At 44.3% G+C, this 115,343-nt stretch carries 106 protein-coding genes (1 of these 106 cut by a window edge); 70 read left to right on the forward strand and 36 right to left on the reverse strand.

Annotated elements, in window-relative coordinates; translation table 11 throughout:
* The 4 genes from C1S73_RS21520 to C1S73_RS21540 all read right to left on the reverse strand — a co-directional run.
* Window positions 1-35, reverse strand: the 5' end (the start) of a protein-coding gene (locus C1S73_RS21520) for a methyl-accepting chemotaxis protein (RefSeq protein ID WP_038865284.1). It extends 1,837 nt beyond the left edge of the window; only the first 35 of its 1,872 coding nucleotides appear in the window; its start codon is at window positions 33-35; the stop codon falls past the left edge of the window.
* 454 nt (window positions 36-489) lie between these two features.
* Window positions 490-1,854, reverse strand: coding sequence for a YjiH family protein (locus C1S73_RS21525; protein WP_038865286.1), 1,365 nt, complete (start codon window positions 1,852-1,854; stop codon window positions 490-492).
* Between the two features lie 471 nt (window positions 1,855-2,325).
* Complete coding sequence (locus C1S73_RS21535) at window positions 2,326-2,997, reverse strand: YoaK family protein (protein WP_038865287.1); 672 nt, start codon at window positions 2,995-2,997, stop codon at window positions 2,326-2,328.
* A 164-nt stretch (window positions 2,998-3,161) separates the two neighbouring features.
* The gene (locus C1S73_RS21540) at window positions 3,162-3,563 is read right to left on the reverse strand and encodes a GFA family protein (RefSeq protein ID WP_038865288.1); all 402 of its coding nucleotides are present in this window, start codon (window positions 3,561-3,563) and stop codon (window positions 3,162-3,164) included.
* A 149-nt stretch (window positions 3,564-3,712) separates the two neighbouring features.
* Between C1S73_RS21540 and C1S73_RS21545 the strand changes: the two genes are divergently transcribed.
* Window positions 3,713-4,342: a hypothetical protein gene (locus tag C1S73_RS21545; protein WP_038865289.1), complete on the forward strand. Its 630-nt coding sequence runs from the start codon at window positions 3,713-3,715 to the stop codon at window positions 4,340-4,342.
* A 123-nt stretch (window positions 4,343-4,465) separates the two neighbouring features.
* Window positions 4,466-5,752 (forward strand): peptidoglycan DD-endopeptidase ShyA, encoded by a 1,287-nt coding sequence (shyA, locus tag C1S73_RS21550; protein ID WP_038865290.1) that lies wholly within the window; start codon window positions 4,466-4,468, stop codon window positions 5,750-5,752.
* A 35-nt stretch (window positions 5,753-5,787) separates the two neighbouring features.
* Here the strand turns inward: shyA and C1S73_RS21555 are convergent, their stop codons facing one another.
* The 3 genes from C1S73_RS21555 to C1S73_RS21565 all read right to left on the reverse strand — a co-directional run bounded on the left by C1S73_RS21555 (window position 5,788) and on the right by C1S73_RS21565 (window position 9,614).
* The gene (locus C1S73_RS21555) at window positions 5,788-7,608 is read right to left on the reverse strand and encodes a putative bifunctional diguanylate cyclase/phosphodiesterase (RefSeq protein WP_038865292.1); all 1,821 of its coding nucleotides are present in this window, start codon (window positions 7,606-7,608) and stop codon (window positions 5,788-5,790) included.
* Between the two features lie 383 nt (window positions 7,609-7,991).
* Window positions 7,992-8,777 carry an ABC transporter ATP-binding protein gene (locus C1S73_RS21560; RefSeq protein ID WP_038865294.1) on the reverse strand — a complete coding sequence of 262 codons (786 nt, stop codon included), beginning with the start codon at window positions 8,775-8,777 and terminating at the stop codon, window positions 7,992-7,994.
* A 78-nt stretch (window positions 8,778-8,855) separates the two neighbouring features.
* Window positions 8,856-9,614 carry a siderophore ferric iron reductase gene (locus C1S73_RS21565; protein ID WP_038865369.1) on the reverse strand — a complete coding sequence of 253 codons (759 nt, stop codon included), beginning with the start codon at window positions 9,612-9,614 and terminating at the stop codon, window positions 8,856-8,858.
* Between the two features lie 219 nt (window positions 9,615-9,833).
* Here C1S73_RS21565 and C1S73_RS21570 point away from each other — a divergent pair, with 219 nt between their 5' ends.
* The 4 genes from C1S73_RS21570 to fhuB all read left to right on the forward strand — a co-directional run bounded on the left by C1S73_RS21570 (window position 9,834) and on the right by fhuB (window position 16,111).
* A complete protein-coding gene (locus C1S73_RS21570; protein WP_038865296.1) occupies window positions 9,834-10,742 on the forward strand; it encodes an AraC family transcriptional regulator in 909 nt (302 codons plus the stop codon).
* Between the two features lie 206 nt (window positions 10,743-10,948).
* The gene (locus C1S73_RS21575) at window positions 10,949-13,072 is read left to right on the forward strand and encodes a TonB-dependent siderophore receptor (protein ID WP_038865297.1); all 2,124 of its coding nucleotides are present in this window, start codon (window positions 10,949-10,951) and stop codon (window positions 13,070-13,072) included.
* 91 nt (window positions 13,073-13,163) lie between these two features.
* Window positions 13,164-14,117: an iron-siderophore ABC transporter substrate-binding protein gene (locus tag C1S73_RS21580; RefSeq protein ID WP_038865299.1), complete on the forward strand. Its 954-nt coding sequence runs from the start codon at window positions 13,164-13,166 to the stop codon at window positions 14,115-14,117.
* Window positions 14,117-16,111, forward strand: a complete 1,995-nt coding sequence (gene fhuB, locus C1S73_RS21585) for a Fe(3+)-hydroxamate ABC transporter permease FhuB (protein ID WP_038865301.1) — start codon at window positions 14,117-14,119, stop codon at window positions 16,109-16,111. The genes C1S73_RS21580 and fhuB overlap by 1 nt, the downstream gene beginning before the upstream one ends.
* A gap of 158 nt (window positions 16,112-16,269) precedes the next feature.
* On the opposite strand, the gene C1S73_RS21590 is transcribed toward fhuB, so the two are convergent.
* Window positions 16,270-17,157 carry a LysR family transcriptional regulator gene (locus C1S73_RS21590; protein ID WP_038865303.1) on the reverse strand — a complete coding sequence of 296 codons (888 nt, stop codon included), beginning with the start codon at window positions 17,155-17,157 and terminating at the stop codon, window positions 16,270-16,272.
* A gap of 111 nt (window positions 17,158-17,268) precedes the next feature.
* Between C1S73_RS21590 and C1S73_RS21595 the strand changes: the two genes are divergently transcribed.
* The 3 genes from C1S73_RS21595 to C1S73_RS28235 all read left to right on the forward strand — a co-directional run bounded on the left by C1S73_RS21595 (window position 17,269) and on the right by C1S73_RS28235 (window position 19,192).
* Window positions 17,269-18,462, forward strand: coding sequence for a multidrug effflux MFS transporter (locus C1S73_RS21595; RefSeq protein WP_038865305.1), 1,194 nt, complete (start codon window positions 17,269-17,271; stop codon window positions 18,460-18,462).
* Between the two features lie 113 nt (window positions 18,463-18,575).
* Window positions 18,576-18,923 carry a hypothetical protein gene (locus tag C1S73_RS21600; RefSeq protein ID WP_038865307.1) on the forward strand — a complete coding sequence of 116 codons (348 nt, stop codon included), beginning with the start codon at window positions 18,576-18,578 and terminating at the stop codon, window positions 18,921-18,923.
* 134 nt (window positions 18,924-19,057) lie between these two features.
* Window positions 19,058-19,192, forward strand: a complete 135-nt coding sequence (locus C1S73_RS28235; RefSeq protein ID WP_095760458.1) for a hypothetical protein — start codon at window positions 19,058-19,060, stop codon at window positions 19,190-19,192.
* 71 nt (window positions 19,193-19,263) lie between these two features.
* On the opposite strand, the gene C1S73_RS21610 is transcribed toward C1S73_RS28235, so the two are convergent.
* The 3 genes from C1S73_RS21610 to C1S73_RS21620 form a co-directional block, all read right to left on the reverse strand.
* Entirely contained in the window at window positions 19,264-19,878 is a 615-nt protein-coding gene (locus C1S73_RS21610; RefSeq protein WP_038865309.1) for a glutaredoxin family protein, read from the reverse strand.
* Between the two features lie 62 nt (window positions 19,879-19,940).
* Window positions 19,941-20,780, reverse strand: a complete 840-nt coding sequence (locus C1S73_RS21615; RefSeq protein ID WP_042600010.1) for a DMT family transporter — start codon at window positions 20,778-20,780, stop codon at window positions 19,941-19,943.
* Window positions 20,781-21,178: 398 nt separating this feature from the next.
* Window positions 21,179-22,147: a porin gene (locus C1S73_RS21620; protein WP_038865313.1), complete on the reverse strand. Its 969-nt coding sequence runs from the start codon at window positions 22,145-22,147 to the stop codon at window positions 21,179-21,181.
* Window positions 22,148-22,714: 567 nt separating this feature from the next.
* On the opposite strand from C1S73_RS21620, the gene C1S73_RS21625 reads away from it, so the two are divergent.
* Both C1S73_RS21625 and C1S73_RS21630 read left to right on the forward strand, forming a co-directional pair.
* On the forward strand, window positions 22,715-23,740 hold the full coding sequence (locus C1S73_RS21625) for a porin (protein WP_038865316.1): 1,026 nt from the start codon (window positions 22,715-22,717) through the stop codon (window positions 23,738-23,740).
* Between the two features lie 205 nt (window positions 23,741-23,945).
* Window positions 23,946-24,560, forward strand: a complete 615-nt coding sequence (locus tag C1S73_RS21630; protein ID WP_038865319.1) for a fumarylacetoacetate hydrolase family protein — start codon at window positions 23,946-23,948, stop codon at window positions 24,558-24,560.
* 8 nt (window positions 24,561-24,568) lie between these two features.
* On the opposite strand, the gene C1S73_RS21635 is transcribed toward C1S73_RS21630, so the two are convergent.
* The 3 genes from C1S73_RS21635 to C1S73_RS21645 all read right to left on the reverse strand — a co-directional run bounded on the left by C1S73_RS21635 (window position 24,569) and on the right by C1S73_RS21645 (window position 26,519).
* The gene (locus C1S73_RS21635) at window positions 24,569-24,880 is read right to left on the reverse strand and encodes an AzlD domain-containing protein (protein WP_038865321.1); all 312 of its coding nucleotides are present in this window, start codon (window positions 24,878-24,880) and stop codon (window positions 24,569-24,571) included.
* Window positions 24,877-25,620, reverse strand: a complete 744-nt coding sequence (locus C1S73_RS21640) for an AzlC family ABC transporter permease (protein ID WP_038865323.1) — start codon at window positions 25,618-25,620, stop codon at window positions 24,877-24,879. The genes C1S73_RS21635 and C1S73_RS21640 overlap by 4 nt, the downstream gene beginning before the upstream one ends.
* 71 nt (window positions 25,621-25,691) lie before the next feature.
* Window positions 25,692-26,519 (reverse strand): AraC family transcriptional regulator, encoded by an 828-nt coding sequence (locus tag C1S73_RS21645; protein ID WP_009706163.1) that lies wholly within the window; start codon window positions 26,517-26,519, stop codon window positions 25,692-25,694.
* 252 nt (window positions 26,520-26,771) lie between these two features.
* On the opposite strand from C1S73_RS21645, the gene C1S73_RS21650 reads away from it, so the two are divergent.
* Both C1S73_RS21650 and C1S73_RS21655 read left to right on the forward strand, forming a co-directional pair.
* Window positions 26,772-27,404 (forward strand): LysE family translocator, encoded by a 633-nt coding sequence (locus C1S73_RS21650; protein WP_038865324.1) that lies wholly within the window; start codon window positions 26,772-26,774, stop codon window positions 27,402-27,404.
* Window positions 27,405-27,485: 81 nt separating this feature from the next.
* A complete protein-coding gene (locus C1S73_RS21655) occupies window positions 27,486-27,905 on the forward strand; it encodes a GNAT family N-acetyltransferase (protein ID WP_038865326.1) in 420 nt (139 codons plus the stop codon).
* A 125-nt stretch (window positions 27,906-28,030) separates the two neighbouring features.
* On the opposite strand, the gene C1S73_RS21660 is transcribed toward C1S73_RS21655, so the two are convergent.
* Window positions 28,031-29,725: a phospho-sugar mutase gene (locus C1S73_RS21660; protein ID WP_038865328.1), complete on the reverse strand. Its 1,695-nt coding sequence runs from the start codon at window positions 29,723-29,725 to the stop codon at window positions 28,031-28,033.
* A 329-nt stretch (window positions 29,726-30,054) separates the two neighbouring features.
* On the opposite strand from C1S73_RS21660, the gene coxB reads away from it, so the two are divergent.
* From coxB to C1S73_RS21680, 4 genes are read left to right on the forward strand one after another with little or no spacing between them, the layout of a single operon-like run.
* Complete coding sequence (gene coxB / locus C1S73_RS21665; RefSeq protein WP_081634739.1) at window positions 30,055-31,218, forward strand: cytochrome c oxidase subunit II; 1,164 nt, start codon at window positions 30,055-30,057, stop codon at window positions 31,216-31,218.
* Window positions 31,215-32,855 (forward strand): cytochrome c oxidase subunit I, encoded by a 1,641-nt coding sequence (ctaD, locus tag C1S73_RS21670; RefSeq protein WP_038865330.1) that lies wholly within the window; start codon window positions 31,215-31,217, stop codon window positions 32,853-32,855. Before coxB ends, ctaD begins: the two co-directional genes overlap by 4 nt.
* Window positions 32,856-32,876: 21 nt before the next feature.
* The gene (locus C1S73_RS21675) at window positions 32,877-33,482 is read left to right on the forward strand and encodes a cytochrome c oxidase assembly protein (RefSeq protein ID WP_038865331.1); all 606 of its coding nucleotides are present in this window, start codon (window positions 32,877-32,879) and stop codon (window positions 33,480-33,482) included.
* Between the two features lie 11 nt (window positions 33,483-33,493).
* The gene (locus tag C1S73_RS21680) at window positions 33,494-34,378 is read left to right on the forward strand and encodes a cytochrome c oxidase subunit 3 (protein ID WP_038865333.1); all 885 of its coding nucleotides are present in this window, start codon (window positions 33,494-33,496) and stop codon (window positions 34,376-34,378) included.
* Between the two features lie 2 nt (window positions 34,379-34,380).
* On the opposite strand, the gene C1S73_RS21685 is transcribed toward C1S73_RS21680, so the two are convergent.
* Window positions 34,381-34,617: a DUF2909 family protein gene (locus tag C1S73_RS21685; protein ID WP_005425979.1), complete on the reverse strand. Its 237-nt coding sequence runs from the start codon at window positions 34,615-34,617 to the stop codon at window positions 34,381-34,383.
* Here C1S73_RS21685 and C1S73_RS21690 point away from each other — a divergent pair.
* Genes C1S73_RS21690 through cyoE form a run of 4 tightly spaced genes read left to right on the forward strand, consistent with a single transcriptional unit; the run spans window position 34,616 to window position 37,855 of the window.
* Window positions 34,616-35,383: an SURF1 family protein gene (locus C1S73_RS21690; protein ID WP_038865335.1), complete on the forward strand. Its 768-nt coding sequence runs from the start codon at window positions 34,616-34,618 to the stop codon at window positions 35,381-35,383. The genes C1S73_RS21685 and C1S73_RS21690 overlap by 2 nt on opposite strands.
* On the forward strand, window positions 35,380-35,916 hold the full coding sequence (locus C1S73_RS21695) for a hypothetical protein (RefSeq protein ID WP_038865337.1): 537 nt from the start codon (window positions 35,380-35,382) through the stop codon (window positions 35,914-35,916). Before C1S73_RS21690 ends, C1S73_RS21695 begins: the two co-directional genes overlap by 4 nt.
* A gap of 12 nt (window positions 35,917-35,928) precedes the next feature.
* The gene (locus tag C1S73_RS21700) at window positions 35,929-36,948 is read left to right on the forward strand and encodes a COX15/CtaA family protein (RefSeq protein ID WP_038865339.1); all 1,020 of its coding nucleotides are present in this window, start codon (window positions 35,929-35,931) and stop codon (window positions 36,946-36,948) included.
* On the forward strand, window positions 36,941-37,855 hold the full coding sequence (gene cyoE / locus C1S73_RS21705) for a heme o synthase (protein WP_038865341.1): 915 nt from the start codon (window positions 36,941-36,943) through the stop codon (window positions 37,853-37,855). The genes C1S73_RS21700 and cyoE overlap by 8 nt, the downstream gene beginning before the upstream one ends.
* Window positions 37,856-38,341: 486 nt before the next feature.
* On the opposite strand, the gene C1S73_RS21710 is transcribed toward cyoE, so the two are convergent.
* On the reverse strand, window positions 38,342-39,322 hold the full coding sequence (locus C1S73_RS21710; protein ID WP_038865343.1) for an OmpA family protein: 981 nt from the start codon (window positions 39,320-39,322) through the stop codon (window positions 38,342-38,344).
* 460 nt (window positions 39,323-39,782) lie between these two features.
* Between C1S73_RS21710 and aroG the strand changes: the two genes are divergently transcribed.
* From aroG to C1S73_RS21725, 3 genes are all read left to right on the forward strand, one after another.
* Window positions 39,783-40,835 carry a 3-deoxy-7-phosphoheptulonate synthase AroG gene (aroG, locus tag C1S73_RS21715; RefSeq protein ID WP_038865345.1) on the forward strand — a complete coding sequence of 351 codons (1,053 nt, stop codon included), beginning with the start codon at window positions 39,783-39,785 and terminating at the stop codon, window positions 40,833-40,835.
* A gap of 184 nt (window positions 40,836-41,019) precedes the next feature.
* Entirely contained in the window at window positions 41,020-42,192 is a 1,173-nt protein-coding gene (locus C1S73_RS21720; protein WP_038865347.1) for an MFS transporter, read from the forward strand.
* A 218-nt stretch (window positions 42,193-42,410) separates the two neighbouring features.
* Entirely contained in the window at window positions 42,411-43,973 is a 1,563-nt protein-coding gene (locus tag C1S73_RS21725) for a methyl-accepting chemotaxis protein (protein ID WP_038865349.1), read from the forward strand.
* Between the two features lie 126 nt (window positions 43,974-44,099).
* Here C1S73_RS21725 and tkt read toward each other — a convergent pair whose 3' ends face one another.
* On the reverse strand, window positions 44,100-46,091 hold the full coding sequence (tkt, locus tag C1S73_RS21730) for a transketolase (RefSeq protein WP_102778982.1): 1,992 nt from the start codon (window positions 46,089-46,091) through the stop codon (window positions 44,100-44,102).
* Window positions 46,092-46,170: 79 nt separating this feature from the next.
* Window positions 46,171-47,121, reverse strand: coding sequence for a transaldolase (gene tal, locus C1S73_RS21735; protein WP_038873776.1), 951 nt, complete (start codon window positions 47,119-47,121; stop codon window positions 46,171-46,173).
* Between the two features lie 464 nt (window positions 47,122-47,585).
* On the opposite strand from tal, the gene C1S73_RS21745 reads away from it, so the two are divergent.
* Both C1S73_RS21745 and C1S73_RS21750 read left to right on the forward strand, forming a co-directional pair.
* The gene (locus tag C1S73_RS21745) at window positions 47,586-48,587 is read left to right on the forward strand and encodes a sugar-binding transcriptional regulator (RefSeq protein WP_038873779.1); all 1,002 of its coding nucleotides are present in this window, start codon (window positions 47,586-47,588) and stop codon (window positions 48,585-48,587) included.
* 126 nt (window positions 48,588-48,713) lie between these two features.
* Window positions 48,714-50,009, forward strand: coding sequence for a glycoside hydrolase family 18 protein (locus C1S73_RS21750; protein ID WP_038873782.1), 1,296 nt, complete (start codon window positions 48,714-48,716; stop codon window positions 50,007-50,009).
* 66 nt (window positions 50,010-50,075) lie between these two features.
* Here C1S73_RS21750 and C1S73_RS21755 read toward each other — a convergent pair whose 3' ends face one another.
* The 5 genes from C1S73_RS21755 to C1S73_RS21775 form a co-directional block, all read right to left on the reverse strand.
* Complete coding sequence (locus C1S73_RS21755; protein WP_038873784.1) at window positions 50,076-52,367, reverse strand: bifunctional diguanylate cyclase/phosphodiesterase; 2,292 nt, start codon at window positions 52,365-52,367, stop codon at window positions 50,076-50,078.
* 21 nt (window positions 52,368-52,388) lie between these two features.
* Entirely contained in the window at window positions 52,389-53,219 is an 831-nt protein-coding gene (locus C1S73_RS21760; RefSeq protein WP_038873786.1) for a sulfurtransferase, read from the reverse strand.
* Window positions 53,220-53,274: 55 nt separating this feature from the next.
* A complete protein-coding gene (locus C1S73_RS21765) occupies window positions 53,275-53,574 on the reverse strand; it encodes a hypothetical protein (protein WP_038873795.1) in 300 nt (99 codons plus the stop codon).
* Window positions 53,575-53,725: 151 nt separating this feature from the next.
* On the reverse strand, window positions 53,726-54,199 hold the full coding sequence (locus C1S73_RS21770; RefSeq protein WP_038873789.1) for a hypothetical protein: 474 nt from the start codon (window positions 54,197-54,199) through the stop codon (window positions 53,726-53,728).
* A gap of 12 nt (window positions 54,200-54,211) precedes the next feature.
* On the reverse strand, window positions 54,212-56,326 hold the full coding sequence (locus C1S73_RS21775) for an LruC domain-containing protein (protein ID WP_095760577.1): 2,115 nt from the start codon (window positions 56,324-56,326) through the stop codon (window positions 54,212-54,214).
* A 663-nt stretch (window positions 56,327-56,989) separates the two neighbouring features.
* Here C1S73_RS21775 and luxC point away from each other — a divergent pair.
* The 7 genes from luxC to ribB all read left to right on the forward strand — a co-directional run bounded on the left by luxC (window position 56,990) and on the right by ribB (window position 64,101).
* Window positions 56,990-58,423: a long-chain-fatty-acyl-CoA reductase LuxC gene (luxC, locus tag C1S73_RS21780; RefSeq protein ID WP_038873074.1), complete on the forward strand. Its 1,434-nt coding sequence runs from the start codon at window positions 56,990-56,992 to the stop codon at window positions 58,421-58,423.
* Window positions 58,424-58,438: 15 nt separating this feature from the next.
* A complete protein-coding gene (locus C1S73_RS21785; RefSeq protein WP_038873077.1) occupies window positions 58,439-59,356 on the forward strand; it encodes an acyl transferase in 918 nt (305 codons plus the stop codon).
* Between the two features lie 35 nt (window positions 59,357-59,391).
* Window positions 59,392-60,459, forward strand: a complete 1,068-nt coding sequence (gene luxA, locus C1S73_RS21790; protein ID WP_038873080.1) for a luciferase subunit alpha — start codon at window positions 59,392-59,394, stop codon at window positions 60,457-60,459.
* A 26-nt stretch (window positions 60,460-60,485) separates the two neighbouring features.
* Window positions 60,486-61,460: a luciferase subunit beta gene (luxB, locus tag C1S73_RS21795; protein ID WP_038873083.1), complete on the forward strand. Its 975-nt coding sequence runs from the start codon at window positions 60,486-60,488 to the stop codon at window positions 61,458-61,460.
* Window positions 61,461-61,545: 85 nt separating this feature from the next.
* Entirely contained in the window at window positions 61,546-62,679 is a 1,134-nt protein-coding gene (gene luxE, locus C1S73_RS21800) for a long-chain-fatty-acid--protein ligase LuxE (protein ID WP_038873086.1), read from the forward strand.
* Window positions 62,680-62,684: 5 nt separating this feature from the next.
* Window positions 62,685-63,386, forward strand: coding sequence for a flavin mononucleotide reductase LuxG (gene luxG / locus C1S73_RS21805; RefSeq protein ID WP_038873089.1), 702 nt, complete (start codon window positions 62,685-62,687; stop codon window positions 63,384-63,386).
* Between the two features lie 22 nt (window positions 63,387-63,408).
* Entirely contained in the window at window positions 63,409-64,101 is a 693-nt protein-coding gene (gene ribB / locus C1S73_RS21810) for a 3,4-dihydroxy-2-butanone-4-phosphate synthase (protein WP_038873092.1), read from the forward strand.
* Between the two features lie 136 nt (window positions 64,102-64,237).
* On the opposite strand, the gene moeB is transcribed toward ribB, so the two are convergent.
* Entirely contained in the window at window positions 64,238-64,987 is a 750-nt protein-coding gene (moeB, locus tag C1S73_RS21815) for a molybdopterin-synthase adenylyltransferase MoeB (protein ID WP_038873094.1), read from the reverse strand.
* A 9-nt stretch (window positions 64,988-64,996) separates the two neighbouring features.
* Window positions 64,997-66,232 (reverse strand): molybdopterin molybdotransferase MoeA, encoded by a 1,236-nt coding sequence (moeA, locus tag C1S73_RS21820; RefSeq protein WP_038873096.1) that lies wholly within the window; start codon window positions 66,230-66,232, stop codon window positions 64,997-64,999.
* Window positions 66,233-66,518: 286 nt separating this feature from the next.
* Here moeA and folE point away from each other — a divergent pair, with 286 nt between their 5' ends.
* Both folE and C1S73_RS21835 read left to right on the forward strand, forming a co-directional pair.
* Complete coding sequence (folE, locus tag C1S73_RS21825; protein ID WP_038873098.1) at window positions 66,519-67,172, forward strand: GTP cyclohydrolase I FolE; 654 nt, start codon at window positions 66,519-66,521, stop codon at window positions 67,170-67,172.
* 277 nt (window positions 67,173-67,449) lie between these two features.
* A complete protein-coding gene (locus C1S73_RS21835; protein WP_038873101.1) occupies window positions 67,450-68,691 on the forward strand; it encodes an NRAMP family divalent metal transporter in 1,242 nt (413 codons plus the stop codon).
* 93 nt (window positions 68,692-68,784) lie between these two features.
* Here C1S73_RS21835 and C1S73_RS21840 read toward each other — a convergent pair whose 3' ends face one another.
* Together C1S73_RS21840 and clcA are read right to left on the reverse strand one after the other, a co-directional pair.
* Window positions 68,785-69,750 (reverse strand): TDT family transporter, encoded by a 966-nt coding sequence (locus C1S73_RS21840; RefSeq protein ID WP_038873103.1) that lies wholly within the window; start codon window positions 69,748-69,750, stop codon window positions 68,785-68,787.
* A 211-nt stretch (window positions 69,751-69,961) separates the two neighbouring features.
* Window positions 69,962-71,368 (reverse strand): H(+)/Cl(-) exchange transporter ClcA, encoded by a 1,407-nt coding sequence (clcA, locus tag C1S73_RS21845; protein ID WP_005435622.1) that lies wholly within the window; start codon window positions 71,366-71,368, stop codon window positions 69,962-69,964.
* A 785-nt stretch (window positions 71,369-72,153) separates the two neighbouring features.
* Between clcA and C1S73_RS21850 the strand changes: the two genes are divergently transcribed.
* The gene (locus tag C1S73_RS21850; RefSeq protein WP_227740570.1) at window positions 72,154-72,594 is read left to right on the forward strand and encodes a hypothetical protein; all 441 of its coding nucleotides are present in this window, start codon (window positions 72,154-72,156) and stop codon (window positions 72,592-72,594) included.
* On the opposite strand, the gene C1S73_RS21855 is transcribed toward C1S73_RS21850, so the two are convergent.
* Window positions 72,581-72,988, reverse strand: a complete 408-nt coding sequence (locus tag C1S73_RS21855; protein WP_038873107.1) for a helix-turn-helix domain-containing protein — start codon at window positions 72,986-72,988, stop codon at window positions 72,581-72,583. The genes C1S73_RS21850 and C1S73_RS21855 overlap by 14 nt on opposite strands.
* A 95-nt stretch (window positions 72,989-73,083) precedes the next feature.
* Between C1S73_RS21855 and C1S73_RS21860 the strand changes: the two genes are divergently transcribed.
* The 8 genes from C1S73_RS21860 (at window position 73,084) to C1S73_RS21895 (ending at window position 82,372) form a co-directional block, all read left to right on the forward strand.
* Window positions 73,084-73,992, forward strand: a complete 909-nt coding sequence (locus tag C1S73_RS21860; RefSeq protein WP_038873110.1) for an aldo/keto reductase — start codon at window positions 73,084-73,086, stop codon at window positions 73,990-73,992.
* A gap of 319 nt (window positions 73,993-74,311) precedes the next feature.
* On the forward strand, window positions 74,312-75,316 hold the full coding sequence (locus tag C1S73_RS21865) for a response regulator (protein WP_038873114.1): 1,005 nt from the start codon (window positions 74,312-74,314) through the stop codon (window positions 75,314-75,316).
* Complete coding sequence (locus C1S73_RS21870; RefSeq protein WP_038873116.1) at window positions 75,316-75,756, forward strand: PAS domain-containing protein; 441 nt, start codon at window positions 75,316-75,318, stop codon at window positions 75,754-75,756. The genes C1S73_RS21865 and C1S73_RS21870 overlap by 1 nt, the downstream gene beginning before the upstream one ends.
* 90 nt (window positions 75,757-75,846) lie before the next feature.
* Entirely contained in the window at window positions 75,847-77,382 is a 1,536-nt protein-coding gene (locus C1S73_RS21875) for an NAD(P)H-hydrate dehydratase (protein ID WP_095760578.1), read from the forward strand.
* 453 nt (window positions 77,383-77,835) lie between these two features.
* The gene (locus C1S73_RS21880) at window positions 77,836-78,879 is read left to right on the forward strand and encodes a GMP reductase (protein ID WP_038868098.1); all 1,044 of its coding nucleotides are present in this window, start codon (window positions 77,836-77,838) and stop codon (window positions 78,877-78,879) included.
* A gap of 336 nt (window positions 78,880-79,215) precedes the next feature.
* Entirely contained in the window at window positions 79,216-79,653 is a 438-nt protein-coding gene (locus tag C1S73_RS21885; RefSeq protein ID WP_038868096.1) for a BspA family leucine-rich repeat surface protein, read from the forward strand.
* Between the two features lie 26 nt (window positions 79,654-79,679).
* Window positions 79,680-80,960 (forward strand): BspA family leucine-rich repeat surface protein, encoded by a 1,281-nt coding sequence (locus C1S73_RS21890; RefSeq protein WP_038868094.1) that lies wholly within the window; start codon window positions 79,680-79,682, stop codon window positions 80,958-80,960.
* 362 nt (window positions 80,961-81,322) lie between these two features.
* Window positions 81,323-82,372 (forward strand): alpha/beta hydrolase, encoded by a 1,050-nt coding sequence (locus C1S73_RS21895; protein ID WP_038868092.1) that lies wholly within the window; start codon window positions 81,323-81,325, stop codon window positions 82,370-82,372.
* Between the two features lie 185 nt (window positions 82,373-82,557).
* On the opposite strand, the gene C1S73_RS21900 is transcribed toward C1S73_RS21895, so the two are convergent.
* On the reverse strand, window positions 82,558-83,448 hold the full coding sequence (locus tag C1S73_RS21900; protein WP_038868090.1) for a LysR family transcriptional regulator: 891 nt from the start codon (window positions 83,446-83,448) through the stop codon (window positions 82,558-82,560).
* A gap of 476 nt (window positions 83,449-83,924) precedes the next feature.
* Here C1S73_RS21900 and C1S73_RS21905 point away from each other — a divergent pair, with 476 nt between their 5' ends.
* The 17 genes from C1S73_RS21905 to C1S73_RS21985 all read left to right on the forward strand — a co-directional run bounded on the left by C1S73_RS21905 (window position 83,925) and on the right by C1S73_RS21985 (window position 99,002).
* Window positions 83,925-84,143, forward strand: coding sequence for a Flp family type IVb pilin (locus tag C1S73_RS21905; RefSeq protein WP_038868088.1), 219 nt, complete (start codon window positions 83,925-83,927; stop codon window positions 84,141-84,143).
* Between the two features lie 152 nt (window positions 84,144-84,295).
* Complete coding sequence (locus tag C1S73_RS21910; RefSeq protein WP_081634761.1) at window positions 84,296-84,733, forward strand: prepilin peptidase; 438 nt, start codon at window positions 84,296-84,298, stop codon at window positions 84,731-84,733.
* Between the two features lie 21 nt (window positions 84,734-84,754).
* Entirely contained in the window at window positions 84,755-85,579 is an 825-nt protein-coding gene (gene cpaB / locus C1S73_RS21915; RefSeq protein ID WP_038868087.1) for a Flp pilus assembly protein CpaB, read from the forward strand.
* A complete protein-coding gene (locus tag C1S73_RS21920; RefSeq protein WP_038868086.1) occupies window positions 85,579-86,949 on the forward strand; it encodes a type II and III secretion system protein family protein in 1,371 nt (456 codons plus the stop codon). The genes cpaB and C1S73_RS21920 overlap by 1 nt, the downstream gene beginning before the upstream one ends.
* Window positions 86,946-87,422 (forward strand): hypothetical protein, encoded by a 477-nt coding sequence (locus C1S73_RS21925; protein WP_038868085.1) that lies wholly within the window; start codon window positions 86,946-86,948, stop codon window positions 87,420-87,422. The genes C1S73_RS21920 and C1S73_RS21925 overlap by 4 nt, the downstream gene beginning before the upstream one ends.
* A 1-nt stretch (window position 87,423) precedes the next feature.
* A complete protein-coding gene (locus C1S73_RS21930) occupies window positions 87,424-88,665 on the forward strand; it encodes a CpaE/TadZ family protein (protein WP_038868084.1) in 1,242 nt (413 codons plus the stop codon).
* Entirely contained in the window at window positions 88,662-89,933 is a 1,272-nt protein-coding gene (locus C1S73_RS21935) for a TadA family conjugal transfer-associated ATPase (RefSeq protein ID WP_038868083.1), read from the forward strand. Before C1S73_RS21930 ends, C1S73_RS21935 begins: the two co-directional genes overlap by 4 nt.
* 1 nt (window position 89,934) lies before the next feature.
* On the forward strand, window positions 89,935-90,837 hold the full coding sequence (locus tag C1S73_RS21940) for a type II secretion system F family protein (RefSeq protein WP_038868081.1): 903 nt from the start codon (window positions 89,935-89,937) through the stop codon (window positions 90,835-90,837).
* Window positions 90,834-91,685 (forward strand): type II secretion system F family protein, encoded by an 852-nt coding sequence (locus C1S73_RS21945; protein WP_038868079.1) that lies wholly within the window; start codon window positions 90,834-90,836, stop codon window positions 91,683-91,685. The genes C1S73_RS21940 and C1S73_RS21945 overlap by 4 nt, the downstream gene beginning before the upstream one ends.
* A complete protein-coding gene (locus tag C1S73_RS21950; protein WP_038868076.1) occupies window positions 91,685-92,407 on the forward strand; it encodes a tetratricopeptide repeat protein in 723 nt (240 codons plus the stop codon). The genes C1S73_RS21945 and C1S73_RS21950 overlap by 1 nt, the downstream gene beginning before the upstream one ends.
* A 2-nt stretch (window positions 92,408-92,409) precedes the next feature.
* Window positions 92,410-92,892 (forward strand): TadE/TadG family type IV pilus assembly protein, encoded by a 483-nt coding sequence (locus tag C1S73_RS21955; protein WP_038868073.1) that lies wholly within the window; start codon window positions 92,410-92,412, stop codon window positions 92,890-92,892.
* Window positions 92,879-93,439, forward strand: a complete 561-nt coding sequence (tadF, locus tag C1S73_RS21960; protein WP_038868070.1) for a tight adherence pilus pseudopilin TadF — start codon at window positions 92,879-92,881, stop codon at window positions 93,437-93,439. The genes C1S73_RS21955 and tadF overlap by 14 nt, the downstream gene beginning before the upstream one ends.
* Window positions 93,440-93,443: 4 nt before the next feature.
* A complete protein-coding gene (locus tag C1S73_RS21965; protein WP_038868068.1) occupies window positions 93,444-94,991 on the forward strand; it encodes a TadE/TadG family type IV pilus assembly protein in 1,548 nt (515 codons plus the stop codon).
* Window positions 94,992-94,999: 8 nt separating this feature from the next.
* Window positions 95,000-95,680 (forward strand): OmpA family protein, encoded by a 681-nt coding sequence (locus C1S73_RS21970; RefSeq protein ID WP_038868066.1) that lies wholly within the window; start codon window positions 95,000-95,002, stop codon window positions 95,678-95,680.
* Between the two features lie 88 nt (window positions 95,681-95,768).
* A complete protein-coding gene (locus C1S73_RS21975; protein WP_227740529.1) occupies window positions 95,769-97,193 on the forward strand; it encodes a hypothetical protein in 1,425 nt (474 codons plus the stop codon).
* 212 nt (window positions 97,194-97,405) lie between these two features.
* Window positions 97,406-97,600 carry a hypothetical protein gene (locus C1S73_RS21980; RefSeq protein ID WP_158654990.1) on the forward strand — a complete coding sequence of 65 codons (195 nt, stop codon included), beginning with the start codon at window positions 97,406-97,408 and terminating at the stop codon, window positions 97,598-97,600.
* A gap of 394 nt (window positions 97,601-97,994) precedes the next feature.
* Window positions 97,995-99,002 carry a hypothetical protein gene (locus C1S73_RS21985; RefSeq protein ID WP_038868059.1) on the forward strand — a complete coding sequence of 336 codons (1,008 nt, stop codon included), beginning with the start codon at window positions 97,995-97,997 and terminating at the stop codon, window positions 99,000-99,002.
* Between the two features lie 39 nt (window positions 99,003-99,041).
* On the opposite strand, the gene C1S73_RS21990 is transcribed toward C1S73_RS21985, so the two are convergent.
* On the reverse strand, window positions 99,042-100,181 hold the full coding sequence (locus tag C1S73_RS21990; protein WP_038868056.1) for an LEM-3-like GIY-YIG domain-containing protein: 1,140 nt from the start codon (window positions 100,179-100,181) through the stop codon (window positions 99,042-99,044).
* Window positions 100,182-100,363: 182 nt separating this feature from the next.
* On the opposite strand from C1S73_RS21990, the gene C1S73_RS21995 reads away from it, so the two are divergent.
* Window positions 100,364-101,626, forward strand: a complete 1,263-nt coding sequence (locus C1S73_RS21995; protein WP_038868054.1) for a metal-dependent hydrolase family protein — start codon at window positions 100,364-100,366, stop codon at window positions 101,624-101,626.
* A 469-nt stretch (window positions 101,627-102,095) separates the two neighbouring features.
* Here the strand turns inward: C1S73_RS21995 and C1S73_RS27940 are convergent, their stop codons facing one another.
* Complete coding sequence (locus tag C1S73_RS27940) at window positions 102,096-102,257, reverse strand: hypothetical protein (protein ID WP_167391667.1); 162 nt, start codon at window positions 102,255-102,257, stop codon at window positions 102,096-102,098.
* 238 nt (window positions 102,258-102,495) lie between these two features.
* Window positions 102,496-102,816 carry a hypothetical protein gene (locus C1S73_RS22000; RefSeq protein ID WP_038868052.1) on the reverse strand — a complete coding sequence of 107 codons (321 nt, stop codon included), beginning with the start codon at window positions 102,814-102,816 and terminating at the stop codon, window positions 102,496-102,498.
* 205 nt (window positions 102,817-103,021) lie between these two features.
* Here C1S73_RS22000 and C1S73_RS22005 point away from each other — a divergent pair, with 205 nt between their 5' ends.
* The 7 genes from C1S73_RS22005 (at window position 103,022) to choV (ending at window position 111,358) form a co-directional block, all read left to right on the forward strand.
* On the forward strand, window positions 103,022-104,083 hold the full coding sequence (locus tag C1S73_RS22005; protein ID WP_038868050.1) for a sensor domain-containing diguanylate cyclase: 1,062 nt from the start codon (window positions 103,022-103,024) through the stop codon (window positions 104,081-104,083).
* 419 nt (window positions 104,084-104,502) lie between these two features.
* Window positions 104,503-105,102 carry a transcriptional regulator BetI gene (gene betI / locus C1S73_RS22010; RefSeq protein ID WP_009700210.1) on the forward strand — a complete coding sequence of 200 codons (600 nt, stop codon included), beginning with the start codon at window positions 104,503-104,505 and terminating at the stop codon, window positions 105,100-105,102.
* Window positions 105,103-105,118: 16 nt separating this feature from the next.
* Window positions 105,119-106,579 (forward strand): betaine-aldehyde dehydrogenase, encoded by a 1,461-nt coding sequence (gene betB / locus C1S73_RS22015; protein ID WP_038868044.1) that lies wholly within the window; start codon window positions 105,119-105,121, stop codon window positions 106,577-106,579.
* A 19-nt stretch (window positions 106,580-106,598) separates the two neighbouring features.
* Window positions 106,599-108,299, forward strand: coding sequence for a choline dehydrogenase (gene betA / locus C1S73_RS22020; protein WP_038868042.1), 1,701 nt, complete (start codon window positions 106,599-106,601; stop codon window positions 108,297-108,299).
* A 29-nt stretch (window positions 108,300-108,328) separates the two neighbouring features.
* On the forward strand, window positions 108,329-109,267 hold the full coding sequence (locus C1S73_RS22025) for a choline ABC transporter substrate-binding protein (protein ID WP_038868040.1): 939 nt from the start codon (window positions 108,329-108,331) through the stop codon (window positions 109,265-109,267).
* A gap of 62 nt (window positions 109,268-109,329) precedes the next feature.
* Window positions 109,330-110,172 (forward strand): choline ABC transporter permease subunit, encoded by an 843-nt coding sequence (choW, locus tag C1S73_RS22030; RefSeq protein ID WP_005425967.1) that lies wholly within the window; start codon window positions 109,330-109,332, stop codon window positions 110,170-110,172.
* Between the two features lies 1 nt (window position 110,173).
* Window positions 110,174-111,358 carry a choline ABC transporter ATP-binding protein gene (gene choV, locus C1S73_RS22035; RefSeq protein ID WP_038868038.1) on the forward strand — a complete coding sequence of 395 codons (1,185 nt, stop codon included), beginning with the start codon at window positions 110,174-110,176 and terminating at the stop codon, window positions 111,356-111,358.
* A 161-nt stretch (window positions 111,359-111,519) separates the two neighbouring features.
* Here the strand turns inward: choV and C1S73_RS22040 are convergent, their stop codons facing one another.
* Window positions 111,520-112,176: an NAD(P)H-dependent oxidoreductase gene (locus tag C1S73_RS22040; RefSeq protein WP_038868036.1), complete on the reverse strand. Its 657-nt coding sequence runs from the start codon at window positions 112,174-112,176 to the stop codon at window positions 111,520-111,522.
* A gap of 288 nt (window positions 112,177-112,464) precedes the next feature.
* Between C1S73_RS22040 and C1S73_RS22045 the strand changes: the two genes are divergently transcribed.
* The gene (locus C1S73_RS22045) at window positions 112,465-112,869 is read left to right on the forward strand and encodes a globin family protein (protein WP_038868033.1); all 405 of its coding nucleotides are present in this window, start codon (window positions 112,465-112,467) and stop codon (window positions 112,867-112,869) included.
* An 88-nt stretch (window positions 112,870-112,957) separates the two neighbouring features.
* On the opposite strand, the gene C1S73_RS22050 is transcribed toward C1S73_RS22045, so the two are convergent.
* Both C1S73_RS22050 and C1S73_RS22055 read right to left on the reverse strand, forming a co-directional pair.
* Window positions 112,958-113,749, reverse strand: a complete 792-nt coding sequence (locus C1S73_RS22050; RefSeq protein ID WP_038868031.1) for a slipin family protein — start codon at window positions 113,747-113,749, stop codon at window positions 112,958-112,960.
* Window positions 113,750-113,758: 9 nt separating this feature from the next.
* Window positions 113,759-115,126 (reverse strand): NfeD family protein, encoded by a 1,368-nt coding sequence (locus tag C1S73_RS22055; RefSeq protein ID WP_038868028.1) that lies wholly within the window; start codon window positions 115,124-115,126, stop codon window positions 113,759-113,761.
* Between the last annotated feature and the right edge of the window lie 217 nt (window positions 115,127-115,343).

Consider the following 115,343-nt stretch of genomic DNA (forward strand, 5'->3'; position numbering starts at 1 on the left):
GAGGAGGCGGTGACAACTTTATGTCTGAATTTCATACTTTCCCTCTCGAGTCTCCCGGCTGGTTTACTCTGCTTGTACCTCTTATTTATTGGGTACATTCGGCAGAAGTGAACACATTATTGTGTTTGTAATTTTGTTATCGACAGATATGTCAGAAACCTGAAGGCGATTTGTTTAATTTCTTAACAATTGCCAGATCGTGTTCAAAAGTTGTGAGATTGATCTTCTTTGTAAGACTTCGTCATTAAACTGTTAAAAACATAAGAATAGTATCATTGAGCCTTATATAAACAAGTCTGACGAGATTGTTTTTCTCATTTAAATTTATGAATTTAAAGTGATATTTATAACTTTGTGTTGAAAGTTAGATGTCTTTATATTGATTCTTGTCAGGAAGGAGGGGGCTAAGTTGGAACGGAAATAACAAAGGTGAACGACAAATACAAAAAAGGCCCCGACAATGCGGAGCCTTTGTTAAAAAATGCGATTTTAGAAAATAAGATGAGCAACACCGGCAATAACAGGAAGCGTAATCAACGTACGTAGAATGAAGATAACGAACAGCTCCACGATGTTTACCGGAATCTTACTGCCTAGAAGCAGTGCACCTACTTCTGACATGTAGATAAGCTGAGTTACTGACATCGCTGCAATCACGAAGCGCGTCATTTCATTATCAATTGAAGCCGCTAGGATCGCTGGAATAAACATGTCTGCAAAACCCACTACAATCGTTTGAGACGCAGCCGCTGCTTCCGGAATGTGCAGTAGTTCTAGGTAAGGGATAAATGGCTGGCCTAGGATTTCGAATACCGATGTGTATTCAGCAATAATCAATGCCATTGTACCTAGACCCATAACGACAGGAAGTACGCCAAAGACCATGTCGATTGCGTTATGTACGCCTTCTTTAAATACCGACTGTACAGAAGTCACTTGGCCAGCGCGTTTTAGCGCAAGGTCCATACCCCAAGAGAAAGTTGTGTGACCTGCAGGTACTGCGTCTGCGTCTTTCTTAGGCTCGCTGCCATCCATGTAGCGGTCTTTCTTTAGACTCAATGGCGGTAGGCGAGGAATGATGATAGCCGCGATAACACCTGCTAAACAGATTGCGCCGTAGAAAGGCAGGAATAGATGTTCTAATTGAACCTGAGCAAGAACAACCAAACTGAACGTGATAGATACTGCAGAGAAAGTTGTACCTACAACTGCGGCTTCACGCTGGGTGTAGAAGTTGTTTTCGTACTGTTTGCTTGTCAGCAGGATACCCACACTGCCGTCGCCTAACCAAGAAGCCATACAGTCGATTGCACTGCGACCTGGAAGGTTAAATACCGGACGCATCACTTTACTTAGTAGCGCACCGAATAGCTCAAGCAGACCAAAGTTGAGCAGTAGAGGAAGCAGTAGGCCTGCAAAAATGAATACTGCAAACAGTGTTGGTAGAAGACCAGTCAGAACTAAACCGCCAGTATTCTCTTCCCAGATCGCTTCAGGACCCACTTGGAAGAACGTCATCAGAACCGCTGCACCACCAAATAGTCGAACGATTAACCAAAGTGGGGAAGGGTTAAATAGACCGTTTAAGAAACCATTACGTAGGATTGCTGCTGGCTTAAAAATTTTGCAAAGAACAGAAGCTAGAGCCATGAAAGCGACAATTGCCGTTACGATAGCAATTAAGGTATCGCCAAGAACTGCAGGAATGACTTTTGCCATTACCGCGACAGGAATTGTCAGGCCACCATCGTAAGAAATTGGTGCCATGAAAAGTAGAAGACCGATTAGGGATGGGATGAAGAACATCCAAAAGTTGCCCTTAGGTGCTTCAGCAGCATTGGTGTTGTTATGCATGTTTTGTCTCGTGTTACTACTAGTCAATACTCGCCATATTCCATGACATAAATATTCACTAAACATCCGTATTTAATCACAGTGTGCGGAGGTTACCCGCAAACTGCATCCATTGCAATACTATTCATTAAATACATCTAGTTATTCAGCCGTTTTTATGGTCAAACTGTACTTAACTAGAATCTTGTATACGAATTTGTTGCCTGTGTTAGAAAATTGTAGCACGTGAGCCGCTGTTAACAGACTATGATGAAGCACAGTGTGACTCGAGCAATAAAAAGCCTAGCAAATGTGATTAGGATCTCAAGGCGATCACAATGCTTTCTGTTAGTAGTACTACTTAATTTATGGATTTGAAGGATAAAACACTGGTTAAGATCAGCCAGTGGCGTCTTTCAAGTAAAAGACAAATATGAAGAAAAGAATAAGAGGAGGCGGTTTAAGGCAAATGCTTAAACCGCCACAATCGCATTAAGCAGTTTGTTTACGACTAATAAGGAAAAGATAGCTCCAGTAAGCGATAGCAATGATGAAAGCCAAAATCGCTGGGAACGCTAATGCATAAAGCTCAAACGAATTAAACAGCATTGCTCCGGCAGTACCACCTAACAAGAAGCCGAAGAAGATAAAGATAAACAGCTTGGCTTTACGACGGTCAAATTGGCGACCGCGCAAGCTTTCACCAATCATAATGCCGAGATCGGTAATAATTCCGGTCATGTGTGTTGTTCGAACCACTGCTCCACTGAAGGTGGTGATCATAGCGTTCTGCAAGCCGCACGCAGCAGAAGCAAGATACTGACCATAAACATTGCCTTGAACTAGAAAGCCTAAGCTGAGAAGTAACAGGCTGCCTTCAATACAGAGTGCAACGCCGTAGCGACGGCCGAGTTTAAGTGCACTGCTTTCGATAAAGAACCCACTAAACGCTGAACCAATCAAAAAGCTAAATACGATGAAGAGCAGGTGAATAGTGCTGTCTGCATCGGTTAATAAGCTATTCCCTAGCTGAGTTACGGTTCCGGAAAGATGTGTTATCGCTTGATGTTGAAAGCCTAGGAGACCCACGGCATTGACGCAGCCTGCGAGAAGAGCAAGCAAAAACGCGCCATATTCCACCCAACGAGGAAGTCTGGAAATCACAATAAAACCTCACCAAATGTTAGGGGCAGATTATAGCGCTCATAGCGCGGAACGAAAGTACTTCTGCGAAAACTCGGTTGATCATTCTCAATAAAATCTCAACTTTTGTTGAATGCTTTTCTTGAATTTAGATTGTTTAGTACCATGTTTGTTGAAAGAGATGCTTAGCTAATGTGTTCCATAGTGCAATCAAAGCTCACCCAGCCGTGCTTTCGTTGCTCATAAATAGAGACAGTAGGCTCTGGAAACTCCTTATCGTTAAATAACCCCATAGGAATCACGGCGTACTCGGGAGTATCTGATAGCTTCAAACGCATTGTCGTGCCGCATGCTGGACAGAATTCGTATTGAACTTGATGACCTGAGTCAGCAACACGAGTATAGTTAATGACATCACCATCGAGGATGACTTGGTCTTTGTTGAAGCGGGCTTGAACGCCGAATACACTTCCCGTGCGTTTTTGGCACTCAAAGCAATGACAGACGGAAGTACGAATAGGTTCTGCGGTGCAGCGCAGTTGAACTAGACCACAGGCGCATTCACAAGAGTGGGTGATTTTTGTCATCGTTGTCCCCAATTGGTTGCTCATCAAACAGTTTAGTTTAATTTTGAAACACTTGAGTCAAATCGAACGAGTAGGCGTTGAGGTCTTCATGGGTGAATTGGTATATACTTCGAGCATAATTAAGAGAACAAGAACACAAGGAAGTCTTCATGGCTCGTAAAAGAATCTTACCCATTCCTCTCATTCTTCTTATCCCGATTGTTTTGCTTGCTGTTGTGATCATCGCTGGTATATATCGCTTCAGTCTCTCAGATGATGAGATCATGGCGAAATTCCCCCAAGTGCAGACTCAATCCAACCCAATCGTTGAAGAGGTATTGGGCATTCAGTCACGAAACCCATGGACTGTCCAAGTCCCAGAGCAAGGGGCGGTCACTTTCTTGCAAGAGTGGGACAAAGAGCATGGCTACTTAAAAGGGGATTATGATGCTGGTGCGACGAAAGGGTCTGTGCTTGTACCGACTGATTTTATTGCTAAGCGAGAGATTGGTAAGACTACATGGGTTGCCGCACCAGTGATTGTGACGACACAAGGTTCAGGGGTATTTTATTACCTGGGCTTGTTTAAGTTCGACCCCGTACCAAGTCGTGTTGTACTGATCAATAGTGTGTTTGTTGGTGATCGAATTCAAATGTCGAAACTCGAATGGAAAGACGACAAACACATATCATTGTCTTACTTAGAACACGGTGAAGATCAAGCGATGGCAGAACAACCAGAACAATTGATATCGAAGACACTCAAGCGTGTAGGTAATGACCTACATATGCAACAGTAATGAATTTTTTTGTCTTCTGTAAAAAATAAGTGTTTTCTGCGCTAGATCTCGTAATTACCTAGTGATTTCTTATGCGGGAATGCATAAGCTATGAGCCTTGTTATAAAGGAGATAGTAATTCCCGTGTCTACAAATGAAATTACAACAAGACGGTTGCCGAATCTGACAAGTCGTAAAGCGCTACTGTTGTACTCCTTGCCAGTATTAGTTGCGATTGGTGTTTCCAACTCTCTCAAAGAGTCTTCCCTTACCAAAACCATCGCTTTAAACCTGCCAGAGTCGCAGGTTGTTGAAAAAATTCTTGATGCGAAGACAGCTGTTGTTGTCACGCCACCCAATTTTGAATATCAAATCCAAGCAGGTGATAACCTGAGTACCATCTTCAGTCAATTAGGCCTCGGCTACAGTTCGCTGATGAAAGTGATGGAAACGGATTTAAACTTCCTTGCCCTTGATACGTTAAAACCTGGTAACACACTGCGTTTTTGGCGTGATGAATCGACGGGTGAACTCGATAAAATGGAGCTGCAATTCTCTATTGCAGACAAAGTGGTTTATCAACGCAATAGCGATGGTAGCTACGACTTCTCTGATATTTCCATTCCAGGTGTATGGCACCAAGAGCCTCTTGTTGGTGTGATTCAAGGTAGCTTCTCTTCTTCTGCAAATCGTTTGGGTTTAAGCTCAGCTGAAATCAGCCAAGTCGTTAACCTGCTAAAAGAGCAAGTGAACTTCGGTAAAGACTTGCGTGCTGGCGATCGTTTTGAAGTTGTGCGTCGCTCTCAAAGTATTGATGGCGTATCGACGGGTAAAAACGAAATTGAAGCGATTAAGATCTACAACCGTGGCCGTGAAGTGACGGCTTACCTTCATACTGATGGACAGTTCTACAATGCGAAAGGTGAAAGCCTACAACGTGCCTTCCAACGATACCCTGTTAGCCGCAGCTGGCGTATTAGTTCTGGCTTTAACCCGAACCGCCTACACCCAGTAACCGGCCGCGTTGCTCCTCACAATGGTACCGACTGGGCTGTGCCTATTGGTACTCCTGTAGAAGCGACAGGTGATGGTACGGTGATCATGACACGTAAACACCCTTATGCGGGTAACTATGTGGTGATTGAGCATGGCAGTAAATATAAAACGCGCTATCTGCACTTGAGCAAAATTCTGGTTAAGAAAGGCCAGAAAGTCTCACGTGGACAGCGTATCGGTCTATCCGGTAAAACGGGTCGTGTGACTGGTCCGCACCTTCATTACGAATTGATTGAATATGGTCGTCCGGTGAACGCAATGCGCGCTAATATCCCGATGGCAAGTTCGGTTCCGAAGAAAGAGATGGCAACGTTTGTAGCGAATCGCAATGAAATGGATAAGCTACTTAAAGACAAAGAGAAAGCCGTTCTCTAATTGAATAAAAAAGACCAAACATTGTTTGGTCTTTTTTATGCGCTTTTTACTTGTTTGTCGTTGATGATCGAAACCAGTTCTTCGACGCTGTGTGGTCGGGAATAGAAGTATCCTTGAATATGATGACAGCCCATCTCAATCAGCTTCTGCAATGCTCGATCGTCTTCGACCCCTTCTGCAATCAAGTCGACGTCGAGTAATTGTGCCAATTGTGCAATCAGTAAAACCACTTGCTCTGATGTGGTATTAGCGAGCATGTTGCGAACAAACGTTGCATCGATTTTAATGCTATCAATCGGGTAGTTATGGATGTAGTTCAAACTCGAATAACCCGTGCCAAAATCGTCGAGTGCGACTTTGAATCCAAGGTATCTAAGTGAGTTTAAAACCATCTGTTCTCTGCCACTTTGTGATAACAGAACCGTCTCCGTGAGCTCTATAACAAAGTCTGAAGCTTGATGATTGTATTTCTCCAATACTCTAGTTAAGTAGTTTATATAGCGATTGGAATCGACCAGCTCATAAGCAGAACAATTAACCGACAGCTTTACGGTGTAACCCAACTCTCTTTCGAGCTTTTGTTTTGCTCGGCAGGCTAGCTCAACGATGCGTTCGCCTAGTTCAATGATCAAACCGGATTGTTCAGCAGCCTCGATAAATTCGACTGGGGAGACGCCGCCATAAGTACTGCTTTTCCAACGCGCCAATATTTCAAAGTAGTCCCAACGGTCACTGGTGATATCGACAATAGGTTGAACCACTACATAGAGTTCTTCGTTTTCATCGATGCTTAAGCGTAATTGGTCTCGCAATGCTTCTATCAATTGTGTTTGACGGTGGTACAACGCGCTTAAATGCGTGTCATAGTGCTGAATTCGCGTATCACGATGCTTTTTACAGTCTTTTAGCGCCAAACTCGCGTTAAGTATCAAGTCATCGCTATTGAGCATGTGGACAGGGGCACGAGCTATACCAATGCTAACTGTGAAAGATATGCGATTGGATTTGTCGACATAGCCTGATTCTATCTTGTCCAAAATTTCCTGACATACCGCAACGGGATCTTCATCGTAAGTAATGAAGGCAAACTCATCACCTGCAACACGAAAAGCATTATTCGGAGAGGTGAGACTTTGTTGTATGGCATTGGCTGTAAACTTGATGATCTGGTCACCGATGTAATTGCCGTTAATGTCATTGATGGATTTAAAGTTATCGATGTCTAGGTAGGCAAGACTAAAAGGACGGCTAGCAAGTTGCGTTAAGGTTTCAAGTGTATCCGCTAGGCAACTTCGGTTGAGTAGGCCGGTTAAGTTGTCGTGTGAAACCTCATAACTCAGCTGGTTTAGAAGTTTGTCTGACCGTTCACTTATCCATTTTTCACGTAGGCTATGGATAATGACGTTAGAAAAAAAGCGGTGATGCTCAATGATGTTTTTTGCTTCTGATTCTCCAACCGCTCGGGTAAAGGTTGAGAGCAAAATCCCTAGCACCTCTCCAGCATGGGTTTTTAAGGGCAGTCCAATATAAGCTTGGATACCAGCATCTTGAAACATTTGGTCTTCAGGAAAGAGACGGTAGACCTCTTCTTGATAGAAGATGACTTCACCAATGTCTTGTGCCACTTTTTCACAAGGTGTACCTGCGAGCCCGTAACTGATGTTATCAGTAATGGTTCCGTCACTCGAATGAGAAAGCGTAACCGCGCAATGCTGGAGATGCGCTATCTCAACCACACATGTACAGTGGCTTTGAAATTGCTGATGAAGATCCAGCGTTACTCTATTGAGCAGAGCGCTTCCGTTCAAATTCAGAATTTCATCAATTACTTGGATACTAATTTGTTCATGATCCATTGAAGGCTTCACCCGACGTTGTCATTAACCGTATCGTGTTTCTTTTGGTTTTGTTACACGATCATTTCTCATTTAATCGATATGCATCACGTTAACTATTGTTTACTTCGTGTGATTTTTCAAATTCTGATGGCTCAAGAAAGGTATTTTTCAACTATTAGGTTAGGAGGAATTGAATCAAGCTCTCACAAAAGTGGTAGTCTTTTTGGTTGTGATGGCGTTTCTGCATTATATGACGAGTCTGAATGTAGAGTGATTTTTGAAGGAACACTCATCTCGAATGAATACAGAGAATCAATATCGAGATTAGCCTGCAGAGTTAGATCGAGTGCGTTTGTCTACAGGCATTTTGATTTTTCAGTAGATTAGCTCAATAAACTGAGCTATTCGCAGACGACCGCTACCTTCTCACTTGCGGCAGTGTTGGCTGGAACCGGGTGGTCGATCAGTCGAATCGGGGACTCATACAGTGCAGACAGTGCCTGTTCATCGAGTAACTTATCGGCGCTGCCTTCAAATGCTATCTGACCTTTCTTCAGAGCAACGATGTGTGTCGCGTAACGTAGAGCAAGGTTTAATTCGTGCAGAATCACGACCACGCCAACGTTTTCTTTTTTACTCAGCTCTGACAGTAAACCCATCAGTTGGAATTGGTGATGAACATCCAGTGCTGATGTTGGCTCATCGAGGATCAATACGGGAGACTGCTGCGCAAGCAACATCGATACCCAAGCACGCTGGCGTTCACCGCCGGATAAATCGTCTGCTAATGCCTGTGAAAACTCGACGACGCCCGTTCTCTCCATTGCTTGTTGGATGATGGATTTGTCTTCAGAGTTCCAACGACCTAACGCTCCCCGCCAAGGAAAGCGCCCTAAACGAACCAGCTCCGCTACCGTTAAGCCTGCAGAAGCAGGGAGCTTTTGCGGCAAATAAGCAATCTTCTTGGCTAGGTCTTTGCTTTTGAAGGCAGAAAGAGAGGTATCGTCTAACTTCACTGTGCCGTGGTCTGGGGCCATTTGCCCTGAGAGCAAGTTAACCAGCGTAGATTTACCAGAACCATTGTGACCAAGAACTACGGTGAGCTCATTCGTCGGAATAGAAAGTTCGTCGATTGCGAGAATGGTTCGCTCATCACGAACGATTTTGATATTTGAAAGCTGAAACATGTCAGTCCTGTCTCCGACCAATAAAGCCGCTGATAAAAGCAAATGCTCTCTGCTGCTCTGTAATAATAGATGGTGATATTAAGCGATTTTTTTGTTTTCTGGGAGCCTTGGGCAATCGTCGCAATACTTTCCAGAGTCGCATTTGTAGACTAGACAACAGCTGACTCTTATCAGCCTAAGCATCCCTGAATTAGCATCGACCTTGAGGCTGTCTAAATGACTGTCCGGTAATTGGCATGCTTCTAACCAAAGCTTGGCTTGCTCGGTGATGTAATCATTGGTTAGGCTTGGCTCATGCTGCTGCAATTTGATCAAACTGCTTAGCAGTAGATCCGCTAACAAATGGTTGGTGAACCCTGGTCGGATACGTGTCCATTCATTTATCTGACTGCGGTAAAACTCGGTGAGTGCAAGTATGGCTGCACCAGCCTGAGGTATCAGTTCCTCGGGTGAACCGTGTTGATGGTCACCGTTAAAGAAGCGATAACCTGTGACGAACTCTTTGTACCTAAATTGACCAATATTCTTGATATCAGGTAGAGAGTGGAGGCCGTAAATAGAAACGAAAGTGACATAGATGGGCTGCCAACACACTAGATCCCAAGTTCGAGTTAACCAATAAGCTTTACCAGCTTCAGAGTGATTTGCCGCTAGACCATCGTAAACGCGTTTGATTTCGATATGACTCTTATCATTGGTCATCGCGATACTTTTGCTGCTCAGAGAACCATAGCTTCCACTTAGATAAGGTGTGACCTGCTTAGAGTAAGCGAAGATTTTCTGGTGTAGAGAAGGGGCTCTCCGACGAGTAATAATATTGTGCAACTGGGAAAGCATCTTAAACCAATGAATGAGAATTAGTTGCGTTATCATAGCTAACCTTATCGAGGATAACCATACAATATGGAGCATCTCCTCGGAGTTCTTGCACGCTAAGGGAGCTATCAATTGATTATGCATTAGTCATTTTTAAGTGATAAAAGGCTCTTTAAATGATAAAAAGTATTTCTGTATCTACTATATTGTTGCCACTACCGAGATTATTAACGCGTGACTATGAACACACCTGCATTTGATCGTATCAGCCGTGTCTTGGCTTATATTCATGCGAACCTAAGCTCGACACTATCGCTAGAAGATATTGCGAAACAGAGCTGTTGGTCTCGCTGGCAGCTGCAAAGAGTGTTTCAAGCCGAGACTGGGCTTACCGTCGCAAACTACGTCAGAGAGCTTAAGTTAAGCCAAGCGGCAGAAGAACTGTTGGATAGCAAGAAGCGAGTCATTGATATCGCTCTTGCTCTCGGGTTTAATTCAGAAATTAGCTTTAGCCGCTCGTTCAAGCAGATGTTTGGCTTAAGTCCTAGTCAATATAGAAAAGCGGGCAAAAGAGCTGGGCTTCGTAAACCAATACAAGTATCGGATATGATGAGCGCAGCTGATAATGGCCCACTCAGTTTTGTCGAGGTACGCATTGATGAAAGAGAGTCATTCCTTGTTAAAGGCATCACTTCTGAAATCAGTGGTTTGTTTTCGTTGACCCAAGATTTCGCACAGAAAGTTCCTCAATTGTGGTCACGTTTAGAAGGGGAAGTAACGCTTCCAGACGCGGGTGCCTTTCAATTTATTGGCGTTGTCGATCTCACCCAGTCTTGCTTTGATGGTACCAATATTTACTACTGGGCTGGCATTGAGCTCCACGACGAGATTTCGATTCCGCAATTGCCGAGCATTATCTCTGATAAATTAGAGGTATTAACTATTCCAAAGCAAACCTACGCTGTAGTGAAACATTGCGGTCCTATTGAGAATCTTCGACATACTCTAAGCTGGTTTGTTCTTAACTGGTTGCCAAGTTCTGGTTATCGAGCCATCGATGGCTATGAGCTTGAAGTGTATCCCTTGGGTTATCGAGCTCATTCGACTGATGCGGTAATGGAATACTGGGTTCCTATTATTAAATCGTAGTCATATCCCACCTAACGCACTCTCTACAGAGCCTCTCGTTTAATAGGGCTAATTGTGCTTTTAATGAGCAACTGTCTTAGTTTTACTGAAAATAGGCCAAGTTCTTTTTGAACTTGCACCAAATTGTTAATTATCCCTTTTATAGATACATACAATGCAAATGAGATTTATTACTATTTAAGTTAAGCATTGGTACCGAGGGAATCATGACCACTCACGTTCGTTTTAAGTATTCATCACTGGCAGTTGCGTTGTTGACTGCATTTTCCACGCAGGCTTTAGCAGAAGAAGCTGTTACAGCGACAGATTCGAATATAGAAACTATCACTGTTTTAGGAAAAGCTTACCGTAATACCGCAACTAAGTCGGCACTTGAGCCAGAGGAAACGCCTCAAGGTATTACCGTTATTGATGAAGAACAGTTAGAGCAACGAGGTGTTCAATCTTTGAATCAAGCCCTTCGTTATGCACCGGGTGTTGTAACTGAAAACCGAGGTGGCTCGGTAGCAATGTTTGATTCTTACTCTATTCGTGGTTTTAATACTAATAACGTTAACTACTACGATGGCCTTTCACTTCAATTCTTGAATGGTTGGAACCTACAACCGCAGATTGATCCGATTGCGATGCAGCAAGTAGAGGTATTTAAAGGACCAACCTCTGTGCTTTATGGTGCGATGCCACCGGGTGGTATGGTGAACATGATTGCTAAAGCCCCGCAAACCGAATCATCGACTAAGGTTGGCGTGGCAACAGGCTCTCGCAATCTACAAGAAGCTTCTATCGACACAACAGGCCAGTTTGGTAACAGTGATTTTTCTTACCGTTTGATCGCACTTGCTCGCAAACAAGATAGCCAAGTTGAGAATGCAGAAGAAGAACGATACCTCATTGCACCTTCAGTGGACTGGCAGGTAACGGACAGCACACTAATCAACTTTAACCTTTACTACCAAAACGATCCTTCAATGGGCATCAACTCGGCAATGCCGTTAGATGTGCTGAAAGCAAGCGATCCATCTGTTTCTATGGGTGACAAGAACTGGAGCACGTTTGAGCGTGAAGTTCTTATGGTCGGCTATAAAATCAACCATGAGTTTAATAGCAACTGGACATTCCTACAGAATGCTCGCTATACCGATGCATCTCTGTACCAAGAAAATACTTACCATGTGAGCTACGACCCAAGCACACCAAACCAATTGGCTCGAGCTCTATACTCAACAGATGAAAGCTTTAAAGGTTTTGTTATTGATAACCAATTGAGTGGTATTGTTGACGTTGGTTCAGTAGAGCATAACTTATTGCTTGGTATCGATTATCAAGACCTAGACGGTAATGTTAACTACTCATCTTACAGTGCGAATGGCAGTGGCTTTAATAGCTTTGACCCATTAAATCCTAATAATGATTTACTGGATCGTAGTGATGTGACTAAGACGGGTGAATATCTGGATGATACGACGTCAAGTCAGTTGGGTTTTTATGTTCAAGACCAAATTCGTCTAGACGCATTGGTGCTGATTGCAGGTGGACGATTTGACCACTACAAATCAGAGAGTGATTACTACGCCCATGAGTCTGATCATAAGCAATTTACTTACCGTTTAGGTGGCTTGTATCAGTTTGACAATGGGCTTGCACCATTCGCAAGTTACGCGACGAGTTTTGAACCAGCTCCAGGCGTTGATAAAGCGGGTAATGAATTCGACCCAGAGACGGCACAACAAGCAGAGATTGGTGTGAAATACCTGTCTGACGATATGTCCAAAGAAGCAACAGTTTCTTTATTCCATATTGTTAAGCAAGACATGTTGATGACCGATCCTAACGACGTTTATGGCCCTAGAATCCAAGTCGGTGAAGTAGTGTCGCAGGGTGCTGAACTATCAGGACGTTGGTTTGCGACAGAAAACTTTGATATTGCGGCTTCATACACGTATGTCGATATGGAAATTACCGAAGACTCTAGCAACGGTTTAGAAGGTACGACGCCAATCTATGTACCTGAGCACACAGCTAATATGTGGGCTAACTACAACGTATTTAACGGCATGTTAGCGGGCTCTCGATTTAGCGTAGGTGCTCGTTACGTTGGTGAGATGCAAATGGATGCGAGTAATACACAAGGGAAAGTTCCTTCATACACTTTAGTCGATTTATCTGTTGGCTATGATCTGGGTGAAGCAAGTGAAACGCTATCTGGCGCGACAGCTAACCTAGCCGTGAACAATATCTTCAACGAAGAATATTACGCGTGTTACGATCAATCGAACTGTTGGTTTGGTGCCGAGCAGTCAGTTGAGTTAAGCGTAAACTATGAATTCTAACTAAGTTAGCGCTCCCAATTTTAAAGCAGCCTTTTCTGGGCTGCTTTTGTCGTTTGTAGAAATCTCGAATTTAGATGAAGTAGGCAAATATATGAGCTTAAAATCAATCGCTTCCCATTTTTCTAAAGTAAAAAATTTGAATACAAAACTCGTTCTAACGATGTTAGCGAGTGCTTTATCGTTTAATGCGATGGCGGATTTCCAAGTAGAAGACAGTGAGGGGATTAAAACACTTGAAGCTCAACCTGTCAGAGTAGCAGCGCTTAACTGGGACGTCGCTGAGCAAGTGATTGAACTCGGTGTAACACCAGTAGCAGTACCTGATATTGCAGGGTATAGCGATTGGGTTGTTCAACCTGCGATTCCAGAAGGTGTGGCGGACATTGGCACTCGAACTGAGCCTAACTTTTCTGCTTTGAAGAAGCTAAACCCAGATGTAATTCTTATCGCTTCACCTCAGAAAGATCTTCAGGAGCGACTTTCAGAAATCGCGCCAGTACTTTACTACCAAACGTACAGTGAAGAGCACAGTAATGCGGCGGCAGCTATCGATAACTTCAAGAAGATAGGCCAATTGCTTGGTAAAGAAGAGCAAGCGAACAAGAAACTGGCTGCGATGGATCAGCGTCTTGAGGTTCTTAAGGCTGAATTAGATAAAGCGTACCCGGGAGACAAGCCAAAAGTCACTTCTTTCCGTTTTGCGAGCACCACGTCGGTTTACATTTACGGCGATAACTCGATTCCGCAATACGCGCTTGAGCAGCTAGGTTTTGAAAATGCGTTGGATCTTCCGGCGAGTCAGTGGGGGATCAGTCAAAAGCGTATGACTGAACTTAAGAAGGTGAAGAACGGCATTGCACTTTACTTTGAACCTTTCCCGTATCAAGACAAGTTAGAGCGTTCTCCGGTCTGGAAGAGCATGCCTTTCGTTCGCAATGGTCAATTTAGCCCAGTAGCAGCGAGTTGGAGCTACGGCGGTGCTATGTCTATTTTGTATAACGCTGAAGCCATGGCGCAATCGTTGTTGATGCTAGCGGAGCAGTAATGAGATCCAGTGGTTTCATGATGGGGGCGGTGCTATTGCTCACCGCTCTTGTTCATTTATGGTTAGGCCAGTCAGAATTTGGTCCTGTTGGAGAGTTGTTCCAACAAGTCTCACAGATCAGTGACATCGCTACATTCAATAAAATGGTCGATGATTCATTTGAGTTGATGGCGTTAGTCTATGTTAACTTGCCTCGTTTGGTGATGGCGATTTTGGTTGGTGGAACACTCGGTACCATAGGTAGCTTGTTTCAACAATTAACGCAAAATCGCATGATGTCTCCGCTTACCTTAGGTACATCATCAGGGGCGTGGCTTGGTCTGGTCATCCTGAACGTGGTCGCGCCAATGTTGGTTGCGCAATATTCGGTTTGGTTTGCGCTGATAGGCGCGCTGCTTGCAATGGGACTGATTGTTTCTATTGTTGGCATCAAAAACATGAGCGGCTTGCCAATTGTTTTGGCAGGTATGGCGGTTAACTTACTGCTAGGTGCATTCGCAACTGCGATTATTTTGCTTAACGACCAATATGCTCAGAACTTGTTCGTATGGGGCGCGGGTGATCTCGGGCAAAATGGTTGGGAGCAAGTGCTTTGGTTGATGCCTAAGTTACTGCCAATCTTTGCTATTTTCCTGTTGGCTCCACGAGTTTTGACTCTGCTTTCGATTGGTACTGAAGGGGCTGCTGCGCGTGGTCTCAACATCGGTACGACTTTCTTTGTCCTAATGGTGATTGGCGTTTGGCTGGTTTCCGTGTCGATTACCTCGGTGGGTGTAATCAGCTTTATTGGTTTGATTGCGCCAAACATCGCGAGACATTTGGGCTTTTTAAAGGCGAAATCTGAGCTCATCGCTAGCTGCGTATTAGGTGCGCTATTGCTTTGTGTGACCGACAGCTTGGCGATCTTTTTGGCGCAATGGTCTTTGGATATGATTCCTACAGGAACAGCAACCGCGGTGATTGGCGCTCCAGCTTTGATCATTATTGCTCGCAAGCAGATGTCGGCCCAAGATCAGCTATTTTTCTCAATGTCTAAAGGACCAAAGTTTATTTCACCTTTGGCTTATTTCTTGTTGGGTGCGATGATCTCCGGTTTACTGGCGTTAAGTGCATTGTCACAACCTTCTTCAGATATGAGTTATTTCATTATCCCAGATGCGTTTGAGTGGTCTATTCGCTGGCCTAGAATGTTAACCGCAATATTTGCTGGTGGCGGTTTGGCAGTGGCAGGTGTGATTTTACAAAGGCTCGTTTACAACCCGCTTGCGAGCCCAGACATTCTTGGCGTATCGGCAGGTGCGGTGTTAGCGCTGATTTTCAGTAGCCTGTTTATGGGATACTCGATTCACTCGCTAAGCCCTTGGGTTGCGTTTTTGGGCAGTGCGATTGCACTTTGTTTGTTGCTTTTGCTTGGTAAGAAGCATCAGTTCGCTCCGTCTATCCTAATTCTGACCGGTATCTCGCTGACCGCGGTGTTAGAGGCTCTAGTGCAATTCTCTTTAACAAGAGTGGGTGAGGGGAAATACACCTTATTGGCTTGGTTGGCAGGCTCTACGTATCGTGTTGAACCTGATGCAGCAATGATCATGGCTATCGTGATCACCGTTTGTATTGGCGTAGCTTTATTGTTGAGTCGTTGGGTGACATTAATTGCTACTGGTCGTCAGTTTGCAAGTGCAAGAGGGCTGAACATCAACATCGCCTATGTGGCTCTATTGTGTATCGTCGCGATTTTATGTTCGATGGTCACAACCACCATGGGGCCGGTCGCTTTTGTTGGTTTACTGGCTCCACATATTGCAGCTATGGTTGGTGCTCGCTTGGTTCGAGAGCAGATCTTATTGTCTTTCTTAATCGGTGCAGCCCTAATGTTGTTTGCTGATTGGCTAGGGCAAGTCGTGGTGTTCCCCGCTCAACTTGCTGCAGGTACGTTAGTTTCGATTATCGGAGGCAGCTACTTTATCTTTCTTTTGTTGAAATCTCGGAGTGCTTAAGATTGTATATTAGCAGATGGTTTTTGCATGATTAGACGTTGTGATTTGTTTTTAATAAGCAACGTTATAACGTCTTATCATATCACTCAAAACATTCACGACAGACCAACGCGCCTCTTGTGACTCTCCAATATCTTTGTTATCAAAGAGTGAGTAGATTAGGCGCGCTTTTCTTCATCTAAGCGTGATTTAAGGTAGTCGAGAAACAGCTGAGTTCGGGTGTGTTGATAATCCAGTTTTGGATAGTAAGCGTAGACCGTCGCCTCATCAGCAGTGACATCAGGAAGTATCGGTATTAATGCTCCGGACTTAAGCTCTTCTTTGATCATTACATTATTGGACAGTAAAATTCCCATTCCGCGTTTAGCGCCATGGAAAAGAGCTTCAGGGTTCGTGGTCGCGAAATTTCCTGAAAGGCTAATACGCTTTCCACGGTTGGTTTTGAGCTCTCTTGTTGGCTTTTCACCCCAAATCAACATGTTATGTTGTGATAGTTCTTCAACCGTTTGTGGGGTTCCGTGTTTTTCAAGGTAACTAGGCGCGGCATAAAACTGGGCTTTGTGTTCGAACAATGGCGTTGCTTTAAAACTTAAAGAATTGAGATGTTCCAACTCCCTGCTGATGAATAAATCTAAGCTCAGTTCGGGGATTTGACCTGGTAGCGTTGTGATAAGTTGAAGTTTAATGTCGGGGTATTTTTCAAGAAAATCGTCCAGATAATGAACAAGGAACTTAGAGCCAACGGCCAGCGTTGCTCCAATCTTAAGTAAGCCTGCTGGAGATTGATTCACTGAGCGTGTTTCGTCTAGCACAGATTGCCAAGAGTCTAGCTGTACTTTGGCTCGTTCGTAGAATAGGGCGCCAGCTTCTGTTTGGCTGATGGAGCGTGTTGTTCGCTTGAGCAGTTGTACACCAATCTTATCTTCTAGCCACTGGATACGCTTACTAATGGCTGAGCTGGTGGTATTGAGCTTTCTGGCTGCCGCATTGAAGCTTCCTTCTTCTACTACACGAATATAGCTATTGACACTTTGAATCCAATCCATTTTATTCTATCCCCATAGGAAATAATTCTTTTCCATTTTGGTTTATTATCATCTTAGAGTAACAAATATACACTGTCTGTCGTGAAACTGTCATGATGTAAGGAGGGTATATTGCGTAAAACACCATTATTATTGGCGATGATGATCATCGCGACCGGTCAAGTTGGCGTCAGCATTTATCTTCCATCTTTGCCAATGATCGGACATGACCTTGAGCTTCCGCAGCATGCGATTCAAAACCTTGTCACGTTATTCCTTGTTGGCTTTGGTGTCTCTCAGCTTTTTTATGGCCCGCTATCCGACTCAATAGGGCGTAGGCCAGTATTCATTCTTGGTCAAAGCGTTTATCTCGTAGGTACGGTCATATGTATTGCGTTTGCAGACCATATTGTCGCTTTGGAAGCTGGAAGGCTATTACAAGGTTTAGGTGCGGGAAGCGCCTCTGTTCTTGGGCGCTCAGTATTACGAGACAGTTACGATGGCTCACAACTGACCAAGGCCCTTTCCTATATTTCGGTCACAGCATCAGTGATGCCGATAGTTGCGCCTTTGTTTGGTGGTTGGATCGCTTATCATTTAAGTTGGCATGCAGTGTTTGTCTTCGTATTGTTTTACTTAATCGCGATTTTTACGCTGGGCTTAATCGTTCTTCCAGAAACATTGCCTTATCCCAAGCGCCGTTTTGAACCTAAACGAGTCATATTGAATTACTTAACGCTGTTGACTAATAAACAAGTGATTGGCAGCGCGAGTTACAACTGGCTCAGTTATCTTTCTGCTCTGGTGACGTTGTCCTTATATCCATTTTTGATGCAGCAAGAGCTTGGATTAACTGCTGCAGACTATGGCTCGTTGATGATTGTCCCTTCAGCAGGGTTGTTAATGGGTAGTTTGGTGCTTAACTTCATCAATTCGCGCTACAAAGAGCAGCAGATCCTATTGATGAGCTTTGTTGTCGTTGCTGCATCAGGAGTGATGCTACTGATTTTACCATTTACGGTTACGTCACTATTAGTTGCCTTCACTTGCTTGAGTTTTGCGCAAGGAATGTCGTTCCCGGTTTCAATCAGTTTGTTGTTATCCCCACACAAACAACAAGCAGGCGCGGTTTCTGCGTTATCTGGGTCGATACAAATGTGTCTAGCAGGTTTGTTTGGCGGATATTTGGTGGAGTATTGGGTAACGAGCCAATATCAATTAGGTGTTTTCTATGTGTTGATTGCAGGGTTAAGCTGTGTTGTTTTGGCACTGAGTCAAATTCAGAAGCCTACCAGTGGTTTGGCTCAACCAGAAAGCTCGCGTTGAATCTGCTTGCAAGCTTACGTGCTCCTTTCTAAAATGCGCAGCAAATTAGGCTCGCAGATGCTGACTCAAAAGCGTTGTGCGAGGAAAACGCCCGTTAATCGTTAGGTGAACCCATGCAACAAAACGAATTTGAAGCGCTATTAAAAGAAATTGGCGAAAAAGAGAACTTGCCTCAGGCTCTTGAACTACTAAAAGCATCTGAAGAAGAAGAGGTCGCTCAAGCAGCGGAATCACTAAGTGGTCAATTTGGCCTTGCTGAGGTCGATGGTGAAAAACGTATTTACCATATTACCTTCCAAGCTGACGAGTCTGGTGAAGAGAAAGAATTTGTTGAGCATGTCATGAATGAAGGCGATCACCTGATCAAATTTGCGGCTTGGTTCTTTGAAACTTTCTTTGAAATTAAACAAAAAGATACTTACAAAGCAGCAGGCAAAACGTACCAACAGCCCAAGCGTTAATCACTTTTTTGATTCGCTAGGATTAAATTTCTTGTAATTAAATTACAATTATTTTGTGATCTTTATCTTGTTTTTGGTGGTTTGTGGTGTAAAATTACAACATAAACCAGTCAATTACTTCTTAGGAGAAGGTCATGGGTTACGAACTTGGTGGCGTTTACATTGGTCAAATGATCGCAAAAGACGCGATGCACAAAGCGCTTTACGGTAAAACAAAGAAGAAGAAACCTTCAATGTTTGCTCGAGTAATGAAAAAGCTAGCGAATTAATAGGAAAAGCCCTGATTTGATATCAGGGCTTTTTGCTTTGTTAGAGATGTCGTGTTTCTGCTAGGTGATAATTATGCGCTTTGACTTGGGATCTCAACAACGTTGTTAGGCACTTTATCTAATCCCTTTTCCGCTAACCACTTTTCCAAGTTGTCTGCGCCTCCTATGTACTCTCCATCTAACCAAATTTGCGGCACCGTTACAGGTGTTTTCTCGCCAATGATGGCTTTCACTTCAGGTATCATTCGGTAAAGGGCTGCACTGTCTTTGACGACGTCATAGTATGTGTATTCTATACCCGTCTCATCCAGCAACTTTTTGGCTTTAACGCAGTAAGGACACGTCGCTTTGCCGTAGACAATATTGCCTTTAAGTTGATCGCGTTTAGTCCACTCAGCAATAACTGATTGAACAAGCACGCCTCGGTTTAGCGCTTCCCCTTGGCTGACGACTTTTCCTTCAACAACTAGGATAGGGGCGTGCCAAGCACCAAGTTTTAGTGGTTCCCACCAATGGGACAACCAATCTTTAACTTCTAGCTCTACGGGGACACCCGCTAATTCGTTTTCAAAAGTATCGGCAAGAATGTCTTTAGTTAGGGTGCATTCGCCACATGGAATATTAACCTTGAATGGTCCCCAGCTGCCTGCCCAACGATAAAGTGTCATTTTGATTGGCTGTGTCATACGATAATCCTCATTTCCTTTCCTGAAAATATAGAACTCAAAACCAAAGAAATTCTTTCAATTTACTTTCTTTTTTTTGCTTCCCAATGAGTGATGAAAGCAATTGAGCCAACGATAATCGCGGCACCCAACCATAATCGACCTGGTGGAACCCAGCTGAACACTAACCAACCGGCAAAGACATTAAGTGGTAATTTCGCGTGGTCAAAAGGTTGAACGAAAGACGCATCTGCTACGGCATAAGCTTTTACGACCGCCCATTGCGCTAAGGCGGTTAACACGCCAGCCGCAATGAGAATACCCCAAACATCCCACCCTTCTGGCATCACGAATGTTGGCACCGCAAGTATGATATTAAATGGTGTGATCAATAACAGTAGATAAACCACCATTGTTGACGGTGGATCATTGACTGATAATTTTTTCACCATCAGAGAGTAAGAAGCCCAGAAAAAAGCAGCGCCAACTGGCAACAGTGTCGCCCAGGTAAAAGAGTCAGACCAAGGCTCAAGGATGATCATTGCGCCAATAAAGCCAGTTAAGGTAGCGATCCAACGCGCCACCCCAACTTTCTCTTTAAGTATCAGACCTGAGCCTATAGTAGCAAACAAAGGCGAGGTCATTAACAACGCAATACCTTGCCAAATTGGCACTGGATACGCGAGTGCCCACAGCCATAGTTGGATCCCGATAACGGCAAGGAAAATACGTAGAGCGTGCCAACCAAAGTGGTTTGTGCGCAGTGATTGACGAATGCCTAGGGTGCGTAAATAAGGCAAGATCGCAAAAAAGGCGATCGCGTATTGGAATAACGCAAAGGTCGTGGACGACACTCCAAAGTGTATACTCGCAACTTGAGCAAAACTATTAACGACGGCGAATGCTAAACCCGCGGTGAGCATCCAAGATGCACCTTGGACAGGATGATGATTCAATTGGATATTTCCGTTTTTAAAGAATGGCCAGAATCATACGTTCTATTCATAGGGTAGCCAATAAAAAAATGCCTCCCAGAGGGAGGCGACATTACCAATTTAAAGGACGTGCCTACCGAAGTAGGTACAAAGAACGAGAAGCACAAACGCTGCCATGCATTTGCTCGATTTAGTTATTGCAGCTAGTGTGCCAACTTTTAATTGGTTGATTTTAAAGGCCTAGATGAACATAGCTTGAGAAAGCCTAGAGGGAATGCACTAACTTCGGGATTAGGTGCATTAAAAGAGGGCAGGTTAGTGAGTACGATCAAAAAAGCCGACACAAGAGTGCCGGCCAAAAGACTCGCTATTAGGACAAGTTTTTATTAGAAGTCGTAACGTACGCCTAGACGTAGTGTGTCTTCACCTTCAGTTACTTTACCTTCTCCATTCTTTTCTTCATCCAGCTGGTTCATGTAGTAAGAAAGGTAAGTACGGAAGTTGCTGTTAAGTTTGTAGTAACCAACCAGCTCAAAACCATCAACCGCGTCATATTTTGCTGCGCCATTTGGATCGTTCTCTTGGAAAGTGTAAAGGCCAGCAACAGTAAACTTACTTGCTAATTTGTAGCTTGCTACAAGCTCGTAAGCGGTAAAGTCTTCAGAGTCATCAATGGCACCTTGAGAGTAAGTTCCTGCAAGGTATAAGTTTTCAAGAGAGTAGGCGATACCACCAAGAATTTGGTCTTCTGAGTTATCTTTATCTACATCGCCACCAGAGTAAGCAAGACCTAGGTCTAGACCCATTGGTAGAGAATAAAGGCCCGAGATGCCGTATTTGTCTTGGCTGTCACCAGAGTTGGCTTGGTAAGTTGCTTGAACTTGTAGAGCATCAAATTCGCCACGGTAAGCGAATACGCTGTCTTGCTTATCAGAGGATGAATCAATAACTTGTTGAACACCTGAGAACTCAGTGATATCCGTCATATCAGAGATGATAACAGCAGCCATGTCTTGGCGACCTACCGAAAAATCACCTGCATCAGCACTTACACCAGCGTACATGTAACGGTTTTTAAACTCGCTTTTACCTGTTTTTTGTTCAGCTTCGTAAACACCAAAAGCAGATAGGCCATTACCGATATCTGTTTTACCTTTTAGATTTAGACGTGCACGAGATGCATCTTCCATAGTACCGTCAACTTCTGCACCGTCAGAACCGATGAAGTCGCCACGAAACTCCACGCGACCGCCAACTTTCAATTCAGTCCCTTCGTCTTTATACACGGTTGCTGCAAATGATGGTGCTGATACCAATGCTGTTAGAATCGCGGTAGTTAGTGCTGCCTTTTTCATTTTCTTATTACCCTAGTTGTAATCGATGAGCTTTCTTGCTCGATTTGTGTCGATGACGCTTAAGGTAAACCGCGAAAATGAAAGATAGATTTCTGTTACGTGATGATTCTATTGCATTTTTATTTCAAATGAGTGACAGGGGAGATATTGATGAAACCTTATAGAAAACAGGTTTTAGGTTTTTTTATGTTTCTGCTCCTTTAAGTGGACAGCCTAATTTTAAAAAAGTTCCTAATCATAATTTTCTTTTTGAAATGTAACAAAAATCCTCGTTAAACTCTGCGTTAATCACACAATTACAATAGCTTAGATAGTGATTTAGGCTTAAATGTAACAAAGTGTTTCTATTTTTGGGTGTTGTTTTCTTAAATTGTTGTCTGCTTATGGGTAAACGTTTGCCATTTTTCTTTTTTATTACATCTTTTCACTCTGCTCTTGGGAACTTCTGAAATACAGTGAGCAACAGTTGTTAAGCAAAAGTGACGCGACATTGGTGGAAGAGATGCCCCAGTCCACTTTTGTATAAGACTGACTTATAAACTAATGAATAAATACATGGATTTTATAATGAACAAAAAATTCCTAGCAGCAGCGATTGTTGCAGCAACATTCGGTACACAAGCAGTAGCAGTGGAACTTTACAACAACGACGGCACTACTTTCGCTATCGGTGGTCACGTATCTGTTAACCTAAACGGTTCAGAGCAAGGCGACACAGATGTAGGTACTAACTCTCCACGTATCAACTTCACAGCAACTCAAGACCTAGGCAACGGCTTCACAGCTGACGCTCGCGGTGAGTGGGCTCTTAACTACCTAGATGGCGGTGAAGAGTCATTCACTACTCGTCTTGGCTACCTAGGTCTAACTCACGACGTATACGGCCGTGCAGTTGGTGGTACTCAATGGGCACCTTACTACGATGTAGCTGGCGTTGCTGATATGCCAATCGCATTTGCGAACGACTTTATCTACGATGACCACGGTGCTCTAGGTACTGGTCGTGCGGACAAGATGCTTTCTTACCGCAACGCAATCGAGCTAGGTGAAGCTGGTGCAATCAACTTCGGTCTAGGTTGGCAAGGTGCTAAGACTGACGGTGCAGAATACGATGACCGTATGCAAGTTGCACTTTCTTACGCAATCATGGGCGCGAAAATTGGTTACACTTACAACGGTGGTGATATCCAACAAGCTAACTTTGTAGGCAAGCAATCTGCTGAATCTCACCTAGTATCTGCATCTTACGGTTCATACGGTCAAGGCCTATACGTAGCAGCAGTATACGGTTCAAACGAGAACATGAACTTCGGCACAAACGGCGCTCGCCTTGTAGACAGTGATGCGTACGAAGCGCTACTAGCATACGCTCTACCAAGCAGCCTAAACCTAAGCATCAACTACGAAATGGTTGAAGGTAAAGAGTTTAACCGCAGCAAAACTGAAACTGCACGTGAAGAGATGGCTGTTCAAGCAGAATACAACTTCACTTCTAAGTTTGTTGGTTACGCTGGTTACCAGTTCGACCTAAACGATGCTAACGATCGTAAAACAGACGACAAATGGGCACTTGGTGCTCGTTACTACCTATAATAGTAACCTGTCCTAGTTACTATAAAAGCCAGCCTCGTGCTGGCTTTTTTCATCTCTAATGTTTGATAAATGAGAGAGTTTCGCCTTGAAGGCGAGAGAGCAAAACGGGCTGAATGTCTTGTTTTTAACATTCAAGAGTGGGAACTAGTGGGGGCAACTCAAGCAGTTAGATTATCATGTGCGTTTTGTTTTGCAGGGAAGAGCAATGAGCGTCATTCAGGTTGAAGAGAAGAAAGTCAAAGTTGGTAAAGTTCTGTGTGTTGGGCGTAACTACGTTGAGCATATTCAAGAGCTCAATAATGCCATGCCAGAACAAATGGTCGTGTTTAATAAACCGGCGACTTCTGTTTCAACCAAACTCACCTCATTCCACCAAGAGCCTTTGCATTACGAAGCAGAAATCTGTTTTCTGATCAAAAATGGTCAATACAGTGCGGTTGGGCTCGGTTTGGATCTAACCAAGCGTGGTTTACAATCTACCCTCAAAGAAAAAGGATTACCTTGGGAACGCGCCAAAGCGTTCGACGGTTCAGCGGTATTCAGTCGATTCCACTCTCTTAACGGTGTCGATATAGACGATCTCAACTTAGAGCTTTTGATTAACTGTGTTCATGTTCAAAAAGGGCACGTTAAACAGATGCTTTACCCACCAGTTAGTATTCTCGATGAGCTGAAGAGCTATACAACACTAGAAGATGGCGACGTCGTGATGACAGGCACACCAAAGGGCGTGGGAGAAGTGCATCAAGGCGATGTCTTCCTTGGGCGTTTGAAGTGTGGAGACATCACCTTGTTAGAGATTGAGTGGGTAGCTGCTTAGTCGTGAGCTTACAACCAAATTCGAAGCAATAAGAACGCGACCATACTCACTATGGTGGTGAGCAAGACATTCTTAGTGAGGTATGCAATCACAGCGGCTAATAGCGCAGCCAATAGAAATGGGTTTTGCCATGTGACGCTCAGTTCACCTTCTGGTATAAACACGATAGGAGCCCAGATCGCGGTGAGTACTGCAGGGCTTGCATAGCTCAAGACTTTCTGAGTTCTAACCCCTAACTTAAGCGGCAATTTTGGTTCTAAGAACAGATAACGGCTAGTGAATACCAAGGCCGTCATGGCTAAGATAGACAAAAAGATCATTGGCGCTCCTCCGGTGCACTCTCAAGGTTTGGTGCTTTCGTCGTAAATTGTTCCACAAAATAGCCCGTTAACATGGCGAGAATGCTCGCGAACATCAAGCTTCCTTCTACTTGGTAGTAGTTCAGCGCCACTGAGCTAACTAATGCCACCAAGACACTGCATAACACGGGAATGCTTTTTATCGTTGGCACCACAATCGCGATAAAAGTGGCAGCAACGGCAAATTCCAATCCGAGCTCATTCAATTCAGGTATCAAACTGCCGGCAACGATGCCAGCAAGCGTTGCGAAGTTCCAAAATAAGTAGAAGCTTAATCCAGCGCCAAGGGCGTACCATCGATCAAATTGTTTATCGGATTGGTGCCCGACGATGGCAAATAGCTCATCAGTGAGCAAGAAGCCAAGTGAAAGACGCCACTTTAATGGCAATGGCGAAATTTTACTGCGCATTGAAACGCTATAAAGAAAATGGCGAGAGGTAATAAAAAAGGTAGTCAGCAACATAGTCGTCAAGCCAGCGCCTGCTTTAATCATCCCCATAGCCACGAGCTGTGCGGAGCCTGCAAACAGAATGGCGGAAAGCGCCTGACCTTCCAAAGGGTGTAAGCCAGTATCAATGGCAAATGAGCCGGCTAGTAATCCCCAAGGCAATACAGCGATGCTCAATGGCATCATAGCGACGGTGCCTTGTAAAAAGAGCGAGGATTTTGAATTTTGATGAGTTGGCAAAGTAGTATCCATAACTTCAACTTAAATAGAAAAACATGCTGTTAAGGTAGGCTGACCTCAGCACGCTGCCTTGTACAAAATTGCTAACAATGCTTGATGTACTGCCCAGGCGTTACGCCCATGGCTTTTTTAAAGTGACGATGCAAATGGCTTTGATCGTGAAAGCCACACTCTTGAGCAACATCAGAAATCTTTTGTCCTAACTTGAGCAGTTTTTTCGCCATTCGGAGTCTCTGCTGAATTTGAAACGCGTGCGGCGGAAAGCCGAATTGTTTTTGAAACTCGCGCAACAAATGAAAAGGGCTTAATCCCGCCAATTTCGCAAGTTCTTCTAAAGAGACATCGGCTTGAGGGAAGTCTTCAAGAAACTCTTTGACCAGATGTACTTGCTTTTGCGCTTTGGTCGCATCTTGAAGAGGGGCTCGATGTGTACTGTGCTTGCTGGCAAGTTTGACCAACGTACCGTAGACAAGTGTCTCTCTTAGCAAGCGGTTATCGGATTTCTCTAGCGTATCGAATACCAGCCGCAGTTGATTAGCGAGTTCTGGATCATAAACAACGGGTTGGGGGAAGTAGGGCTGCGCGACATTGGGTGCGCCAAGTTCTTCCCCGAGCGTTTGAAACTGCTCAGGTACGGGATACATGGCTTTGTATTCCCAACCGCCTTCTGACGCTGAGTGACCGTTATGCACCTCGTCGGCGTTGACAAGAATGATGCTGTCTTGCGGTGCAATATGATTTCCGCCAGTACGAAAGAACTGTTGCGCACCTTTTTCAATCACGCCAATGGTGTAGCCTTCATGGCTATGGCGAGAGAAATTTTGTTTTTCGTACTTTGCGTCGAGCAGCTCCAAGCCGCCCAGTTCTTGAGCAATCTTAAAAGTCGCGATTTCCTTATTCTTTTCTTTCATTTTCGTTCTGAATTGCTCAAGCGTAAATGGAGGGACAATGTCAACAGGAGTTTACCGGAACCATCCTGAGTATTTTTGTACAAAATTGCTATCAGTATTAAAAATAAATTCCAAAAAGGTTAATTGTTTTTAAAGTGAGCATTAAACCTTCTTTATTTTCTGATTTTAATATTCAATGGAGTTATTTGGTCTGGTCGTTGTTCAATCATTGGTATAAGATTCGCCGCCTGTTTTAAAAATCCAGTTCCAATCATGATCGATTTATCTGTACTCCCTGTTTATCTCACTGCTGTTGTTGCACTTCTTTTGTTACCTGGACCTGACATGTTGCTGATTGCCAGTTCTAGCATGAGCTATGGCAAAAAAGTTGGTCTGTTTGCGAGCTTAGGCAACGCGACGTCCGGCGTGATCTTAACGCTGTTAGCGGCAATGGGCGTGTCGACCTTGATTGCAATGAGTCCAATCGCATTAAAAGTGCTTCATCTACTGGGGGGCGCGTACTTGCTCAAAATGGGCTGGGATTGTCTACGAGCGGACGTATCTACTGCACCAGAGCTTGACCAGAAAAACAAAATGGCATCGACTTACTATCAGCGTGCCTTAATGAGCAATTTACTGAACCCCAAGGCGTTGGTGTTTTTCGTGATGTTTTTGCCACAGTTTGTATCTAGTAATATCACGGCATCTTCTGGTGAACAGATGTTGGCGCTAGGCTTAGTGCTGAATGTATTAGGCCTATTATTCAACATTTTGCTGGTTGCTCTTGCTGGAACATTGGGGAAAGGTTTGGTTGAAAACGCTAAGTTCCGTATGTACCAAGGCAAGCTGATGGGATTAGTGTTTATTATTTTGGCAGTTTGGATGCTTAGTAGCTTCGCGATGTAAGAACAATCAGATTTTTATACAAAAGCCAGCACTCGCTGGCTTTTTGTTTTAGTATCACACTGATTTCCAAGGAGTGGCAGTATGAAACTTGAATTTAAACTCAACCCAGAACAAAACGATCTTGACTTTATCCGTGATGGCATCCGAGCGTATAACCACATGCATCTACCGGATGGTGATGTTAACGCCATTGGTTGTTTTGCTCGCAATGACGAGGGTAGGGTTATTGGTGGGCTCACGGGCGAAATGTTCAATAACACTGTGTTCGTTGAATATCTTTGGGTCGATGCAGAGGCACGTACTTCGGGATTGGGAAGCAAACTGATTTCTCTGCTGGAAGAACAAGTGAAACCGCTTGGAGTAACGCATTTGTACCTCGATACTTATAGCTTTCAAGCACTCGATTTTTACTTGAAATTGGGTTTTGAAAAAGTAGGGCAGTATTCAGGTTACCCAGCAGCAGGCATTGATAAACATTTCCTGCAAAAACAGATTGCTTGATTTGGTTTGAATTGAACAAAAAAAAAGAGGCGCTCGATGCGCCTCTTTTACTATTTGCTATTTGCTATTTGCTATTTGCTATTTGCTATTTGCTGTTGTCACAGAGTCAATGTTTCAAACCTGAATTACAAGCTTTGTTGATGTGCTTCGATCAATGCGTTCATCTTCGCTTCTGCTACTTGGTTGGCTTGCGCGTAATCCATCTCTGCTGGGAAGTCGCTGATCACTTCGTAGTAACACTTTAACTTCGGTTCAGTACCGGAAGGGCGAACAATCACGCGTGATTTGTCTTCTAGGTGGTAAACCAATACGTCACTTGCAGGCAAGTCAATCGCTTCTGTTGGACCATCGGTCACAAAGCGAAGTGATGACTTCAGATCTTCGATCACTTCAATGCGTTTACCCGCGATCTCTGTCGGTGGGTTTGCGCGAAGCTTGTCACCGATTGGTGGTGATTTAGGGTCAAGTGCAATGCTGCGTTGAGCGTTGAAGTAGAAACCATGTTGGCGGTATAGCTCTTCTAACTTATCCCACAGCGTTTTGCCTTGTGCTTTCAATTTACCCGTCAATTGGGAGAAAGCGACCAGTGCTGACAAACCATCTTTATCCCATACTTTATTTCCTACGGTGTAGCCTAATGCTTCTTCGTAAGCGAATAGGAACGGATTTGCATCTGTCTCTTGTGTCATTGCTACGTTGGTTAGCCATTTAAAGCCAGTTAACGTTTGGTAGTATTCTGCGCCATGTGCTTTCGCAATACTGCTCAATAGACGAGAAGACACAATGGTATTCCCAACAAGCGCGTTTGGTTGACCTTGCAGTAAGTAGTCACCAAACAATGAACCCACTTGGTCACCCGTTAGCATTTGGTATTCGCCATCTGGGCGTTTTACTGCCACGGCAAAGCGGTCTGCGTCAGGATCGTTCGCGCAAGCTATGTCGGCATTAACAGATTTACCCAGTGCCATCACCATGTCCATTGCACCTGCTTCTTCAGGGTTTGGGAAGTTTACGGTAGGGAACGTGCCGTCCGGTTCGCGCTGCTCTGGAACACTTGCCACTTTTTTAAAGCCAGCGTCTGCGAGCAACGTTTCTGCCATGTCCGCACCGACACCGTGCATTGCCGTGTAAACAATCGAGATGTCTGTGTTGCTGTTTGGTGTAAGCAGCGCGTTGTCGTTCATTGTCTTACGGTACGTTTGGTAGTACTCGTCTTCAAGCCAAACTAATAGACCTTTTTGCTTCGCGTCGTCGAGTGACATTAGAGGAAGCGGTTTTGTTGTCGCATTATCAATCTTGGCTGCAATACCAGAATCGTGTGGTGGAATGATTTGCGCGCCATTTTCCCAGTAGACTTTAAATCCATTGTACTCAGGTGGGTTATGGCTTGCGGTAACGACGACAGCCGCTGCAGCATTCAATTCACGCACACCAAAAGCAACAATTGGCGTTGCCGCTACTTTATAGGTTAGGTAAACCTTGATACCTAAAGCAGTAAGAACGGAGGCTGTATCGTGTGCGAACTGCTTGGAATCTGGACGACCATCATAGCCAATCACGACTCCGCGAGAAGCGGCGCCTTTTACTTGTTCAATCAGGTAGTGACCGAGACCAGTTGCCGTTTCTTGAATCACTAAGCGGTTCATGCGGTTTGGACCAGCACCAACCTTACCGCGCAGACCTGCCGTACCAAATGCTAAGCGTGAGCCAAATCGATCTGTCAGTTCTTGTTCATTATTTGTATCGACTAGGTGCTGGAGCTCTTCGCGGGTTTTAGGGTCAGGGTCTCGTGCTAGCCACTGAGTAATTTGTGTTGTCATATTCATCTTTCCTTAGCAGGGGGAGCCTACTTGTTTAGACACTTTAATTCGGAAAGTGTCCCAATGTTTTCTTTTTACTAATGTAAATGGTTCTCAATTACATTTCAAAGAGGGCAATCGATAAACCGAATTTATTTTTCTCTCTACACGAAATTTATTCACGGTTAATTTCTTGAAGAACTATTGAACTATAACTAGCCTTTTAACATAAATATAACAAAGAGTGCTGAAATCGTAGTTTTTATGATTTTTTGTAAATTTGTTCGATATTTGCATCGGGAAGCAAGGAAGCTCGCGCAAGCGCAGCGGCTGAGCAGAGGAGAGATCTTTTGAAAAGATTAGCAACTACTCTAGCCTTATTAGCGAATGTGATTTTTATCACATTTTCTTCGTCCAGTTGGTCAGAGCAAAATGATTACAACATGACACGGGGTGTTACGGGGATCAGTGAGCAAGTGTATGAATTACATATGCTGATCTTCTACATTTGCTGTGCCATCGCCTTCGTTGTGTTTGGCGTAATGTTCTACTCCATCTTCCGGCACCGAAAGTCAAAAGGAGCAGTTGCGGCAAATTTCCATGAAAGCACCAAAGTGGAGATTATCTGGACCATCATCCCCGTCATCATACTCATTGCGATGGCAATTCCGGCGACCAAAACGCTGGTGGCCATGGAAGACACCAGCCAATCTGACCTCACGATTAAGATCACCGGCTCACAATGGAAATGGCACTACAGCTACTTCGGCGAGGACGTCGAATTCTTCAGCCTTCTTGCTACCAGTCAGAAAGAAATTGATGGCATCGAAGCGAAAGGCGCACACTACTTACTCGAAGTGGATAACCCGCTCGTTTTACCAATCAACCGTAAAGTTCGTTTCTTAATGACGTCTGATGACGTAATCCACTCTTGGTGGGTGCCTGATTTCGCAGTTAAGAAAGATACGATTCCAGGTTTTATCAATGAAGCGTGGACCAAGATTGATGAGCCGGGTGTTTATCGTGGTCAGTGCGCAGAACTTTGTGGCCGAGCACATGGGTTTATGCCAGTTGTCGTACACGCGATGGCGGAAGATGATTTCGAACAATGGATGACAGACAAGAAACAAGAAATTGCTCTGCAGAAAGCTGTTGCACAAGAGGCATTGACGCAAGACCTTTCAATAGAAGATTTGATGGGACAAGGTGAGTCGATTTACACCGCGCGCTGTGCAGTATGTCATCAAGCTAACGGTGAAGGTATCCCGGGGGCGTTCCCTGCGATTAAAGGCAGCGAGATCGCCAAAGGTCCGGTCATTGCTCACATCGACGTACTGGTAAATGGTCGCGCAGGTACAGCGATGCAAGCTTTTGCGAACCAACTTAGCGATCAAGAGATCGCTGCGGTTATCACCTATCAACGTAATGCTTGGGGAAATGACACCGGCGATGCCGTTCAAGCATCCGATGTTAACGCCTTTAAGGCACAAGAAAGTGCCAAGGAGGAAATATGAGTAAGCCAATTGAAAAAGCGGTGAAGTCTGCTCCTGCAGAAGCGCAAACTACTGCAAACACCACCATTGCGATTGAAGACGACCACGATCATCATCACGCACCAAAAGGGCTAGCGCGTTGGCTTTATTCCACCAGTCACAAAGACATCGGTACGCTTTATTTATGGTTTAGTTTTGCCATGTTCCTCACTGGCGGTGCGATGGCGATGGTCATTCGCGCTGAGTTGTTCCAACCGGGTTTGCAATTGGTTGACCCTCAGTTCTTTAACCAAATGACGACGGTGCATGGTTTGGTGATGGTATTTGGTGCCGTCATGCCTGCGTTTACCGGCTTAGCTAACTGGATGATCCCAATGATGATTGGCGCTCCAGATATGGCGTTACCGCGAATGAACAACTTGAGTTTTTGGATCTTACCTTTTGCTTTCCTCATTTTGATCGGCTCTTTGTTCTTACCGGGTGGTGGTCCTGATTTCGGGTGGACTTTCTACGCGCCACTTTCTACAACCTACGGCCCTGACAGTACGGCGTTGTTTGTTTTCTCAGTCCATATCATGGGTATCAGTTCCATCATGGGTGCCATCAACGTCATCGTGACTATCGTAAACATGCGTGCACCAGGTATGACATGGTTCAAGTTGCCAATGTTCGTCTGGACTTGGCTAATCACGGCGTTCTTGCTGATAGCTGTGATGCCCGTATTAGCCGGTGCGGTGACCATGGTTTTGACCGACAAATACTTCGGTACCAGCTTCTTTGATGCCGCTGGTGGCGGTGACCCGGTGATGTTCCAGCACATCTTTTGGTTCTTCGGTCACCCAGAGGTGTACATCATGATCTTGCCTTCGTTTGGTATTGTTTCGGCAATCATCCCTGCGTTTAGTGGCAAGAAGTTGTTCGGTTACCATTCGATGGTTTACGCAACTTGTAGTATCGCGCTGCTTTCATTCCTAGTGTGGGCGCATCATATGTTTACCACAGGGATGCCAGTATTCGCCGAACTTTTCTTCATGTACTGCACCATGTTAATAGCCGTGCCAACCGGGGTGAAAGTGTTTAACTGGGTAGCGACCATGTGGCGAGGTGCAATGACGTTCGAGACACCGATGTTATTTGCCATCGCCTTTATTGTTCTTTTCACAATAGGTGGTTTCTCAGGCTTGATGCTGGCAATTGTGCCTGCGGACTTCCAATACCACGATACGTACTTTGTCGTAGCACACTTCCACTATGTATTGGTGTCAGGTGCGGTGTTCTCGATTATGGCGGCAGCGTATTACTGGCTACCGAAGTGGACGGGCAATATGTATGACCACAAGCTGAGTCTGTGGCATTTCTGGTGCTCGATTATCTCGGTTAACGTACTGTTCTTCCCAATGCATTTCTTGGGCTTAGCTGGGATGCCACGACGTATTCCCGATTACGCCATCCAGTTTGCAGACATAAACCAAATTGTATCGATAGGTGGCTTTGCCTTTGGTCTGTCTCAATTGATCTTCTTGTGGCTGGTGATCAAGTGCATTCGCGGCGGTGAAAAAGCGCCAGCAAAACCATGGGAGAGAGCAGAAGGTTTAGAGTGGACGGTGCCGAGTCCTGCTCCACATCATACGTTTATAACACCGCCAAAAGTCGATTAAGAAAAGCGTGAGGTGATTGAGATGCAAAGTAATTCATCCAATAAGAAACTCACTATCAAGTTGCTGTTAGCGACAGCAATGATGTTTGGCTTCGGTTTTGCTCTTGTCCCACTCTACGACATCATGTGCGATGCATTGGGTATTAACGGAAAAACCAGTAAAGTAGCAGCGATTCAGCCAACAGGCATGCAAGCGGATATCTCCAGAACCATTCGTGTGGAATTTATGGCACACGTCAACCCAGATATGCCTTGGGAATTCAAACCAAAAGTCGTATCCATGGATGTTCACCCAGGCGAAGTGATTCAAACTGAATATCTTGCTTTTAATCAAAGTGGTGAAGATTTAGTAGGACAAGCTGTGCCCTCCGTATCGCCGGGTACTGGTGCGGCTTACTTCAATAAGATCGAGTGTTTTTGCTTTAATCAACAACCATTGGAAGGTAAGCAACAAGCGAGTATGCCTTTGATTTTCTACATTGAGCCGGACGTGCCGGATTCAATTCATACATTGACCTTGTCTTACACACTCTACAAATTTCCTCCTCAATCGGGCGAGTCTTCGACAGCTAGCCTTTCAGGGAGTGAGAAACAGACCTTAACGCCTCAAACCAAAGCGCGTCTGTAAGGAGAGAACTCATGAGTAACAAGCCTGATACCTATTATGTTCCCGCACAAAGCAGTTGGCCTATTGTAGGGGCATTTGCGTTATTCCTTGTCGCTGTCGGTGCTGGAATGACCGTTCAAGGCACTCAAAGTGACGGTACGGTTGGGACGCTAGGAGGCATTATTCTTGCGGTTGGTATGCTGTTTTTGCTTTACATGTTGGCCGGGTGGTTTAGCAATGTCATCACAGAGTCACTGTCCGGGAAATACAGCGCTCAGATTACACGTTCATTTCGACAAGGGATGAGCTGGTTCATCTTTTCGGAAATCATGTTCTTTGGTGCGTTCTTTGGTGCTCTGTTCTACGCAAGAATGATTTCCGTGCCTTGGTTAGGTGGCGCAGATAACAATGCCATGACTCATGAAGTGTTGTGGCCAGCTTTCGAGGCGATATGGCCACTCACAACCACACCGGGTGGTGATACGACCCAAGCAATGCCGTGGCAGGGCATTCCATTAACTAATACGATTTTGTTGTTATTGTCTTCGATTACGTTACATATGGCACACATCAGCTTAGAACAAGATAAGCGAACGGCACTGATTGTTTGGTTGGAGATCACCATCGTCTTAGCGGGGTTCTTCCTCTATTATCAAGCGGTCGAGTATGCGCACGCCTATCAAGATATTGGTCTGACACTGCAATCGGGCGTTTACGGCAATACTTTCTTTATGCTCACGGGCTTCCATGGTTTGCACGTTTGCCTCGGTACCATCTTCCTCATCGTATTGCTGTTCCGCATCGCCAAGGACCACTTTTCGCCTAAAAACCATTTTGCATTCCAAGCGGGCAGCTGGTATTGGCACTTTGTAGATGTGGTTTGGCTGTGTTTGTTTGTTTTTGTTTATGTCCTGTAAAACTAGTAAGGACGCGGGTTAGGGGCGATCCATCCTGCCCCTAGAGCAATCAGAAGGAGTATCACGACTAACGCAGAAAACATGACACGACGACCGAGGTAATGGCTCATTGGTTTACCTTTTTTCGATGAGTCCTCTGGGTCTTCGCGAACCATTTCGATAAGCGCTTTTGCGAGGTTAAAGATGATGAAAAGCAGCAAAAGGACAAGCGTTAATTTGAACAGAAATACGGTGGACATGGCACCTCCGGTTTCGTTTTTGATGTTATCGAAATGGGTTTGGATTGCTGTTTGTTTAACTGTGGTCGTGTTTTCTCTATTGGTCAAACTGGGCTTCTGGCAGCTCGAACGTGGTAACGAAAAGCAGCTTTTAGAACAAGCTATTTTGGCAAGAGCGAATGCACCTTATCAGGATATACGCACTGTACTGGAGAGCAATGATTGGCGTGAGGAGAGTGTGATTGGCATTAAGGTAAAAGCCAGTGTGACTCCGGAGGCACTTCCGGTCATCCTTTTAGATAACCAAACGTATGAAGGGGCGGTGGGGTATTTAGCGTTTCAGGTCGTTTCTTTGACCCAAGACCCAACCATATTGACTCTCCTAGAATTAGGGTTTGTTAAAGGGGGCGCGTCACGCTCTGTATTACCTAAAGTAGAAACTTTACAAGCCCCTTACGAGGTTACTGGACGTTTATATCGCAAATCGATGAACCCTTTGAGTTCCGACTTAATGGCAGAAGTTGGCGATACGATACGCGTGCAAAACCTCAACATCAATCAACTGAGCCGGTTACTTAATGTCGAATTAATGCCGACCGTCGTACAGCCAAACAATTTAGTCCGATGGCCGTATTCTTTCCCATGGAATCCTTTGCCATTAACCAGTGCTAAGCATTTTGGTTACTCCTTTCAATGGTTTGCTATGGCGGGTGTATTTCTGCTTATCACTGTAATGATCTTCATTCGATGGTTCAAAAGTTCACGCTCACAAGGAGGTGAGGTATGACATCAGCGGTCACGAGAGGAAGAATTGTACTGTTGTCGCTAATTGTCCTTTTTGCTCTCCCGGCAATTATTGCCAAAGTAGTGCTTAGTCAAGGCTGGTATGAAACGGGTGTGACTAATAGAGGTGAGCTGGTGGAGCCCTATACCACATTTGAACAATTGGGGCAGACATCGCCTCTGAGTGAAAAAGGGTGGCAATTGGCTTATGTGTTGCCTTCTGATTGCCAAGAACAGTGTCAGCAACAACTTCACCTCATGCAGCAGAGTCATATTGCGTTGGGCAAGTACCAAGAGCGAGTCGTCCCAGTTATCTGGACATCAAAGCAGTCAGCAAGTGCGAGCGAAACGATGATAGTGATGCAAATGAATGATTCGTTGTCGGAAAAAGTCCAAGCAGGGCAAATGCTTATCGTTGATCCATTAGGGCAACTTGTGATGGCCTATACACCGGAAGCCAACGAGGATTTGGTTCAGTTAAGTAAAGACGTTTTGGCGGATCTACGAAAACTATTGAAGCTATCACGTGTAGGTTAGGGAGAGAGTGATATGGCGTTAGAACGTTTAGTGAAGTTCAGTCTTTGTCTTACCCTCGTTGTCATTATGCTGGGCGCATACACACGCCTTGCTGATGCAGGTTTAGGGTGCCCAGATTGGCCGGGATGTTACGGTCAACTACTCGTTCCTCAAACCGATGCTGAAGTTTCTCGAGCGAATGCGTTATTTCCAGAACGTGCAGTGGAGCACGGAAAGGCTTGGCTGGAGATGATTCATCGTTATTTTGCGGGCACCTTAGGGCTCGTAATTTTGATGATGGCGATTGTTGCCGTTAGGGCTGAACGTGTTGATGCGACGATTCCGATTCTACTCTGCGTTTTAGTTATTGGTCAGGCAGCATTGGGAATGTGGACCGTAACTTTAAAACTCATGCCAGTGATTGTTATGTTGCACCTACTGGGCGGATTTACATTGCTTGCTCTCCAAGCGGTGTTCTATTGTCAGATTAAATCTCAGAACAGCCTCTACTTTTCGCCATCTTCAAAAAACGTGAGAACCTTTTCCTTGATCGCTTTTGGCGTAGTGTTAACACAGGTCCTGCTTGGTGGTTGGACATCATCCAACTACGCTGCTCTTATGTGCACCGCTTTACCGATTTGTGAGGGGAACTGGACCAGTTACTTATCTTGGAAAGAGGCGTTTTCTTTCTGGCAAACAGGGTTTGATAACTATGAGTTTGGTGTTCTAGATTACCCAGCTCGAATGACAATTCATGTCAGCCATCGTATTGGTGCCATCATTACTGCATGTGTTGTGCTGATTTACTGCGTATTACTATTAAAACAAGACTCACACCATTCTCAGCGCTTGGGTGTATGGATTGGCTTAGCTTTGGTTTGCCAAATCCTATTGGGCGTAAGCAATGTTGTGTTCCAACTTCCTATCTATGTGGCAGTTGCGCACAATTTAGGCGCAGCGGTCATGCTTTCACTTATCTGTGTTAGTCAGTTCTACCTATGGCAGGGTAAAGCTCGTTGGAGTCATCAAGCGAAAGGAGTTCGCTATGAGTAAAGAAATCGCGTTACCGCTAGAAAGTGGTAAGAAGAAGCTCGGTTCAACTTATTTAAAACTAACAAAGCCCAAAGTCGTTGCGCTTATGTTGATTACCGCCATTGTCGGAATGAGTTTAGCGCCGGTGGCCAGTTTTCCTTGGCTACAAGCGGCGATTGGCCTTATCGGAATTGGCTTAATGGCTGGCTCCGCGGCAGCGTTTAATCACCTCATTGATCGCCGAATTGATGCGCGAATGGCTCGAACTCATAAGCGTCCTCTGCCTTCTGGTGACACGAATCCGTTATCAGTCGCGTTGTTTGCTGTTACGTTAGGTGTTGTTGGCTTCGTACTTCTGTATGCACTGGTTAATCCGTTAACAGCTTGGATGACGTTTTTAAGCTTGCTCGGTTACGCGGTGGTTTACACCATGTATCTCAAACGCGCTACTCCACAGAACATAGTGATTGCGGGGATTGCGGGCGCAATGCCGCCTTTGTTAGGCTGGACAGCGGTTACTGGCGAATTACATGCCAACGCGTGGCTGCTTGTGATGATCATTTTTATATGGACGCCACCCCATTTTTGGGCATTGGCAATACATCGGGTAGAAGATTATCGAAAAGTGGATATCCCGATGTTGCCTGTCACTCATGGTATTGAATACACCAAAACTTCGATCCTTCTGTACACTGTGTTGTTGACGTTAGTTTGTATATTACCGGTCCTAGTCGGCATGGTCGGCTTTGTCTATCTATTCTCCTCTTTATTACTCAATGCGGGCTTTGTGTACCACGCGTGGAAGCTGAAGTTTTCTCCACAGCCTAATAGTGCGATGGAAACGTTCAAATTCTCTATCTACCATTTGCTTGCTCTGTTCGTTGCACTATTAGCTGACCATTACTTAGGCTCATTGTTCTCTGTGTAAAACTCTTCTTCTAACGACTGACTGACCGCACCAATCTTCGGTGCGGTGGTACTTCTACTACGTTGTCGACTTCTTATGTAGGCCAGCTACATAAGAAGTCTTTGTTTTGTATAAACAGCAAACCATTCTTTGCAAAAAGTTAGCCCGAAAGGTCAATAGAACCTAAAAAAAGAATATCGAAAAGAAAGCTCTAGGCCGTCTTGACAGTATAAGTTCGTTTGGAATCGAGGTGAGAGATAAAGAGTGTTGAGGGTTGTTTAAGTCTTGAGTTGTTCAGGCGGCAAAGCTGTTCAAGAAGAAGGTTTTAAAATGGTTTGAGTGTGTCGCTTGGATAAGATCTAAGCGTTAAGTTGTGGAAATGGTTAAGGCTAGAGAGCTATGTGGTGCCTGATTAATGTCGTTAACATGAGACGCATAAAGCGAGGAATTGAAGCAAGTAAAAAGGGATGCCGAAGCATCCCTTAGACTAAATCAGAGTAGGAACTCTTATTCAGGTTGAGACAGTTCTTCGTATTGGAACTCAGGTACATGTACCACAACACGACGGTTCTGTTCGCGACCTTCATGAGTACTGTTGTCAGCTACTGGATCTTCTTCACCCATACCAGTTACTGTGAAGCGATCTGCATCGATACCTGCTGCGATTAGGTAATCAGCAACCGCTTGAGCACGACGCTCAGACAGTTTTTGGTTGTAAGCTGCTGGACCAGAGCTATCTGTGTAACCAGTAATTTCAACTTGAGCTTGTGGGTATTCGTTCAAGAAATTAACGAAGTTATCGAGACGCTCAGACACTGAATCAGTCAGTGTTGCACTGTCGAATTCAAACGTACCTGTACCGTACTCTTCTTGGTGCGTCTTCGTCATCATTACTGGTTCTTCTTCCATCACCTCTTCTGTTACTACTGCCGCTACAACTGGTGCTGCTGCGAATTTGTAGTTAACACCGATGCCGAAGAAGTTAGCATCCATATCATCTAGAACGTCGTCTGAGATGTCTTGGTAGCGTTGGTATTCCGCACGAACGCTCCAGTTACGGTCAATGGTGTATTCCGCACCAAGTGAACCTGTAGGCACGATGTCTTTTTCGTCACCAGAAATCATGTAAGCACCACCAACTTTCGCGAATAGGTTCCACGTGTCGTTTAGATGCCAGTTGAATTTAGGTGCAAGTGTTAGTGCCCATAGATCGCCGTCGATAGTATCTACAGCATTAGCCCCTGACTTGAAGTTAGCTTTGTAGTCACCCAAGTAATCAACGCCATACTCAAGTGCAATGATATCGGTGAAATCGTAACCGATGTGCATTCCGGCACCGAAAGCATCATCATCACAAGGGCTGTTTAGATAACAAGCATCATCTAAAGTAGTCATGCCTACTTTGCCCCCGATATACATCTCAGCATGAGCAGAGCTCATTAAACCACCAGCTACCACTGCTGCTACTGCAATTGCTACTTTGTTCATAATGTTTCCTTGTATTGATTGCATATTAACTTCTACTTTGTTTTAACAATTTGAGTAAAACTAGGTAGTTATAAGAAACTAGTCTAATAGTCGTTTAATTTAACATCAAGCAACAATATCTTAGATCTTGCTACACTTTTAGTCGCGAATTCCCTCACAAACTTCTGATATTTCTTACATTGTAGACAAGATTTTTAAATTTTTAAGAAAATAACTAATTTTATTGAACTTTTTTCGTAAACTTAAATTTACGCTGTGTTTTGAAGTGAACATTGGGTGTTAATTTGCATTTTTTTATAAAAAGTGTTTGCAAGTCTACTGTTAAGTCGATAAGTTACTTCCATCGACACAATTAAATGAGCCTACAGCCCTTGTTATTGCTTGCTTTGTGAACAATGTTGCACTGAGTAAAGTTGGGTCAAAATAGTGGGTCAGGGATAGTAACTAGGAAGTAGAAGTAATGTTTCAAACTGATGATGTAAGAATTAATAAAGTAAAAGAGCTATTGCCACCCGTTGCAGTATTAGAAAAATTTCCGGCAACTGAAACTGCTTCTTCGACTACTTTTGAATGCCGAAATGCCATTCACAACATTCTGGAAGGCAAAGACGACCGTTTACTTGTCATTGTTGGCCCTTGTTCAATTCATGATCCAGAAGCGGCGGTAGAGTACGGTAAAAAGTTAAAAGTGTTGCGTGATGAACTCGGCGACCAACTAGAAATCGTGATGCGTGTTTACTTTGAGAAACCACGTACAACGGTAGGTTGGAAAGGACTTATTAACGACCCGTACTTAGACGACACATTTAAGTTAAATGACGGATTACGCATTGGCCGTAAGCTTCTTCTTGATCTGACCGATATGGGCTTACCGACCGCGAGCGAGTTCCTTGATATGATCACGCCACAATACGTTGCGGATCTTATCAGCTGGGGTGCGATTGGTGCGCGAACGACAGAGTCTCAGGTTCACCGCGAACTTGCTTCTGGCCTGTCTTGCCCTGTTGGCTTTAAGAATGGTACAGATGGTAACATTAAGATCGCGAGCGATGCGATTCGCTCAGCAAGCGCTTCTCACCACTTCTTATCTGTTACTAAATACGGCCATTCTGCAATCGTAGAAACAGCAGGTAACCCAGACTGTCATATCATCCTTCGTGGTGGTAAAGAGCCGAATTATAGCGCGGCGCACGTTGCTCAAATTAAGGATGAACTGGATGCTGCGGGTCTACCTAAGAAAGTGATGATTGATTTTAGTCACGCCAACAGCTCTAAGCAGTTCAAACGTCAGATGTTGGTTTCTGATGATGTATCAGAACAGATCGCTGGTGGTGAAGACGCGATCTTTGGTGTGATGATTGAATCGCATCTTGTTGAAGGTCGTCAGGATCTTGTGGATGGTAAGGTCGCAAATTATGGCCAATCGATTACCGATGCTTGTATTGGTTGGGAAGATACTGAGACGGTTCTACGCCAGCTATCAGACTCTATTAAAGCTCGTCGAGCAAAATAAGCCAATAAGCTTGAAATGAATGAAAGCCAGCACAGCGCTGGCTTTTTTCATTTCTGAGCGCTTTGGAGTTATTGGTTGTCATAATTGCGCGTTCATTGTACTTAACCGTATGCAACTATCTCATGTATTTATGGACCAAATCCGCTAATGTATTTGCATAGATTAGAAATACTCAAGGAATGAGATGAACAGAAACGTCTGGTTACTGTCACTTTGCCAAGCTTTGCTCATGACAGGAAACATCTTACTGATTTCAGTTATTGCCCTGATCGGTAAACAAATTGCCCCGTCATCAAGCATGATTACTCTACCTGTCGCGTTGCAATTTTTAGGGTTAATGTCAGCAACGATTCCCGCTTCTTTAATTATGGGGAAACTGGGACGACGACTGGGCTTTAGCCTCGGTAACGTCATTGGTATTCTTGGTGCTTCGTTGGCGACTTACGCATTGTCACAACAAAACTTCACTCTTTTTTGTACTGCTACCTTTTTGTTGGGTATTGGCATCGGTTTTGGCACTTTATATCGGTTCGCTGCCATTGAAGTATGTGATGAATCTGCAAGGCATAGAGCAATTTCTATATCGATGGCTGGTGGCGTATTGGCGGCTGTATTAGGACCAAACTTAGCGGTTTATTCACAACAATGGTCGGATGGCGGGCTCTATATCAGTGCTTTTGCTGTTTTGATTGTGCTCTATGTTACGGCCTTAATATTGCTACAAACTATTCAGTTCCCTCCGGCTCACGAACAGTCAATTGATACTAAGCCAGATTCGATTACTGCGATCATTAGAAAGCCAAACTTCATGATTGCCGTGATGGCAGCCACGGTGGCTTATGCAGTAATGAACATTCTTATGACCGCGACACCACTTGCGATGATTGGTTGTGGTTTCGATTTCACGAGAGCGGCAGGTGTTATTGAATGGCACGTATTAGGCATGTTTGTGCCGGCTTTCTTCACCGGAAGTTTGATTGAGAAGTTTGGGGCTAAGAAGTTGATATTAGCTGGTGGCGTTTTGTTTATTGCGTGTATTGCGATCAACATGCATGGCCTTTCAATCTGGCACTTCAGCACGGCGTTGATTTTACTTGGGGTTGGTTGGAATTTTATGTTTATCGCCGCAACAAGCTTATTTAGCCAAAGTTATGAGGCTAAGAACAAAAGCAAAGCTCAGGCATTCAATGAGTTCTTTGTATTCAGTTGCGTGACGATTACTGCATTGCTCTCTGGTTGGTTGGAGTCGACGGTGGGATGGCAAAATCTAAACCTATATGTACTTCCGTTCGTTATTTTCGTGATGGTGGTGTTCGTGCTTAAAGCGAATAACGATACTCAGTCTCAAGCTGCGTAACCGTTAATAGAAATTTATAAGACCCGGTCATTATAACCGGGTCTTTTTTGTCTAGAAGTTCACATTGTTTAGATTTGCTGGTTAATTATTGTTATCTAAGTAAGTTTTTTAGGCTTGAAATGTCGCATCGGTAAGATTTTTTCTCTAGCATTTTGTAATAAAAACAACATTCGTGTATACAACCTGTCGCAATTAATAATAATTATAGAAGTCTATCTATGTCAGCCCAATCTTCTCTCAAAGCTCAAGAAACGCTCTTCTCAGAAACCGATGAATTGGTTTCTACCACAAACTTAAAAGGTGTGATCACTTATTGCAACGATGCGTTTTGCCGAATTGCTGAATACACCTCTGAAGAATTACTCGGTCAAAACCATAACATTGTACGCCATAGTGATATGCCTAAAGCGGCATTCGGCGATATGTGGACACGTTTGAAACAAGGAAAAGCTTGGCGAGGTATTGTGAAAAACAAAACTAAGTCAGGCGGTTATTATTGGGTGGATGCCTATGTAACGCCAATCTATGAAGGACACGAAGTTGTAGGTTACCAATCGGTTCGAGTGAAACCTAAGCGAGAATGGGTAGATATTGCGGCTAAAGCGTATCAGGGGCTGTTGAAAGCAGAGAAGTCTGGCAGAACTTGGTCGTTAAAGCTCAATGAAACACTGCGTTATGGCATTCTTTTAGGTGCACTTGTTGCGCCAATGACGAGCTTCGCTTTAGCTCTAGATGGTCCTCTAGCTTGGCTGGCGTCATTACTGCCTGCAGGGGTTCTGGCATTGCTCTTCCGTCAAGAACTCATTGATACGCCACAACAGTTTAAGAAACTTCAGTTGCAATACGACAGTGTAAGTCGTTTGGTGTATTCAGGTAATAAGCCGTTTTCTATCGCTGATTTTCATATCAAAATGCTGTCGGCTCGTATTCGTACGGTACTTGGTCGAATGACCGATTCAGCAATGCCACTACAAAATTGCGCAGAAGAGCTGAGTCATACTACGGCGGAAGTACTCACAGCATTGACACAGCAAAATAAAGACATTCATGAAGTTCGCGATGCGGCGGATTCGATGGAAGCGTCTGCCAATTCAGTGTCATCGAGCACCCATGATGCGCACCTATTGATTGATGACACACTGAAGTCTTGTCTAATGGCGAAAGAAACCATCGATCAAACTCATATCAATTTGTCACAGTTGAGCTTACAAGCAGAAAAAGCCACGGAGACCACTTATCAGTTGAGTGACCAAGCTCAGAAGGTAAGCCAATTGATGGAAGAGATTGGCGGGATTGCTGACCAAACTAACTTACTTGCGTTGAATGCTGCCATTGAAGCAGCAAGAGCGGGTGAGCAAGGACGTGGATTTGCCGTCGTTGCTGACGAGGTGAGAGCCCTTTCCGGACGGACTTCCAATGCGACTGATCAAATTCAAGCTTCCATTGAAGCGATGCTGGCAACGATTCAAAGCTGGCAAAAAGACATTATCGCCAATAAAGATCAAACGGACACGTGCTCACAGGTCGCTGAACAGAGCGCATTACGCCTGTCTGAAGTTGAGCAAATGATGCAGAGCATGAGCGGATTAATGGTCAACGTTGCTGATTCCGCGAATAAGCAGCTCCAGTTATCTAGCGATGTGAATCAGCACATTCATTCGATTGCTTCTACCGCAGAGCAGAACTTAGCAGCGACGCACTCCGTTGAGCAAAACAGCCAACAATTGAAAGAGCAAGTACAAGACTTCTATCGAATTGCGATTCAGTTTGAAGAGAAGTAATTTGGATTAGATGCTTTAGGATTCGTTATCGATAGATAATCGATAGATAAAATAAAGCCCCGCTGCAGAGAGCGGGGCTTTTCAGTTTTCACATTCGCAATAGAGAAAACTGATAATACTAAGCGATTAAGCTAGCAGTTCTTTTGCTGTGTTTACTGCGTTTTCTACAGTAAAGCCAAACATTTCGAACAGCTGGTCAGCTGGTGCAGATTCACCGAAGCTTGTCATACCGATGATACGACCATCGAAGCCAACGTACTTGTACCAGAAGTCAGCAATGCCCGCTTCAATAGCGATACGTGCTGTCACGTCTGATGGCAATACTGATTCACGGTAAGCCGCGTCTTGCTTGTCGAACGTGTCTGTCGCAGGCATTGATACAACACGTACTTTCTTACCTTCAGCCGTTAGTTGCTCAGCTGCTTTCACTGCTAGTTCAACTTCAGAGCCTGTCGCAATAAGGATCAGCTCAGGTTTGCCATCGCTGTCTTTCAGGATGTAACCACCTTTCGCGATATCTGCAACTTGCTCAGCTGTACGTTCTTGTTGCGCTAGGTTTTGACGAGAGAAAATAAGAGCCGACGGACCATCTTTACGTTCAATCGCAAGTTTCCAAGCTACCGCAGACTCAACTTGGTCACATGGACGCCATGTGCTCATGTTTGGCGTTAGGCGTAGAGATGCAATTTGCTCAACTGGTTGGTGAGTTGGACCATCTTCGCCAAGACCGATAGAGTCGTGCGTGTAAACTTGGATGTTCTGAATTTTCATCAGAGCAGCCATACGCATTGCGTTACGAGCGTATTCCATAAACATTAGGAATGTTGCGCCGTAAGGAACGAAACCACCGTGTAGCGCGATACCGTTCATGATCGCAGTCATACCGAATTCACGTACACCGTAGTGGATGTAGTTACCAGAGAAGTCGTTCGCTTCTAGAGACTTAGAACCTGACCACATGGTTAGGTTAGAAGGCGCTAGGTCAGCAGAGCCGCCCATGAATTCTGGAAGCATTTGACCAAACGCTTCTAGTGCGTTTTGAGATGCTTTACGTGATGCGATGTTCGCTGGGTTAGCTTGAAGATCAGCAATGATTGCGTTTGCTTTCTCTTCCCATTCCGCTGGTAGGTCGCCGTTTACTCGTCTCTTAAACTCAGCCGCCAACTCGGGGTATGCTGCTTCATAAGCAGAAAGTTTCTCGTTCCACGCTGCTTCCTTAGCTGCGCCTGCTTCTTTCGCATCCCACTCTGCGTAGACTTCCGACGGAATTTCAAAAGGACCGTGCTCCCAACCAAGTTGTTTACGTGTCGCTGCAATTTCTTCAGCGCCTAGTGGTGCACCATGACAGTCGTGCGAACCAGATTTATTTGGTGAACCAAAACCGATGATGGTTTTAGTACAGATCAGCGTAGGGCGAGGATCTGTTTTTGCCGCTTCAATAGCAGCATTGATTGCTTCAGCATCGTGACCATCTACTGCCGGGATAACGTGCCAGCCGTAAGATTCAAAACGCTTAGGCGTGTCGTCAGAGAACCAACCTTCAACGTGACCGTCGATAGAGATGCCGTTGTCATCCCAGAATGCGATCAGTTTACCTAGGCCTAGCGTACCAGCAAGAGAACATGCCTCATGCGAGATACCTTCCATTAGACAGCCGTCGCCCATGAACACGTAAGTGAAGTGATCAACGATGTCGTGGCCTTCTTTATTAAACTGTGCCGCTAGCGCTTTCTCAGCCATCGCCATACCAACTGCGTTCGTGATGCCTTGACCTAGAGGACCAGTTGTTGTTTCGATACCTGGTGCGTAGCCGTACTCTGGGTGACCAGGAGTTTTAGAGTGAAGCTGACGGAAGTTCTTAAGATCATCGATAGACAACTCGTAGCCTGCTAGGTGCAGTAGAGAGTAGATCAGCATAGAGCCGTGACCGTTGGATAGCACGAAACGGTCACGATCAGCCCACTCTGGGTTCGATGGGTTGTGGTTTAGGTGAGAGCGCCAAAGTACTTCAGCGATGTCAGCCATACCCATAGGTGCGCCTGGGTGGCCAGAGTTTGCTTGTTGTACACCATCCATGCTTAGTGCACGAATAGCATTAGCTAGATTTTTACGGTCCATAATAACTACCAGTCTTTCAATATTGGAATTGGAAATTGAAAGGGGAACGCAAACGTTCCCCTTTTTTAATTCTGTGTGATTACAGCTTAGCTGCGATCATGTCTTCTAGTTTGCCTTGGTCAACGGCGAAGTTGCGGATACCTTCTGCAACTTTCTCAACTGCCATAGCGTCTAGGTTGTGCTCCCATAGGAACTCAGCATGAGTCATTGGCGCTGGGCGCTCTTTCGAGCCCTTAGAGTCAACCAACTTCTCAACTACTTCACCTTCAGCCGCTTCTAGTTCAGCTAGAAGAGCAGGAGCGATAGTTAGACGGTCACAACCAGCAAGTTCTAGGATCTCGCCGATGTTACGGAAACTTGCGCCCATAACTACCGTGTTGTAGCCGTGCTCTTTGTAGTAGTTGTAGATGTCAGTTACTGAAATTACGCCTGGATCTTCAGATGCTTCGAAGTCACGACCTTCTTTCGCTTTGTACCAGTCCATGATACGACCAACGAATGGAGAGATTAGGAATACGCCAGCTTCAGCACATGCGCGAGCTTGTGCGAATGAGAATAGAAGTGTTAGGTTACAATTGATGCCTTCCTTCTCTAGGATTTCAGCAGCACGGATACCTTCCCAAGTAGAAGCTAGTTTGATTAGGATGCGATCGTTAGTGATACCTGCATCGTTGTACATTTTCACAAGCTGGCGAGCTTTAGCCACGCTGCCTTCTGTATCGTAAGAAAGACGAGCGTCTACTTCTGTTGAGATTCGACCTGGAATCGTTGTCAGAATTTCTTTACCGATGTTTACAGCAAGCATGTCACAAGTGTCTTGAACTTGTTGTGCTTTATCATTGCTTTGCGCTTTTGCGTACTCGATAGAAGCATCGATCAGAGGCGCGTACTCTTCGATTTGAGCCGCTTTTAGGATAAGAGATGGGTTAGTTGTTGCATCTTCTGGTTGGTACTTTTTGATTGCGTCAATTTCACCAGTGTCCGCTACTACAGTCGTTAGTTTACGAAGTTGCTCTAACTTGTTGCTCATAATCGATCATCCTATATAAATGGGCTTAAGTGTGGTTATCTGAACCACAGCTTGTGCATTTGCAAGCGAGTCGGCCAATCGTCTCATCATAATTAACGAGACATCTGCTCAACCAACTACGGAAAATTTCGGTACCGAACATTTGCTCTGAACATATGATCGGTAGCTGAGTAAATGATGTGTCCATATTTATCCTATCCATGCTGAAAGTCAATCGGGGAAGCTGACTTATAGTGAACTTCATCAACGTTTTTTTCTTGGATGTTTAGTCGTTGAACGAATTAAACGTTTGCCCTTATTGTTCAAGGCTTGAACAGCCATCTAAAAGTGATAAATCGCTACTGAGAAAATGTTATTGCAGTGAGCAAATGTAACGTTAGAATTGCTAGGTAACATATGCTAAGTCAATGAGCAGATGCTCACTACCGCATACAATGTCGATCCTCTAAAAGGGCGAGAAAACCATGAGCAGTTCTAACCAAGATATTTCTATTGAAAGCACAGACTTGTTGACGGAGATCTCCGTTGCTTATTATCAGGATGGTGCGACGCAAGAAGAAATATCAAAAAAATTCGCGATTTCACGTGCCAAAGTTGGCCGAATGCTAAAGCAGGCACGTGATGAAGGCATTGTCGAAATTACCGTAAAGTATCACCCAGTATTTAGTGCCAAAATTGAACAACGTCTAATTGAACGATTTGGTGTTAAGCGAGCATTGGTTGCGCTCGACCAGCCGAATGAAGAAGCACAACGATTGCAGGTTTCGGGCTTGGTTTCTAACTATTTAACCAGCACGCTCAAAAATGGCATGGTGGTGTCTGTAGGGCAGGGGCGAAACGTGTCTTCTGTCGCACATCACGTTGGTGTAATTACCCCGCGAGATTGTAAATTCGTGTGTGGCATCGGTGGTATTCACCCGCGTGGTGGTATGTTTAACGCCGACCATATTTGCCGACAGTTTGCGAAGAAATACGGTGGCACTTCTGAAACCTTGTACGCACCAGCTTATGCAGAAAACCGAGAGCAAAAAGTTGCGTTTATGCAAAACGCGACGGTCAAACAAACGCTAGATCTTGCACGTAAAGCCGATGTCGCTTTGGTCGGCATCGGTGATATGAGTGAAAACAGTTACATGGTTGACCTTGGTTGGTTTACTCCAGATGAAGTCGTGCAATCACGATTGATGCAAGGTGTTGTCGGAGACTTTGCTGGATATGATTTCTTTGATATTCATGGGAACGTGGCAAACACTGTCATGAGCGATCGAGTGATAGGTTTAGGGATTGATGAATTCCGCCCCATTGCTGAAGTCATCGCCATTGCTGCAGAAAACAGTAAACCTCTTGCGCTACTAGGAGCACTGAGAACTGGAGTTATTGATGTTATCGCGACGAGTGTGAGTAACGCACTTACCGTTTTGAACTTAGATGAGCAAATGCACGATAGCGAAGCATCAGAGGTTTAGCACAAATAATATGCAACTTATGTAATCAGGCTGCGAGGATTTATAGATCACTCGCAGCCTGATTTCGTTTGCAAGTTAAAAATATTCCTCAGGAGTAATTTGGAATTGATTACTCTGGAGGAAACCATGAAAAAAACACTTCTCGCAGCTGCACTATTTACGGGGTTAACTGGGGTTGCTCAAGCTGAGCAAAAGGTCGTTGCAGGCTACTTCGCTGATTGGCAATACGCGAATGCTGATAACCCATACACAGTGAAAGACATCCCAGCGGACAACCTTACCCATATTATTTACGCATTTTTAAGCATGTGTGGTCCTCATACTGGCGCGTCGGAAACGGTTCAAAAGCTCGTTGCCAAACAATGTGAAGGCAAAGAACCTTACACCGCGATTCTTGTTGATACCGAAGCCGCGCTTGAGAAAGATTTTGGCCCAGTTTCTGTCAAAGTGCCTTACAAGGGGCATTTTGCTCAACTCGCCGAGCTTAAGAAGCAATATCCTGATTTAACAATTCTGCCTTCTTTTGGTGGCTGGACCATGTCTGAACCGTTTCACGCAATGGCGAAGAACAAGCAAGCGATGGATCAGTTCTCAAAAACGGCCGTCGAGTTAATTGCTCAATACGATTTCTTCGATGGGATCGACCTTGACTGGGAATACCCAGGTGGCGGCGGTTTAACCACATCTCCTTGGAACCCTGATACCAAACTGACCGATGAGCAGAAAGCGTTAGAACGTGATGCATTCACTTATCTTGTAAAAACCATGCGTGGTGACTTAGATGCATTAGCGAAACAAACAAAACGCGAATATGAGCTTTCTACGGCAGTGGGCGTTGGTTCAAAAGCGGCAGGCATTGATTGGAAAGCGGCACAACCTTACCTAACGAATATGTTCGCAATGACTTACGACTTCCTAGGTGGTTGGGGCCAACAAACTGGACATACGACTAACTTGCACGCTACCGAACGCAGCTGGTGGGGCATGGGCGCAGATGTTTTCATTAACCAGATGATTGAACTGGGTATCCCTAGTGAGAAGTTGGTGATTGGTGCTGCTTTCTATGGACGCGGCTGGCAAGGGACTAAAGACTTCTCCGGTGATTTGCCAACACAGGATTTGGTTTCAGAACAAGGTGCGCAGTTTGGTACTGGTGAGAATGGCTATTTCATGTTCTGGGATTTGATGAAGAACTACAGTGCTAAGCAAGGTTACGAATACAAATATGACGAGCAATCACAAGCTCCTTATTTGTGGAATCCAGATAAGAAAGTTTTTATTTCGTTTGAAGATCAGCGTTCAATTAAAGCCAAAGCAGATTGGGCTAAACAAGCAAAACTCGGCGGTATTTTTACTTGGGAGTTGTCTGGCGATCCGAAAGGTGAGCTCGTCGAAGTGATGTATAAAGAAATGCAGAAGTAAGCATTCTAAGGCATCTTTTTCGCTGGTTTACGATGACACTAGCGGAATAATGAAAACAAGCCGTTGTTATTCTGCGACGGCTTTTTCATTGCTGCTTTGTTGTGCAAATTCTATCAACGCCTCAAAAAGCAGTGGTTTGGAATAGAAGTAGCCTTGGATTAGGTCGCAACCACAAACAGCAAGCTGATCACGTTGTTGCTTTGTTTCTACACCTTCCGCTAAGACCTTCATACCAAAATTCTTACCAATGGCGATGATGTTTTGCACCATGTTGAGGGCTTTTTCATCCTCTTCGATGTTATCGACAAAGCTTTTATCAATCTTTACCTCATCAATTGGAAGGGCTTTCAGCATACTCAAAGAAGAGTAACCTGTACCGAAGTCATCCAGTGAAATTTTAAAGCCTAATTGGTGTAAGCGTTCGCAAATCGGTGCGAACTTGTCCAAATCCTCAATGAATAAGTTTTCGGTTATCTCCAACGTAATTCGATTTTGGTCAACACCATGTTTTTCAATCGATGCAAGGAGATTGTCGACGAAGTTCACCTGAATAAATTGCTTGACCGATATGTTGATCGACATTTGAATCGGTTGGTGTGAAGTTGCCATCAACCTCGCCATATCAATAAGGCTTTTTTCTATTATCAACTCTCCCAGGCGAACCATTAAACCAGAGCTTTCGGCCAAAGGAATAAATTCATTGGGTGGTACAAAACCAAGCTCTTCGTCTTGCCAGCGAATCAACGCTTCCACGCCATAAACCTCCCCATTTACGTTCAGTTGAGGCTGATAAACCATAAACAGGCTTTGTCTCTCGATGGCTAGTCTTAAACGCTGTTCGATGCGCATTTTGTGCAAGTGCTTTACATGCATCTGTTGGTCAAACAAGCTGTAGGTGTTTCGCTCTTTTTTCGCTTGGTACATCGCAATATCGGCTGAGCGAAGCAGTGCATCTAGGTTGTTGCCATGGGATGGGTAAAGTGCAATACCAATGCTGCAACTGAGTAAGAATTGGTTGTCTTTAACAATGTAAGGTTCGGATAGATAAGCGATGAGATCGCTAGCAAGCGTATTGATGCTGGCTTTATCTACGAGATTGACAAGAAGGATGAACTCATCACTGGCTTCTCGGATAATCAATCGTCCTTCCGCTTCAAACGTTTTTAGGCGCTGAGCGATTTGTTTTAACACTTCGTCGCCAAATTCATGGCCGTGTGTGTCGTTGACCGATTTAAAGTTATCGACATCAATAAACATCAGAGTAAAAGGGTTGGAAGCCCCTCCTAGCCAGCGACCGATGTGGGTTCGCAAATATTCACGATTGGGCAGGAGAGTGAGGTGGTCATGGTGCGCTTGATATAAGAGTTTCTCTCGCGTCGCCAATTCGTTGTTCGCAATGGAGCGGACGAGCGCATAAAAACCAGCTTGAATGAAAATGAATACGATGGAATAAAGAGCGAATTGCTCAAAGAATCCACTTTGGATATATCTGAGATCAGTAGATGAAGAAGCCCAAAGTTTATAGTCAGGCAAATACTTTAACGTCACGAGTTGATTGATTCTAGGGTCATCTGCAACAATATTTACCGCGCTCGCTAGTGATTTGACAGTATTTCGGCTCCAGCCATATTTTTTGTCTACTTGCTCAAAAACGATTGATTTTTTATGGCCATCAGCAGGATGGTTATAACTGTAAACCGTCGCCTGCTCTGCGGATGTAAACGTTAAGTAGCCATCTTCACGTACTAGGGAAACGCGATTGTGCTCGTTGGCATGAATATCATTTCTAAAGACCAAGGAAGAATTCATTTTGAAGCCTGCCGTCATTACAGCAGTGACTCGTCCCTGTTTATCACGAATTGCTTTTCTAATTGGGATCACCAATGAATCGAGAGCAGGCATAAAATACGTGCGTCCAACGACCATATGATTAGATTCAAGTGCGGCAATGAATGTGTCTTTGGTTTGCGGATTTTGATTGAGGTTCTTTAGTTTTTGCAAATCTAAGTTGGAGCTTATTGCAAGGTAATCTCCTTGAGGGTTTGTTAAACCAAATGCAGCGATTGCTGGGTGGATACTCATAAGATTGTCTAGCAGCGGACGCATCTGAAGAGAGGCGGTGCGCGTGAAGTCATTTTGCTCAACAAGCTGATGACCGACAACTTCAAGAAGGGTTTCTTGTGCTTTAAAGAGTGAATCGACCGATGAAGCAAATAGCTCCAATTGTAAGAGCTGCTTGTCTTTGTATTTATCGAGGGTGGATTCGTAGTGATAATGACCAAATAAAGAAAACAAACCGACGCTAATTGCGAAAAGCGTTATGTACAGCGTCCAAATGTTCTTCTTTAATCCGATCATATTATTTTGATAGCTCCTAAATTAGCACTCGATAGGTAGGGATTGGTCTGCGCCCCATTCTGTCCATGACCCGTCATAAATCGATAGTTTTTGCATGCCTAGTTGATACGCTGCTAGTAACAAAATGCACGCAGTGACACCAGAACCACAACTGAAAATGATTGATTTATCATTATTTATTGTTAGTTCGCTAAATATCTGTTGCAACTCTGAATTTGGCTTAATGTGACCGTCCGTTAATAGTTCTTGAAACGGCAAGCAAACCGCATGCGGAATGTGCCCACTGCGTAGACCTTCTCGAGGTTCTGGCACTTCACCTAAAAAACGAGCCTTGGAACGAGCATCAATAATATTTGCACTTTGGTGATTTGAGTGGCTAAGAACCGCTTGGGCATCTAAAAATGCCTTTTCATCCAATTTGCCAGAAAAATTACCTAGCTCTTTGGGTTGTACAAGTGTGTCTACGACGGGGAAACCCGCGTCAATCCAAGCGGGTAAACCGCCATTCAAAACACTAACATTGTTATGCCCCATTGCTTTTAACATCCACCATGCTCTTGGTGCTGCTAGCGTGCCTGAGTTGTCATAGATCACGATGAGATCATCGTTATTCAGCCCCAACTGTTGTGCGCGGTTATTGAAGTCAGCTTCCGTTGGCATCATGTGGGGAAGGGGGGAATTCGGTAAACAAAAGTTATTGTCATAATCAAAACGCTGCGTACCAGAAATCCATTGGTTCTGAATTTTCTTTGTTTCGGATGGAATTTGAAAAGCAATGCTCGCATCTAAGAGCTTAAGGTTTGGTTTATCTAAGAGTGGTTGTAATTCATTGACAGTAATCAGTGCTTGCATGTTTTGTGCTTCCTTACCATGGCATGAAGCCGTTGTATAAATGAGCAGAATAGGCTTATTCGCATTTCAAAAATGTGAGCGGCTGCTCGAAGAGAGAACCTGTGGTTTGGTTGAATGTCACCGTTGAACCTACTGGGCAATTTACCGTTACAGGGACCGAGATAGGTGCTTGACCTTGTTCAGGTAAATCGATGGTTAAGTATCGGCGTTGTCCGTCAAGCGATTGAGTTAATGTATTACTTATCACCGTTGTAGTGACGGTTTGGTTTTTCTCTGATGATGTTAACCAAAGCACAAAAACTAACAGCAGTATGGTACCTGAAAAGACAAAAATGTAGGTTTTGGGGTTGTCCAACGTGTTTTCCCGCATCTTCAGTAATCCTTCTGTTTTACAATAAAAAAATCGCATGTTCAAAAGAACGATGCGATTTTTAAGTTAAAGTATGGACAATTATGCGGTAAAGCTTGTTGTTCGTACCGTTATTACCTTTCGGTTTGGTCAGAGACTACAACGTTAAGCTCGTATCACTGGTGGAAATAACTCGTCGAATTGGGTCAGTGCCATCGTAAAACCAAATCTCGACCAGTAAATCACCTTGGCTGTCAGAGATATTGAAATCAAAATCTGCTTGGCCATTGCTCAAGGGTATAGAAGCCACTTTGCTGGGGTAACTGGCTTTGTAGTTACCTGCGCTGTCTTCTTGGAAGTCCTTATACAAGCTTAAATGCGCACGTTGAGAAGAGAAACCACTGATATCGACACTAAGTGTGCCTTCTTTCACTGGGTTGTAGTTGAAGCCTTCTGGTACCACTAAATCCTGCATGGTGGTCTCTTCTTCCGGAACCGTCACTGTTGTTGGAGGTGGTGCTGGTGGTGGTGTTGAACTATCATCGTCGCTGCTACCACCGCCTCCACCACCGCCGCCACCGCCACATGCCGTTAGTGCTAATCCCATAATGATTGTGGTTAAGTATTTCATAATATTATCTCCCTATGGACGGTTGTAGCACTTGTCGGCTGTTGGTGATTGGTGCCAGGTCTCGCTCTCTGTACCTCCAGACTCAGCCCAAGTTTGGAATGCAGGGTAGGCTTCAACCATGTCAATTCGTTCTAAAGGCCACTCCCAGTCTTCTACAATAAGTAGAGCCCAAGGAAGGTAAGTTGCTGTTTTGAAGTAGTTGTTTGAGCCATTCAAACTTGCATCGACACCTCGACCATACAAGGATGTATCGAATTGCTCAGTTGGTGCTTGTCCAGGTAAGTGCACTTCCCATTTACGACCTGGTTGGAAAGTAATGCCGTCGCCATGGTAAGTATTTGGTGTTGCAAAGATGAACGGGTCGTATGGCATATCGGTTATCGCAGAGCGATCAGAACCTTCTGTAAAGTAGATGTTGAGGGTAAAATCCAACAGTGCAGTATTGGTATCACAGTCAGATTCGGTTCTAAAGAAAGTACATCCACCGCTGCTGGCGGCGTGAACACTCATGTCTTCACCAATGATAAATATTGCTTCATCAGAGATGCTTTCCAGTCCGTTTGACGCTTGCTCAACACCATCAAATGTCAGTGTTGTCAATGAGGTTTCGATACTGCTTCGTGATACACCAGGTAATCGAATAGCAAAGCCATTTTTATAGGTGGCACCGTAAGCGACCAATTTGCCCGAGATTTTGATGTTTTCGACATGACCAGCCAACGTGGTTTCTGTGATTTGTAGGTCAACAACGACATCATTCATGTCATAGTCCGCTGTATATGGCCAGTTGTCTTCATAAGCAACGGATGCGTAATCGTCTACTGCTGGGAAGTGCTCCACAGCGTAACCATTAGCCGTTATTGTGATTGGGTGATCTTCCACCTCGCCTGATGTTGAACCACCATCATAGTTAAGGTCAGTTTGTTGACTAAAACGGAAACGACTCCAGCTTGAACCGGCGGTCGCAGCGGTAGAAACAACAAATGGAAGGGAGTTGCTACCCGCCGCGAGAAGCTCATTGGTGAAGACTTGCTCGCCATCATCATCAAAGTCGCCATCGCGGTTCCAGTCAAACCAAGCGGATAGATAGCCTGTTGTTGATGCGGTTACTTCGACAACGGAGCTCAAACCAGGATCGAGTGCTGCAACAAAACCAACGCCATCTTCATCGGCAGCACCAACTGCGTTGTCGTCTGCTTGCCCATCAGAATCACCGTCTGGACCAACAGACCCGAGCCAAGTAACGTCATCGACTTCGTGACGTGGACCATTTGAAGCAAGCGTTGTACTGTAAGTGTCCGGTGCGTCACCAAAGTCGATCGGATCGTCTTCGTCAATCACAGGCGCATTGGCACATCGAGCACCGTCATTTTGGCTTGAACTTGGGCCGTTAGAAACAAATTCGACCGCAGGAACAATGCCCGCTGCGATATTGGCTGCGTTGCCTTCCGAAAGGTCAACACGATAGATTTTGCCATCTTGGTTACGTGACACGTAGTAGTTGCCGTTTACATCAAAGTAGCCAGCACCAAATGTGCCTAACTCGCCTGTATCACCTATCGCAGTCGTATTACCATTCGATGGGTTGAACTGGTACAGCACTCCAGAATTATTGTCGATGCCGTAAAGGGAACCGTCGCCTGGATGGAATGCAAAGTCGGTTAGGTTCACCGTCGCTGTTGAACTAATTTTCACGATGCTCAATGTCGCATTTGGATCAGAATCGAGCGGAGAAAGGTCAATGGAGAAAAGTCCTTTGCCTTTGCGGTACAAGTAGTAGACGTGGTTGTAAACGTCACCTACGTAAAACGTGTGGTCGGTAGGAAGACCAGAAACATCAAGCGTCTCTGCTTGGAAGTCTTGACCAAGACGAACAATCTTTTTATTTGTGGTGTCGTAGCCGTAGATATAACGGTCAGTGAAGTTAAAGCCTACACCGTTAATGCCCGAAGCCAAACCTGTGTCGTCCTCTAAAAGAGTCGTAGAACCTGTAACCAAATTGACGCCATAGATTTGAACCGGGGTTGATTGGAATAGGTACGCTTTGCTTGGGCATGTGTCAAATGGCGCCGCTTGTGCATAAGCGCTCGCTATTAGAGACCCAAGTAGTAGTGATGTCCTTTTCATAATTCGCCCTCTCATTGGTTCGTGATATATGCAATGAAAGGAATGTGCCAACTTTTAAGTTGTTGATATGTAATAATTAAGTTTTCCGCTTTTTGCAATTTCTAATCTGAAAGTCAAAATGAAAATTTAATTGATGTCGATTTCTGAAAATTTAAAACCACTCTGGGGCAATCGTTAAATGTAGCGATGCTTAAGTTTAGGTTTTAATGCGTGGCGAGGTAACTTTGAACAAACTTACCACCTAAACCCCTTTTTAATACATGGTCTTTGTGGTGTGTATGGTGTGATTTTGTGTATCTAATTTTATAGCTTATGCATTGTTTTGCATATTTTGCATATGTGCTTTTGTTTAAGCGCCTGAGCTAACTTGGCCTAGGTTGCTTTACAAGAAAAGATTCTAATTAAAGTATGTTGTATTTATGCATGAGTTAATGGTTATCATTATCAAATATTTGATGAGTCTAACAGTAGAAATAACTGAAATTTATAACCTATTTAAATGTTATGAATAACTATAATCAATATAAACTATAATGCCATCAGTTTATATAAAATCTAATTAGTTTGATTGATGTAATATTATTTGTATTTTGACATGAAAGTTCTTTCAATCTCAAATTCTAAGAACTAATGTTTTTCCAAATTAGAAGGAGAGCTTTTGATATGGAAAAACACTTGCCATTGATTATAAATGGTCAAATAGTTTCTACTGAAGGAAAAGGTTATGAGATCACTTTTGAAGAAAAAAAAGTAAAGATAGATTCTCTAAATCATGAAATTTTGTCACAAATACTTCATTATGACTTTTTGAGTGATCTAAATGTAAATAATATTATCAATTTTCTTTATACAGTAGGTCAACGTTGGAAGAATGAAGAATATTCAAGAAGAAGGGCATATATTAGGACTCTAATTACTTATTTAGGTTACTCACCACAAATGGCGAAGTTAGAGGCAAATTGGATCGCGATGATTCTCTGCTCTAAAAGTGCCTTGTACGACATTATTAATACAGAACTTGGGTCTGCTCATATTCAGGATGAATGGTTGCCTCAAGGAGAGTGCTATGTAAAAGCCTTTCCGAAAGGACGAGTCATGCATTTGCTTGCGGGTAATGTCCCTCTCTCTGGTGTGACATCGATATTGCGCGGCATCTTGACCAAGAATCAATGTATCGTTCGAATGTCGGCTTCTGATCCGTTTACTGCCCATGCGCTAGCAATGAGCTTCATTGATGTGAACCCAGAACACCCTATTTCTAAGTCACTCTCCGTCGTCTATTGGCCCCATAAGGCAGATACGACAATTGCGGAAGAGCTAATTAGTCATATGGATGCAGTTGTTGCTTGGGGCGGGCAGGATGCAATTGATTGGGCCGTTAAGCATTCGCCTTCACACATTGATGTTTTGAAGTTTGGTCCTAAAAAAAGTTTTACCATTTTAGATGAACCGACCAACTTAGATGAGGCCGCTTCCGGCGTCGCTCATGATATTTGCTTTTATGACCAAAATGCTTGCTTCTCTACTCAAAATATATATTTTTGTGGGAATAACTACGAAGCTTTTAAAGATAAGTTAGTAGAAAAACTATGTCTTTATGAAAATATACTCCCTAAGTCCAAGCAAAGCTTTGATGAAGAGGCTTTATTTTCCTTTACTCGGCTGGAGTGTCAATTCTCAGGTCTCAATGTTATATCGGAACCAGATAATAAGTGGATGATTATAGAATCAGACGCTGGTGTTGAATATAACCATCCTTTAAGTCGTTGTGTTTATATTCACAAAATAAACAAGGTTGAAGATGTTGTTGATTATATCGCTAAGCATAAAACTCAAACAATTTCGTTTTACCCTTGGGATGCATCAATTAGATACCGAGATATATTTGCTCAAAAAGGTGTTGAGCGAATAGTTGAATCCGGAATGAACAATATATTTAGAGCAGGCGGCGCACATGATGCGATGCGACCACTACAACGTTTAGTTCGATTTGTGTCTCATGAAAGGCCATATAGTTTCACCACCAAGGATGTATCTGTAGAAATAGAGCAAACCCGATTTCTTGAAGAAGATAAGTTCTTGGTTTTCGTCCCTTAAATAAGGAAATTTATAATGAAAAACCAATGCAAGACTATTTCTCACGTGCTGAGCGTGAATAATGGTCAGGAAATTCATGTCTGGGAAACACTACCGAATGAAAGTGTGCCCCAAAAAAATAATACCATTCTTATTGCTTCTGGGTTTGCCAGAAGAATGGATCATTTCGCAGGTCTCGCAGAATACTTGTCTGAAAATGGGTTCCATGTTTTCCGTTATGACTCACTTCACCATGTCGGTTTGAGTTCAGGTACCATCGATGAGTTTACGATGACCACCGGAAAAAACAGTTTATGCACGGTCTATCACTGGCTGCAACAAAAGGGCATGTCGAACATCGGCCTCATTGCGGCAAGTTTGTCAGCTCGTGTGGCGTATGAGGTCATTGCTGATCTTGAACTGTCTTTCCTCATTACTGCTGTTGGTGTCGTTAATCTGCGTGACACGCTGGAAAAAGCACTTGGGTTTGATTATCTCAGCTTACCTATCGATGAGCTGCCAAACGATCTTGATTTCGAAGGGCACAAGCTTGGCTCTGAAGTGTTTGTTCGAGATTGTTTTGAACATCACTGGGATACATTGGAATCTACGCTTGCCAAGGTGGCCAATACGTCCGTTCCGTTAATTGCTTTTACTGCCAACAACGATGATTGGGTAGAGCAAGAGGAAGTGTACGGTATGCTCGGAAAGATCAGTAGTGGCAATTGCAAACTGTACTCCCTGCTTGGGAGCTCCCACGACTTAGGTGAGAACTTAGTCGTCCTCCGCAACTTTTATCAATCCGTGACGAAAGCCGCGATCGCGATGGATGGCGGTCGTTTAGAAATCGATGTTGATTTTGTCGAGCCTGACTTCGAGCAGCTCACCATCGCGACGGTCAATGAGCGCCGTCTAAAAGCAGAAATCGAAAGTCGCTCGCCAGAAATGGCTTAACGCTTACCCGTTACACCAATAAATAAGGAAACGTTATGAAATTTGGAAATTTCCTTCTCACTTACCAACCACCTGAGTTAGATCAGACAGAAGTGATGAAGCGATTGGTTAATCTTGGCAAAGCCTCTGAAGGTTGTGGTTTCGATACCGTTTGGCTACTAGAGCATCATTTTACCGAGTTCGGGTTATTAGGTAACCCATATGTGGCTGCCGCGCACTTACTTGGTGCGACTCAAAACCTTAATGTTGGTACCGCTGCGATTGTATTACCAACGGCACATCCTGTTCGACAAGCTGAAGACGTGAACTTGCTTGATCAAATGTCGAAAGGGCGATTCCGCTTTGGTATTTGTCGCGGGTTGTACGATAAAGACTTTCGTGTATTTGGTACTGACATGGATAACAGCCGTGCGTTGATGGATTGTTGGTATGACTTGATGAAGGAAGGTTTTAACGAAGGCTACATGGCGGCAGACAACGAGCATATCAAGTTTCCCAGAGTCCAACTGAATCCAGCAGCACATACTAAAGGCGGAGCTCCAGTTTATGTGGTAGCAGAGTCAGCATCGACAACGGAATGGGCAGCACAACGCGGTCTACCGATGATTTTAAGTTGGATCATCAACACGCATGAAAAGAAAGCCCAGCTCGATCTTTACAATGAAATCGCGGCGGAGCATGGCTACGACGTTACCCAAATTGACCACTGCCTGTCTTACATTACTTCGGTTGATCATGACTCAGAGAAAGCCAAAGACATTTGCCGAAACTTCCTTGGCCATTGGTATGACTCTTACGTGAATGCCACCACCATTTTTGACGACTCCAATCAGACCAAAGGGTACGACTTTAACAAAGGCCAATGGCGCGATTTTGTTTTGAAAGGTCATAAAGACACGAATCGTCGTATTGATTACAGCTACGAAATCAATCCAGTAGGCACGCCTGAAGAATGCATCGCAATTATCCAGCAGGATATTGATGCTACGGGCATCAACAACATTTGCTGCGGCTTTGAAGCTAACGGTTCAGAAGAAGAAATCATCGCATCTATGAAGCTCTTTCAATCTGATGTGATGCCATACCTCAAAGAGAAACAGTAATAATTATTTTCGATAAGGAAAGGGACATGAAATTTGGATTATTCTTCCTCAATTTTTTGAACTCAAAACGCTCTTCAGACCAAGTCATTGAAGAGATGTTAGATACCGCTCATTACGCCGACCAGCTTAGCTTTGATACTGTTGCTGTGTATGAAAATCATTTTTCGAACTATGGAGCCGTTGGGGCACCGTTGACGGTTGCGGGTTTTTTACTTGGTATGACTCAACATCTCAAAGTCGCTTCTTTGAATCATGTCATCACCACTCATCATCCTGTCCGCGTTGCCGAAGAGGCTTGCTTGCTTGATCAAATGAGTGAAGGGCGCTTTGTTTTTGGATTTAGTGATTGCGAAAAAAGTACTGATATGCGTTTCTTCAATCGTCCGACCGATGCGCAATTTAAGGTGTTTGAAGCATGTTATGAAATCATCAATGATGCTTTTTCAACGGGTTATTGCCACCCAGACAACGATTTTTTCAGTTTCCCAAAAATTTCTGTAAATCCACATGCTTATACCGAAGGCGGTCCCGCTCAGTTTGTGAATGCCACAAGTAAAGAAGTGGTTGAATGGGCAGCGAAGCGAGGTCTCGCCCTTGTGTTTAAGTGGGATGACTCCAATGCACTACGCCAAGAATACGCGATGCTTTACAACGATATTGCAAACGAACACGGTGTGGATATTGCGAGCGTACGTCATAAGCTGACTCTTTTAGTCAACCAGAATCCTGATGGTGACAAAGCAAGAGCAGAAACGCATGAGTACTTAGCAGAGTATGTTCGCGAATCTTACCCAAATAGTGACTTCTCCACAAAAATGTCCGAATTGTTGTCTGAAAATGCAATTGGTACTTATGAAGAAAGTACACAAGCAGCACGTATCGCAATCGAATGCTGTGGTGCTTCTGATGTATTGATGTCATTTGAGTCAATCGTAGATAAGACGCAGCAAAGAGCGGTCATCGATGTAGTGAATGCCAATATAGTGAAATACCACGCTTAAGATCATACCAACGCATAAAGGGGCTACACTGACGCCCCTTTCTCCATCTCTATGCGCAATCGCGCTTATTTATATAGGCATTTATATGGACGTACTTTTAGCGGTCAAGCAGGAAAATATCGCGGCAAGCACAGAAATCGATGACTTGATTTTTATGGGTACACCGCAGCAGTGGTCTTTGCAGCAACAAAAGCAATTGACTTCTCGCCTCGTCACAGAGGCGTACCGACATCATTACCAGAATAACGAGGAATATCGCCATTTTTGTCAATCATTAGGCGTGACAAGCGATATCTCTGACCTTAATGATATTCCCGTTTTCCCAACTTCAATTTTTAAACTAAGAACGTTGCTTACGATTGATGACACTGACGTTGAAAATCGATTCACAAGCAGTGGTACCAGTGGAATAAAAAGTGTGGTTGCTAGAGACCGACTGAGCATAGAGCGCCTGCTTGGTTCGGTCAATTTCGGTATGAACTATGTCGGTGACTGGTTCGATCATCAAATGGAACTGGTCAACTTAGGCCCTGACCGTTTTAACGCCAATAATATTTGGTTTAAATACGTGATGAGCTTGGTGGAGCTGCTCTATCCGACGGCTTTTACGGTGAGCGAAGATGAAATCGATTTCGAAGCCACGTTAGCAAATATGGCGCGGATTAAAGAAAAGGGTAAGACAATCTGTCTTATTGGTCCTCCTTATTTTATCTACTTGCTTTGCCACTTCATGCGTGAACAAGGGCAGGATTTCAATGGTGGCAGTGAGCTCTATATTATTACCGGTGGGGGCTGGAAGAAGCACCAAGACCAATCACTCGACCGAGAGGCCTTTAATCAGCTTCTGCTAGACACTTTTGGCTTAGATAGCACGCAGCAGATCCGAGATACCTTCAACCAAGTGGAGCTAAATACCTGCTTTTTTGAAGACAACGAACATAAAAAGAGAGTGCCTCCTTGGGTGTTCGCTAGAGCGTTGAACCCTATTACGCTCAAACCCGTGCCTAATGGAGAGCCGGGCCTAATGAGTTATATGGATGCATCAGCGGTGAGCTACCCTTGTTTTTTGGTCACTGATGATATCGGAATTGTAAGAGAAGAGCAGGGTGACAGGCCTGGCACAACGGTTGAGATCGTCAGACGAGTTAATACGAGAGGGCTAAAGGGATGTGCACTTAGCCTGTCTCAAGCCATTACAGTGAAGGACGTGAAGGAATAAATGCCATGTTATGTACGATAGAAAAGATAGAACCACTGACTAGCTGTATCTTCCGTGTGGTTTTAAAACCGGACCAACCTTTTGATTTTAAAGCAGGCCAATACATTAACGTCAGCTTAAGCTTCGGCAGCCTGCCGTTTTCTATCGCCTCTTGCCCGTCTGAAGGTGGGTTTCTGGAACTTCATATTGGAGGCTCAGAACTGCGCAATAAGAATATTCTCGTAATGGAAGAGCTGACTAATGCTTGGTTCAGCGGTAAAAAGTTAGAAGTGAGTGAAGCAAGAGGCGAAGCTTGGCTGCGAAGCCAAAGTGTAAAACCACTGTTACTTGTGGCTGGTGGGACGGGCATGTCATACACGCTGAGCATTTTAAGAAACAGTCTGCAGCGCGGGTTTACCCAACCGATCTATGTCTATTGGGGAGCAAAGGACATGGACAATCTCTACGTGCATGATGAGCTCGTTGATATTGCGCTAGAAAACAAAAATGTCAGCTATGTCCCTATTACTGAAGTTTCAAATTCACCTCAATATGCAAAGCATGGACAAGTGCTCGATTGCGTGATGAATGATTTTCGCAATCTATCTGAGTTCGATATCTACTTATGTGGTCCTGGGAAGATGGTGGAAGTCGCTCGAAATTGGTTTTGTAAGGAAAGAGGCGCGGAACTCGACCAACTATACGCTGACGCATTCGCTTACTTATAACAAGTTTCAAGGAGAAGAAATCATGAGTTCTACATCACTTTTAGAAGAGTTTGGTAATCCGCTGCAAAGAGTCGAAAGGGCGATTGAGGCATTGAAAAATGGAAACGGTATTTTGTTAATGGATGATGAGAACCGAGAAAACGAAGGTGACCTCATTTTTTCAGCGCAGCACCTTACTGATCAACAAATGGCGTTAATGATAAGAGAGTGCAGTGGTATTGTGTGTCTATGCTTAACTCAAGAACGAGCGAACTGGCTGGAATTGCCTCCTATGGTCGAAGATAACCGAAGTAAAAACCAAACAGCTTTTACGGTGTCTATTGAGGCGAAACAAGGTGTGACAACCGGTGTATCAGCAAAAGACCGTGTGACAACGGTAAAAACAGCGATCTACTTTGACGCTCAACCAGATGATCTTGCAAGGCCTGGGCACGTGTTTCCTTTGGTTGCCAAAACCAATGGTGTATTGACTCGTCGAGGGCATACTGAAGGGACGATTGACTTAATGTATCTTGCTAACCTTGTTCCATCCGGTGTGCTATGCGAACTGACCAACTCAGACGGCACTATGGCAAAGCTTCCTGAAACCATTGCTTTTGCAAAACGTCATGAGATGCCAGTTTTGACAATAGAAGACATTGTTGAATATCGGACAGGGATAGACCTACGAAATGAATATGAAAGCAGCCCAATGAATGAGGTGAGCCTAACGTAGTCAAATTTAATCCTTAACGCTCCTTTTGTTCAGTGCCTACGCTGACTTTTCCGCCCTTCCTCGGGCGGCTTTTTCGTTTTAGGGCGATAAAAATTAACCCGCAATGAGCGGGCTAATCAATGTTGCATTGAATGGTTTAGCTACATACAGGGCAGCTTGGCATTTTCATCAGATTCATTTCTCGCCAAGACATGCTGAGCGCGTCCAAAATCAGAATTTTGCCTTTCTTTGGTTGGCCGTAATCAGCAATCACTTTGATCGCCTCCATCGCTTGTACTGCGCCAACAATACCAACAACAGGAGCCATGATTCCGGCTTCGACACAACTTAACGCACCGCTACCGAAGAGGGCACTTAAGCACTGGTAACATGGTTGTGCTGGATCATCGTAAGTAAACACACTCACTTGGCCTTCCATACGAATGGCCGCGCCAGAAATTAGCGGTGTTTTGGTAGCAAAACATAGGCGATTAAGTTGATTACGCGTCTCGACGTTATCTGATGCATCGACAACAATAGTGTGCTGCTTAATCAGGCTCTCTAACGCGGTATCATCAAGACGTTTTGCAATGGTATCTACGATAATGTGCGGGTTAAGCTCACGTAGTGCATCGGCCGCCGATTCTACCTTCTTACGACCAATATCTGCATCGTGGTGTAGCACTTGGCGCTGAAGGTTAGACAACTCGACGATATCATCATCAATCAGCGTGATTTTACCGACACCAGCAGTCGCCAAATATTGGCTTGATGCACAGCCTAAACCGCCAGCACCAAGCATCAATACCGATGCTTGTTTGAGTGCTTCTTGTCCATCAAAGTCAAACTGACGAAGAATGATTTGGCGGTTGTAACGCAGCATTTCCTGATCGGAAAGAATATCCACAACGACTTCCTAGTAAAGGGTTGAGTTGAATAGTTGAATCTGAACCGTTTCGCCCACTTCAACTCGGCCGCGTTCACGTTCCAAGACAACAAAACAGTTGGCTAGGCTCATTGAGCGGAATGCACCAGAGCTTTGGTTACCCGTTGTTTCAACGACAAACTTGCCATCTTCCAATGTGTAGATACCACGTTGGTAATCGGTACGACCTGGCGCTTTCTTAAAGGCGGTTTTGGTTGTTGCTGGAATAGACTCGGGTGCTTTCCATTCTGTATGGCCTGCAAGTTTTGCCAGCATTGGTTGAACAAGCACGTACATAGTAAGAACTGCAGAAACCGGGTTACCCGGCAGACCACAGAACCAAGCTGTACTCAGCTTACCAAACGCGAAAGGTTTACCCGGCTTGATTGCTAGCTTCCAGAAACCGATTTCACCAAGCTCTTCAAGAATGTCTTTGGTGTAATCCGCTTCGCCCACACTAACACCGCCTGAGGTCACGACCACATCTGCCAATGTTTGCGCTTGCTCAAAGGTCGCTTTTAGAGTCTCTGGGCAATCTGGAATGATGCCGAGATCAACCGCTTCACAACCGAAGTTCTCGATAAGCGGTTTAATACCGTAACGGTTGCTGTCGTAGATTTGGCCTTTGTCTAGCGGTTCGCCCAGTGGTTTAAGCTCATCACCTGTAGAGAAGAAAGCAACTTTTGGCTTACGTACTACTGTCACATGGCTTAAACCAAGAGACGCAATCATCGGAATATCGCGAGGTGTCAAACGCGCACCTTTTGCCAGTACGATGTCGCCTTGCTTGATGTCGTCACCTGTTGGGCGGATGTTGTTTTGCGGCTTCACGTCAGTTTGGTTGAATTGAATGCCAGCATCCGTTACTTCTGTGTTTTCTTGCATGATAACGGCATCACAACCCTGTGGGATTTTTGCGCCAGTCATGATGCGAACACAGGTACCTTGAGGCCATTCACCTTCAAAAGGTTGTCCTGCAAATGATTTACCTGCCAGAGGCAATACAGAAGATGACTCAAGATCTTGAATGCGAATAGCGTAGCCATCCATTGCTGAGTTATCGAATGGCGGTACGTGAATAGGAGACAAGATGTCTTCTGCCAGTACAAAACCGAGTGCGTCAGCAAGTGGAAGAGAAAGCGTTGTTTGGATAGGTTTGATTCGCGATAGCATTTTGTCCATCGCTTCTTCAATTGGCATCAAGCCAGGTGCGTCGCAGCAGCCCATTGAGAAAATCCTGTGTTCTTTTGTTTTGTGGCAACTTTACCATAAAAAGGGGACTGAGTAAGAATGTCCACCTATAAAATATGGGTGTAATTATTCAAAAATCCGAGTATCCTTGTCAGCCATCCAAAAGGGGTAAAATCCTTGTGGAGGTCAATAAAATCAGCTCAGTAACTTCATTTGATGTGCCTTGGTGTAAAGACACGAACTGAGCAGCTCAAAGCGAAAAATATGAATGCAATTTTGGTTGGGTTTGTATTAAAGCGGAAGTAACAAAAGAGGAAGTGGAATGTCAGGTCTTAGCGAGTCAGCGAAGTTAGTAAAAGAAGCGCTAGAGCAACGCGGTTTGGAAACGCCAATGCGTCCAAACAACGTAAGTCGTGAAGAGAAGAAAGAGAAGATCGAACACCACATGCGTGAGATCTTAGGTCTACTTCAACTTGACCTTACCGACGATAGCCTGGAAGAAACCCCGCATCGCATTGCGAAGATGTACGTGGATGAGATCTTCTCAGGTCTGGATTACACCAATTTCCCTAAAATTACAGTGATTGAAAACAAGATGAACGTGAGCGAAATGGTTCGCGTGAAAGACATCACTGTGACTAGCACGTGTGAACACCACCTTGTGACCATTGATGGCAAGGCTGCTGTGGCTTACATTCCACGTGGCAAGATCATTGGCTTATCAAAGATCAACCGTATCGTTCGCTTCTTTGCCCAGCGTCCACAAGTACAAGAGCGTATGACACAGCAGATTCTTGTTGCACTTCAAACGTTGCTTGAGTCCGATGATGTGGCAGTGACGATCGACGCAACACACTACTGCGTGAAATCTCGTGGTGTGATGGATGCAACCAGCGAAACGACAACAACAGCATTGGGTGGCATCTTCAAAAGCAACCCAGCAACGCGTGCCGAGTTTCTGCACGGTTTACGCTAAGTAACAAAGCACTATTCTAAGAGGATGGCAAACGCCATCCTTTTTTGTATCTGCCTGAAATAAATAATGATTTGAGAATGAATACGACAAAAATCATTTATCGATTTCTGTGTTGACAGTCACAGGCGATAGACTTAATATCCGCGCCCAGCAAACGGTTGCGAAGGTTTCACTTCTCTATTCGTTCTGCCCAATTTGATTCTTCAAGCTCAGCTGATCTCGGTCAGTTGTCTTTCTGTTTTCTAATAGTAGAAAGGCAACAAAATTGAGATTTGGCATGACCACACAAACCACCATCAACCCGGCTGCTCCAGCTTCTATTCAAGCATCGGAAAACAGTTGGCAAAAGAAAGCAATTCTTAGTGTCGCGTTTTTAATGGCGACCACGTCTGTGGGACCTGGCTTTTTAACCCAAACAGCGGTCTTCACCAATATCTACAAAATCGACATGGCATTCCCTGTATTCGCTTCCATGTTTATCACCTTTGGTATTGTGATGAACTTATGGCGCATCGTAGGTGTGTCTGGTATGCGCATTCAAGACATTGCCAACAAAGTAGCACCGGGTATGGGCTACGTGGTGGGCATTCTTCTGGCTCTTGGCGCGGTTGCATTTAACTTCGGTAACGTAAGTGGCTCTGCGCTCGGTATTAACGTACTGACGGGGGTGGATACAACTTGGGGTGCTCTCTTCACAGGCGTAGTTGGTTGTTTTCTGTTTGTGGTGCACAACGCTTCTAAGCGCATGGACCAAATGGCACGCTACCTTGGCTTGTTTATGATCATCTTAATTGCGTACGTTGCGATGACCAGTTTACCGCCAATGGGGGAGACCTTGAGCGCAGCAATAATGCCTACTGATGTTGGCAGCCTGCTATTACCGACGCTAACGATCGTTGGTGGCGCAGTCGGTGGCTATTACACAGGCGCACAGCGATTGGTTGACATCGGCTTGCAAGGTAAAGAGAACGTACCCGCTATCAAAACAGCAGCATGGGCCGGTATTTCAATTGCCGTGGTGATTCGCATCCTGTTGTTTATGGCAGTGTTCGGTGTGATTGCAACAGGCGCGACTTTGGACTCTGCAAACCCAGCCGCAGACGCGTTCCGTCAAGGTGCGGGTGAGGTAGGCTACTTTATCTTTGGTTTGGTGTTGTTTGTTGCTTCGATTACCTCGGTTGTGGGTAACTCGTACATGGCGATTTCCCTTATCAAAACACTGTTCCCAGTTGTGGCTCGCAACGAGAAAGCATGGTGTGTCGGTTTCATTATTATCACATCGCTTGGCACTGTTACGATGAACATGCCGATTCTGCTGCTAATGCTGGCTGGCCTTGTTAACAGCATTATTCTGCCAATCGTATTGGGTATGGTGTTGGTGGCGACACGCAGAAAAGACATCGTAGGTGACTACAAACACCCAGCCTATTTAACGCTGACAGGTGTTGCGATTGTCGTGGTGATGGCGGCATCAAGCATGACCAATATCAGCAACTTTATGGCCAAGTTTATCGGCTAACTCAATACATCGGCCTATCTGTATTGAGTAATGTTTATCGGGCATGAGCTTGCTAAGAACAAAAGAAAACGACCTCGCAATGAGGTCGTTTTTTTATGTTTGTTTTGAAGGCGTTCTTATCAGTTCTGGCCAGTACATTTTTACATAACCAGCAGAAACCCAAACGACAAGTACCGTCGCAATGCTTAACTCTAGGAATCCAAAATCATGCAACCAATGCCAGTGGGGATGTGACTCAGCAAAAAAGGTGGTGAGGCGATGCATCGCAATAGCACTAACAACAGAAGGGAAGGTTACTGCAGCAATAGACGGCTGGAACTTCAAGCGCATCAAACGGAAATAACACAGGTAAATCAACAACGTCATGGTGATGGCGATGCCTGCTAATGCGCCTGTCAGAATTGGGTCTGGTTCGCCAAAGTTGACCAAGTACGCCGCTAAAGACAAGTTCACCGGAGCTGCCATGATCGCCAATGTTGGGCGTGCGCGACGCGGAAGAGAACCAAAGAACACCAATCGATATAACACTAATGGCAACATGAAGAAGTAAATGCCAATACACATCATCGCCAAGGTTTCAGAAAATACATTATGGCCGAATTGAGAGCCAGCAAGGGAAGAGCTGATCAAACCAACAGGATATAAGAACCAACTTGGCACGATGTTCGACATCTTGAAGTTCATGATCTGGAAACCAAAGAACAACATCATCATCGTAAAGTGAAGTAAGACCGCCACAAACCACAATGGATAAGCAATAAGTGGCGCTACTGCCGCTAGGTAGTCACACAGTACGAGTAAGGCCATGCTCATCGGTGCCATTAAACTACCACTCAGCGGGTGTTTGATATCCGCCATAAACAGACGAGGGCTGGTGGCGTATTTTAAGAGAACTGGAGTGAGGAGCAATGCACCAAGTGCAGCAAGAAATGGTCTTATCGGTTCGCCAATGTCAGGAATGTATAAAGCCCAAGCTTGTCCAAGCCCGATCATACCCAGTGCCAAAGCCGCTTGCGAAGGCGGGACACTGTAAAACTGTACAAGTCTTCTCCAGTTCAAAACTACTCCGAGATTGGATGAATCACTCTAATTTGAGGCGAGAATACTAACAATATTCATCAGTCGTTACCCTTAAATATTATAAGTAAATATCAGAGAATGGGAATTTTGTGAGTTTGGTAGGGAAATTTTGTAGAGAGATGTAAAAACGCAGAATTACTGGCTCCAAACTAACATCTTATGTGGAAGATAATTTGGAGCCGATATTAAGTTAGGCTTGGTTTTCCGGTAGGTCTTGCTGACGTAGCTTGTCATTTTTAAGCGTACGATGTAGCAACTGGCTGTAAATCGGTTGCCCGCCAAGTAACTGCGCTACGATTACCGCACCTAAGCTAGTAATGATGAGAGGCAGAATTAAGTAGTAGTTATTTGTCATCTCGATAACCAGCAAGATGCCAGTGATTGGAGCGCGCACTGTCGCTGCGAATAACGCTCCCATACCGGCAATGGCAAACACGCCAGGTTCAATTGTGAGAGAAGGTAATAACATGTCTGCGCTTGCGCCAAACGCGTAGCCAAATAGCGTACCCAGCGCCAACATTGGTGCGAAGATACCGCCTGGAGCACCTGAACCAAAACAGAGTAAGGTTGTGATAACACGACCAACAAACAGCATTACTAAGATCGAGATTGAGTAGTTACCGTTGGTAATGTCCGGAATCAAACCAATACCACCGCCAGTAAGTTGAGGAACATAAAGCAGTAGCAAGCCAAACACACCACCCAAGACGGTCCCTGTGATTAGGTAGCGTTTACGGTCGTTCTTGTGTAGAGCAACAAAGCTGTCTTGTGCGATAGTCACCAGTTTGTTGAAGATGACACCAAATACACCGAATAGAGAACCAAGCAGTAGGAATAGCCACAGTGATTGTAACTCTGGCGATTGATACTGCGGCATGGTGATAACAGCGGCTTGGCCATTGATGGCGCGAAATACAATGTTTGCCATGATCGCTGAAATGATCACCGCTCGGATAGAAATCAACGAGTAGCGAAATTGAGGGCGCATTTCCTCAACCACAAACATAATGCCTGCTAATGGCGCGTTAAAGGCAGCAGCCAAGCCACCAGCAGCACCAGAGGCTAATAATGAGTGGCGTGTATCGTCGTCTTTAATACGGAAGATGTCAGTGACCATGCGACCAACGGCACCACCCATTTGTACAGTAGGACCTTCGCGACCTAAAACCATACCTGAACCAAGCGCACCCATACCGCCAAAGAACTTCACTGGAATAACACGCCACCAACGTACAGGGCGAATGTTATCCATGGCACCTTCGATCTCAGGAATACCTGAGCCAGATGCTTCAGGCGCAAAACGGTGAACAAGGTAGTAACCGATAAATGCCAAGGTTGCACTGATTAGAATGGCAGCAAGCCACAAAGGCAGTACGCTACCGATTTCGCTTTTTAACCACTCGGTACGAGTTTCTGAAACAAAGTGAACGGCAATTTCGAAGTAGGTGCCGACAAGACCTGCTAACGTACCAACGATTGCGGCCATAAAGAGGACGGAAAATGATGTTGGCGTTGACCCTCGAGAGACAAACTGGTTAATCGCATCTTTCGGTACGTGCGCTAACACAGATTTAACAATTCTCTCGCGTTTGGTCATTAACAGATTCTCCTGAAAATAAAGTTGGAAGGGACGAAAGAAATTATACGCTGACGAGAGTCTAGACCTAATCAATAAAGATGCAATTTAGCTTTCCACTATTGAGCGGTTCAAGTCTCCTTTGTCCAAATATTGATAAATATTGTGCTATTGATCCCATATATGACGACATTTTTTTATTGGGTCGCCTTGTTTTCTGAGCAAAATGAACCATGCTTTAAGTGTAAAGCAACATGACTGCTTCAGAAGGAGGGATGTGAGGTTTTACACACAATTTGGATGGATTCAAACCCTACAGAAATTCCTCGTTATTTGTTCGGGATGCATCAATAGACTTCCCGATTCGCATACTCACGATTGAGTCACGAGGCAGAGGCGCACGCAAAAGTGCGCCTTTTTAATGCCTGCTACTAAATTTCTGTATTGTCTAAAATACAGTATGGAGTGTTGATTAATATAAAGGGTGTGATATCTTGTATTTTGTAATGGTTCTCAGCGTGAGGGATTACGCTATTCAGGCTTTATACAAGATTGATGCGGGCTAGAAGGTCCGCTTTTTTGTTGCCAAACTTCGACCTATGACCTTGTCATTTTTCTTTCAAACCGTAATGATCTTCGAGTCTCAACCTCACTGAAGAACAGAAAACTCAATCATGTCGCGTCTTTCCTTATCTGCTGTCACTTGCTTTTCACTCATTGTTTTTTTCCACACTCATGTTTCATTTGCGAACGGCTTTTGGTGGCAGGCATTGTTGTCCGATAAGCCGTTGACAGAGGTAAGAGAAGTGATAAAGCAAGGTGGTGAATGGTATGAATGTGATGCCTTCAATCAAATGACGGTCATGTGTTTAGATGAGTTTTATTATTACAATATAGCGCTTTATGGTGAGCTAACCTTAAGAAATCAGAGCATGACTTTATCGTTTTTAGCGGCATATGACGCGCAAACGTTGAGTGATCTTATTCTGAATTTGAGAAAAGACGGTTTTGTGGTAAGTGCGCTTGGTATAGGGGACGAGCATTATGATGTACGTGAAGCACTGCAACAGCAATCGCCTGAATCGGTAGATAGGGACGTCGTATTGCTTATGAATCAATATCCTCAAGACGCACCTAGAACACTCGATTGGCTACGGGCTCAAGAATTTGAAGCATCGTTGCCAAAAGTTAAGGCTAATTTAACGAGTGATGGTGAGATGCTAGAGTTAACCATCATTCGCCTTTAGATTCATTATGTAGGGCAAGAAACGTCGCCATAGCCGATTCGTCAAGAAAACCATCTGACTTTTTGTGTGCGCGTAAGTACTGATAACCAGCAATCAGTTTGCGATGTTGTGCTTCTTCAACCTGAGAGATCGTTCCATTCATGACATATTGGAACGCCAGCTTGTAAGCGGCAATATCTACTACTTCTGCTTGGCGATAGAGATAACCGCAACCTGTAGCTAACCATTCTAAAGAACAGTTTGCACGCATCGCGATTTGGTTGGCTTTGCTTAAACTTGGTTCACTGCCTTTCAGATATTTCCGAATCATCGCCTCAGAAACATCGACGCGTCGAGCAAAACCACTGATGCTCTCTTCGCCAATTAAAGTCGCTAATCGTTGGGCAAAAGACATAATTCGTACTCCAGTTCGAATTGCGAAAGTTTACCCGTTGAGCCCACGGTAAAACAAGACTAGGATGAAAGCAGATTAAGAAAAGGAGAAAACCCATGGTTGCAAAAGTAGTGACTGCACCAAACGGTCCAGAGTTTTCTGAACTGGTTCAAGGATATTGGCGTGCAGTAGATTGGGGCATGACGGCTCAAGAGCGTCTGTCATTCCTAAAGCAACATATTGAGTTAGGTATTACCACCGTCGATCACGCAGATATCTATGGTAATTACGAATGTGAAGCGTTGTTTGGCGAAGCTCTAGCATTAGAAAAAAGTGTTCGTCAGCAAATTCAAATCGTCACTAAGTGTGATATCAACTTGTGTGGTGACAAAACGCCAGAGCGTAAGATCAACCACTACGACACAAGTGCGGCGCACATTTATCAATCGGTGAATAATTCGCTTGAGCGACTAAAAGTGGATGAAATTGATGTCCTGTTGATTCACCGTCCCGACGTATTGATGGATGCAGACGAAGTCGCAGAAGCATTCACTGAGCTACATAAAGTCGGTAAAGTGAAGCACTTTGGTGTGTCTAACTTTTCGCCTCGTCAATTCGAACTATTGCAATCGCGTTTAGGTAAGCCTCTTGTGACTAACCAAGTGGAAATTAACCCGCTTAACTTCGAGGTTGCTCACGATGGCACACTCGACCAAATGCAAGCACTTCGTACTCGTCCAATGGCTTGGTCATGCTTAGGCGGCGGCGCTATCTTTACCGGCGACAGCGAACAAGCCGTTCGTATTCGTAACGAGCTGGAAGCCATTCGTGAAGAAGTCGGTGCAGATAGCATCGACGAAGTGATCTACGCTTGGGTTCGTCGCTTACCATCAAAACCGATGCCAATCATTGGCTCAGGTAAGATTGAGCGTGTACAAGCAGCGGTGAATGCGCTCGACATTGAATTGACTCGTGAGCAGTGGTACCGAGTTTGGGTTGCATCAAAAGGTCACGGTGTGCCATAGAAAGCACACTTCAAAGCGATACAAATGAACTATTGGCAGGGCACTCTAACATAGGGTGCCTTTTTCCTTTTCGGTTTGAGTTATTTTGCTCTAGGTAGCGCAACCCTTTGCGTATCAAGGGCTGTAGAAGTTTTAATCACTCATGTTTTATGTCACTAAATGTGCCGTGAATTTAGGAATAGTTGCTTTCTCAGGTTCACTCATCTATTCATATTGCGTATGCTTACCCAGTAAACAAAAAACGACAACTCTTTGTCTGTATCGCACGAACAATCTGATAGACTCCTGCGCAGATTGTTGAATATTTAAAGGTGGTTGAATGTCTTTTCCTGTACTCATCTGTGATGATTCAGCGTTAGCACGCAAACAGATGGCAAGATCACTGCCAGCAACATTAAATGCAGACGTGACATTTGCCATTCACGGTAAAAACGCGCTTGAAGAACTCGCGCAAAAAGAATTCAAACTGATGTTTCTAGATTTGACCATGCCAGAGATGGATGGGTTTGAAACATTAGAAAATATGAAGCGCCTTGGCATCCAGACGCCCGTCGTCGTTGTGTCTGGTGATATCCAACCAAAAGCGAAAGAGCGTGTATTCGCGCTTGGTGCTAAAGCGTTTATTCAAAAGCCAATTGGAAAAGATGAGCTTAAGGCGACGTTAAGAGAGCTTGTCGAACCCGATCAACGCCCTCAGGTGATCACTCCTATCACGCTTGAGCTGCCGATTTTACGTCGCCGCGATATTTATATGGAAGTGGCAAACGTTTCTATTGGCCGGGCAGCGGATGCCCTAGCACGTCATTTCGATGTGTTTGTTCAACTTCCATTACCGAACGTAAACATCTTCGAAGTCAGCGAGCTTCACATGGCTTTACGTGATTTGGCATCACAAGACAACGTCTCTGGTGTGTGCCAAGGTTTTTGTGGTGAAGGGATCGCGGGTGAAGCACTCGTACTCCTGAGTGATTCCAGTGTTTCTGATCTTAAGAAACTGATGAAGGTGCCAGCAGACAGTGAAGAGTTGGAAGAGCTCGAGCTGCTGATGGATATCTCCAACATTCTGGTTGGTTCTTTCTTGAATGGTTTAGGCGAGCAATCTGAAGTTCGATTTTTCCAAAGTCCTCCAGTTTTGCTCGGCCAGCATATCTCGATTGACTCTATTATCGAATCAACCACGGGCGCGTTCAGTCGTACCATGACCTTTGAAGTGAGCTACAACATCGAAGGCACTTCAATTCGTTGTGATCTTCTGTTTATGTTCGTGGATGAGTCATTACCGTTGCTGGATAACAAACTGTCGTACTTGATGGAGGACTTCTAATGCTGAATCTACCTGCAGAATTTGAACAATTCCATTGGATGGTCGACATGGTGCAGAATGTCGATATGGGCTTGGTCGTTATAGATAAAGAATATAACGTGCAAGTGTGGAACGGGTTTATGACTCATCACAGTGGTTTGCAATCACACGATGCGATTGGCCGCTCTATCTTCGATATTTTCCCTGAAATCCCACAAGAGTGGTTTAAGCTTAAGACGAAACCTGTCTACGATTTGGGTTGTCGCAGTTTTATTACTTGGCGTCAGCGTCCGTATTTGTTCCGATGTCGCAACGTTCGTCCTGTCACTCAACAGGCCGAGTTTATGTACCAAAACGTGACGCTAAATCCAATGCGTACCCCAACAGGGAAAATCAATTCGTTGTTCCTGTCGATTCAAGATGCGACCGCAGAAGCCTTGATGGTGAAAGACCAAAAGTAAGCTTGAAAAAATAAGCATGGTAAAAGCCGAGGTTCGCCTCGGCTTTTTTGTATACTTAAATCGTGTTCCCCCAATACGTAGAAGATCAAAATGGACTTTAATCTCGCTCTTAAACTCTACACTGCAGAACAAGTCAGAAAAGGAGAGGTCATCGCAGCTCAAATGGCGGGCGTCTCTATGTATAGCCTAATGCAACGCGCAGGTATGGCAGTATATGAACGATTTCTTCATTTGTACCCCAGAGCAAGAACAGTCTTGGTTGTTTGTGGTAAAGGCAACAACGGGGGCGATGGCTATGTCTTTGCTACATTGGCAAAACAAGCACAGCTCAAAGTGCAAGTATTTCAATTCGAAAATGTTACAGCCTTAAAAGGCGATGCCTTAAGAGCGTTTGAAGACTGGCAGACGGTTGATGGTGAAATCAACAGTTGGGATGATTGGCACACCGCGTTATTGGAAGCCGATGTGATTATAGACGCCATGTTAGGAACGGGGTTAAATGGAGAAGTGAGACACGAATATCGTCGTTATATCGATCACATAAACCAAATCCACTGTCCAGTCATCTCCATCGATATTCCTTCTGGTTTAAGTGCGGACACCGGTGCTGTGCTCGGAGATGCCATACAAGCGGATCATACGGTGACCTTTATTGGTGTGAAGCAAGGCTTATGCACAGGGCAGGCGAGAGACTACGTTGGTGAGCTGCATTTTTCTGGCTTGGGTGTAAACGTTGAGTTTGAGTCGATTGAAGAAGAAAGTGCGTTGGGCATTGACCATCAAACCATCAAAAGGCTACTACCAAAAAGAAAAGCCACAGCCCACAAAGGGAATAATGGCAAGCTCTTATGTATAGGCGGCAATCAAGGGATGTCCGGTGCTATTCGTTTATGTGCCTCCGCCGCGGTAAGAACAGGGGCTGGGTTAACCGCCTCTGTCACACATCCAAGCTCATTGTTGCCACTGCAAGTTGGTGTGCCAGAAGTCATGAGTCAGGCTATTACTTTTGATGAGTTAAAAGAGGCAGATAACGAACTGATTAAACGGACACGTTGGGCGGATGTCTTGGTTTTCGGTCCTGGTTTCGGTGAGGATGAATGGGCGCATCAAGCCTATCAATACTTATCTCAGCAGCACAAACTGAAAGTCGTTGATGCAGACGGACTCAATATTCTTGCGATGCTGAATCAGCGTAATGACGTGGTGGTTTTACGAGATGAGCAACGCGTTATGACGCCACACCCCGGAGAGGCAGCACGTTTACTTAATGTCTCTACAAAGGACATAGAGCAAGACCGTTTTGCCGCCGCAAGACAACTTCATGAACGTTATGGTGGTGTTGTTGTTCTTAAAGGGGCGGGTACGCTTATCTATGATGGTGTGAGAATGTACATTTGTCTTGCCGGAAATCCGGGAATGGCCAGTGGCGGTATGGGGGATGTGTTATCCGGTGTCATTGCCGCACTGCTTGCCAAAGGGTTACCTATTGCTGTTGCTGCACGTTTGGGAGTGATGCTCCATAGTTACGCTGCGGACATTAATGTTCAACAAAAAGGTGAAATTGGGTTATTAGCAAGTGATGTTATTGAATCACTTCGATGCGCTATAAACGTCACAGAGAGCTAGTGCGTGCGTGATACACTCAAAAAAGTGGCAGAAAAGTGATGTGAAACGTGAAAAAAATTAGAAAATTATTCTTGTACGAACCGACTAATAAGTATCGTTTGGTGTAGTTTTGACCGTTTATGAGAGGTTGAACGGTAAAATTCTCGTTGTTTAACGCAAAGGTTTGCGCAAAGGATTAAATGAAGGGTGGTTTTAACTGTTTGATATTGTTAACAAAGTTATGATTTTGGAGAGTGGTGGGGTGTTTTTGATATGCGATTTCCAAGATGGTATCACAAAAAAAATTCAAATATCAGACTTGTAGGAAATAAATCACGACCTATAATGCTGAAAACCGGAGCGTCTGCCAACGCTCCGGTTTTTTTGTGTCCGAAGAACAGTGAACTCGTCTGCCAACGACTTCACTACGCACTCTGAGATGACACATATACATATGAATCAAGGAATTACACAATGCGTATCGAACAAGAACTTAAGTTAGGTTTCAAAGATGTACTGTTTCGCCCGAAACGTTCAACCCTTAAGAGCCGTTCTCAAGTAAATTTAACCCGCGATTTTACATTCAAGCACAGTGGCCGTCAATGGTCTGGTGTACCTGTAATTGCGGCGAACATGGATTCGGTTGGTAGCTTCGCAATGGCGAAAGCGCTAGCAGAGCATGGTGTAATGACTGCTGTTCACAAACACTACACAGTAGAAGACTGGGCTGAGTTTGCGAAAACAGCAGATAAAGCAACACTAAACAACGTTATGGTTTCTACCGGTACGTCTGAAGCAGACTTCCAAAAAACCAAAGACATCATGGCGATCTCTGATGAGTTTATCTTCATCTGTATCGATATCGCGAACGGTTACTCGGAGCACCTAGTCGAGTACGTACAACGTGTACGTGCTGCATTCCCAGACAAAGTTATCTCTGCAGGTAACGTAGTGACTGGCGACATGTGTGAAGAGCTAATCCTAGCGGGCGCAGACATCGTTAAAGTGGGTATCGGCCCAGGTTCAGTATGTACTACTCGTGTTAAAACAGGTGTTGGTTACCCTCAACTTTCTGCAATCATCGAATGTGGTGACGCTGCACACGGCCTTGGCGGCATGATCATTGGTGATGGTGGCTGTTCATGTGCGGGTGACGTTGCAAAAGCATTCGGCGGCGGCGCTGACTTCGTAATGTTAGGCGGTATGCTTGCTGGCCACGAAGAGTCAGGCGGCGAAGTGATCGAGCAAGACGGCAAGCAGTTCATGAAATTCTACGGAATGTCGTCGAAGAGCGCGATGGACAAGCACTCTGGTGGTGTTGCTGGCTACCGTGCCGCTGAAGGTAAAACTGTACTTCTACCATTCCGTGGCAGCGTTCACGGTACTATCCAAGACATCCTAGGCGGTGTTCGCTCAACATGTACCTACGTAGGTGCAGCAAAGCTTAAAGAGCTAACCAAGCGTACTACGTTCATTCGCGTACAAGAGCAAGAAAACAACGTATTCGGTAAAGAATAAGTTTTTGCTTAAATAGAAATAGATAGATTAAGAGCCGCAGTTTGCGGCTCTTTTTTTTGCTCAAGAAAACGAAATACCTAATAAGTGTACTGATACGGTGAATAGTCGTTAATTAAGTAAAGGTTGGAAAATACACTGATGACATTCAGCACAATTATCGGAACGTCTCACAAAGCGCTCTCTTTATAATGAATTCTGTTATTAATGTGAGGTATTTATTGGGCTAGGGAATGCATTTTTACTGATTTAGTCAATTTAAAGCCTCTATTAGTGAAACTGATAAAAGTGCTTTTTATATGATCGAGATTCGTTTTATAAGACACGGATATCTTAATCATGAAGTTACGTTCGATTATTTCCGCCTGCGCGCTACTAAGTTGTAGCCAAACCTTTGCCAGTGAACCAGAAACGGTGACTTGCGAATCAAACAAACCAGGAACCGTGATGGTTCAAGAAGACGAATTGTTTGTGGTCGTCAATGACACGCTAATCCGCAATTCAGACTACTGGCAAAACTTTCTGGATGGCAACATCCTACTCTGCACCAGCCATGTGACGGACATGAGCGACCTGTTCGCTAAAGACCAACACTTCAATCAAGACATCAGCCGCTGGGATACTTCCCGTGTTACCAATATGGATCGCATGTTCTCCGGCGCCAAGCGTTTTAACCAAGACTTAACCTACTGGAAAGTCAAGCGCGTCTCACGCCATATCGACTTCGCCAAAGGCAGTGGCCTGTCTGAAGATAACCTTCCAACCTTTACGCAATAACGTCTATTCAATCCTAGGAAAATACAATGAAAAGAACCATTACCTCACTTCTAGTGGGCGCAACCGCGCTTGCCAGCCAAACCGCTTTTGCTGCTGATATCTCGGTAAAATGCCCAGACCAAGCCGTTAACTCCGTGATGATTGAAAACGGGAAAGTTTATGTCGTGGTGGATAACACTCTAATTAAAAATAAAACGTTATTAGATAACTTAGAACAAGGCTCAATTCGTTTTTGTACCACACAGGTGACGGATATGGCCAGCGTATTTACGGATCGTGAATCGTTTAATGCAGACATCGGTGATTGGGATACATCGAATGTAACGAGTATGTCCGGTATGTTTAGTGGTGCATATGAATTTAACCAGAATATTGGTCACTGGGATACGTCAAAAGTTACCTCAATGTATTACATGTTCGGTAAATTTAACTCTTTCGGTAAGATGAAATTTAACCAAGATATAGGTCACTGGGATACATCGAATGTAACGGGGATGAGTGGCATGTTTAGGGGGGCTTACAAATTCAATCAAGATATAGGTCACTGGGATACATCGAATGTAATTGGGATGAGAGACATGTTTTATAGTGCAAAAGCCTTTAACCAAGATATAGGCTATTGGGACACATCGAATGTATCGCTTATGAGTTCTATGTTCAGCGGAGCCGAAGCTTTCAACCAAGATATAGGCTATTGGAACACATCAAATGTGAAGTATATGGATAACATGTTTTATGATGCGGATGCCTTTAATCAAGATATAGGTCCTTGGGATACGTCTAATGTGACGAAGATGAAATCCATGTTTTCTCACGCAGATGCCTTTAACCAAGATATAGGTGATTGGGATACGTCGAATGTGACGGATATGGGTTTTATGTTTTATAAAGCCCAAGCCTTTAACCAAGATATAGGTGCTTGGGATACGTCGAATGTGACAATGATGAATTCCATGTTTGCTAACGCAGATGCCTTTAACCAAGATATAGGTGCTTGGGATACGTCTAATGTGACGAGGATGTATGGCATGTTTTCTCACGCAGTTGCCTTTAACCAAGATATAGGTGATTGGGGTACGTCGAATGTGACGGATATGGATTTTATGTTTTATAAAGCCCAAGCCTTTAACCAAGATATAGGTCATTGGGACACATCTAATGTGACGCGTATGAAAAGCATGTTTGCTGAGGCTAAGGTATTTAACCAAGACTTATCTAACTGGAACGTGAGCAAGGTAACGAAGCATACTGACTTTGCGAAAGACAGTGCTTTGACTGAAGAACAACTGCCATATTTTGTGGACTAATTATCTATCGGTCTAGCTAAACAAAGGCCAGTGTTGATTGAATCAATGCTGGTTTTTTTGTTTAGAAGTGATGCTGGCGAGAGAATACCGGTTAGTTCAACCCAGGGCGCATAAAGTCGAATAAAAACGGCGACAGGCTATGGTTAGCCAGAATTGTCATGCTTTAAGCTATCTCTCCAGGGATTAAGTCATGCCTTACTTACGGATACTTGTGACAATTTCTATAAATGTATCTTTTTAATTGTTGTTTAATAGCAATAGTGAATTGATTTGAGTGCTATATATCAACACTTATGGTTTTCATAACATACATCTGTTGCAGCGGGGAACGTTGCAAATCTCAGAAATCTATGGAGTAAGATATGAAAACTACTAAATTAATCCCCCTTTCGTTAGTTGCGAGTGCCGTTTTAGTAACAACATCTGTTGCTGCGGAAACCTTCTTAGGTGCTGACTATCACGATGGCAAAAATAAAGTCGCTTTTCTTAGTGAAAATGTTCGTATTGCTGGCAATGTGTTCTTGCCACCCAATTATGACGAGAGCAAAAACTATCCAGCGCTAGTAGTGATTACGCCGGCTAGTGGGGTTAAAGAGCAAACCGCAGGTATTTACGCCGAGAAAATGGCCAAAAAAGGTTATATTACCCTAGCTTTTGACCACCGTACTTACGGTGAAAGCGGTGGTTATCCTCGCGGTATGGAAAATGCGCCCATGAAGGTTGAAGATATTAAGAATGCCATTACATTCTTGAGTCATTTTCCAGGCGTTGACCCTCAGCGCATCGGTGAGTTAGGCATTTGCTCTGGTGCTGGATACAGCTTACAAGTTGCAATGCAGGATACCCGTTTAGACTCTGTTGCGACAGTGAGTGGTTTTGTTGACTTTACTGACTATGGTATGGGTGGTGCAACTCAGTATATGGACCAACTTACGGGTGACCCAGTTGAGCAATATCGTCAGCAGATCCAAATGGCGAGCGAGGCACGTCAAAAGTATTACGAAACAGGTGAGGTCGTCCTTGTTGATGGCATTCCATCAGCAGAAAAGGCCAAATCAATGAATGAGTTTTGGGTTCGCGCTGCTGATTACTATCGTAACCCTGAGCGTGGTGGCGGTGCCGAGAACTATTCGCCAATGCGCGCTGCTATGTCTCTAGATACACGCTACGCTTATAATCCATCAGAAAACATGGCGTTACTTGGCGACACTCCTTTCTTGGCTGTCGTTGGGACTGAAGCGCTATCGGCGTATTTTAGCGAAGTGGCGGTAAAACGTGGTAAAGACGCTGGCATTGACGCTGAGTTGTTTGAGATTAAAGGGGCGCAACATTTCGACCTTTACGATCAAAACAAGTATGTTGATCAAGCCGTCACTAAACTTGATAAGTTCTTCTCAACAACGTTGTTATAGCTTTTGGGGAGGGGGGATAAGCACTGAGTCGTGTCAAACGTACTTCGCTCATCCGTGTGCAATAGCAAGAAAGCAACGTCTTTGGTAAAGAATAAGTTTTTGCCTGAATACTAAATAAACTAAGAGCCGCAGTTTGCGGCTCTTTTTTATTCGAAAGTGAGTTTCGTTAAAAGCTCAACGGAGCGTTATTGTGCCAGGTCTGCAACGAACGTTTGTTGGTTTCTTAAGCTACTTTGCAACTCCCCTTTGATCCACTGATTAAACAAACTAAAGTCAGAATGTAGCGGCCAGAAAAGGGAGGCAATGACTCTTTTGCCAAAAAAATCGGGGTGGTCGTTAATCAGCTTTAGCTTATTTTCTTTTATGTTCCCCTCTATAAGAAACTCCGGCAAAAATGCGATGCCTTTTTGGGCTTTACATAGGTCTAGGATGGTCCCTAAATCATCAAGTCTCCACAAATTATAGGCGGCGATGTTTGATAAATTGAGTAACTCCTCGCACCCATCCATTAAAAGAACGCGTTGTGATGGACTACCACCAATGTGCGTTAAGTCTTCGTGAGCTACCCACCAACAATTGACGTGAAACAATTCATCAATGTTAAAGTCGTTTCCCGTTTTGTGGTACGGGTTTCCTAAGGCAAGATCTATTTTTCCTTCGTTAATGTAATTTCCTAATACAAAACTTGGTTTAGTGACAACCAGAAGATCCACATTAGGAAATGCTTCTGAGAAATCCAACAGTGTTTTTTTTACTTCCTGATTGAATACCAATGGATCTATTCCAACGCGGTAAACAATTTGTTCCGAGATATTCATTTGTTGAGCTGTTGTCATCAATTCGCGGTACTTTGAAACAACAGGGGCTGATAAATGAAATAGGCGTTTCCCTTTTTCATTCAACCAGACTTTAGAATACTGCCTATTAAATAAATTGAAGCCTAAGTCTGATTCAAGATTTTGAACAGCAGTACTAACAGTAGATTGGGATTTACCAAGCTTACGAGCAGCAGAACTAAATGAACCCTCTTCAACTACAGCTACAAACGAAACAATATTTTCGAAATGCAGTTTCATGATTCGACCAACCTTTTAAAAGCAAGCAAATTTTAGTTTTTTGAATTGTAATTTGTATATTTGCAACACAATAGCGTGATGATGCTCGTATTTCAACACGTTTTATAAAGCATAGTTATTTAAGAGTGCAGCTTTCATTCTTGCCATATTACTATCTTGCATAAGGATTCATTACAAAAATCTATCATTTTGATAGAATCAATTATCATGTAGATAGTTTATTACTCTATAAATGATCTACCTCTCATCATTTGCATTGTTTTAATTTAAGTGATTTTTGTTATTCTTCTCCGCTTTACTAAGGTAACCATTTGTAAAATATGGTTTTGTGTGTTTTTTGTTCGGCTTCCTTTGCTTTTTGTTTGGTTGTTTTTTCGATTGCCTATCGATTTTATCAATAAGGGCTATTTTCTGTTGAATGGAAGTATTAATTAATATGGGGCTGCATTTGTAAATTCACTTCATAGGAACAAAACATGATTACTAAATTGTACGTGAAAACAGGCCTGTTTTTGTCGCAATTCAAAAACGATGAGCGTGGTGTAACGGCGATTGAATATGGTCTAATTGGTGTTGCAATGGCAGTGCTAGTTAGCGTAGCGGTAGGTGATAACGGCTTCATTAAGGAGTTGGGTAATGCGTTTGATACGATTGCTGATACGATCAAAACTGCTGGTACTAAACCAACGCCATAATTAAACATATTACCCTTTGGTTTTATGTAGATAATATCGATAGATATTTATGCCAGACCTATGGTTTTCATTGGTCTGGCATCGTTAATTCAGATTATCTAATAAATGTTTTTTGAAAATAAACCAGAAAAGTTAACCTGAGAGTCTTATTTTTGAGTCATGAATGGTATTTGTTAGTATTGGCAATTGCGTGTGTTTATGTTTCATTTGTCGATTTTATTTGCCGAAGAATACATAATTACACCTTGCTCATACTCCTCTTGTTGCAAAGTTTTTTTTCACCGTTAGATATTCAAATAACAACCTTTTTGCTGGTGTTAGGGGTAGGGTTAATACTTTACGCTCTGATTTCGATTGGAGCGGGTGATATTAAGTATGCCGCTGTCTTATCTCTTTCAATCCCTTTACATGATTTGCCGTGGGCCTATATTTCGACGGCTTTTGCTGGTGGTTTTTTAGCTGTTATTTATTTGATAGGTCAAAAGCTAATAAGCAACACGTCGAATAATAAAGAGGGAATCCCATATGGAATAGCAATTAGCGTTGGATTTTACTTAGTAATTTTAACTCAAAATACGCCACACATATAAACCTCCAAAAATAGGCACGTTATGAGATCTCGACTGGTATTACTTGTTGCTATTGTTGCTTTGATAGTTGGCGCGCTAGGCGTTGTCGATTTGTTCAAAAGCGAACCTCAGTCAGCAACTACCGCTGAATTGGCAGATAACAAAGAAGAAGAGCATGTTGCTGTCTGGACGACCACAGAAGCGTATGAAAAAGGGCATGCGATAAGTGCTCAAGGCGTCATAAAACGACAGCTCCCACTTAGCGAGGCATTGACGCTTGGTGTGAGAGAAGACGCTGAAATCAGTTTTTCCCCTTCCGTTTTATTGAATCGAGATTTGAATCCTGGCGAAGTTGTGTTGCCAGAATACCAAGTCGCTTCTGGTCAGCCTGGGTATATCGATCTTCTCGTCACGGAGGGAATGACGTTGTATCCACTCGAAGTGAGCAACAAGAATCTAATCAATGATTATATCCGACCAGGTTCATACATTGATGTCCTTACGGTGAGCTCTCCAAATGATAACTTGGCGGGAAATATTGATAAGCCAAAGCGCTTCAGAGGCGTGAAAGCATCAATGTTCCTCAAGCATATTAAAGTGCTCAACATCGGTGATGGAGAAGGGGAAAACAGTTCTGTTACTGCACGAGCCCCGAGTAAAGAAGATGGTTTAACGACTGTCGTCATTGAAGTTAGACCTGATGACCTAGCCAAACTTGCGTTAGCCCAAAGAACTATGCACATCGAAATATACCGAAGCCAAACCTACAAGCAGCCTGAGTACGCAGAAGTGCGCAATATTATTGATAATTACACTGGTATTGACGAGTTGCGTGGTAACGTCAACAACCCAAGAGAGGCTCTGTAATGACAATACAACCTCAAATGAAGCAATCAGTTTGCCGTTCTATTGTGCTCTTTTTTATGGGCTTACTGTGCGTAACAAATGTTTATGCGGCGAATCGCTCCATTACGCTCAATGATGGACAACATATTCAGCTTAAGACACCAATTGGAAAGGTCTTCATCAGTAATCCTGATATTGCGGATTATAAAATCATCAATGACAACACATTGGTGGTATTCGCTAATGGAATAGGGCAGTCACGATTGATTGTGTACGGGATTGATGATGATGTGCTGCTCTCTGATCGCATTATTGTTGATTTGGACTTAAGCGAAGTCAGGCGCCAGCTTAAATTCCATTTTCCAGATGCTAAGGTCAAGGTTCAGTCTGTTGGTGAGCAAGTTGCCGTCAGTGGTGTTGTTGATTCCGAAGCAACGCGTGATGACATCTATCGATTGGTTGCAACACTACTTGGCCGCGAAAAGACAGAGCGATGGGACAAAACCGAGAAGTTGGAGTTCAGCTCTGAAAGTGCCGACTATGAAGAGCCAGAGGGGATGGTTTTCGCGCGAAATATGACATGGGAAGGGATCGTCGAACGCATTGAAGTCGCGACGACTCAACAAGTGAACGTCAAAATTTCCGTTGCTCAAGTCACCGAATCATTTGGAAAAACAGTAGGCGTTGACTGGAGCTCTGTGGGTTCTAGTGTCGGTGAGTTTGTTTTTGATCAGTTTGACGCCGCAAATTTAAGCACGTTGATTACAGCATTAGGCAATGACCAAATTGCTGAAGTTTTAGCTGAACCTAATTTAACCGTACTCTCCGGCGAATCGGCAAGTTTCCTCGTTGGTGGAGAGGTGCCGGTCATCGTATCGACGGACAGCAATGTCAACATCACTTTTAAAGAGTTCGGCATTAAGTTGGACCTTACCGCGAAGGTACTTAGCCAAGATAAGATCCGAATGCAATTAGCCCCAGAAGTCAGCGAAGTAGAAAGCTATGTAGAGGCGGCTGGTATAAAAGTACCACAGCTGGCTTCGCGTCGAGCGTTAACGACGGTCGAGTTAGCAGACGGAGATAGCTTCATTCTAGGTGGGCTAATGAGCAGCACGGATTTAGAAAAAATGCAGAAGATTCCTTTTGTCGGCGATATCCCTGTACTTGGCGCGGCATTCCGTAAGGCAACGACAGACAGAAAACGCACTGAGTTGATCATCGTGGCGACGGTAAATCTGGTTGAGCCAATGAAACCAAAAGACATTCAACTCCCATATATCAAAAAAACATCAACATTGGCGCGTTGGTTGAATATTGATTCCGAGGGTAATTCCCCAGTGACATCGGATGCAACGATTCGCTTATTGTCTGAAGGAGGTTTCATTCAATGAAGAAACTCGTACTCATTACTTTATTGACTTCATCCCTCTTTGGTTGCGCTTCAGAGCGTTATTTGGGTGGTAACGGTGCTGAAGCTTTGGTGTACAAAGAACACCACAATTTCGAATTTGCGATCAAAAAACAAGCGGAAACCACCAAGCAGATTAAGCAACTGATTCACGATATTGAGTCGATGGATAAAGAGGCAACTTACGTGGTGGATTACAGATCAACGCGTAGCAAGACGATGTTAGAGCAGATATTTAGCCAATATCCGTCACACATTGTCGCGCCGCAAAGAGTGACGTTCCGCTATGCACCTCATTTACCGAATGATCTCAGCATTCAAGTAACGTTAACGCGCATGAAGACTCAGCAATGTACGCCTGCACAAATTCACGTCCAACTAGGTCAACCTGACTGCTTTGTAGAGTCGATGCGTCTAAAACAAGTGTCCTACAAGTCTAGATTGGTGGGAGAATAACATGTTTGATCTGACCAAAGCGTTAAGCACCAAGGCTAAGCCTACTCAGTCCACCGCGACTGGCGTTGCTGGTTGTACTTTGTTTTATCAATCACAAGAGTGTTTGAACCTAGTTCAGGAAGTGTTTCGATTTGAAGGTTGGAATGACCCTGAATGTGTCAAAGCCAATGCTGGATTAACTAAGTTAACGGAACAGCAGAGTAGTCACATTGTTATCCTTGAGCTTAATGAATCCAATAACGTTGTTGAAGACGCCAAATCTTTTGCCAGCAAATTGCCTACGCATAAAGGCGTGGTCGTAATTGGCAAAGAGGATGCTATTTCGACGCTGCGTTCGCTGAAAGATATGGGCTTCTATTATGTTTTTTGGCCAGTGAACAAACAGGAATTTGCTGACTTCTTAAATCATGTTAGCAAGAACCTAAAGACGTTTTCGGGTGTCAGCCAAAAACGCAAAGCAAAACGTGTTGCAGTTGTGGGAGCAAAAGGTGGTGTTGGTGCCTCATTTATCACAACAGAGTTGAGTTCACTACTGTCTACTCAGGGCACGGATACCATCCTTGTTGATCACCAATACACTGATACCAATATTGATGTCTTATTGGGCTTAAAAGACTTTAAACCCCGCGGTATCGATGAGTTTACCGCGCCATTGCATGAAATGGATGAAGAAGGTGCATTGAGCTATCTGTTTAATGCACGAAAAAACCTACGTTTGTTAGCGATTGATGGGGATATGAGTCAGACCGATATCCTTAACTATAACCAAACGCTTTGTGACCTTTTGGCAAGAAATACCAATTTCATTATCGCAGATTTCTCTGGTGGCGTGGATTTCAAAGTTGAACCTCAACTCTTGGTAGAAAACTTCGACGTGGTTGTTTTGGTATTAGACGCATCGGTATCTTCGGTAAGAAGCGCAAAGCGGTTATTTGAAAAAATGTCGAATTTGCAGCTCACACTCGCATCTCGCACTCGTGTTATTACGGTCGTGAACTACCATCGACCAGAAAATGCTTATGTATTGCAGAAGCCTGACTTAACTAAATACTTAGGAGCGGATGTTGACCTAGAAGTGGCTTACTGCAAATCGCTTTCACACATCATCATTGATGGTAAGCGAGGCCATAAACATGATCGCCACGTCAGTCGCTCTATGGAGTTACTGGTAAAGCTGATCAATGGCCAACCTGTTGATCAAAAAGGCATGGGATCGTGGTTAAAGAAGGTGCGTGCTAAATGAGTTCTAACAAAGACTTATATCTCGCTTTTCGTGGCCAAATATTTGAAGCGTTAGATGCTGAAGCGGTTCAGAAAATGAGCCGTCGAGATCTTGAGGCCCAGATACAAGCCGCGGTAGACCTCCTTGCGAACAGCTACCGACGACCGATCACTTCCATGATGAAGTCTGGGTTGGTGAAAAGCTTAATTGATGAGCTTTTTGGCTTAGGGCCTTTGCAACCTTTGGTCGAAGACCAGTCTATCTCCGATATTATGGTGAATGGACCAAACCATATTTTCTTTGAGCGACACGGGAAAGTTCAAAAGTCAGAAGTCACATTTGTAAATGAAGAACAACTCTTAGCCATTGCGAAGCGTATTGCTTCACGTGTTGGTCGCCGTGTTGATGAGCTGTCTCCAACGGTTGATGCCCGACTCGATGACGGTAGCCGTGTCAACATTGTTATCCCACCTATTGCGTTGGATGGGACGTCAATCTCGATACGTAAATTCAGGGAGCAGAACATTGGTTTTGAGGACTTGATTGGCTTTGGAACCATGTCACCAGATATGGCAAGAGTGCTCATGATTGCGTCTCGCTGTCGAATGAATGTGCTAATTTCAGGTGGTACAGGCTCAGGCAAGACCACGCTGCTCAATGCATTGTCTCAATACATTGCAGAAGATGAACGCATCGTCACGATTGAAGACGCTGCGGAACTGCGTTTGCAACAGCCGAACTTGGTCCGATTAGAAACTCGAACCTCCAGCGTGGAACAAACCGGTGCGGTAACGCAACGCGATTTGGTGATCAACGCACTTCGTATGCGCCCAGACCGAATCATATTGGGTGAGTGTCGTGGGTCTGAAGCCTTTGAAATGTTGCAAGCAATGAATACTGGCCATGATGGTTCGATGTCTACGTTGCACGCTAACACACCGAGAGATGCGATTGCTCGTGTTGAATCCATGGTGATGATGGCGAATTTGAACCAACCTCTTGACGCGATTCGAAGAACAATCGTCAGTGCCGTTCAAATGGTCGTTCAAGTTAATAGGTTACGTGATGGCTCCCGTAAAATTACCAGTATCTCTGAAATTGTTGGCCTAGAAGGCGATAGCGTCGTGATGGAAGAGATCTATCGTTTCCGTTACGACGATGCGCATTTCGGGGAAACGGTGAAAGGCGACTTTGTGACCAGTGGCATCATGCAACGATCTGAGCTTGTGAAAAAATCCCAATTCTTCGGCTTATATGACGAGCTGATGGCTGCATTTAAGGGGATATAGCATGCTTTGGATCTCGCTCATCCTCTTTGCGGTTGTACTGCTTTTGATCAGGGATTCGAAGGTCAAAAAGGTTAACCAGTTTTTCAATATTGAAGAAGCTGAAGCGGAAAACTTCAATGCTATCAACGTTAAATCATTGGTACGAAAGCAAAGCTGGCAAAAGTTCAAAGAGTCCATTTCACCAACATTAACTGTATTGGGGCCGAGATCTTCTCTGTACATAGCGCTGTATATCACGGGCAGTCTGATTGCATCTTGGTACGTCGTCGTTAAATTATTGTTGATGACGAATACAGTGTTGATTCTCGGTTTATCTTTGTTGCTTACCATTTTTGGTTATCGCTATCTGGTCGCAAGAAGACGTCGAGATTTTGAAAACACATTCCCGGATGCGCTGAATATTCTGATGAGCGCGGTAACGGCTGGCGACAGTCTAATGCAAGCCATTAGTTACGTCGGCGAGGTGATGGACAACTCAATTGGTCGTGAATTCAAGTTAATGGGTGACCGGTTGAAGTTAGGTGAATCTCCTGAAGTGGTACTTCAACGTTCTTGCAAGAATTACCCGTATCCGGAGTTTCTCTTCTTTACCGTGACGCTTAGAGCAAACATTGCGCGTGGTGGTCAGCTTAAAGGGGTGTTAGCAAGACTAATTCGAGTCTTGGTGGATGCTAGGACGTTAGAGAAAAAGAAAATGGCGATGACCTCTGAAGCGAGGATTTCGGCCAAGATTGTGGCAGCAATCCCATTGATTTTTATGGTTATTCTTAACTATGTAAATCCTGGCAATGTGGATTATGTCTTGTATGACCCTTCTGGCCGAATCGTGCTCTTTTATGTGCTTGGCAGTGAGTTGTTCGGGTTATTCATTGTTTGGCTGTTAGTCAAAGGAGTGCGCGCATGATGTTATTGGTTTCTCTTGTTGTGCTGTTTGTTTCGTTACTCTTTTTAATCGTTGATTCACTACGTACTGAGCAGCGACGCAAGAAAGTGGCATTTTACATCGGGGGAGATGCAGTGCGTGCCCCCTCTCGCGTTAACCGTTTTTTTGTCCGTTTCGGTAAAGAGTATCGACACGAATTAGAACAAAAAATGATTGAAGCTGGGTATTACAATACAGAGTGGGCCAAGTTCTATTTTCCGGCCAAGTTGTTGGCACTTGCTTTGGTTGCTGGTGGGGTTTTACTGTCGGATATGACAACGACCAGTCAGCTTATCGTGGTCATTTTTGCTCTTATTGGCGTGATAGTTGTACCTGATACCTTGCTGCAGCTTCGACGTAAAGTTCTGATTAGTAAGACGTCATCTCAGTTACCGTATTTATTAGACATGATGTCGGTGTGTGTTCAAACCGGTATGACGATAGAAGCGGCTTTGGTGTACTTAGGGAAGGAGTTGGCGGAGTTTGATTCAGACCTTTGCTATCAAATTAAACGCACTTCCGATTCAGCCAAAATACACGGTGTAGAAAAGGCGCTTAATGATCTCAGTGACCGGATACCAACACCAGCAGTTCGAAGCTTTGTCCTGACTATTATTCAAAATTTGCAATACGGAACCTCCGTGGCTCAAGTATTAAGTGATCTCGCAGAGGACATGCGAAAAGTTCAAATTCTTACGGTCGAGGAAAAGGTTGGCAAACTCTCGGCGAAGATGAGTGTGCCTTTGATCTTATTCATTATGTTTCCGATCGTCATTCTGATACTCGCTCCGAGTGTCATGCAAATGTCGATCAATATTGGGGGTAACTAATGGTTGCAAAACGTATTTCTGTCGTTTTGTTCGCGTTAAGCGTATTAGCAGGCTGTCAATCGACACCTTCACAGCAGAGCCAGCAACTAGATGATGTCACTAGCATGGAAAAAGTGAAGAATTACGACGGCTTAATCACGCATTATAAATCCAAGCTGGAGCAAGGTTCGCAAGATCCTGCGGTAAAAGAAAACCTCGCGTGGGCTTACTTCCATAAAGGGGATCTTGAATCAGCTAACTTCTACGTTCAACACCTCAGAAAAGAGGGTATTGAGAATCCTAGTCTGTATCAACTAGAAGGGCAGGTGTTTGATGCAAAAAACGACACTGAAAATGCCATTGCCGCTTATCTATCTTCAGTCAGTGCTGGTAATCAGGCAGGACAAATTCATGTCTTGCTCGGCGTATCCTACACCAAAGCGGGTAAGTATGAAGATGCTTATCAAGAGCTGAATAACGCCCGCTTACGTGGATACGACGATGTCGTGATCAAGAACAATATTGCGATGATACATATGGCAAACGGTGAGTACCAACAAGCAATTGAGACGCTCACTCCCGTGTTAAAAGACAATCCAGCAAATAAAGTGGTCAAAGCGAACCTTGCTATTGCACTTATGAAAGCACAACAAATGGACGCAGCAAAGAAATTGCTTAAAGGTGATTTTTCAGCTCAAGAGATCCACAGTATCGCGATTGAATTGACTCAGGCTAGGAGTTAGTGATGAGAAGTCTTTGCAAGCAGAAGGGGGTGACGGCGATAGAGTTTGCTTTGGGTGCGCTCGTTTTGTTCTTTGCCACTTTTGCTATTTTCGAGTCCAGCTATCAAATCTATGTCGTAAACATGACGGAGTACTCTCTCAGAGAAACCATAAGAAACACAAAGATCTATGAGGGAAAAGGTATTAACCAACAGTATGAAGATAAATTTCGAACGTTGATAGAAGCCGATAATAACCTGTGGCATTTCTTAATTGATAGTACCCGATTCTCTATTCAAGGTCGGTACTACAAAACCTATGACGATTTTATTGCTAATAGAGGGCATTCTGATCAAGGTCTGAACTTCAATTATGACCTAGCCGAAATCACGGTTACGTATCACTACTCTCCAATGATAAAGCTAACTGGTGCTGCTGATAAAGACATTGCTCGAACCATGGTTTTGAACTTAGAGCATGAAGGGTGGAAAGATGACACTCCGTAACCGATTTTTACCTTCTACCAAGCACCAAAAAGGCGCATTTACTATTGAGCTTGTGTTTGTTCTTGTCGCATTGTGGGGTGTTTACCTTTTTGCGGCGGATCTCAGTTATCAGCTACTTGTGCGCGCAAAGCTCGATCGTTCCAGCTTTGCCTTAGTCAATGTGATCAAAGAACGTACTCGTTACTTTGATGCTGATGTGTTGGCAGGGAAAAACTTATCCGTCACCAATACAGATTTAGAAGACCTGACTCAAGTGGCGAGCCGGATGCTAGATACAACGCCAGATAATGTGGCGATTAAAATCGAGTCGTTGACGAATAAGGCGAATGTGGCTGCTTTTACCAGTAGCAAATTCAATAAATTAGGTTGCGAAACGGACTCAATTCTTGCTCATGCAGATTTGGCTCCGGTTGAAAAAGGCATCGTATACCCACTGTATCGAGTCAGTGTATGCGAAGAGCAAAGCTCTTGGTTCAAACCTTTTTTCAATGGCGGCACCGGGACAACGGTCAAGATTGGCTCTTCTTCAATCATGCCAGGGAGATAATGAAATGAAAATGCAGCGATACCAGCATCAAAGTCTCCAACAACAAAAAGGCGTCGCCGCGATATGGATGGGTTTATTGCTTGTTCCTATCATGGGGTTCACTTTTTGGGCTGTTGAGGGAACACGTTATGTTCAAGAGTCCAGCCGATTAAGAGACTCAGCAGAGGCTGCTGCGATGGCGGTGACCATTGAAGACCAGGCCGATGCAGCTCGTGAACTGGCAACGAAATATGTCGAAAACTATGTGCGAGATATTAAATCAGCCAGCCTTTCTGCCCAGCGATTTCATCAGGCGGAAGATGAAGGGGCTGGGGTGCTTGAATACATTCAATATACGGTGAACGCAAGGACGACACACGACTCATGGTTTGCGAGTAGTTTTGTTCCTTCTTTTAATGAGCAACAGGATTTAGCGGGCCGTTCGTTAGCCAGAAAATACCCCGTTTACCTTGGAGATAACAACATCGATATTGTCTTCGTATCTGATTTTTCAGGCTCGATGGACGAAAGGTGGGGATCAAGTCGACATAAAAAAATTGATGATTTGAAAACCGCAATCGATCAAATATCAAACAAGATTCTTTGTACATCTACTCGTAAAGAGTATGTCGATGGAGAGTGGAAAGATGTTTGTGACGAGCCGGGAGAAGATACAACCGGAGACAAGCTGCTTAATCGAGTAGGTTTTGTTCCATTTAATGTTCGAACCAGAGAAATTGTCGGGGGCAATCAAGCTCGCGCGACTAGCCAATTAAGTTACAGAGATGGTTATAACGCTTATCTATCGCCGTATACCTATAACGATGTTAATTGGGATTATTGGCGTACATATTCGCAAAATCAGGTACTCAACTGTGCGAGCAGGCAATCAAGATGTTCAAACCCCAAATCGGATAATCAAAAGTATGCGAAGCGTATTCGTGATGTCATCAATTTGGACCGTTATGCCGTTGCGGATGTTTACAACTATGTAGATTTTCCGGCGTCAGTTTCAACCATGTTTACTGATAAATCGGGATTAAAGCCCAATTTCTATAGTGTGAGTGGAACACGTCTATTTAACGCACATGGTTCCTCCAATTCATCGCAGTTTTACAACATTCGATTATCGAACAAGCTTTCCGATTTGAACGCAATTAAGTCGATGTGGGCAGATGGCGGTACTGCTGCGTTTCAAGGCATATTAAGAGGATCTCAGGTTCTTCATGATGGAGACCCAAACAGTACAGATGAAGAAGAGCAGCAAGCGTACAACAAGAAAATCAAGATGCTGCTGATTTTGAGTGATGGGCAGGAAAGTCCTAACAACGGCATTCTGAAAGGGCTAGTAGACAACGGTATGTGCGACAAAGCCAGAGCAGAGATTCCGGGCTTATACATCGGTGTTATTGGTATCGATTTTCGTGCTTCTCAACAAAGTGGTTTTCAAGACTGTGTTGTCAATCCAAGTGAAGACATCATCGATGTATCTGACTTAGATGAATTGATTGAAAAGATAGAAGAACTCATCCGCAAAGGCTCAAAAACAAGCGGAATAACTAAGTTGTACTAGAGGAAAATATGAAAAAGTTAGTGATTGGTGTAATCGCGTTATCAATGATGCCGTTAAGCTTTGCAGTAAAGGCTGGAGAAGGGCTTAGTGTTTATTGCGACAATACCTTCAGCGAGTACCAACATAGTGTCACTGTGGATGATGTTATCGGAATTGGTCAACATCGACAGGGCTTTTTGCAGATAGAGCAAAAATCCGACAGTAACGAGCTAAAACAAGTATTGGCGGGTAAATCAAAGTTGGGGTTGGAACAATCTGGATGTTCGACTTGGATTGGCAATCAAAACAACTATCTACAAGGCAAGGGCTTAGTTGCGCGTCTGCATTTTGGCTTTGACCAATCCAACTTAACTCCGATGGGCAGTAAGGCTCTGAATCAACTCGCAGGTTCGCTGAAAAATAGCGATAGTGCTATTGCGGTAGATGGTCACACCGACAGCAAGGGTTCTGAAGGCTACAACCAATCGTTGGGCTTACAGCGTGCGTTGACAACGTCTAACGGTTTGATTGCGCAAGGCGTGGATAAAAGCCGTATTGTTGTTCGTTCATTTGGTGAAACTCAGCCGATTGCGTCGAATTCAACCGCTGAGGGACGATCACAAAACAGACGCTCAGAAATATGGGCTTCTAAGAATGATCAGGCAAAACCAGATCAAATAAAACCAGACGAAGTAAAGCCAACGGAATAGGTTTTAATCGCAGAGTGTTCACCTTGCCTAAAACGCAAGGTGAAGCATTAACAACAATGGTGTCGTGGTGGGTCAATTTGGAGTGGCAGTGGGTAAATCTAAAACAGTATTAGTCATATGGGTGGGTCTAGCATGGAGTGGTGTTACTGCTGCCTCAGAGCTAATTAACTTTAATGAGCAAGATAAGCTAAACAACATCAAGTCGGCTTATCAGCAAGAATATAGCGCGCTCAATATTGATGAAAATATTGCGCATTACAATAAATTGAATGCTGAAATTGAGTCCACCAAGATCAAGTTGGTCAACAACGTTGAGATGATCAAATCTGATTCAAACCGTTTAACAGACAAGTTGGTCGATGGCGTCTACGATGAATCCTTGATGCTCACCTTACGTAACATGTCATCCAAAGTGAACTCAATGAAGAAAGAGATTGAGACCGCCGGCAAGTTGCTTGCAGAAACAAAACAGCAGCTGTCGCAAGACCAACGAGAAGCCAGTCATATTGAGCGAAAGAAAAACGACGCGTTGCTGGCTTTGTATGAGAAGATCAAAGCTCGACATTTGGACGATTCGAAACGCGTGATTAACGATACTTATCAAGGCCAATTACAGTGTAATGTATCGGAAAGCCTATCAACATGCGTGAACCGCAATCTTCCTTCTATCAAAAATGCATTTGTGTTGAGTAAAGGTGGCTTGTCGCGCATTCAACTTACGCGTTTTAGAGTGGTAGATGCAAACCAAAGACTAAATGGCGATCTCTCCTTTACCGCGGATGCGAGTTACAAACATGCCTACAGTGTAAATACAGAAGTGGAGCTTAGACAGGCGTTAAACCTAGATAGAGTGCGGTTTGTGTTCCGTTCGAACTCAGAAAATACGGTGTTCTACATCAACGATCAAGAAGTCGGGTCGGGTGATAGAGTAGATGTGACGGGTAATTACGTGGGGGTTTACAGTGTTCGCGCCGTAAATAGCAATCAGACACAATCGCTTAAATTGAATCTTAAAAATGGCGGTGATTACTTCTTTCCATTTCCAAATAAGGCCAACGCAACCGACCTCCATTCAACTCGTTCAGTAATGGAAGAGGTGAGTAAGGTTGATGATGAAGCAACTAGAGACAAGCATTCTGGCAAATTCTCTGAGAGCCTTTTACCAAAAAACGCCGTTGCCGGAATGGAGCCTGCTGTGAAGCAAGATGTGAAACGCTATACCAATAAAGTGCTGTATAAAGACGATGCGTTTACTTACCTTTTGCCCCAGTTTAAAGGCAACCAAAAGTCTCACGATATCTTCCTAAATAGAGAGCAGGCTACCCAGTATTGTGAACGGCTATCCTCCCGTTTACCTAGCACTACTGCTTATCAATACCTTGAAAAGTACGCCAACCTTTCTTCTGGAGATTATTGGACGAATAAAGGCAGCGTTTATTCATCAGATAAGCATAAAGAGCTTGATAAAGCGTTTGATACGAACAAGTTTATTTGCATGGTGAGTATGAGCTAACAACGACAACGATACTATTCTGCGTCGCAAAAAACTTCTATAAGAGCCGTATTTACGGCTCTTTTTTGTCTTCTTTTGGTGAATATTAGTTTGCTTAAAGGGGGATAGCTTAGACAGTTGCCTTGCTGTGTTTAAATCCTTTCTCAATGCTATCCCATTATAGTTATTACCTCATAACATGTTCTTTTTAAAAATAAAACGTGAGTGGACATATGGCGAACAGAATGTATTTAGAGTTGGCAAAGCAAGCTTGTCAGAGTGAAAGAGAATACGAATGGGGTTGGCGTGCGAGCTTTGGTCGGAAGCTGCTACAAAAGCACCTGAGGGCAGCACGAATAAGTATTGGGCATTACTTCGGTCTGATTTTTGCCGATGTCGTGGTAGAGAGCATGGCATGTGTTTTCTAACAGAGACGGCCTATCAGCGAGAGGAAACGAGAGAGGCAGTACGAGGGTTGAATCGACTTAACTATCTGAAAGGTAAATAAATACCACTCCAATGCTTCTTTTTTATGCAATAAGCGATATTGAGGACCCGATATTCGATTAAGCCTTCAGAGGTTCTCTATGTCACGTCAGAAAAATCTGATACTCACCTGCATGTATTTCTAATTTAGGTAAATTTAAATAATCTCAAATTATGGTTGGCAGCGTTATTTGATAGAGAATACCTATAGAAGTATTCAAAGATTTAAATGCGATATCTAACTGATACCCGAGTAACTTCAAGATACCGGTTTCTTGGGTATGAATGTCCATTTTTTACAATGGGCATTTTGAGTTTTACAGGGAGGGGAGTTATATGACTTATTGTTTTAAAAATGAGTTGAGTCGGTGGGTCGATACTCGAGATATTTCTCGAAAGGACCTTATCGCGCTGTTACAAAATAACTACTATGAGGAGTTTAAAGGCCTTGATTCTATTACCTTAAGCCGATGGTTTACCGGTAAAAGTATCCCGCCAATATATAAACAGTTCTATATTGCCAAGTGTTTGGATATAGATTTAATAGAGGTTCTGTTACGAATGGATCTGTCTAAGGTTCGTTACTCGAACAAACATGATCTTGTCATCAGCACCTTAGTTCGAGCTCTAGATTTTTCGATTTCTAACCTTTCTTATCGCAAGGTGTCTGGGCCTCCTAAAAGCGAAATAAAAAGTCTGACGATCAATGAATACTCTGACATGTTCAAAGAGTTTAACCATAACATTTCACCTCTCAAAAGGTTCTATCAGGACCTTCAAGAGAAAGCGAGTGATGTGAAGTATCAATGCGTTTTAATTAAAAATGACCAAGAGGCAACGGTAGGCCATTGGTACGGCATGGTGAACATTGAAGGTATTAATGGGCTACCTTCATTTATTACGCTCCCACAGGAAGAAGCTGAGCGTAGCTGTTTGATTGGTGTGGGGTACTTTACAAGTTCGGCGCACTATTTTGAATTGATTGTTCAAGCTCTTTGCTATTACTTGATTAGATATTCCAGTAAGAAAGATTACGCGTACTTTTTCATCGTCGATTTTCAACCATTAATTGCATTCAGCAAGCTGGTCTTTAACGCAGAAGAAGTAAAGTACTATCCGCCAAAAGAGAAGGGTAGCATGGGTGTTTACCTATTCAGACACAATATAATCAAATCGATTTCTAACCCCGTTTTATTGAAGAAGGTGAAAGAAAAGCTCGAATGTCTGGTGGATTGCGATCCAAGTTGTAACTTGTGCAATCTGCCTGATTTTAGAAAAGATGAAATGATAATAGGTAATAGCATTCCTTTTTTAGACGTAACTGAATCTAGAACTCATGTTTGACAGTGTTGTAAGACAGAGCCGCGTATGGCGGCTCTTCGATCACTCGCTTGTGAGTGATTCCAACTCTTCATCGTTGAGATAACGGTGGCCTTGCCCAAGCCCCGATATCTTTTTGAACATCAATTCGCATCGTTCTTCTGCATGGGGATCATTTTCGTTGACGCAGATACCATTTAAGAATGCATAACGTCCCTCACAGCCTATATCGTGGTTTGGGTTGATCATTGGCGTGGATAGCTGAGCTGTCACTCCATCGATTACACAAGCGACTTTACCTTTTACGACACCGATTACACGTTTTACCCGATGTGCTTTATCTCCGCATTTCCATGCTTGGCGTGTTCCCCATTCATAACCATGTTTTTCTTTGCCTTTCTGAATATGCACAATGAGGTTCAAGTTCTTTTCCGTTGCATCAATAGGAGCTTGTACTATTTTTTGTGGCGGCGTAGTTCTGACAACAGATAAAGGCGCATTACAGTTTAGGTATTTAATCGGGTTTGCAGCGCCTTGCGGGAAATGCGAAGAAATGGCCTTGTAACGAAGCTGTTCTCGAACGGTTTCATTGGCTAATTCTCCAATAAAGCCCCAACGTTCTTTTCCATCAATATCGACTGGATACCAAGATTTGATCTTGTAAACTTCGCGAGTTAACCCACGATAGGTTGTTACTGCGTAAGTTGCTCTATCTCGTTTGCTACCAATGACCCAAGCTTCTCTTGTTGCATCGTAAAGCTCTTCTTGCGTAATTTCGCGATAGTACTTTTTATTGATGTTAATAAGTACGATGGGTAATGAGGTCTCGAGCGCTTCGGCACTATACATAGCGATAATCTCATCAGTCGTTTTAATGCCAAAATCGCTGGAGTAATGACCCCCTTGTAAATTAGACAGGTTGGTTAGTCCTATAAAATCGATGAGCGCTGCTTCAACCTCAAATGCCGTTACTTCGTCTAATCCATGCCTCAATACATAGCGTTCTACTTTGAATCCCGCATTTAAAATACTTCGAATTGTGTCAAGTTTGTCGCTAGAGCTATCACTTTCTAATGCACATTCTGCATGATTAAAGATTCGATTGCCTCTGCCTTTTCCAACATAGAAGACGATGCCGTTGCGTGGGTCTCGTAGGAAGTAAACGTAATATTTAAGTTGTTCGATGACTGATTGAGAAAACATAACGTGGATTGTCCGCGCGATAGTTAATAAGGGTGGTAGTGCATATTTAAATGGCGACGGAATCTATCACGAAACCCAACTTAAGTCTTGAGTGTTTTTCTTGTCGCAAAATGGCAATTTTATTTTCGGTCCACTCGATATGATGCACCTGTATTGAGACAACTGACTCGGAGATAGAAACCATGAGTATCGTAATTAAAAATGCAAACGTGTTTAACGGTGTAGATGAGCAACTTCTGAAGAACGTGGACCTTCTGATTGAAAATAACTTAATCACACAAATCGGGAAAGTGGATGACTCGAATGCTGAGCAAATCATCGATGCAGAAGGCAAAACGGTGATGCCAGGTTTAATTGATGCACACGTACACATTACGCTTTCAGCGGGCTTCAATGAGCTGGATGGCATGACTCGAGAAGAGATCGCGATTCGCTCAGCGAGAATCTCTGAAGAGATGTTGATGCGTGGCTTTACGACCATTCGTGATGTTGCAGGCAACACATTAGGTCTGAAGAACAGTATCGATAAAGGTTATGCGAAAGGTCCAAGAATTTTGCCTTGTATGGCCGCGATTTCGCAAACTTGTGGTCACTCGGACTATCGTCAAAACCAAGCACAAGAACGCTTAGCGAACGGTCATGAAGACTCACCACTAATGAAGTCGGGCGCATTTAAAGTCGCGGATGGTCGTGCAGAAGTATTGAAAGCGGTTCGAGAGCAGTTGTTTATGGGCGCTTCTCAAATCAAAGTGATGGCAGGTGGTGGTGCATCCTCTACGTTTGATCCTCTGGATACGTTGCAATACACGTTAGATGAAATGAAAGCGGCGGTGGAAGCGGCAAGCGATTATGGTACCTATGTAGCGGCTCATATTCACACAGCACCAGCGATGAAACGTGCCGCAGAGGCCGGTGTCATGTCCTTTGAGCACGCCACTATTATGGATGAAGAAATTGCTCAAATTGTGAAAGAGAAAGGCATTTGGCTTGTTCCATCATACTTCACGTCATCATTGATTGCAGAACGTAAGATCCCGTTGCCAAACGAAGAGACTTACCGCAAGACAGAACGCGTTGGTAAAGCAATGTTTAAGTCTGCTGAGCTTATCAAGAAATACGATATTCAAAACCTAGCGTTTGGTACTGACTGTGTTGGTAAAGCAAACGTTCATGAAAGTCAGATGCAAGAGCTGGGCGCTATTGAAACCACATTCGATACGATTACAGCACTTCGCATGGCTACCTCAAACTGTGGGCGTCTATTTGAATTGTCGACTTACAAACATCCGTATCAAGAAGGTAAGTTAGGTCAAATTGTGGAAGGTGCTTATGCAGACTTGCTTATCGTCGATGGCAATCCACTAGAAGGTGTAGATTGCGTGGTACAAGATGAAACTAAGAAAGTCATCATGAAAGACGGTGTTGTGTATAAGAACACACTATAGGCTAAATACCTCCTTACCAAAGGCGCTCACTGAGCGCCTTTTTTGCGTTTGGGGAAAGATTGGACGCCATTTAGCGAAAGCTTTCTGGGTTAATCCTTTGACCCGTTCTAGCCCTTTAAACCTTCCTACCAGTATCATCTTTCATGAAACTAACGTCTCCTTTTAGGCTAATTTGTATTGTCCAGCGAGAGCGCCTCGATGCTCCCCTCGCGTTGAGTTTGGTTATGTTCTAGTACCCTATGCGTAATGGGTAAAACCTTAAACATAGCGGCATAAGAGCGATGAATAGACACAATTTCACTTCTTATTTTTGGCCTTCAATGGCCTTGTCTTAGGTACTAAAGTTTAGAAAGAGAGAAGGGGCACAAGGTGATGATAGGAACGTGAATTCAGGGATATGGCATACAAAAAACCGCACCTCAAAAAGGTGCGGTTTAGATAAAGATAAAGTGACAGAATCAAATCGAGCTTACTTCATCACATAGCGATAAGTTTTGATTGCCAACCAAGTAAAGGCTTTGAATAAAATTTTTATGGTCTTAAAGGCAACTTTACCTATGGACAGCACCAGTTCGCCGGCAACGGTTAGACAAGTGTGTAAATCTGTTTGTTTGAACTCTGCGTAAGTCATGTTGGTCTCTCATTTTTTAAGTGGGGACTCCTGTCGCTCAATGCATACCCTGTAGCGATATAGTAGAAATAAGCAGGGATGGGGACTTACCATTTGGCGCCACTTTGCACGTAAAGATAAAAAAGTAATATTGATTATGGTGGTTATAAATAGCTGTGGTGAATTTTTGATAGGTGGATTACAGGTGCAAAAAAGCCACCACTAAAGAGTGATGGCTTCAATAAAGGGGCTGGTGTGATTAGTATTTTACAAACAACATTTTTCTGAGGCTGTTACAGCGAGACTTATCTAGTGGGTCACCAAGGTATTCGCCATCTTCTGCCGCTTTCTTCATGACCAATGCTCTTGCTCGGTCACCACTGTCTAGGTCTTGATATTCTTCTAAGGTTTTCAGCTTCAATAAACGGTATTTCGATTTGTCTTTGCCAGAGGCGACACGATCGTAACAGTAACTCATCGCTCCTGCGTTTGCGCCAATCTTGCTTGCGTCGGTAATCGCATGAGCGTTAAAACCAATAGTGCTCGTGAGTAAAATCAAAAGGGCATTGCGTGCTTTCATTTTTCTTTCCTAATTCAATCAAGTTGATGAATAAGATAAAGGGCAACGACCTCTAAAAATTGCCATTAAGCGACATTAGCGAAAAGTGAGCAATAACGCTTGTTTGTCAGAAACCTGTTAGTGATAGAGGTGTGGCGCAAATTGGTAAATCTTAACAACTTGAATTCAATAATCTTTGCTCATCGAATCATTCGGAGCACGCATTATGAATGCGAGAAAATTTACTAACGATACCAAGCGCAAGTTACTTCCGTTTGTTTATCTATTGACGCTGACTGGCTGGGGGATTTACACGCTCACACATGATTACAGTTGGCAGGCATTGTTATTGTTTGTCATCGGGTTACTGATGGTATTGCGTAACTACCACTTAGAAAGCGAACGCATTGACGAAAAGATCGCGAGTATTGCCGCGCACTCAGTGATTGGTGTCGTCATCCTCAATCAAAATTTACGAGTCGACTTTGCGAACAAAAGCTTTTCCAAGTTAACAGGACATACGGCCAAACAATTGAATGGAGAAGATTTGAAGAAGTATGGTTTCAGTTGTTTGAACGACGCGATTGCGAAGTTAGGAGCAAAAGCAAACTGGAAAGGTGAAATCAAAGTGACGAACCGTTTTGGTGACCACTTAACGTTAGATACTCACATCACGCATTATGAAATGGGGATGGGAATGAGTGATCGATATGTACTTAGCTTCCGAGATATCAGCCATCGAGTTCGGTTGGAGAATAAGCTCAAGAATCTTGCAGAAAAAGACCCACTAACGGGCTGTTGGAATCGTCGTCGTTTTGACAAGGAGATAGCACGTCACGCCAGTATTGCTGACCGTTATGCGGTGTCGAATACCACACTGGCTATTATCGATATTGATCACTTTAAGCAGATCAATGACAAACATGGTCATGATGTGGGTGATGAGGTGATTAAAGAACTTGGGGAGTTGATGCAAGCGCAGTGTCGAGAGACAGACATTGTCGCTCGTGTTGGCGGAGAGGAATTTGCGATCATCATGCCAGAGACTAATAAGCGCAGCGCGTTTGAAGCGATTTACCGTCTCAAAGAAATCATTCAATCAAAAAGCGTACTGGGCATCACGATAAGTGGTGGAATTACGACGATCAATCGTTCTGTTGAGCAGAGCTATCGTCGAGCAGACAAGGCTTTGTATCGAGCAAAAACACTAGGGCGAAATCGAGTGTGTAGCTCTGATGGATATTCTGAACACATCGTTCATACGAAAAGAGCAAAAGCGTTCATGTAAATGACGCAAACAGTAACAAGATAATCAGAAAGCGGTTTACATTTTATAACAACTTGACGAAGCAATGGTGTTTCTTTGTCCAATTGATAGTCATGAAATTAAAATGAGTCGTAATTATTTGATGTCGATGTATTTTTGTTTGTTTATGTTTTTGAGGTGTAAGCGCTCAACATGAAGTGTTTGCTCGTTAAATTTCGGTTTTCTTTTCTTAATGTCTGAAATTTAATGGTTTATTTCTTTTGCGTTAAGGTGTCAATCTCGATTTAAACTTCATTTTACAGATGTTTAATTAATGATTGTTGTCGAAATGATTCGCTTGTACCTACCATTTTTTCTAGATAATTAGTTTGAGTTCGAACTAAATTTGAGGCATTTTATATTTAACTAACCGTTCAATTAAAAAATAACAAGGATGCAAAATGCCCAAGGTTGGGATGCCTGAAATCAGAAAACCGCAGCTAGTCAAAGCGACGATGTCGGTCATCGACAGAGTAGGTTTGCACGCTGCGAGTATCTCGTTGATCAGCAAAGAAGCAGGGGTATCAACGGGGATCATTAATCACTATTTCGGTGGAAAGCACGGTCTGTTAGAAGAGACCATGCGTGAGATCCTGCGCCAGCTTTCTGCCACCATCAAAGAGAACTTAAGCCAGCTGCCAGCTGATGCGCATCATCAACGTATTAATGCCATCATCGACGGCAACTTTGTGGGTTTCCAAGCCGAGAACCAAGTGGCAAAAACTTGGTTGGCATTCTGGTCGTACTCTATGCATGACGCACAGCTCAAACGTCTGCAACGAGTGAATGAACGACGTCTCCTTTCTCATCTAAAAAAAGAATTAAAAGCTTTGTTGGATCAAGACCAAGCAGAGCTCGTTGCGCATGGTATTGCGTCACTGATTGATGGCATTTGGCTGCGCGGAACGCTCAACCCGCAAGGCATCGATGCCGAGAAAGCGCGCGTCATCATCAACGACTATCTCGACAAACAGCTCACGTTCTACTCAAAACTAAAATAAAGAGTCAAACCTTCAAATGGATATGAAAGCACACTACATCGATGGTGCCATGCACCTAGGATGCTCAGAAGAACACTTCACCACATACAATCCAGCCAATGGTGAACCGCTTGCAAATGTGAAGCAGGCTAACCAGCAAGACATGCAAGCAGCAATTGAATCTGCCAAACGTGGTTTTGCGATTTGGTCTGCAATGACGGCGACAGAACGAAGCCGCATTTTGCTTAAAGCGGTGGCGCTACTTCGTGAAAGAAACGACGAACTGGCAGCATTAGAAGTCGCGGATACGGGCAAACCGATTCAAGAAGCGAATTGCGTAGACATTGCCACGGGCGCAGATGTGATCGAGTACTACGCAGGTCTTGTACCTAGCATGCATGGTGAACAACAACCGCTGAATGAATCGCAGTTTTTCTACACTCGCCGCGAGCCTCTGGGCATTTGTGCGGGCATTGGTGCGTGGAACTACCCAATTCAAATCGCGATGTGGAAATCTGCCCCTGCGCTTGCTGCGGGTAATACGATGATCTTTAAACCATCAGAAGAAACCCCGTTAACCGCACTCAAACTAGCAGAAATCTACAGCGAAGCGGGATTGCCAGATGGCGTGTTCAACGTTATTCAAGGTGATTACCGAGTAGGGCAGATGCTCACCGCACATCCGGACATCGCTAAAGTCTCTTTCACTGGCGAATCCGGTACGGGCAAAGTGGTGATGGGTGACAGTGCCAATACGCTAAAGCAAGTCACAATGGAGCTTGGCGGTAAGTCTCCAATGATCATTTTTGATGATGCCAAGCTAGACGATGCGGTTTCTGCTGCAATGGTCGCGAACTTCTACACCCAAGGTGAGGTTTGTACGCACGGTACTCGCGTGTTCGTTCATGAAGGTATTTATGATGAGTTTGTCGCTCAACTTAAGAAGCGTACTGAACTGCTGGTGGTTGGCGATCCGCTTGATGAGCAGACTCAAATTGGCGCGCTAATTTCCAAAGAGCACGAATCAAAAGTCCTTTCCGCAATTGAACAAGCGAAAGCAAGCCAAGCAACGCTACTAACCGGTGGCTATAAAGTCACAGACAATGGCTTGGCGAGCGGTAATTTTGTTGTGCCAACGGTTTTCACTGATTGCGAAGACGACATGCCGCATGTGCAGCAAGAGATCTTTGGTCCCGTAATGTCGGTGCTTAAGTTCAGTGACGAAGACGAAGTGATTGCTCGTGCTAACAACACCGATTACGGACTTGCAGCTGGCGTGTTCACGCAAAATCTCTCTCGTGCGCACCGCGTTATTCATCAAATCCAAGCTGGCATTTGTTGGATTAACACCTGGGGGGATTCTCCAGCTGAAATGCCCGTTGGCGGTTACAAACTGTCTGGCATTGGACGTGAAAATGGCGTTGAAACCCTCAAGCATTACACCCAAACCAAGAGCGTGTTAGTGCATTTGGGTGATTTCGACAGCCCTTACGCGTAATCAGTCTGGAGGATTTGTAATGCAACAACACTACGATTACATCATCGTCGGTGCTGGCTCGGCAGGCTGTGTTTTGGCGGATCGCCTGAGTGAAAGCGGTCAGCACCAAGTCTTGCTGTTGGAAGCGGGTGGCTCAGACAAGAGCATCTTCATTCAAATGCCAACGGCGCTGTCTTACCCAATGAACACCGAAAAGTACGCATGGCAGTTTGAAACTGTAGCGGAAGAGGGGTTAGACGGACGCCAACTGCATTGTCCACGCGGCAAAGTTCTGGGCGGTAGCTCTTCGATCAACGGCATGGTTTATGTTCGTGGTCATGCTTGTGACTTTGACGAATGGGAATCAGAAGGCGCAAAAGGCTGGAACTACCAAGCGTGTCTGCCGTACTTCCGTAAAGCGGAAACGTGGACAGGCGGCGCAGACGAATACCGTGGCGACAGTGGTCCTGTTGGGACGTGTAACGGCAACGACATGAAGCTGAATCCACTTTACCAAGCATTTATCGAAGCAGGCAAAGATGCAGGCTACCCAGAAACGCAAGATTACAACGGTTATCAGCAAGAGGGCTTCGGTCCTATGCACATGACGGTAGACAAAGGTGTGCGCGCTTCTACTTCTAATGCTTACTTAAGCCGTGCAAAAAAGCGCAGTAATTTCACCTTGATGAAAGGCGTGACCGCTCATCGCATTTTGCTTGAAGGCAAGAAAGCGGTCGGCATTGAGTTCGAGCAATCCGGCAAGATCAAACAGTGCCTTGCTAACAAAGAAGTGGTGTCGAGTGCAGGCTCCATCGGCTCGGTACAACTGCTGCAACTTTCGGGTATTGGTCCTAAGACTGTGCTTGAGAAAGCGGGCATTGAAGTGAAACACGCTCTAGAAGGTGTGGGTAAAAATTTGCAAGACCACCTTGAAGTCTACTTCCAGTATCACTGCAAACAACCGATCACGCTTAACAGCAAGTTAGGTTTGATCAGCAAAGGTTTGATTGGTACCGAGTGGATTCTGACGCGCAAAGGTTTGGGGGCGACCAACCACTTTGAATCGTGCGCGTTCATCCGTTCTCGTGAAGGCTTGAAATCGCCAAACATTCAATATCATTTCCTACCAGCAGCAATGCGTTATGACGGGCGTGCGGCATTTGATGGTCACGGCTTCCAAGTGCATGTTGGTCCAAACAAGCCAGAGAGTCGCGGCAGTGTCGAAGTGGTTTCCGCCAACCCAAATGACAAACCAAAGATCGAGTTCAATTACATCTCGACGGAACAAGATAAGCAGGATTGGCGAGACTGTATTCGTTTAACGCGTGAAATCCTCAATCAACCAGCAATGGATGCGTTTCGCGGTGAAGAGATCCAACCGGGTCTTAACATCACCAGCGATGAAGCGATTGATGAGTGGGTGAAGCAAAACGTGGAAAGTGCTTACCACCCTTCGTGTAGCTGCAAAATGGGTGCAGACGATGACCCAATGGCAGTTCTGAATGAAGCCTGCCAAGTGCGCGGCATTGAAGGCTTGCGCGTGGTGGATTCATCCATCTTCCCAACCATTCCGAATGGCAACTTAAACGCCCCAACCATCATGGTCGCAGAGCGTGCCGCGGACATGATCTTGGGGAACGTACTCGAAGAATCGAATAACACACCGGTTTGGATTGCTCCGAACTGGCAAGAGACGCAAAGAATGCGTCCGCCGAAAAGAGACTTAAGCTCAATCTCATAAAGTCAGTAATCATTACAAGGAATTTAAACATGTCTACGATGACAAAAATCTTTTCATCTATCGCGCTGAGTGCAATGGCGACAGGTGCTTACGCTAACCAATGTGAAACCGTTCGATTTGCCGATGTAGGCTGGACGGACATTACCGCAACCACAGCTGTTACCTCTGAACTGCTAAAAGGCTTGGGCTACAAAACCAAGACCGATCTTCTGTCTGTACCTGTGACGTACTCTTCAATGGCAAACGGCGACATTGACGTATTCCTAGGTAACTGGATGCCAACCATGGAAGGTGATATTGCCAAATACCGTGAAGCTGGCACAGTGGAAACCGTTCGCGCAAACCTTGAAGGTGCGAAATACACCCTAGCCGTGCCAAAGTACGTGTATGACGCTGGCGTGAAAAGCTTTGCTGACTTGGCAAAAAATGCCGATAAATTTAAAGACCGCATCTACGGCATTGAGCCGGGCAACGATGGCAACCGCCTTATCCAAGATATGATCGACAGCGATGCATTTGGCTTGAAAGACTTCAGCCTAGTGGAATCAAGCGAAGCGGGCATGGTGTCTCAAGTGTCTCGCGCAGTGCGCCGTAACCAATGGATCGTTTACTTAGGTTGGGCTCCGCACCCAATGAACAGCAATGTTGAGATGGAATACCTATCTGGTGGTGACGACTTCTTTGGTCCTAACTACGGTGGTGCGAATGTCTACACCAACGTGCGCCAAGACTACTTATCTGAGTGTCAAAACGTGGGTCAACTGCTTAAGAACCTAGAGTTCAGTCTAGAGATGGAAAACCAGTTGATGGAAGCGATTCTGAACCAAAAACAGAAGCCAGCGAAAGCAGCACAAGAATGGTTGAATGCCAACCCACAACAATTTGAAGCGTGGCTAGAAGGCGTGAAGACGCTGGATGGTAAAGACGCAAAACAAGCGATTACTTCTTACCTAAAAACAAACGCTTAATCATTCCTCTCTTTAGGAAAAGGTGGGCAGCGACGCCCGCCTTTTAACACAAAGGTTTTATTGTGAATTTTATTACGGACAACAAACTTCCGTTGGGCGAATGGATGGAAACAGGCGTGGATTGGTTAACCATGAACGCGTCCGGTTTTTTTGATGCTATCTCTATTTTTCTCGAAACCATCATTCTATTCGTGGTGGATATTTTCAAATGGATGCCACCGGCAGCACCTATCATCATGACCGCAGCGATTGCGTGGTTCCTACACCGCAGCATTCCTCTAGTCGTGTTTATTGTGCTGGCGTTACTGACTATCCTTAACCTCGGCTACTGGCAAGAAATGCTGGAAACCTTTGTTCTCGTCTTCGCTGCGACAACGATTTCCGTATTAATTGGCGTTCCGCTTGGCATCATGGCGGCGCATCGCCCGTGGTTGTACACCTTGTTGCGCCCGATACTCGATTTAATGCAGACCGTACCCACGTTTGTGTATCTGATCCCTACATTGGTTCTGTTTGGTTTAGGCATCGTACCGGGTCTGATTTCCACCATTATCTTTGCCATCGCCGCGCCGATTCGTCTGACTTACCTTGGCATCACCAAAGTGCCAGAAGAGTTGATTGAAGCGGGTAAAGCGTTTGGTGCAAGCCGCATGAAATTGCTCTTCAAAGTCGAACTCCCAGCAGCATTGCCAAGCATTATGGCGGGTGTGACCCAGTGCATTATGTTGTCGCTTTCTATGGTGGTGATTGCTGCGCTAGTCGGTGCCGATGGTCTAGGTAAACCAGTCGTACGAGCTCTGAACACCGTGAACATTTCTCAAGGCTTTGAAGCGGGTTTAGCGATTGTTTTGGTCGCGATTATTCTCGACCGTTTGTGCAAAGCACCAAACCAGAAGGAGGCATAACATGGATGCAATTACGATTGAAAACCTCGACGTTGTGTTTGGTCAGCAGCAAGATCAAGCATTGGCGCTATTAGATCAAGGCAAGTCTCGCCAAGAGATCATTGATGAAAGCGGACAAGTGGTTGGTGTTGATAAGGTCTCAATGAGCGTCAAACAAGGTGAGATCTGTGTATTGATGGGGCTTTCCGGCTCGGGTAAATCAAGTTTGCTTCGTGCCGTTAATGGCTTGAATGAGATCTCTCGTGGTTCACTAAAAATCAAAGATGGCGACGACATGGTAGAGCTTGCCAATTGTGACGAACAAACTCTACGTAACTTGCGTACTCACCGCGTTTCTATGGTGTTCCAAAAGTTTGCGCTTATGCCGTGGTTAACGGTATTGGATAACGTGGCGTTTGGTCTTGAGATGCAGGGCATTGGCAAAGCGGAACGTCGTAAAAAAGCGCGTGAACAATTAGAAATGGTTGGGCTAAGCGAGTGGGAGAGTAAGTTTCCTCATGAGCTTTCTGGTGGTATGCAGCAGCGCGTTGGTTTAGCTCGCGCCTTTGCTATGGATACTGACATCTTGTTAATGGATGAACCGTTTTCTGCGCTCGATCCTTTGATTCGCGCTCAGCTTCAAGATGAATTGATTCAACTGCAAGAGAAGCTCAACAAGACGATTTTGTTTGTGAGCCACGACCTAGACGAAGCGCTGAAAATCGGCAACAACATCGCCATTATGGAATCGGGCAAACTGATTCAACACGGCAAGCCTGAGCAAATCATCCTTGCGCCGGAAAACGACTATGTAGCAGATTTTGTGGCTCACACTAATCCGCTTAACGTATTGAAAGGTCGTTCACTGATGCAAGCCAGCACTGAGCTTAAGCAGCAGAATGACCGCGTATTGGTGTGTGCAGATAAGCAGATTTGGGTCGGGCAAGAACCGAAAGGCGTCACGTTAGTGGATTCCGATAAGTCGTTGGTGAATTGGGAAAGCGATTCAACCACACTCGACGACATCGGCGAAAGCACGGTCGTTCAAGCTAACCCAGACATCAGCATGCGTGAGGCGATTGAACTAAAGCAACGCAGCAATCAACCTATCTTGTTAGTAGAAGAGAACAAGCTAGTGGGCGTACTGAGTGACAATGAGTTGTACGATGCGCTGCTTGGTAATTTTAAGTCCAAGCAAGTGGCTTAGCTGTTTCTTATCTCAAACGTTTGTTGATTCCCCTCAGCAAAACAAAAAAAGAGCCGTACTCTTAGACTAAGACACTAAGAAGTACGGCTCTTTCAATTTGAACAATGATTTAGATAGCTAGGCTCTAGGCTAGGAACCAAGGAGCTAGGAGACGATACTCATTAAAGAGTAGTAATTACGTCATCCATGTGTAGACGTGCTTTTGGTAGACCGTGGTTGTAGTCTTCGCCGTCTTTGTGGTAGCCGATTGCCAGTGCAACTTCACATACGTGACCATCTAGTTCTGCTTTGAACTCTTCGCCGATCAGTGTTGGGTCGACACCTTCCATTGGAGTAGAGTCGATACCTAGACGCGCTAGTGTGTGCAGTAGGTTACCAAGCGCGATGTAAACTTGCGCTTTCGTCCAGCCGCCGTTGTAGCCGTTTTCATCTGTGTTTGCTTCAGCAAATGCGTAAGCACCCATGAACATGTCGTACATGTCTGCTGGTAGGTGACCAGAAGTTATTTCAGCATCAACACGCTTCGCAAATTTATCTTTAGTGAATTTTGGATCGTACGCTAGCAGAATAGTGTGGGATGCTGCTTTCGCGTGCGGTTGGTTGAACTGGTGCATGTTAGCAAACGTGTCGTGGAAACGCTGTTTCGCTTCGTCGCTCTCAATTACGATGAATTTCCAAGGCTGAGAGTTGATAGAAGACGCAGATAGGCGGATTGCTTCTTTGATGATTGCCATATCTTCTTGAGAGATGCGTTTCTCTTCGTCGTATTTTTTAGCTGTGTAACGGTTGTTTAGGTCTGTAATGATTTGATGAGACACGTTTATATCCTCTTAATATTATTAGACAAATGAGGATGCGCTTAGCATCGACAACCATGCGTACCTCGAAAGTGAGTCCATAATATCGACTTTTATCGAATTGATAATACGTGTTTCGTTTAAATCACTTTCTATTTTTTATTGAAAATCGAATTTGAACGGCTATCAGGCAGGTTAGCATTCTCCGCACGCCGACGTTCAGAAACCACAAAACTATTCCAACGAGCTTGGTAGGGTTATTAAATTGCATTCATAATGAAAATAGATAAGTTGGTTGGAGGCTAGGGTATGAACGTAATCGAGGTTTTTAACGACAGCTACGAACGCTGCGTTACCCATGAGGACTTCTTTGATTTGTTCTATGAGAACTTTTGGTCGAAAGGTGAAAACTTCAGACAAAAGTTCGATGGCGTGGACATGAAGAAGCAAATCCGGATGCTTAAAGGGTCTATTGTGTTTGTGATGATGGCAGATACTTCAACAGACGCTCGTGACATGATGCGTAAATACGGCAATAAGCATGGACACAACAATATTGGCGTCGCCCCTGAAGATATCGATGTCTGGTTTGAAAGCCTGTTAGAAACCGTCGCTCAATGTGATCCTGACTTTGATGAAAGGGTCGAGTACGCGTGGCGTCACTGCTTTGAAACAGGATTGGCAATTATGAAGAAAGAGTGCACCGATGCGTAAGTTCAATCAATGTTGATTTCATAGAGGGAGTAGAACACAGCTACTCCCTTTTTCCTTTTTCTACTTGCCTCTATAGCGGCTACTAGGCTTACTCTTTCCCTTCTTCCGACTCTCCTTGATTCTTCTTCACTGCTTTGGCGATATCGGAGACCGCTTCGACGAGATTAATCGGCATCGGGAAGATAATGGTCGATGTCTTGTCTGTGGTGATTTCAGTGAGCGTCTGCATGTATCGAAGCTGCAACGCGTTAGGTGCTTTATTTAACATCTCGGCGGCTTCTCTGAGTTTGTTGGAGGCTTCCAACTCACCAGTTGCGTGGATGATCTTCGCTCGGCGGTTACGTTCTGCTTCGGCTTGGCGGGCGAGGGCGCGCACCATGCTGTCGTTCAGATCAACGTGTTTCACCTCAACCGTTGCTATCTTGATACCCCAATCGTCAGTTTGCTGGTCGAGGATGGATTGCAGATCTTTGTTGAGGCGCTCACGTTCAGAAAGCAACTCATCCAGCTCATGTTGACCTAGCACCGAGCGCAGCGTTGTCTGAGCAAGTTGGCTGGTGGCATCGCTGTAGCTTTCAATGTTGTTAATTGCCATTTGTGGGTCGACAACTCGGAAGTAAACCACGGCGTTGACTCTGACCGATACGTTGTCACGGGTGATTAAATCTTGGGTTGGGACATCCAAAACGATGGTACGTAAGTCGACACGAACCATTTGTTGGATGAAAGGAATTAAGATGATCAAACCCGGTCCTTTCACTTCTTGGAAGCGACCAAGAAAGAACACCACGCCGCGCTCGTACTCACGCAGCACCTTGAACATTTGCGTTGCCAGTGCAACCAATAAAACAATGATAACGGCAACAGTGTAGAGCATCATAAGCGCCTCCTATTCCTTAGGGCGGTCACTGGGTTTCACGGTTAGGGTCAACCCTTTTATAGTTACCACGGTGACGTGGTCTCCTTGTTTGAGCTGTGCGTCAGCTTTGGCTTGCCACAAAGCACCATCCAGTTGGACAAGCCCAGTTCCATCAACAAAATCATCGCTCACAACAGCGAGTTTGCCCGGGTAGGTTTCTAGCCCAGTGGTGGCTTTTTTACTGCGAATTTTAAGAAGCAAGCCAACGGTAATCACAATTAATCCTGCAGAGAAAACAGCGATACCGAAGATCAGCGGTAGCGCGATTTGGAAGCCGGGGATGTCGCTGTCCATTAGGAAGATTGAGCCGAGAACAAACGCAACGACACCACCTAAGCCGAGTATGCCAAAGCTCGGGTTAAAGGCTTCAGCAATCATCAGAGCAATACCGAGTAGCAGTAACCCTAAACCAACGTAATTTACTGGCATCATTTGCAATGCGTACATGGCTAGCAATAGGCAAATCCCACCGAGCACGCCGGGCAAGCCGATGCCGGGGTTGTAAAACTCTAGAAGCAAGCCATAAATACCAATGAGCATTAGGATATAAGCCACGTTGGGGTTGGTGATCACCGCCAACATTTCCGCACGCCAGTCGGGGACGCGCTCCACCCAAGTTGGGTTATCTAACGTCAGCTTATACGGCTTGCCGTTCACTTTGACATCTGTGCCATTGATGGTGGTAACCAAGTCTTCGGGCGAGTTAGCAATGTAATCAATGACGTTTAACTCTAGCGCTTCTGAAGCGTCTATGTTTGCAGCTTCGCTGACGGCTTTCTCTGCCCACTCTGCGTTTCTGCCATGCAAGCGAGCCAAACCTTTGATATATGCTCTGGCGTCATTGATGACTTTCTTTTCCATTGCGGTTTTAGCAGGCACTTCATCAGAGTTTTTTCCTGATGATTTATCATTCGATTCGTCACTGTCTTTGTCGTCGGCACTCGAAGGTTGCTGTGGTGCACCGCCCAAAGAGACTGGCGTAGCTGAGCCTAAATTGGTGGCTTCTGCCATCGCGGCGACATGACTGGCCAGCAGAATGTAGGTGCCAGCGCTGGCTGCCCGAGAGCCTGATGGACCAACCCAAGTTGCAATGGGTACGGAAGAGGTGGTGATGGCGTGAATGATGTCCCTCATTGAACTATCAAGCCCGCCCGGTGTGTCCATTTTTAGGATGACGAGGTCAACGCCGTTTTGTTGAGCTTCTTCAATCTCTCGCGACAGATAATCGCTCAGGGCAGGACCAATCGCACCTTTTACAGGCAATACCCAAACGGTGTTCGCTAGCGCTTGGCTGGCAAACAAGAGTAGGGGAAGAAGCCACAATCGTATCTGTTTCATACAGCCCTCCTTGTGTTACCACTGGGACTTATTGAAAACACTATTTAAAGTATAGATACGAGTAGACAAGAGAATAGATTTATCCGTCGTCTCCAAATGTATAAGCAAATTTACAAGGGTGAGGCTTAGCAGTGATACACACTTTCTCACGTAATCTGGGTTTTCATGCGTTGTGGTTCGTAAGAAAACCAGTAAACTGCGAGGAATCAACGACACT

This window comes from Vibrio jasicida 090810c (assembly GCF_002887615.1).
Classification (GTDB): domain Bacteria; phylum Pseudomonadota; class Gammaproteobacteria; order Enterobacterales; family Vibrionaceae; genus Vibrio; species Vibrio jasicida.

Bases quoted from the DNA above. Each gene is read 5' to 3' on its own strand.
- C1S73_RS21525 (WP_038865286.1), bottom strand. From the start codon at position 1,854: ATGCATAACAACACCAATGCTGCTGAAGCACCTAAGGGCAACTTTTGG.
- C1S73_RS21540 (WP_038865288.1), bottom strand. From the start codon at position 3,563: ATGACAAAAATCACCCACTCTTGTGAATGCGCCTGTGGTCTAGTTCAA.
- C1S73_RS21545 (WP_038865289.1), top strand. From the start codon at position 3,713: ATGGCTCGTAAAAGAATCTTACCCATTCCTCTCATTCTTCTTATCCCG.
- C1S73_RS21555 (WP_038865292.1), bottom strand. From the start codon at position 7,608: ATGGATCATGAACAAATTAGTATCCAAGTAATTGATGAAATTCTGAAT.
- C1S73_RS21560 (WP_038865294.1), bottom strand. From the start codon at position 8,777: ATGTTTCAGCTTTCAAATATCAAAATCGTTCGTGATGAGCGAACCATT.
- C1S73_RS21565 (WP_038865369.1), bottom strand. From the start codon at position 9,614: ATGCTTTCCCAGTTGCACAATATTATTACTCGTCGGAGAGCCCCTTCT.
- C1S73_RS21570 (WP_038865296.1), top strand. From the start codon at position 9,834: ATGAACACACCTGCATTTGATCGTATCAGCCGTGTCTTGGCTTATATT.
- C1S73_RS21575 (WP_038865297.1), top strand. From the start codon at position 10,949: ATGACCACTCACGTTCGTTTTAAGTATTCATCACTGGCAGTTGCGTTG.
- C1S73_RS21580 (WP_038865299.1), top strand. From the start codon at position 13,164: ATGAGCTTAAAATCAATCGCTTCCCATTTTTCTAAAGTAAAAAATTTG.
- fhuB (WP_038865301.1), top strand. From the start codon at position 14,117: ATGAGATCCAGTGGTTTCATGATGGGGGCGGTGCTATTGCTCACCGCT.
- C1S73_RS21590 (WP_038865303.1), bottom strand. From the start codon at position 17,157: ATGGATTGGATTCAAAGTGTCAATAGCTATATTCGTGTAGTAGAAGAA.
- C1S73_RS21600 (WP_038865307.1), top strand. From the start codon at position 18,576: ATGCAACAAAACGAATTTGAAGCGCTATTAAAAGAAATTGGCGAAAAA.
- C1S73_RS28235 (WP_095760458.1), top strand. From the start codon at position 19,058: ATGGGTTACGAACTTGGTGGCGTTTACATTGGTCAAATGATCGCAAAA.
- C1S73_RS21610 (WP_038865309.1), bottom strand. From the start codon at position 19,878: ATGACACAGCCAATCAAAATGACACTTTATCGTTGGGCAGGCAGCTGG.
- C1S73_RS21615 (WP_042600010.1), bottom strand. From the start codon at position 20,780: ATGCTCACCGCGGGTTTAGCATTCGCCGTCGTTAATAGTTTTGCTCAA.
- C1S73_RS21620 (WP_038865313.1), bottom strand. From the start codon at position 22,147: ATGAAAAAGGCAGCACTAACTACCGCGATTCTAACAGCATTGGTATCA.
- C1S73_RS21625 (WP_038865316.1), top strand. From the start codon at position 22,715: ATGAACAAAAAATTCCTAGCAGCAGCGATTGTTGCAGCAACATTCGGT.
- C1S73_RS21630 (WP_038865319.1), top strand. From the start codon at position 23,946: ATGAGCGTCATTCAGGTTGAAGAGAAGAAAGTCAAAGTTGGTAAAGTT.
- C1S73_RS21635 (WP_038865321.1), bottom strand. From the start codon at position 24,880: ATGATCTTTTTGTCTATCTTAGCCATGACGGCCTTGGTATTCACTAGC.
- C1S73_RS21640 (WP_038865323.1), bottom strand. From the start codon at position 25,620: ATGGATACTACTTTGCCAACTCATCAAAATTCAAAATCCTCGCTCTTT.
- C1S73_RS21645 (WP_009706163.1), bottom strand. From the start codon at position 26,519: ATGAAAGAAAAGAATAAGGAAATCGCGACTTTTAAGATTGCTCAAGAA.
- C1S73_RS21650 (WP_038865324.1), top strand. From the start codon at position 26,772: ATGATCGATTTATCTGTACTCCCTGTTTATCTCACTGCTGTTGTTGCA.
- C1S73_RS21655 (WP_038865326.1), top strand. From the start codon at position 27,486: ATGAAACTTGAATTTAAACTCAACCCAGAACAAAACGATCTTGACTTT.
- C1S73_RS21660 (WP_038865328.1), bottom strand. From the start codon at position 29,725: ATGACAACACAAATTACTCAGTGGCTAGCACGAGACCCTGACCCTAAA.
- ctaD (WP_038865330.1), top strand. From the start codon at position 31,215: ATGAGTAAGCCAATTGAAAAAGCGGTGAAGTCTGCTCCTGCAGAAGCG.
- C1S73_RS21675 (WP_038865331.1), top strand. From the start codon at position 32,877: ATGCAAAGTAATTCATCCAATAAGAAACTCACTATCAAGTTGCTGTTA.
- C1S73_RS21680 (WP_038865333.1), top strand. From the start codon at position 33,494: ATGAGTAACAAGCCTGATACCTATTATGTTCCCGCACAAAGCAGTTGG.
- C1S73_RS21690 (WP_038865335.1), top strand. From the start codon at position 34,616: ATGGCACCTCCGGTTTCGTTTTTGATGTTATCGAAATGGGTTTGGATT.
- C1S73_RS21685 (WP_005425979.1), bottom strand. From the start codon at position 34,617: ATGTCCACCGTATTTCTGTTCAAATTAACGCTTGTCCTTTTGCTGCTT.
- C1S73_RS21695 (WP_038865337.1), top strand. From the start codon at position 35,380: ATGACATCAGCGGTCACGAGAGGAAGAATTGTACTGTTGTCGCTAATT.
- C1S73_RS21700 (WP_038865339.1), top strand. From the start codon at position 35,929: ATGGCGTTAGAACGTTTAGTGAAGTTCAGTCTTTGTCTTACCCTCGTT.
- cyoE (WP_038865341.1), top strand. From the start codon at position 36,941: ATGAGTAAAGAAATCGCGTTACCGCTAGAAAGTGGTAAGAAGAAGCTC.
- C1S73_RS21710 (WP_038865343.1), bottom strand. From the start codon at position 39,322: ATGAACAAAGTAGCAATTGCAGTAGCAGCAGTGGTAGCTGGTGGTTTA.
- aroG (WP_038865345.1), top strand. From the start codon at position 39,783: ATGTTTCAAACTGATGATGTAAGAATTAATAAAGTAAAAGAGCTATTG.
- C1S73_RS21720 (WP_038865347.1), top strand. From the start codon at position 41,020: ATGAACAGAAACGTCTGGTTACTGTCACTTTGCCAAGCTTTGCTCATG.
- C1S73_RS21725 (WP_038865349.1), top strand. From the start codon at position 42,411: ATGTCAGCCCAATCTTCTCTCAAAGCTCAAGAAACGCTCTTCTCAGAA.
- tkt (WP_102778982.1), bottom strand. From the start codon at position 46,091: ATGGACCGTAAAAATCTAGCTAATGCTATTCGTGCACTAAGCATGGAT.
- tal (WP_038873776.1), bottom strand. From the start codon at position 47,121: ATGAGCAACAAGTTAGAGCAACTTCGTAAACTAACGACTGTAGTAGCG.
- C1S73_RS21745 (WP_038873779.1), top strand. From the start codon at position 47,586: ATGAGCAGTTCTAACCAAGATATTTCTATTGAAAGCACAGACTTGTTG.
- C1S73_RS21750 (WP_038873782.1), top strand. From the start codon at position 48,714: ATGAAAAAAACACTTCTCGCAGCTGCACTATTTACGGGGTTAACTGGG.
- C1S73_RS21755 (WP_038873784.1), bottom strand. From the start codon at position 52,367: ATGATCGGATTAAAGAAGAACATTTGGACGCTGTACATAACGCTTTTC.
- C1S73_RS21760 (WP_038873786.1), bottom strand. From the start codon at position 53,219: ATGCAAGCACTGATTACTGTCAATGAATTACAACCACTCTTAGATAAA.
- C1S73_RS21770 (WP_038873789.1), bottom strand. From the start codon at position 54,199: ATGAAATACTTAACCACAATCATTATGGGATTAGCACTAACGGCATGT.
- C1S73_RS21775 (WP_095760577.1), bottom strand. From the start codon at position 56,326: ATGAAAAGGACATCACTACTACTTGGGTCTCTAATAGCGAGCGCTTAT.
- luxC (WP_038873074.1), top strand. From the start codon at position 56,990: ATGGAAAAACACTTGCCATTGATTATAAATGGTCAAATAGTTTCTACT.
- C1S73_RS21785 (WP_038873077.1), top strand. From the start codon at position 58,439: ATGAAAAACCAATGCAAGACTATTTCTCACGTGCTGAGCGTGAATAAT.
- luxA (WP_038873080.1), top strand. From the start codon at position 59,392: ATGAAATTTGGAAATTTCCTTCTCACTTACCAACCACCTGAGTTAGAT.
- luxB (WP_038873083.1), top strand. From the start codon at position 60,486: ATGAAATTTGGATTATTCTTCCTCAATTTTTTGAACTCAAAACGCTCT.
- luxE (WP_038873086.1), top strand. From the start codon at position 61,546: ATGGACGTACTTTTAGCGGTCAAGCAGGAAAATATCGCGGCAAGCACA.
- luxG (WP_038873089.1), top strand. From the start codon at position 62,685: ATGTTATGTACGATAGAAAAGATAGAACCACTGACTAGCTGTATCTTC.
- ribB (WP_038873092.1), top strand. From the start codon at position 63,409: ATGAGTTCTACATCACTTTTAGAAGAGTTTGGTAATCCGCTGCAAAGA.
- moeA (WP_038873096.1), bottom strand. From the start codon at position 66,232: ATGGGCTGCTGCGACGCACCTGGCTTGATGCCAATTGAAGAAGCGATG.
- folE (WP_038873098.1), top strand. From the start codon at position 66,519: ATGTCAGGTCTTAGCGAGTCAGCGAAGTTAGTAAAAGAAGCGCTAGAG.
- C1S73_RS21835 (WP_038873101.1), top strand. From the start codon at position 67,450: ATGACCACACAAACCACCATCAACCCGGCTGCTCCAGCTTCTATTCAA.
- clcA (WP_005435622.1), bottom strand. From the start codon at position 71,368: ATGACCAAACGCGAGAGAATTGTTAAATCTGTGTTAGCGCACGTACCG.
- C1S73_RS21855 (WP_038873107.1), bottom strand. From the start codon at position 72,988: ATGTCTTTTGCCCAACGATTAGCGACTTTAATTGGCGAAGAGAGCATC.
- C1S73_RS21860 (WP_038873110.1), top strand. From the start codon at position 73,084: ATGGTTGCAAAAGTAGTGACTGCACCAAACGGTCCAGAGTTTTCTGAA.
- C1S73_RS21865 (WP_038873114.1), top strand. From the start codon at position 74,312: ATGTCTTTTCCTGTACTCATCTGTGATGATTCAGCGTTAGCACGCAAA.
- C1S73_RS21870 (WP_038873116.1), top strand. From the start codon at position 75,316: ATGCTGAATCTACCTGCAGAATTTGAACAATTCCATTGGATGGTCGAC.
- C1S73_RS21875 (WP_095760578.1), top strand. From the start codon at position 75,847: ATGGACTTTAATCTCGCTCTTAAACTCTACACTGCAGAACAAGTCAGA.
- C1S73_RS21880 (WP_038868098.1), top strand. From the start codon at position 77,836: ATGCGTATCGAACAAGAACTTAAGTTAGGTTTCAAAGATGTACTGTTT.
- C1S73_RS21885 (WP_038868096.1), top strand. From the start codon at position 79,216: ATGAAGTTACGTTCGATTATTTCCGCCTGCGCGCTACTAAGTTGTAGC.
- C1S73_RS21890 (WP_038868094.1), top strand. From the start codon at position 79,680: ATGAAAAGAACCATTACCTCACTTCTAGTGGGCGCAACCGCGCTTGCC.
- C1S73_RS21895 (WP_038868092.1), top strand. From the start codon at position 81,323: ATGAAAACTACTAAATTAATCCCCCTTTCGTTAGTTGCGAGTGCCGTT.
- C1S73_RS21900 (WP_038868090.1), bottom strand. From the start codon at position 83,448: ATGAAACTGCATTTCGAAAATATTGTTTCGTTTGTAGCTGTAGTTGAA.
- C1S73_RS21905 (WP_038868088.1), top strand. From the start codon at position 83,925: ATGATTACTAAATTGTACGTGAAAACAGGCCTGTTTTTGTCGCAATTC.
- cpaB (WP_038868087.1), top strand. From the start codon at position 84,755: ATGAGATCTCGACTGGTATTACTTGTTGCTATTGTTGCTTTGATAGTT.
- C1S73_RS21920 (WP_038868086.1), top strand. From the start codon at position 85,579: ATGACAATACAACCTCAAATGAAGCAATCAGTTTGCCGTTCTATTGTG.
- C1S73_RS21925 (WP_038868085.1), top strand. From the start codon at position 86,946: ATGAAGAAACTCGTACTCATTACTTTATTGACTTCATCCCTCTTTGGT.
- C1S73_RS21930 (WP_038868084.1), top strand. From the start codon at position 87,424: ATGTTTGATCTGACCAAAGCGTTAAGCACCAAGGCTAAGCCTACTCAG.
- C1S73_RS21935 (WP_038868083.1), top strand. From the start codon at position 88,662: ATGAGTTCTAACAAAGACTTATATCTCGCTTTTCGTGGCCAAATATTT.
- C1S73_RS21940 (WP_038868081.1), top strand. From the start codon at position 89,935: ATGCTTTGGATCTCGCTCATCCTCTTTGCGGTTGTACTGCTTTTGATC.
- C1S73_RS21945 (WP_038868079.1), top strand. From the start codon at position 90,834: ATGATGTTATTGGTTTCTCTTGTTGTGCTGTTTGTTTCGTTACTCTTT.
- C1S73_RS21950 (WP_038868076.1), top strand. From the start codon at position 91,685: ATGGTTGCAAAACGTATTTCTGTCGTTTTGTTCGCGTTAAGCGTATTA.
- C1S73_RS21955 (WP_038868073.1), top strand. From the start codon at position 92,410: ATGAGAAGTCTTTGCAAGCAGAAGGGGGTGACGGCGATAGAGTTTGCT.
- tadF (WP_038868070.1), top strand. From the start codon at position 92,879: ATGACACTCCGTAACCGATTTTTACCTTCTACCAAGCACCAAAAAGGC.
- C1S73_RS21965 (WP_038868068.1), top strand. From the start codon at position 93,444: ATGAAAATGCAGCGATACCAGCATCAAAGTCTCCAACAACAAAAAGGC.
- C1S73_RS21970 (WP_038868066.1), top strand. From the start codon at position 95,000: ATGAAAAAGTTAGTGATTGGTGTAATCGCGTTATCAATGATGCCGTTA.
- C1S73_RS21980 (WP_158654990.1), top strand. From the start codon at position 97,406: ATGGCGAACAGAATGTATTTAGAGTTGGCAAAGCAAGCTTGTCAGAGT.
- C1S73_RS21985 (WP_038868059.1), top strand. From the start codon at position 97,995: ATGACTTATTGTTTTAAAAATGAGTTGAGTCGGTGGGTCGATACTCGA.
- C1S73_RS21990 (WP_038868056.1), bottom strand. From the start codon at position 100,181: ATGTTTTCTCAATCAGTCATCGAACAACTTAAATATTACGTTTACTTC.
- C1S73_RS21995 (WP_038868054.1), top strand. From the start codon at position 100,364: ATGAGTATCGTAATTAAAAATGCAAACGTGTTTAACGGTGTAGATGAG.
- C1S73_RS27940 (WP_167391667.1), bottom strand. From the start codon at position 102,257: ATGACTTACGCAGAGTTCAAACAAACAGATTTACACACTTGTCTAACC.
- C1S73_RS22000 (WP_038868052.1), bottom strand. From the start codon at position 102,816: ATGAAAGCACGCAATGCCCTTTTGATTTTACTCACGAGCACTATTGGT.
- C1S73_RS22005 (WP_038868050.1), top strand. From the start codon at position 103,022: ATGAATGCGAGAAAATTTACTAACGATACCAAGCGCAAGTTACTTCCG.
- betI (WP_009700210.1), top strand. From the start codon at position 104,503: ATGCCCAAGGTTGGGATGCCTGAAATCAGAAAACCGCAGCTAGTCAAA.
- betB (WP_038868044.1), top strand. From the start codon at position 105,119: ATGGATATGAAAGCACACTACATCGATGGTGCCATGCACCTAGGATGC.
- betA (WP_038868042.1), top strand. From the start codon at position 106,599: ATGCAACAACACTACGATTACATCATCGTCGGTGCTGGCTCGGCAGGC.
- C1S73_RS22025 (WP_038868040.1), top strand. From the start codon at position 108,329: ATGTCTACGATGACAAAAATCTTTTCATCTATCGCGCTGAGTGCAATG.
- choV (WP_038868038.1), top strand. From the start codon at position 110,174: ATGGATGCAATTACGATTGAAAACCTCGACGTTGTGTTTGGTCAGCAG.
- C1S73_RS22045 (WP_038868033.1), top strand. From the start codon at position 112,465: ATGAACGTAATCGAGGTTTTTAACGACAGCTACGAACGCTGCGTTACC.
- C1S73_RS22050 (WP_038868031.1), bottom strand. From the start codon at position 113,749: ATGATGCTCTACACTGTTGCCGTTATCATTGTTTTATTGGTTGCACTG.
- C1S73_RS22055 (WP_038868028.1), bottom strand. From the start codon at position 115,126: ATGAAACAGATACGATTGTGGCTTCTTCCCCTACTCTTGTTTGCCAGC.